Below are 110,829 nucleotides of genomic sequence, written 5' to 3' on the forward strand. Positions count from 1 at the left end.
TTCGGCACCTGCCGAATACCGGATGATGATGGGACTTGAGGAGGAGATCGAGGCACTCGAAACGGAGATTGCCGAGACTCCGTACAACAAGTCCACCGAAGCACATATCGGCCGTCTCAAGGCGAAACTCGCGGAGAAACGCGAGAAACTGGAGGCCCAGCAGGACTCTGGTAGTGGTGGCGGCGGGTACGGCGTCGAACAGTCCGGTGACGCCACCGTAGCCCTCGTGGGCTTTCCCAGTGTGGGGAAATCGACGCTGATCAACGCACTTACCAACGCCGACAGCGAGGTCGGCTCCTATGACTTTACGACCCTCGATGTCAACCCCGGCATGCTCGATTATCGGGGGGCGAACATCCAGTTGCTCGACGTTCCGGGCCTCATCGAGGGGGCGGCCGGTGGGCGGGGTGGCGGCCGGGAGGTGCTCTCGGTCATTCGAACGGCTGACTTGATCGTTTTTCTCCTCTCGGCCTTCGAGATCGAACAGTACGAACGGCTGGACGAGGAACTCTATCACAACGACATTCGCCTGGATACGGAACCCCCGTCGATCACCGTCCGAAAGAAAGGCAAGGACGGGATCGACGTCAACGCCTCTGCGGAACTCTCCCTCGATGAGGAGACGATCAAGGGCGTGCTCCGGGAACACGGCTTCGTCAACGCGATCATCACCATCCGCGGTGATCCGGACCTGGACGAACTCGTCGACGGGATCATGGACAACCGGGTGTATCTGCCCTCCCTGACCGTTGTGAACAAGGTCGACCTCATCGACCCGAGCTACGCCGACACCATGCGGGCGAACCTTCGTGATGTCGGGGTGGACCCGGACGAGGCCGTGTTTATCAGCGCCGAGAAGGAGAAAGGCCTCGATGCCCTGGTCGATCGGCTATGGGAGGAACTCAAACTCATTCGGGTCTACATGGACAAGCCGGGGCGAGGCGTGGATTACGAGGACCCGGTGATCCTTCGGGCCGGCGAGACGGTCGACGATCTACTCTCGAAACTCGGCGGTACCTTCGACGATCGCTTCCGGTTCGCTCGCGTAACGGGCCCGAGTGCGAAACACGACGAACAGCAGGTCGGTCGCGATCACACCCTCGCCGACGAGGACGTGTTGCGAATCGTCGCTAGTCGCTGATTATTCGAGTAACGCTTCGGGCGCGTCGCCGAACGCCGCCAGCGCGTCCACTTCGATGGGATGTAAGTCTCCAGGGATGAGCAGCATATGTGGTGGCGGACCGAACGTCATCTCCGAGAGCGCCCCCAGACGGTCCGCTTTGACTGTCGGCTCGGGACTCCCTGCACGGCCGATGACGACACCGAGCGGGTCCGCGCGCCAGTGGTCGGCCAGGAGTCCGGCGGCTGTCCCCCCGTCCATTAGCTCCTCGGATTCGGCCTTGATATCGAGATAGGCCAGCGTGTGTAGTCCTCGTTCTCGATTCGCCTCGATCGTGTCGATAACCGAGTCGGGGACGCCATCGGCTCCGTGGGCCCACGGGAAGGGGATCGTCGTCGACTTTCCGAACCGATAATTCTGAAGGCCGGTGAGCCCACTGGCCGCGGTCTGGGCAGTGGGGGCGTGGACGATTCGGGTCCCGATATCTCGCTCGTGGGCACGTAGTCGCAAGTCCACGTGAGTGGTCGAAACGGTTGGATCACCGGCGGTCAGGAAGACTGCGGGCCCCGTCTCGGCCGCTTCCAGGATCGGCTCCGGGTCCTGTTCGACCCCAGCCCGGTCCCGAACCTGGATCGTCACGTCGTGGTAGGCCTCCAGATCTTCGACCGTCGCCGCGACGAGTCGACTGGTGTAAAACTCGGCAAAGACGGCCTCGGCGTCTCGAATGGCGTCCCGTCCCTCGATGGTGACAGAGCGCTCGTCGTACAGCCCCAGGCCGACGAAAGTGAGCATGGCTACGCTGGGGGACCCAGGGCAGTAGGCGTTTCGACCCGCGGAAAACGCCACGTGTATGTCCGGCGGGCGTGGAGCGTGGCGTATGACCGTCCCCTGTGTCGCTGTCGAGCGTCAGGCTGGCGAGGCCACCCGACAGCGACTCGCCGAGGCTGGACTGCTCGCAACCGAGTGGGACATCGACGTCGACGGGGAGCAGGTCTACATCCCCGTCACCGATCCGACGGCGGTCCCGGGGGATCTGCACGTCGTCGATCACGACGCCCCCGAACGACAGACACAGCAAATGCCGGCGGACTTGTTGGGCTGGGAGCCCAGCTACGAACGACTAGGCGACCTGGCGATCATCGACGAGGACGACCCGGACCGAGCAGACGCGATCGCCGATGCCCTCTGGCAGTCGGACCTGCCGATCGATGGGGTGCTCAACCGGGCCTCGAAGGTCAAAGGCGAAACCCGGACCCGTGACTGGGATGTCCTCCGGGGTTCGAGCACACAGACGGTTCACCGCGAATACGGCGCCGAGTTCCTTTTGGACGTGGATTCGGTGTACTTCTCGCCCCGACTTGCGACGGAACGCCATCGGGTCGTCACGCAGGTCGAACCGGACGAACAGGCCTTCGACATGTTCGCCGGTGTCGGACCATTCGTGATTCCGATGGCCAAACGAGGGGCGACGGTAATCGGCACTGACGTCAACGAGGTCGCGATCGATTTCCTCCGCGAGAATGCCCGGCGGAACGGGGTCGAAGATCGGGTGACTGCTATCGCCGGAGACGTCCGGGACGTGGCCCCGGAGTACGAGAACTGGGCCGATCGCCTGGTCATGAACCTGCCCCACTCCGCAGACGAGTTTCTCGATACTGCCGTGTCACTCGCCGGCGAGCACGCCCGGCTTCACTATTATGACATCCAGCACGAGTCGGCCCCGTTCGAACCGGGCGAGGCGGCGATTCGAGACGCCGCCGAACCGGAGTACGAGGTCTCCGTTCGGACTCGCCACGAGGTTCGAACCTATGCTCCACACGAGGTGAACGTCGTCCTCGACGTTGACCTGGATCGAGTCGACTGAGCCCGCCGTCTGTCGAATCGATCGCAAGTCTTATTCATTCACTGCGAATACGGATGGTTACGCGCCGGTGTAGCTCAGACTGGTAGAGCGAATCCTTCGTAAGGATTAGGTCAAGGGTTCAAATCCCTTCACCGGCTTGTTTTCCGCTTCGAATCCGGGTTCTGCGGGCACACCACGTATATTCGAGGCACCCGTCTCGACAACGAATGAGAACCCAGCATTGCTTGGCGCCGACGGAAGGGAACGCTGTCGACGACGCAGTATCGATGTCTTTCCCAGTGGTGGGGCACCATGACTGAACCTCCCTCGAACACACGCCGGCGACTCCTCCAGACACTCGGTGCAGCGGGGCTTGGGGCACTCGCGGGTTGTGCGAGCCTCGATGGGCCATCCCAGGAGGGAGAGACGCCTTCAATCACCTCCAAAACGCCGCCTGCAGAGCCGGCAGATCACGAGGCCACCGTTCGTGCAGCGAGTGGAACGGTTCAGCCGGGTGGCGACCTCACCTCAGAAACCTGGGTCTACAACGACCAGTTTCCGGGCCCGGAACTCCGGGCGAAAGCGGGCGACGTGGTCGCTTTCGAATTGCAAAACGAACTACCAGCGGAGACGACGATCCACTGGCACGGCGTCCCCGTGGCCAACGAGATGGACGGCGTTCCACACGTCACACAACAGCCAGTTGCAGCGGGTGATTCGTTCACCTACAAATTCCGGGCGGAGCCACCAGGGACGTACTTCTATCATAGCCACGTCGGCCTCCAACTCGACCGGGGACTCTTCGGGCCACTCATCATCGAGGAGTCTGACCCGCACGTCGAATACGACCGGGAATACACGATCGTCCTCGATGACTACCTGACTCGCGAACCCCAACCGCTCTTCGGCGAAGACTCGTTTGGCTCCGGGGGGATGATGGGCACCCAACGACCACCCTATGCCGGGTTGCTGGTCAACGGGCGATCGGCCGCCGATCCAGCAGTATTCGACGTTCGCGAGGGAGAGCGTGTGCGCCTTCGCTTTATCAACGCGAGCAGCGCGACACTCTTTCAGGTGCAACTGGGAGGCCACCCGATGACGGTATCACATGCCGATGGACGGCCCGTCGACCCAGTCACCGTCGACGGCTTTCAATTCGGCTCCGGCGAGCGATACGACACGATCCTTGAAGCGACGAATCCGGGAACCTGGGAGATTCGTGCCACGCCCCTCAATGGATCCGAACCGCCGGCACGAGCAGCGATCACGTACGAGGGCGTCGAGCCGAGTTCGCCAGTTGGGCCGTCCCAAAGCAATAACCTGCTTTCCTACGGCGATCTCCGGGCCCGCTCGCCGCTTTCCGGGGTCAGTGGCAATCCGGATCGGACGTTCGACCTGTCGCTCTCGCCCGGCGGTCCATCCGGCCAGTGGTTGATCGACGGCCAGGCCTACCCGGAGGCGGATCCGCTTCAAATTCGGTCCGGCGAACACGTGCGGGTCCGGATGACCAATCAAAGCCCGGTCCCCCATCCGATGCATCTCCACGGGCACTTCTTCCAGGTGGGTGATGCAGTCAAAGACACCGTCGTCGTCCCCGGCCACATGGGCCAGGAGACATTCGACTTCGTGGCCGACAATCCTGGTGACTGGCTGTTCCACTGTCACAACCTCTATCACCTCGAAGCAGGAATGGCTCGGGTCATAGAATACGTCGATTAACGGGAGTCTAGACTGCTTTTGACCGTACCCAATCAGTTGGCCAACGGGTTTACCCCCTGTAGTCACCTGTGAATAGATATGGAACGACCCGACTGTGCCCAGGAGTTCGCGCCCCACACCGAGATCGTCTACGAACAGTTAGAAGAACAGCCCTTCATGACCCAAGACGAGCTTATCGAACGCACCCACCTGCCGTTTCTGGCTGTCAGAGACGCGACCGAGACGCTCAAGGAGTGTAACCTGATCGAGGAGATCATCTACTCACACGGGAAACTCCGCCTCTATCGACTGAAGTCCCCCGAAGAACGCGCACGCGAAGAGCGGCAGGCCTCGGTCGCCTGATAGCGAACAGAGATTGGGGCAGCGATTTCCTCGTTCGTTCTCCGTTTTTGTGTTATTGATTGTCACTCCTCCAGAGTCGACACGACGAATGGGACGGCTTCGGCCACGGCGTAAGCTGACACCGTCGCATACCTGAACTGGGCTTCGATCTCCTCGACGTCGTAATAGCCGTCATCCAGCCGCCGAACGCCAGATTCGTAGGCGCTCCGGGCAGGTCTCGCGACCGCGAAACGAAGCCGCGAATGGTCGTCCTCCAGCAGGGATTCGATAGCTGAAACCGCCCTCTCCGCGGCCGTTTTGACGGACGTCTCGGTCGAGGCGTCTGGTATCGCCCCATCACGAATTCCTTCGGCGACCGCCTCGTAGGCAGCGATTGCAGCCAGCGTCCGACCGGCCTGCAGAATGGCGGTCGCGGGTTGTCCGTTTACCCGTCGGTCGCGAATCGGGTCGTCCCCGTATCTGAGTTCCCGATCCGCGCTGTGTAGCAACTCGCGTTGAATTCCGGATAGTTCGATCCCTTCGAACTCGTCCATCGACGGGTTCTCGGGGAGGTCGACACGCTCGCTTTGGGTTCGACTCACTGAGATTTCGAGGTCCCTGAGGCTGCGAAGCAGCCGGTTCCACTGTGGCGAGGCGTTCGGTCGGGTTTCGAGGTACTGATTCCGGATTCCGCGGGCCGATTCGACCGTAGCGATGGCCGTTTCGACGGCTTCGAACGCGTTTCCGGCCTGTTCGACGTTCGACAGCGGTCGATCGGGATACGCCTCCTGTGGTTCGCTCTCGTGGCGGGCCTGTTCGAGTCGACGTTCGATCGGGGCGTAGACGAGCACCGCTTCGACGGGCGTGCTCGCCTCGTATTCGATCGCGGTAGAAACTGAGGACCACGCTTCGCGGCTCTCCCGGCGACGGCGCGAGACCGCCCCACCGTCGTCGTTGCCAGTGGCCGCCCGATAGGCACCGTACAGTTCGGCCGCACTGGTCCGAGTTCGTTGCCTGCTGTGAAGGGCTTGTAGTGGTGGGCCATCCGGTTCCGTCTCCAGCTGGGTGCGAACATGCTCCCTGTCTGTGATGATTTGCTGGGCGATGTGGCCGTTGGGGATCGATGGGTCGGTCGGAACCGATTCGACGAGCGCGTTCGCACGAGCTTGATGGGTCTCCTGCAATTCGGGCGCCAGGTCGAATGGAAGCACCGTCTGGGTCGGCAACGTGTCGGGCTCCCACCCCTGCAGATCCTCGGCCTCGATCCCGGAATCTGAATCATCGGACCCACCATCGAGAGATAGACACCCGGCGAGACCGGTCACCGCCCCCAGTCCCAGGCTGCCGAGGAACTGACGCCGACTTTTCATTCTGCATCACCCGATTGGACCGTCACCGTGCCGTCGAAGATGGTTGGGTCCGGTCGACCTCGACAACGGCTGCTCATCCCGCTCCCGTGTCCGGAAACCCCACGCCCATCGACCGGTAATCGAACCGCGAACCCGACCGTGTGAGTTCGCTCGCTCGAACAGGCGACGTCTGCAGATCGAGGGGTTCGACAGAAATCTAGGTGGGGGCCCCCATCATCGTCGACGGTCGCCTGCCGCAGGACGATCTTGTGACACTCCTCCACGCCGCTGGTCCACAGAAAGAGTGATTCACCCTCGAAGTTCGTCTCCTGGGCGTAATCTCGGAGCTGTGTTGCGGCCTCGTTCGTGGCGAAGTCGACGGCTTCGAGGTCCTCGGCCGTCGCGAGATAATCCGAGTAGTGACGGGCACGTTGCGGTCGAACCGTCGTCTCCTGTCGTTTTTCGGGCTCGACGATCGGTTCGCCACTACGCAGTCTGGCCGACTGGAACTCGAAGTCGACGGACTCCTCGGTTGGATCGGGTTCAGTTTCGACCTGCTGGGACCCCGTACAGCCAGCCAGCGCGACCAGACCGGTCGTCACCGCCGCGAGCGTTTCGCGGCGTGTGAAGGGATTCATTGGCACTGATTCAGACCGAATCGTCAATACGTCTTTGGACGATCAAAGCGGAATTTGACCGAGCGACGTCACTCGCTGTACAGGGCGTTGACTTCCTCGATACTGGGTTTGATTCGTGTGGCCTCGCCGGTCGCACGGTTCGCGCTTTCCGTGTCTTTCAGCCCGAAGCCAGTCGAGACGACGACAACTGTTTCGTCCGGTTCGATGGGTCCCTCCTCGATGGCAGTCCTGACCCCCGCCAGTGCAGTGCCGCCGGCTGGCTCGGTGTAGATCCCCTCGGTGCTCCCAAGGAGCACTTCGGCCTCGAGGATCTCCTCGTCGGAGACGCGGACGGCCGTGCCCTCACTCTCCCTGAGCGCACGAACGGCTTTCACCGTGTTTCGAGGGCGGCCCACGGCGATGCTGTCCGCGAGCGTCTCCGCGACTGGGTCGCCCTCGGGCAGGTCGTGAAACGCGTCGTGGATGGCAGGGGCGCCCGCAGCCTGCACGCCGAGCATCTTCGGCGTGTCCTCGACGTAACCCAGATCGGCGAACTCTTTGAGTCCCTTCCAGGCTCCGGCAATGGTACACCCATCGCCCATCGAGAACGCGACCCAGTCGGCCATCTCACCGCGAACATGGAGTTGTTCGGCCAGTTCGTGACCGACCGTGCGTTTGCCTTCGACCTGGAACGGATTGATGGCGGCGTTCCGGTTGTACCAGCCATAGGCCTCGGTGGCCGCGACGCTGAGATCGTAGGCCTCATCGTAGGAACCTTCGACTGCGAGTACGTCTGCCCCGTAGACGAGTGGCTGGGCGAGTTTGCCAGCCGGCGCGTCTTCGGGGACGAAGATCCGGGCGTCGAGGCCGGCTCTCGCGGCGTACCCCGCGAGCGACGCGGCGGCGTTCCCCGTCGAGGCGCAGGTGAGGACGTCTTGGTCGGCATGGGCGGCTTTGGTCACTGCCACGCTCGTCGCCCGATCCTTGAGACAACCCGTGGGATTTCGCCCATCGTCTTTGACTAGTGTCTCGACCCCGAGTTCGGCGCTCAGATTCGGTGCCTCGAAGAGGTCGGTGCCGCCCTCCCCGAGCGTGACAATCTCGGCGTCCTCATCGACCGGAAGAAAGGCCTCGTACTTCCACTGGCTCTCGATGTGGCCGTCGAGGTCGGCATCGAACCGCTCGTCGATCAGGTCATAGTCGTAAACGACGTCGAGGATCCCGGTGACTCCATCGTGGTTCGGACAGGTGTAAATCGGCGCGTCCGGGTCGTAGGTTTCCCCACAGACAGTACACTCCAGGGCCTCGACGTGGTCCATGGCCATAGGCTCAGTTCGAGTCGACTGACTTTGTTCTTGGCCTCGTCACTCGCAGCTGATGACCTTGATCGTGCGAGTTCGCGGGCCGTCACATTCTACCAGGAGGACGGACTGCCAGGTGCCCAGTTGCAACGTGCCATCTGCGACGGGAATCGTTTCGCTCGGGCCGACCAGCATGGCCCGGATGTGGCTATCGGCGTTATCATCGATTTGATCGTGCTCCCAGCCGCCGTCCGGGACGAGTGAATCGAGCGCGGATTCGAAGTCGTTCAGAAGCCGTTCCTCTCCTTCGTTGACCGTGATCCCGGTGGTCGTATGGTTGCTGAAGACGGTCACAGTCCCGGTCGCTCCATCCGGAACTGCCGCCTGAACCTGGTCGGTAACGTCTGTGACTTCGAGCCGGTTCGTCGTCTCCACAGTCAGGGATTGCGCACTCATGGCCACGAAAACGAGTCAGCGGACCAAAATTCCCGGTGCCGATCTGTCAGTTCCGGGACCGGCGTCCGGGAACCCACTCGCCGTCGAACTCCTCGTGGGTGAACGGCCGTGGGTTGTCGCCAGCGTAGGTCGCGACGAGTTGGCCGTCGCCTTCGAGGTAGTACTTCGTGGTCGTGAGCCCCTCCAGCCCCACGGGACCACGAGCGTGGATCTTGCCCGTGCTGATGCCGACCTCCGCACCGAGGCCGTAGCGGTAGCCATCCGCAAAGCGCGTCGAGGCGTTGTGGAAGACACTCGACGCGTCGATGGACTGCATGAATCTCGCCGCGCTGTCCGCGTTTTCGGTCACGATGGATTCGGTATGTTTCGAACCGTAGGTGTTGACGTGATCGATGGCCTCGGGGAGTTCCTCGACGACCTTCACCGAGATGATCAGGTCGCCGTATTCGGTCTCCCAATCCTTCGGGGTCGCGGCGTTCACGTCCACGATCTCGCGAGTTCGCTCGTCTCCCCGTACTTCCACGTCCGCGGACTCGTACTGCTCGACCATCTCGGGGAGGAACGATTCGGCGACCTGCTCGTGGACCAACAGCGTCTCGACGGCGTTACAGACGGCCGGATACTGGACCTTCGCGTCGAAGGCGATGTCGGTCGCCATCTCCAGGTCCGCCTCGTCGTCGACGTAGACGTGACAGATCCCCTCGGTGTGGCCGAGCACCGGGATCTTCGTGTTGTCCTGGATGTACTGGACGAACTCGGTGCTCCCCCGGGGCATCAGGAGGTCGATCTGTTCGTCCATCTCCAGGACGGCATCGACCTCGGCGTGGGCCTCGATGAGTTGGACCCAGCCATCCGCGATGTCCGCGGTGACCTCCTCGATGATGTCATAGAGGACCCGATTCGAGTGCAGTGCCTCGCTGCCGCCTTTCAGGATGACGGAGTTGCCGGATTTCAGACTGAGCGCGGCGATCTGCACCAGCGCGTCGGGTCGGGACTCGAAGACCGTCCCGAGGACGCCGATCGGGACCGCGACCTTGTAGAGTTCGAGGTCCTCGTCCAGTTCGCGTGCAGTCAGGGTCTTTCCAAGCGGATCCGTCTGGTCGGCGACGCTGCGTACCATCTCGGCGATGCTCTCCAGTTTGGTCGAATCGAGTTTCAGCCGATCGACGAGTGCCTGGCTGTACTCGCCGGCTTCGAGCATCGCCTCGGCCTCGGTGACGTCTTTCTCGTTCGCTTCGAGGATCTCGGACTCGCGTTCCAGAATGGCGTCGGCAATCGCCCGCAGGCCGTCGCTGCGCGTGTCGTTCGAGGTCTGTGCGAGTTCGAGCGCGGCACTTTCGGCCGCGGTGACCTTGGCTTCGGTGTCGTACTCACTCATCGGTTTTACCCACTGTTTCCGCGGTCTTGCCGTTTACGGGGAGGAACAGCGTCCCGACGGCCGCTCCGGTCGCGATCTTCTCCAAGACGTCCGGCTCCGTCGACTCGGCGATGATGGCCGGAATGCCGTGTTCGTTGGCCTCCCGGGCCCCCTGAACCTTCGTCCGGATGCCCCCGAACTCGGCGGTCGAACTGTGCTGGACGATCTGCTGGACCTCGGCGTAGTTTTCCCCGACGGCCTCTATCTTCTCGGCCTCCGGGTCCTCCTTTGGATTGCCCGTATACACGCCGCCGACGTCGGTGAGCGTGACCAGTAGATCCGCGTCGACCCCGACTGCCACCGAGGACGAAATCATGTCGTTGTCGCCGATCTTGATCTCCTCGATAGCGATGGCGTCGTTCTCGTTGATGATTGGGACGACACCCCACTCCAAAAGCGTCTCCAGGCTGTTCCGGAAGTTCGAGAATCGTTCCGTATCGACCAGGTCCTCCTGGGTCAGCAGGATCTGGGCGATCTTTTGATCGTAGCGCTCGAAGCTCTCGGTGTACCGGCGCATGAGGTGGCTCTGGCCCACGGTCGAGGCCGCCTGCATGTCCTCGACGGTTTCGGCCGGCTGATCGACCCGGCCCTTGCCGGCCCCGATTGCCCCCGACGAGACGAGCATGACCTCCTTGCCTCGCTCGCGAAGGTCCATGATGTCATCGACGAGTTTGTCGAGTTTTTCGTCGTCGAGATTCGACTCCTCGTCGGTCAGTGAGTTCGTCCCTGCTTTGACCACCACGCGGTCGGCCTCGGCAGCGAGCCGGCGGGTCTCCTCGATCAGTTCGGCGCTTGGTCGGTCAGTCATGTTGAAATTCCCTCGAAATCTCGATCGAACGGTCCTCGGCAGCCCTGACGGCGTCGCCGAGCACGGTGTCTACGTCGCTATCCCACAGCACTTCCATGCCCTCGATGGTCGTGCCACCCTCGGAGCTGACCGCGTCGATGAGCGACTCCAGAGTTTCCTCGGACTGGAGAACGGTTTCGGCTGCCCCTTTGAACGTCTGGGCTGCAAGCACCCGGGCGTCAGCTTCGTCGAGGCCGCTCTCGACCCCGGCTGCTGCGAGGGCCTTGATCAGATAGAAGACAAAGGCCGGGCCGCTCCCGTTGACGGCAGTGGCGATGTCCATCTGGGCCTCCGCTATCTCGACGAATTCACCGAGATCGGCGAGAAGCGCGGCCACGTCAGCAGTGGCTTCGGGTGTGACCGCACAGGCCATCGTCCCGGTTTCGGCGGCCAGGTTCGGCATCCCCCGGATGACCGTGGCCTGGGTCCGCGATTCGAGGAACTCGACTGGCACCGCGGCCGCGAAGGAGAGCAGGGTCTGATCGGAGGATAGCGGCAACTCGTCCAGCACAGCCCCGACCGTTCCCGGCTTGACGGCCAGCACCACGACGTCGGCCTCGGCAGCCGTCGCGAGGTCCGTGGTCGTCCGGTCGGCCGCCTCGCTCACGCCGGCGAGTGCGGCCTCGCTCACGTCACACGCTGTGATCTCGTGTGTCCCGGATCGTGCCAGCCCCCTGATCACGGCACTGCCGAGGTGCCCGCAACCGATTACACTTACATGGACCATTCTCTGTGTAGAGGTGTTGCCTGTGGTGAATATATGGACTTCGAACTCGACCTCGGTTAGCGCGTGTGCTCCGTCCAGGCCTGCTCGACCAGTTCGACCGGATGCGGCGGCTCGTCCCCGTCAGCAAGCGACTCGATCTGTGCGACACAGGAGGTCCCACTCGCCAGGACCTCGGTGTCGGTGACCTGCGGTTCCAGGTCCCCGCCAACGGCCATGCTCAGCTCGTAGAACTGGGATTTGTAGCCGAAGCTTCCGGCCATCCCACAGCACTCTACATCGGTCGTTCGAACGTCGTACCCGAGCGCTTCGAGGGCCTCGACAGTTGGTTCCTCGAACCCGGCCGTCCGCTGCTGACAGTTGCTGTGAAAGACGATTTCGCCACTTGCTCCGGATTCAATCTCGCTCTGGGACTTGAGCAGGGGCGTGACATACTCCAATATCCCGACCGTTCCGGCCTCGATCTTTGCGGCCGTCTCGGTCGGGAGGAGTTTCGAGTACTCGGAGCGAAACAGGGCCAGGTCACTCGGCTCGATCACGAGGACGGGCTCCTCCGCAGCGATGGACGAGTCGAGGGCCTCGGCGACCTCGTTTGCCTGCTCGGTCGCTGTTGAGATCATGCCCTGTGAGAGCGGGGCCCGGCCGGAGGGCAGTACCGGAGTCACCTCGACCGATAGATCGAGTTCCCGAAGGAGTCGAACCGCTGCCTTTCCCCGTTCCGGATACAGGTAGTTCGTGTAGAGGTCCACGAAGAGGTGGACCGTCGTGTCGGCCGAATCGGGGTTTTCCTGGTGGTCCGCCCACCAAGAAGCGAACGTCTCGGTCGCCAGGTGTGGCAGCGAGCGCCGACGATCGATTCCGACGGTCGATTCGAGGAGCCGATCCACGCCCGGTAGCGAGAGCGCCCAGTTCGAAACCGGAGCGAGGGAGGATCCCAGCCGCAGGACGGTATCGATGTTCCCGAAGAAGCGCTTCTGGCGGTCCAGGCCCGTGGCCTCCTGATCGGGTACGAGCGGATCGATCAGGTGATCGACTGCGTCCGGGGTTTTGCCATGATTTCGCCGTTCCCGGACCACCGTGTTGATCCACGGGATGTCGATTTTCACCGGACAGTTCGGCACACACCGCGAGCAGGACGTACAGAGGTCGTTGAACCCCGCCGTGGCGTCCGGGCCGTCGATCCCAGCCACCCAGCCCGTTCCGATCCCACCGGTGTAGGTGTCACCGCCGAAGGCGTGCCCCCCGACCTGCTGGAAGTTCGCACAGGAGTTCAGACACGCCCCACACCGGATACAGTAGAGCGTCTCCCGGAGGTGCGGGTCCTCGCGCATCGCCGTGCGCCCGTTATCGAGGAGTACGAGGTGGAACTCCCGGTCGTCGTCGCTCGCGTCGATCGGCTGGTCCGGACGGTCGAAATCCAGCGTCGGTGTCTTCACCGGCGGTGTCAAAAGCGAAACGTACTGGGCGATGTCCTGGCCGGTCGCGGAGCGCGCGATGAGTTCGAGGAACGGGTGTAATTCCTCGATCGAGGGAATGAGCTTCTCGATGCCGGCCACGGCGACGTGCGTGTCCGGAACGACGGCCGATTTGCGGGCGTTGCCCTCGTTCGTGACGAGGACGATCGAACCACTCTCGGCGAGCACGAAATTCGCGCCCGTGATGCCCAGATCCGCCTCCTTCATTCGTTCACCCAAATACTCCCGGGCGAACGCAGTCAGTTCGGCGGGGGTCTCCAGTGGGGAGTCCGGATCGAACTGTTCGTTGAAGAGCGTGGCAATCTCCTCGCGGGATTTGTGCAGCGACGGCCCGACGATGTGTGATGGGGACTCCTCGGCGAGCTGGATCACGAACTCCCCCAGGTCCGTCTCGAAGACGTCCGCACCCTCATCAGCGAGATGTTCCCGCAACCCGATCTCTTCGGTCGTCATCGATTTCGATTTGACTACCGTTTCCCCCGCCTGCTCGTCGAGCACGTCCTGAACGTAGCGGTTCGCTTCAGCCCCGTCTTTCGCGACGTGGACGTGCCCGCCGTTTGCCTCCACGTGCTCCGTCACCGTCTCGATCAGCGTCGGGAGATCCTCGATTGCCCGCTCCTTGATCTTTCGCGCTCGATCCCGGCTGGACTCGTAATCGTCAAACGCCGCGACGGACTCGTACCGATTCTCGTTGAGGTTTCGGACCTGTTCGTTGACGGCCGCCCCATCGGTGGTCATCACGTCCCTGATGCGAGCAGCCGTCTGTCGCCTCGATTCCTCCGTCATCGGTCTGCCACCACGATTACGTGGACCTCACTTGGCCCGTGGACACCCTGGACGTGTCCGCCCATGTCGGCGGTCGCACTCGGCCCAGTGGCGAAGACGCCACTCGACGGGCCTGCGGCCAACTCTTCGCCGAATCGATCGACGGCTGCGGCCAGCTCCGGACACACGTCACTCGCTGCCAGCACGGCAACGTGACGTTCGGGAAACAGACTCACCGGTTCGGCCCCGTCAGCACTGCCTTCGATGAATACAGTTCCGAGCGTTGCGATCCCGAAGGAAACGGGGGTTACGCCGGTTCGGGCGGCGTCGAGTTTCCGGGGCGTCAACGTGGTTTCCACGTCGGTCTCCGCGAGTGACACCCCGTCGATGGGGAGTGAGACGCCCACGGCCGGGTATTCGACAATCCCGTCGAGGGTCGAGTCGAAGCTCGCTGCTCGTGTCCTCGTGACCGCTAGGTCGTGATCTGCGGCGGCCGTCTCGAATTGCGTCGTCTCTGCGCCCGCGTCCATACTGGAAGCGAGACAGGGAGCCACGTAAGGGTTTGTGGCTGATCAGCGACGTCGATAACCGAGGAGGGCGGCACCGAGAAGCGCGATGCTCGCCGCGGCGAAACCAAATCCGGGGGTCTCAGTCGCCGACGAGTCGGCGGTTAGCTCGAGTTCGAAATCAGTTACGTCAGCCCCAGCGGCCCATTCGAGTGTCGTCCCGTCCTGGGCATCCGGCGTCGGCTGGGCCTCCTCGACGGTGTAGTCCGCCGGCACGTGCACGACAATCGGTCGGTCAGCGGAGAAGCCGCTGGCGAAGGGTTCGGTGAGGACCAGTCGATCCCCATCGACGAGCGCGAGTCCCTCGATGGTCGCCGAGAGACGGATGACACCGGTCTCACCGTCCTGGGTCGTCGCGAGGTCGATACTCGTCTCGGACACCGTCACGTCCCTGTCGACAGCGGTGCTGATCGATCCGGCCAGGGCCCCCATTCGGTCGGCGAATCGCGCTTCGACCGCTGCCCTGGTTGTCTCGTTCTGGCTAATAGATTCGAAGGCCTGCGTTTCCGCGTCGCTCGTGAGGTCTCGCGTGTGGACCAGGGTCAGGTCACCGGTGCCGTCGGCTTCGATGTCCACGACGACAGACGGCTCGGTGGGGGCTTCCTGGGCGGCGACCACGCTCGACCCGATTCCCAGGGAGAGCACGAGCGTTATCGCGAGGGTGATTGTTCCGACTCGGTGCGCGTTCGCCCAGCGTGAGTCCGTTGTCATGGGATATTAGCGGTCTGTGGTCGTACCGCCGGCGACGTCAGTTGGCGAAGTCGTTCGGTCGTCAGTCATGTTAGCTCCCATCATGGGTGTCGTTGTCGGTCCGTTCGGTCGGTTCATTCCGTCCCCGTGGGACGGACCGCCAGGCGCGTGCTGGGGTGGACCGTACGAGTGACCCATCGATGGCCCGGCAATCCGCTGGGCCATCGCAGCAACTTCTGGACCGGCCATCGATCTGGCATGCTCCTGCATCTGGGCGAGTGCCTGGACGTCGACGTCCTGTTGTTCGAGGACAGCAGCCGGGATATTCCGGGCCGTTCGCTCCGTGAGGTTCGCGTACTGCTCCAGGGTCCGGGTCTGGGCGACCAGCCCAGTCACTTCGCCCTGGTAGCGGGCAGTCGAGATGGAACCGTTCTGGTGGGCCCGCTCCATCTCCTGGAGTCGCTGTTCGAGATGCTGGGAGCGGTTTTCCAGCTCCCGCTGCTCTGTCGCGAGCATCCGGGCTCGCGTCTCATTTCCGTCACCGGCCGCTATCCGCAAGGCGAAGGCCCGTTGCTCGACTTCGCCTTGCAATTCAGCCTGTTGTGCACCGATCGAGCCCGAGAGGACTGCGCCCGGCGCGATTGGCTCCGCGGTCGTGGTCTGAACCTGGCCCGTATTCGCGTCTGGACTGGCCGATCCGGCCAGGGCCACCGCCGGCACGACGCCTGCGGCGACCACCGACAGGACGACAAGGATCGACAGTGCTCGTTTCATTACAGTCAGGTAGAGGCCACACAGGGCCATATACCCGCAGGACGCTCAACGCCGGTTTCGCTCTGTTAACCCGAATTCGAGTCCGTTTGTTCGTGCTTTCGATCGGGTTTGTGTTGGATTTCCTCCGCAAATGGGAGATTAGTTGGGGGAAAAACGGCTGCCGTCGCCCAATTGTGCGGGGCGTTATGTGTTGTCACGCACGGAGGGAAATCACAACCCTCTTTCCGTCCCCCACCATACGAGGTGATAGCGGGATGGGATAGCCTGGAGATTCCGCCGGCCTCATGAGCCGGAGAGCGGTGGTTCAAATCCACCTCCCGCTACTTCTTTCCGATTTCAGTCCCTTTGGATCAGAACTCTCGTTATTCCCAGAGTCGATACATGTCGTCCCGGACCGGCTCAGTGAAAACCCGTTCACCAAGCGTCAGCGTCGAGGGAGTCCCTTCGACGACAGAACCGATGTGAGCCGCCTCGATGCCCGCCTCTGTCAGGGCCCCGAGTGCATCGTCGAGTTCAGCAGCGGGGACAGTTGCGAGCAGCGCACCGGACCCGAAAATCCGGAACGGGTCGACGCCCATCGCGTCGGTCAGCACGGCCGTCGCTTCTCGGATCGGGACGGCGTCGGGATCGACCTCGATCGAGGCCTCGGAAGCACTCGCCATTTCGAGCAGCGCGTCGATAAGCCCACCCTCGGTCGGGTCATGCATACCGGTCGCAAAGGAACGTAATACGGCCGCGTCGTCGGTCACCCCGATGTCCTCGAAGAAACCCACTCCATCCGCTATGAGTGCCGGATCGACCCCTTTCTCACGAAGTTCCGACTCGAAATCCGAGGCGAGGATCGCCGTCCCTTCGATGGCGGCCCCTTGGGTCAAGATTAGTTCGTCGCCCGGACTCGCGCCGCCGGTCGGCACGTAGGGGTCGCCCATCCCCATGCAGGTCATCATGAGCAGCGGCCGATCGAGTTGCTGGTTGTACTCCGAGTGGCCACCCACGACGGCGACGCCGATAGATTCGGCCGCTTCGTCGATCTGGGTCGTGATACGTTCCAGCGTGGCAGCGTCGGCATCTGCGGGCAGAAAGACGACGTTGGTCATCCAGGTGGGATCCCCGCCAGAGGCGGCGACGTCGTTGCAGGCGACGTGGACACCCAGTGTCCCCACCCGATCGACGGCGAACCAGAGCGGGTCGGAGCTCACGACGAGCGTTCCCTCGGGCACGTCGATTGCGGCCGCGTCCTCTCCGTAGGCTGGCCCCTGGAGCACCGACTCTAAATCCGCGCCCTTCCGTTGAAACACGTGGGCCGCCAGGTCGTCTGGCGAAACCTTCCCAAGCATGGCCTATTCTCGAATGTGTGCGGCCTTGTACCTGCCGGGATCGGTCCGAAAGGTGATCAGTGCCGTGGGCGGTTTTCGGCGACGTCCCTCAGTTCGATCGGCGGCTCGAAAGCCCCATCTTCGGTTACCAGGTAATCGACCAGTTCCATCGGCGTCGCGTCGAAAGCCGGGTTGCGAACCGGGACGTCCGCAGGGGCGTTCTGCGAGCCGTAGATCTCTCGGAGTTCGACCGGGTCCCGCTCCTCGATCTTTACGCGGTCGGCGCTGGTGTTCGCGTCGACGGTCGAGGTGGGTGCCGCGACGATAAACGGCACGTCGTGACGGTCGGCAAGCACCGCCTGCTTGTAGGTCCCGACCTTGTTGTAAACCACGCCCTGGTCGCCGAACTGGTCGCCGCCGTCCAAAACCACCCGGTCAGCCCCGACCACGACCGCGTCGACCTCGCCCTCCTGCATGAGCAGGCCGCTCGCGTTGTCCGGGATCAGGGTGGTCGGCACGTCTCGCTCCATCAGTTCGACGGTGGAGATACGGGAGCCCTGGTTGAGCGGCCGGGTCTCGTTCACGACCACGTCGATTTCCTTCCCCGCCTCTCGGGCCGAGTAGACCACACCCAGGGCCGTCCCCCAGTCCACGGTGGCCAGTGCCCCCGCGTTACAGTGAGTCATCACGGTGTCCTGGTCTCCCAGCAGCTTCGCCCCCTCGTCGCCGATCTGTTTGTTCCGCTCCACGTCGCGGTCGGCCAGGTCCTCGGCCGCCGAAAGGGCCGTCTCCCGGACCTCCTCGACGGTCATCCCCAACTGGGCCTCGTCGAAGGCCTTCGAGACGCCCCGCTCCAGGTTCACCGCCGTCGGCCTGGCACTCGCGATCCGCTGAGCGTCGGCCTTGACCGCCGTGAGTAACGACTCGGCCTGTTTCAGTTGGTGCTGGCGGGTCGCCAGCGCGACGCCGTAGGCCCCCGCTGCTCCCAGGGCAGGGGCCCCCCGGACGCGTAGCATCTGGATGCTCTCGATGAGTTCGTCGACTGTCTCGGCCTGGTAGGTCGTGAACTCACCAGGAAGTTTGGTCTGATCGACCATCTCGATGCAGTTACAGTCCTCGTCCCAGGAGATCGTTCGCATGACTGCGGGTATGTCGTGGGCGCTCAAGAATGTGGTCAGTCGGCGTCGTCCCCTTCTGGTTGCCCGTAGCTGTCGAACTGCGCCATCGCGGCTTCGAACTGTGTCGGGGTCAGCTCGACCGGGTCCCCGACGGCCTTGGCCTGCAGGTACACCTGGGCCGTCGACTCCACCGCAACGGCTGTCTCGATGGCGTCCTGAACATCCTCGCCGCCCGCGACAAGCCCGTGATTCGCGAGGATACAGGCGGTCGTTCCCGCCGACTCCATCGTCGAGACCGCGGCCTCGGCCAGTTCGACTGTGCCGAAGGGTTCGTACGGGGCAACGGGAACAGGTCCACCCGCGGCCGCGACCATGTAGTGCACCGGCGGGAGTTCCTCACCGAGCACCGCAAGCGTGGTTGCCCAGGGAGAGTGGACGTGCGCGATGGCCCCGACGTCGAGCGAGCGGTAAATCCCGAGGTGCATCGGGGTCTCGCTGCTGGGGGCCAGATCGCCGGTGACGGGCTCACCGTCGAGTGAGAGGACTGGGACAGACCCCGGCTGGATCTCCTCGTAGGGGACGCCGGACGGCGTGATCGCCACCCGGTCGCCCGACCGAGCGCTTAGATTGCCCGTTCGTCCGGGTGTCATCGCCGCGATTTCGGGGACGCCCGTGGCGATGGCCGTCCGCAACTCGCTGGCCGTCGCTTCGTCACTGGTCGAATCGGTCATACTGGACCTCCGGCACCCGGCACTTTGAACCTATCAGGTCTCGACGTCTATCGGCCAGCCGCACTCACATTGGCCATCCAGGTCGGCGACGATGGTGGAATCAAACCCCGCCCGGCGGATCCAGGTTCGGCCACAGTCCGGACAGACAGTCGAGTTGAACCGCTGATTCCGGACGTTGCCGACGTAGACGAACTCCAGCCCGGACTCGACGGCGATCTCGTGGGCCTGCTCCAGGCGCTCGATCGGCGTGGGCGGGCGGTCTTGCATCTCGAAGTCGGGGTGAAACCGGGAGAAGTGGACGGGAATCGACGAATCGATACCCGCGACCCACTCGGCGAATTCCCGGATCTCCTCGGGGTCGTCGTTCAGGCCCGGAATGACGAGATAGGTGACCTCGGTGTGAATGCCCTGCTCGTGAACCCGTTCGACCGAATCCAGCGTGGGCTGGAGTCGGCTGCCCATGTACTCCAGGTGTGGGCCCTCGCGGAATCCTTTGACGTCGATGTTGATCGCGTCGAGGTACGGCCCCACTTCAGCGAGAAACTCCTCGGTGAAATAGCCGTTCGAGACCATCACGGTGTACAACCCTGCCTCGGTGGCCGCTTTGGCGCCGTCACGGACGTACTCGGCGTAGATCGTGGGTTCGTTGTACGTCCAGGCGATGCCGGCCGCCCCCTGTTCGAGCGCGCTCTCGACTGCCGCTTCGGGGCTCACCGCTCGAAGTTCGATGGTCTCCGGGTCCGCAAAGGCCAGATGATGGTTCTGACAGAACGCACAACGGAAGTTACACGCCGCGCCGCCGAAACTCAACACGTCGGTCCCGGGATGAAAGTGATAGAGCGGTTTCTTCTCGATGGGGTCGAGCGTTCCGGGTGGGCCGGGAGTGGGGTCGTACACCAGCCCGTAGGTGAGCAGTCTGAGTTCCCCATCGACGTTCTCTCGAACTCGACACACGCCACGCTGGCCAGGAGAAAGGACACATCGATGGGCACAGGCAGTGCACTCGACAGTATCGCCCTCACGATCGCGGGCGAGCGTCGCTTTCACCCCAGTAAGCTCTCGGTCGGTACTGGATTCTGGGGTCGCCATACAGAGCCTATGCACCGACTCCCAATGACCGTTCTGGGTGGTCAGGGGCGATCCCGGTCGAGTTCTCGCCCCGCTCTGGGATGAGCCAGATCGAACTCGCTGCGGAACACCGTCAGGGCGTTCTCGATCGCCCCGGCCGCGGAGAGGTACCGGACCCCGACGACGGATTTGAGCGCTCTGGCTGCCGGACCGGTCACCACCGTCGGCCCGAGCTGTGCGACGGCCGTGTCACCAACCGTCACGATGCGGCTCTCGCCCGTCTTGCGGTAACGGTGATAGGCCGGCCGAAACCCGGTCTGGTCGTCGGCCTGGACCCGGAGAATCGCGTTGTCGGCCGCCACCGTCGCCATTCCGACTGCTGCCTGCGCAGTCGGTTCCACGAGAGAGCCATCCTCGTCGACTGCCTGCACCGCGTCACCTGCGCCGAACGTTCGATCACCCAGCCTGAGATCGGCCCGCACCCGTGGTCGATCCCCGTCGAAGAGTGCCTGGCCCTGGATGCCGCCCGTCCAGACAAAGAGGTCTGCGGGAATGTCGAGTGTGTCGGCCAGGCCGACGACCGACTCGTCCGCGCCCGAGACGGTAGTCTCGGTCCGGATCTCGACGTTCCGCTCGGTGAGCGCCTGCCGAATCGCCTCCTGGAAACGGCCCGAGGAGCCAGGAACGATTTCGGAAGCCTGCTCGACGAGGATGATCGAAATGTCGGTCGCGTCCGCGTCGTTGCGCACGGCCGCGAGTTCGCCGGCGACCTGAACGCCGGCCAACCCGGCCCCAGCGACGACAATCGTGCCCGCTTCAGCTTCGAGAAGGTCGGCCATCGAATCGGCGATGTGTGTGGCATCCGCCGGCGTCGCGATCGGGACGCTGTGTTCCTCGACGCCGTCCAGTCCGTAGTAATTCGGCCGTGAACCGAGCGCAACGATTCCCGCGTCGTAGGACATCTGCTCCCCGTCCTCGAAGGTGACAGCGCCCGCGTCGGAATCGATCGACGCGATGGTTCGCTGGTCGAACTGGGCCCGTTTCAGGATGTCCGCGAAGGGAATTTGGAGTTCTGCCGCGAACTCGGGCCGTCTGATCACCCGATGCAACTCGTGTTTGATGAGATGGGTCGGCCGCTGATCCACGAGCACGATCTCGGCCGATTCCGGGAGGCGGCGTTCGAGCCGCGTCACTGCGACGATGCCCGCGTACCCGCCGCCGAACACGACGACTCGCATACCTCCATATCTACGCCCTGGACGGTAAGTGATGGGGTACTGGAAAACCGCTCAGAACAGGGCTTCGGTCTCCGGGAGCACAGTCGCTGGCCCGCCGGCCTCCCAGACACGGGTCTCGACGCCCAGATCGGCGATGGCCGCCTCGACTTGGGCGACGTGTTCGGCCCGGGTGTTCACGTAGACGGTCGCGCCGGTATCAGTGGAGAAGTAGACCGGCACGCCCTCGTCTCGCAGTCCCCGGACTGTCTCGAAGATCTCCAGCGTCTCGGGTTGCCAGTAAATCCAGGCCTCCGGGCCGGTCATCGTCGTCGCGGCCAGGCTCAGGGTGTCCCGCTCGGTCACCTCGAAGGCCGTCTCGAAGTCGCCCTCGCGAAGCGCCTGCCGCATCGCCGCGAGCTGATCGTGGACGTGGGCCAGCCGCGATTGCCAGAGGTGGCTCTGGGTCGCCTCTTCGTGGGCCCAGCCGGTCTCCTTGTAGGCCGGGACGATCCCGACGACGATCCGCAGATCGTCTTCGAGTGACGACTCGATCCGGGAGGAGCGACAGTCCTCGTCGGTCGTTCCCGCTCGCAGGTCCGAAAAGCCGCCAGTGACCGAACGGGCCGCCGAGGCCGAGCCCCGACGGGCAATCGTCGAGATCTCCGGGCGTGTGAGATCGAGCCCGGCAGCTTCGACCGCGGCCATCGCGGCGGCCGCAAACCCGGAGGAAGAAGAGCCCAACCCGACGTTCGTGGGCATGGAGTTCTCGCTCACCAGTTTCACAGGAACCTCGACGGCCGGATCATCAGCGATGGCTCGGACGCGATCCAGCACTCGTTGTACCCGTGCAGCGGCCTCGCCCGTGAGTTCCTCGCCATCGACGACGTACGTAGACTCGTCCAGCTCCGGGTCGAACTCCACCGTCGTGATGGTCTCCGCGGGCGCGGTCGCCACGCTGATGCTGTCGTGATACGGGTAGCGCAACTCGGCGTCACGCAACCCGTGATACTTGACCAGCCCCTGGATAGGGTGGGCCCTGGCGGTCGCTTTCATGGTGTGGAAGGGGACCGGCCACCGGATAAACACAACGCATCCCTGCACCCCTGCTTCAAGCGAAACCCGACCTGTCAGGCTGGATCCCAGGGCTCGTACCGGTCGTGTTCGACGTCGAAGCGATCGAGAATGGTGCCCACGGTCCGGTCGATCACGTCCTGGATGTTTTGTGGGTCGTAGTAAAAGCCGAGCACTGGCGGCACGACGGCCACGCCGCGCTTACGGAGCGCGAGCAGGTTCTCCAGGTGGGCCTCATTGAGTGGTGATTCCCGCGGCACCACCACGAGTGTTCGATCCTCCTTGAGGGTCACGTCGGCGGCGCGAACGAGCAGATTCTCGGCGTAGCCGTTCGCGATGGCCGCGACCGACTTCATCGAGGCGGGGACCACGACCATGCCCGCCGTGGGGACCGATCCCGACGCGATCGGAGCGCTCAGATCCTCGCCATCGTGGACTGTTGCCATCGATTCGAGGGTCGCCATCGTCTCTGCTCGGGAATCCGTCTCGTGGTCCATCACGGCCCTGGCACCCTCGGTGACCACGACGTGCACCGAGAAGTGCTCGGCGAGCGCTTCGACGGTTTCGACCCCGAGTCGCGTTCCCGAGGCCCCGGAGAGCCCGACGACCACCGTTTCGCGTTCAGTCATCGGCGAGCAACGTGACCGTCCCCTCGGTCGCGTCGACACGAACCCGGTCGCCGTCCTCGAACCGCTCCACGGCGTCCTCGATTCCGTCCACACAGGGAACCTCACCGAGGATGGCCCCGGTCGCCACGATAGTCTCGGTCTCGTGGTTGATGATCGCAGCGGGACCGGTCCCCTCCTGGGCCAACCCGTAGATGACATACGAACCGACTGTCGATCCCTTCCCCTTGGGGAAGACAAGGACCTTGCCCGCGATCGTCTCACCGGTGAGGTGATGGTCGGCCTCGATGAACTCGCCCGTGTCGGTGTCGACTGCACCGTAGAAACTGATGGGCTCGGGGGAGACCAGCACCTCGCCCTCCGCGACGCCCTCGGCGATCGTCCGCCCCTCGACTGTCTCGCTCATTCGATCGCCTCCTCGAGCAGGGAGAGTTTGTCGTCGAAGTGCACGTCCTGTTCACCGAATCCCGGGAGGTAGGCCGCCGCCTTCGCGGAGTCGGTGGCCGTGGATTCATAGCCCATCTCCTCGATCGGGGCGACGACGTTACAGGTGTCGCTGAGGACCATCCCGCCGGCGTCTTCGATCGTCTCCGTGTAGCCCATCCGGTCGGCCTGGGACTTGACTGCGCCGCTGGCACAGACCCAGAGATCCCGATCGAGTGACTCCCCGTCCAGCCGATCGGCCACCTGCCCGATCTCGTCGACTGAAGCGTGTGGACAGCCAAAGACGATGAGGTCGGTGTCCCCCGTCGAGTTGAGTTCGCCGTACTCGGCGTCGAGTTCCGTCGAGCCGAACTGCAGGGTTTCGAGGTCCGTCGGTGGCTCCTCGTCGGTGGTGACCCCGCCGACGAAGTGCATCGCCACCGCTCCGGTTGCGGCCATCGCCGCGCCGAGGGCCTTCAGTTCGTCCGTTGTCGCCCCATCCACGCCGGCGAAGTAGGGACGGCCGTCCTCCACGATCCGGCCCGCCCAGGAGCCAAGCGCGGCGAAATCCGCCTGATTCTGCAGTTCGACGTCGACGTCGATCCGATGGGTTGGGACACGGTTTTCCGCGAGGTGCAACCCGTACTTCGGGGTGCGACCCGTGATCGCCGCCGCGAGTGCGGAGGGACCGCCCTCGCGGTTGGTGCGTGCGCCAACCACGCTGTTCGCAAAGGAGACCGCCGAGGACTCCGCCCAGGCGATGTGTTCGTTCGGCCCGGGAAGGTTCCCCGCGAGGTACGGGGTACAGGTAAAGGAGACGGTCACACCCATCTCACGAAGTGCGCCCACGATTCGGCGCTGCTGCTTTGCGAACTCCGGGTCGACACCCATCTCCTCCCAGCGGTCGATGTCCATCCCCGCCGGGTTGGCGAACGTCTGGACCTCCACTTCCGCACCCTCCGCGGCGAACCCTTCGAGGAACTCAACCCCGGGGTCGCCGATCGACTTGTAGGAGATGCCCGAGGCCTGGGCGGAGCCGATCTCGACGAACTCCTCGGCGCCGTAGATGTCTCCGAGGCGCACGAGCAGCTCCATCGACTTTCGGACGGCCGGATTGTCTGATTCGAGCAGTGCCTGTTCGTCGGTGGTGAGATCGATTGGCATCGTTACTGGTACTCCGCGAGTGAGATCTCCGTCGCGCCCGGAACCGTCGCTTCGGTGAATTCGGCACGATCACGATTCGAGGGGACGGTCGCGTCCACGAGCCACTTGGTGAGGGTCCCCGTCTCGAAGTCCTGGGACGGATCGAGTGAGGAGCCCTTCGCATTCTCGACGGTTTCGATGTCCTGATCGGCCTGGACCCGCGTTGCCACGGCCCACTCGACCGCATCGGGGTCGGCCGGGTCGATGTCCTCGTCGACCACGACCACCCGTTTCATCGAGGGATGGGCAGCGAGTGCGGCGAGTCCGGCGTTTTTCGCATCGCCCTCGGTGCGCTTCTCGATCGAGACGACCCCGTGAAGCCAGGAACACCCACCGGGAGTCAGTACGACCTCCTGCACGGTGGGGACGGTGTTCTCCACGATTCGCTTGATCCGCGGCTCCTGGGGGAGCCCCATGAGGTGGGCGTGTTCTCGCTTCCCCGGCACGACGACCCGAATCATCGGATCCGGGCGCAGGTAGAGGTCCCGAACCTCGACGACCGGCTGTTGACGGACCGTATCCCAGGTGCGCGAGAGGTCCACGAAGGGGCCCTCCGCACGAGTCTCGTCGTGAATCGTCGCCGTCATCACCAGTTCGGCCTCGGCGGGCACCGTCAGTCCGTCGAGTTCCGTGACGGCCAGGTCGCCGTCGAGCAGGGCGTTGGCGACTTCGAGTTCGTCCATCTCGGGGCTGCCCGAGGTCGCCGCAGCCAGTTCCACGGCCGGATGGACCCCGACGACGATGGCCACGTCGAGTGGCCCCTCGCTTCGAGATCGGATGTCATGGAGGTGGCGCTCGACGAGGCGCATGACGAACTCGTTTTCCCCGTCGTACATCAACCGGTGGAAGGAGAGGTTCTGCACCCCGGTATCGGGGTCCTTCGCGATCACGATTCCCGAGGCGATATACTGGCGTTCGTGTTCGTCGTAGTAGGTGGGAATCGGGACGTGGTCATCGAGGGTCGGCGAGGTCGCGACGTGTTCGAAAGCCGCTGCCGTCGTTCCAGCCAGCGGTTCCGGGTCAGTCGTCGCCCTGGTCATCGCGTCGACGATCTCGCCCCGGTCCACATCGAGTGCCCCGGCAATTCGCTCGCGGGAGGAGACGACGTTGGTCACCGCCGAGAGGTCCGGATACCCCGCGACCGACTCGAAGACGAGTGGCTGTGACTCGTCCTGTACTGAGAGTGCCGCGAGTTCGAATCTGGGATCGACCGGTTCGGTGAGTTCCGTGACCGGCGACCCCGAAAGCACGCTTCGCAGTCCCATAGCGGCCCTTACCCGGCCCGCGCACTAAGTACTCGCGATCCACGGCCCGTGTCGAATCGCTCAAGGCGACCCACGAGAAGTTCGCCTATGGGCATCCCGCGGGACTCTCGAAGCGAACAGGCAACTGTCGTCATCGATCGACTGCGCGAGGCCTACCCGGAGGCGACGATCTCGCTCGACTTCGAGAACCGCCTCGAACTACTGATCGCGGTCGTGCTCTCGGCCCAGTGTCCGGACGAACGGGTCAACGAGGTCACCGAGACGCTGTTCGAGCAGTACCGAACGCCCGCAGACTACGCCGCAGCCGATCCGGCGGACATCGCCGAGATCATCGGTTCGTGTACCTACCCGAACAACAAGGCCGAGTATCTCGTTGGCATCGGCGAGCAACTACTCGCGGAACACGACGGTGCGGTGCCGGACTCGATGGACGAACTGACCGATCTGCCTGGCGTCGGGCGAAAGACCGCAAACGTGGTGTTACAACACGGCCACGACACCGTCGCGGGGATCGTGGTCGATACCCACGTACAGCGTCTCTCGCGCCGGCTGGGACTCACGGACGAAGAGCGGCCGGAGAAGATCGAAGCCGACCTGCAGGAGATCCTGCCCGAGGAAGACTGGAAGCTGTTCACTCACTGGTTGATCGCCCACGGCCGGGCCGTCTGCACGGCTCGCTCACCCGATTGTGAGACCTGTGTCCTCGAAGACATCTGTCCTTCTTCCCGATTGGAATAGCTGCCGCACCCCGCAGCCTTTTGCCCGTCGGGGGCTACTCCCCGTTGATGGCCAGGGGGCGGTATCAGTGCGAGTGACGATCGTCGGGCCGGAGAAATGCATACCGACAGGACTCGAATCGGCAAGTGAAGCCGATGTCGACCACGTCGAGCGGGTTTCCACAGCAGATCCACCGGAGAGCGATTTCCTCGTCACAGTCGGCGAGTCGGCCCTGCTCTCGGCCGTGACGGCGGCGGTCCAGGTGCCAATCGTGCCAGTCGCCGTCGATGCCGGGGTGCCGACCGTTCCCCTGTCCGACCTGGCGGCAGCCATTTCGGCCCTGGTGGCTGGCGAGTCGACCATCGAGACCGTTCCGACGATAGTGGTGTCACTGGGCGAGAACACGTATCGCGCCCTGATGGACGTGATGGCCGTGACCGCCGAGCCGGCCCGGATCTCGGAGTTTCGGACCCGAAAAGTCGAGACTGATGTCGTGGTCGATCAGGTCCGAGCCGATGGAATCGTGGCCGCAGCGGCGGCCGGAACTCCCGGCTATGGAACGGCCGCGGGCGGCCCGATTCTCGATCCGGAACTCGATGGCCTGGCAGTCGTCCCAGTCGGTCCCTTCCGGACCGAGCGCCCCCAATGGGTGTTGGCCCCGCCGATCGAGTTCGAGGTCGTCCGCGAGTCGGTTCCGGTCTCGCTGGTCGTCGACGACGATCCGGTCGAGCGCGTGCCGGCCGGTGAGCCGGTGAGACTCGACTGGGGCGAGCCGATCGAGATCGCCGTCCTCGAAGCGACGATCCCGCCGCTCGCGAACGACCCGGAGAACTAGATCTCGTCTTCTTCGCGCAACGCGTCCATGATGTCATCGACCAGTGATTCGACGTCCTCGTAGGGGAAGTTGGCGTGGGAGCCGAGTTTGGACGCCAACTCCATCACGGAGAAACTCACGCCGCCGGCCTCGAATTTCGTCCGGGGACCCTTCGGGAGGGCCGGCACGAGGTCCATCTGTCCGGTGACGGGGTACTCCGCGTCCTCGAAGGCCGTTATGAACTCCTCGCGGAGTTCGGCTTCGGTACTCATGGTCGTGAGTTTATGGGCGGCCAAAAAAGGGTTGTGCATCGCCGGGTGACTGGAACTCAAGTTTTTTAGTCACACCCGGTCACTCCCGACACATGCGGGACGCGTTGACCGAATGGCGGGAGCCGATCGATCGGGAGATCGAAGAGCTCCTGCCACGGACGATCACCGAGGAGACGTTGGCCGACCTGTTCGGGCCACCGCGATACGAATACGACACCGAGGCGATCGCGCAGGCCCTCTTCGAACCAGTCTGGGATCTGCTCGATCGGGGTGGCAAGCGCTGGCGGCCCGTCCTCTTTCTCGAACTCGTGGACGCACTCGGCGAGGATCCCGAGCAGTACCTCCCCTACGCCACGATCCCCGAAATCCTCCACACCGGGACGATCATCGTCGACGACGTGGAGGACGATGCAACGTTGCGCCGGGGCGAGGAGGCGATTCACCTCCGCTATGGAACCGACATCGCGTTGAACGCCGGGAACGCGCTGTACTTCGTGCCCCTGAAGGTAATCTCGGCGAATCCCGGTGACCTCGATCCGTCCCAGCAACTCGGGATCTACGAGATGTTGACTTTCGAACTGAATCGGACCCATCTGGGCCAGGGCACGGACATCGTCTGGCACAACGAGAGTGAGATCGACATCACCGAGGCACAATACCTGGAGATGAGCGCCTGCAAGACCGGTTGCCTGGGGCGGATTGCGGGTCGGCTGGCCGCACTCGTGACGGACAGTCCCGATGCCGTCGAGGACGCCTTCGCCGCCTACGCCGAGTCCCTCTCGATTGCCTTCCAGATCGGCGACGACGTACTCGACGTGAAACACTCACTCGATCAGGCCGGGGAGTTCGGCAAGGCTTTCGGAAACGACATCCGCGAGGGCAAACGCACCCTGCTCGTGATTCACGCGCTCAAAAAAGCCGACCCGGCCGACCGGGACCGCCTGGAGTCGATTCTCACGGCCGATGAGGTCACCGACGAGGAGATCGAATTCGTGCTCTCGATCCTCCAGGAGACCGACAGCGTGGCGTTCGCCCTGGAGACCGCACAGCGACTCGCGGCCGACGCACGCTCACAGCTAGCCGAAGTGGATATCGATCCCGACGTGCAGGCCGAACTGGAAGAGTTCACCCGCTACGTGATCGAACGCGATCGCTGAATCCTACTCGACCTTGTCCCGCGTCGGTCGACCGTCCACTTCCGCCACGATCCGATCCAGCACTCGTTTCGCTTCCGACTCGATCAGCGCCGTGGCTCGATCTCGAACCCAGTCCAGAGAGACGCCAAACGGCAACGAGACGGCATCCGACCCGAGCGAGTCCGGATCGTAGGCGACCTGGAAGTGGAGCTGTGACCCGTCGGAGCGCTCTTCGACGACCCAGCGACCGTCCGCCTCGAGATCCTGCGTGATCGTCCAGTCGATCGTGTGTGGTGGCTCACACGCGGTCACCCGGGCCTGGGTCTCGTAGGCGAGTTTCCACCAGCCGAACTGAAACGCGTACTCGGTCACCTGCGTTTCCGCGGTCGCCGAAACCGACTGCAGGTACTTCGAATAGCGTGGGTAGGCCTGGAAGTCCCGGACGGTGTCGAACACCACCTCCGGGGGCTGGTTCAGTTCCCGAGAGACGGCGATCTCGTTCACGATCGATCGTAGTCGGGCCCGGCAGAAGAGCGTGCCGCCCACATCGCCCAGGTTTATCCCCGTCCCCATCGAATCGCAGACGATGCTCGACGGGACGAACGTGGCACTGGGAGTGACCGGAAGTGTCGCCGCCGTGACGGTCGTCGAACTGGCCCACGAACTCCGACGTCGCGGGGCGACGGTCCGGGCGCTCATGACCGAATCTGCCCAGGGAATCGTCCACCCCGATGCGGTCACCTACGCAACTGACGAACCGGTCGTGACGGACCTGACAGGGGCCGTCGAGCACGTCGAACTCTGTGGGAAAGACGGCTGGGCGGACGTCTGCCTGGTGGCCCCCGCGACGGCCAACACGATCGGCAAGATCGCGAGTGGCATCGACGACACCCCCGTGACGACCGGGGTCACCACCGCTCTCGGGGCGGGAATTCCGGTCGTGCTCGCACCCGCGATGCACGAGGGGATGTTCGATCACCCAGGTGTAAAGCGCAACATCGAGACGATCGCGGAGTGGGGCGTCTCGGTCGTTCCACCACGAATCGAGGAGGGCAAGGCCAAGATCGCGACGGCGGATACGATCGCGCTCGAAACGGCTCGGGCAGCGGCTGATTCGCCGCTCGCCGGCTCACACGTGGTGGTCACGAGCGGGGCCACCGCGGAGCCGATCGATCCGGTCCGGGTCCTCACGAATCGCGCAAGCGGTCGAACCGGCCGGGCGGTCGCCCGTGCCATCTACGTGCGGGGCGGATCGGTCACGCTCGTGCACAACGGGGGTTCAGTCCCATATGCCGAGGTACAGTCCGTCGAGACGGCCGCCGAGATGACCGAGGCGGCCCTGGAAGCCGCCAAGGGCGCAGACGCCTTCGTCTCCGCGGCCGCGATCTCGGACTACACCGTCGAACCCGCCGCCGAGAAACTTTCCTCCGGCGAGTCGCGAACGCTCAAACTGGAGCCAACACCGAAACTGGTAGACTCCGTCCGGGAGGCCCAACCAGGCCTCCCCATCGTCGGCTTCAAAGTCGAAAGCGACCGGGACACACTGCTCGACGGGGCCCACGAACTCCTCGATCGGGTGGGAATGGCCTTCGTCGTCGCGAATCGCGCCGACGCGATGGGCGGGCCGGAGACCGCAGTCGAATTCGTCTTCGAGGAGCGAACGGAGCAATTCGAGGGGTCCAAAGCGGCTCTCGGTGAGCGAGTGGTCAGCGAACTGGCGACGGTCCTACAGTAGGAGTCCGAGCAGCACGCCGCTTAGTACCACGACCATCAGCGCGATACTCGCGGCGATCGTCGCCCGCAGGCTCCCGGGTCGGAACTCACGCTCCACGCTGGTCGCCCTGACACGCACCCAGTTGAGCACCGGATACGGATAGGAGAGCCGTCGGGCGATGGCATAGGAGCCACCAGCAACCACGCGATCCACGGCCGCGTACAGTTCGGTGAGCCCCCTGACCAGCGCCCTGGTCCCGTAGAACATGACGGGGTTGATGATCGCATCCACGTCCGGCACGTGGGCGATCCTGGACAGCGGCTTTTTGACGACTGCGAAGCCGAGAAGCCCCAGTGCCGCCAGAATCAGCCCTTCGAGAATATGACTCGGCGCGAAGGTGTGGGCGTGTGCGGTACTCCCGGGCAGCACTGCAAAGAGGGTCTGGGGGAAGAGCCCGAACAGCACCAGCAACACGGAGACACCGAGCATGGCGACCCGCTGGCCCCAGTTCGACCAGTCGACGTCCCACTCCCGGTCCAGATCCCGGAAGAAGGCATAGTACCCGAACTTGATGAACGACATGAACGTGCCCACGCCGGCCGCCATAAGCAGGTAGTAGATCGCCGTGAGGTGTTCCTCGTGGGCCGCGACGGTGAGCAGGCCCTTGCTCACGAAGCCGTTGAATCCGGGGAACCCGGAAATCGAGAGGGCAGCGATCGTGAACGCGAGTGCCGTAAACGGCAGGTGCTTGGCAAGCCCGCCCAGATCGTCAAGGCGCTCGGTGCCGGTCCGGGCGATGACCACACCCGCAGTCATGAAGAGCAACGCCTTGTAGAGGATGTGGTTGAACACGTGGGCGAAGGCGCCGGCCGTCGCCATCGCCGTCCCGATCCCGACGCCGGCGACCATGTATCCCACCTGGGACTGGATGTGATAGGCGAGGAGGCGTCGCATGTCGTGCTGGAACAGCGCGTAGATGACACCGATCATCGCCATCGCCGCGCCCATGTACGCGATCGCGATGTGGCCGTCCGGGAAGGCCCGGGCCAGGCCGTACACACCGGTCTTGGTCGTGTAGACCGAGAGGAAGACACTGGCGGCGATCTGCGGCCGCGGATAGGTGTCCGGCAGCCAGGCGTGGAGCCCGACGAACCCGACGTTGACGCCGATCCCGACCGCGGCGAGCGCCGTCGGAATGCCGGCCACGAGCCCCGAACTCGCACTGAAGAGGAACGAGTCGACGGCGGTGTAGTGGCAGACGACTGCCGCCATGAGGAGACTCCCGCCGAGCCCGTGATAGAACGCATAGCGGTAGCCGGCTCTGATGGCCTCTCCGCCGTAATCCCAGACGAGCAACGTGCTGGTGACGGCCATGAGCTCCCAGAAGAACACCATCGTGAGCCAGTCGCCGGCGAAGACGGCCCCCAGGCTGGTGCCGACATACCCCAATGCGAAGGCCGTCTGCCGGTTCGACGCCTCCGAGGAGTACGAGTAGAGGACTGCAGCGGCCGCGATGAGCCCGAAGATGATCCCCATGAGCCGGGAGAGCGTATCGACCTGGAGCAACACCGCATCGAAGCCCAGGAACCGAATCGGGAGATGAACCCCGGCGGGAGCGAGATACGCCCAGATAGAGGCCCCGCCAGTAGCGAGCACGCCCAGGGCATGTCCCAGGCGTCGCGGCAGGAAGGGGAGGGCGATGGCGACGGCCAGGACCACGAAGGCCGGTGGCACACTCGTCATCGGATCCATCAGAAGGCCACCCCCGTTGCGTTCTCGACGATCTGCTGGATCAACTGCAGGAAGATCGCCCCTTCGGGATCGATCCCGAGGACGACCGCCCCGGTTGCAGCCACGAGAATCGGTCCGATCATGAACCACGTACTCTCGGCACCAAGTGACCGGCGTTCCCAGCCACCTGCTGGCGGGCCGCCGTGGTGGGCGTGGTCCTCGTGGTCGTCGGCTGGCGCTTCGTGGGACTCAGTGCGTGTGTGATCGCTCGGGTTTCGGTCCACAGCCAGCCCTTCTGCCTGACCTCCGTCGGCACGAGCCCGTTTGCCACCAAACGGTCCCTCGATCACCGGTTTCGAGTCGGCGTCCGCCGGCGTCTGGAAGAACGCCTGGTAGACGATCGGCCAGAAGTACCCGATATTGAGCAGCCCCGAGAGCAGGAGCACGAGCACGAACACCGTCTGGCCGGCGTCGAGACTCCCGATAAGTAGATACCACTTGCTCACGAACCCGGCCACGAGCGGGAGCCCGGCCATCCCGACACTCGCCACGGCGAAGGCGATCATCGCCAGTGGCATCCGGCGACCGATCCCGGCCATGTCGCTGATGTCGTCGGTATGTGTTTCGACGTGGATCGCCCCGGCCACGAAGAACAGGGTGAGTTTCATGAACGCGTGAGCGGGGATGTGGAGCAGGCCACCGACCAGTGCCGCCGGCGAGAGCAGGCCTAGCCCCAGCACGATGTAGGACAGCTGACTGATCGTCGAGTAGGCCAGCCGACGCTTGAGGTTGTCCTGGCGCAAGGCGATCACGCTCGCGGCGACGATGGTGAAGCCGGCGACGGCCGCAAGTGGCAGGCCCAGTCCGAGTTCGGCCATCGGGTCCGGGCCAAACACGTCAAGGACGACCCGCGCGATGGCGAACACCCCGCTCTTGACGACTGCCACGGCGTGGAGGAGCCCCGAGACTGGAGTCGGCGCGACCATCGCATCGGGGAGCCAGGAGTGGATCGGCATGAGCGCGGCCTTCACGCCGAAGCCGACCACCAACAGCGCAAACGCGACCCGCCCGACGAGCGGGTCGGCGGTCGCCAGCCCGGTGATTCCACCGGGTGTGAAGGTCACGGTGCCTGTTGCGACGTAGATGAGCGCCGTCCCGGCGAGGGCCGCGACCCCGCCACCGAAGGTGTAAGCCAGGTACTTACGACCGGCCGTCCGGGCTTCCTGAGTCTCGTCGTGGGCGACGAGGGGGTACGTCGCAACCGTGAGCAGTTCGTAGAACACGTAGAGAACGATCAGGTTGGCCGCAAAGGCCACGCCGACCGCCGACGCGATGCTGCCCGCGAAGGCGGCGAAGTATCGGGTCTGGGAGTGTTCGTCCAGGCCGCGCATGTACCCGATGCTGTAGAAACTGGTGACCAGCCAGAGGAAACTCGCGATGAGCCCGAAGACCATCCCCAGCGGATCGGCCTGCAGGACCAGCGAGATGCCAGGAACGAACGCGCCGAGGTCAGTCGTAGGGACGACACCCTGGAGGACTGCGGGTACCATGCTCGCAACCGTCCCGAGTGTGGCGAGGGCGGTCGCGATGGTCGCTGTTTCGCGAACGTTCGGTCGCGAGCCAGTCGCCACGATGGCGAACAGGCCCGCAAACGGGATCAGGACTGCCAGAAGCGGCAGCAACGAGGATTCAGTTGTCATGTAAAGTACACCTCCATCACCGGCTGGAAGACATCAATGAGCTCGGACGCCCAGAAACCGAGCCCGATCGCAGCGAGCGCAGCGAGGACGACGATCGCTCGCAGCAGGATCGAGACGTCCTCGGGGTGTCCTCCGTCAGCTTTGACCGACTGATCGCTGTTCGCAACCGATTCGGTGAAGTAGAGTCGTTCGAGCAGGCGTCCGAAGTACCCCAGCGTGAGCAGGGCACTCGTGACGACGATCACGGCGACGACCCACTCTCCGGCCTCGACCGCACCCATGATGATGTTCCACTTGCCCGGGAACCCGATCGCCGGGGGAACCCCGACCATCGAGAAGGCGAGGATTGCGAAAGCGGCACTCGTGACCGGGTAACGAGTCCCCAATCCTGAGAGATCCCGAACAGTCCGAACGCCTGCACCGATGGCGAACACGCCGACCGCGAGGAAGAGGCCAGCCTTCATGACACCGTGGCCGACGAGGTGGATCAGGCCGCCAGCGAGGGCCGTCTCGTTGCCGATGCTGACCCCGAGGACGACCAGGCCGAAGTGCGAGACCGACGAGTACGCGAGCATGCGTTTGAGGTCCCTCTGAACGACCGCGAGCACGGCCCCGACGATCACACTGATGCCAGCCGCGGCCAGCAAGGTGTCCCGGGCGATGGGCACCGCAGCCAGGAAGTCCACGGTGAAGACGCCATAGACGATCCGGAACAGTGCGTAGGCCGCCGCCGTGGAGACGAGTGCCGCGATGTACGCACTGATCGTGTGCGGGGATTCGGCGTACGCATCCGGCTGCCAGGTGTGAAGCGGGAACAGCGCCACCTTGACACCCAGCCCCACCACGATGAGCCCGAAGGCCGCGAGGATCAACGGCGAGGTGTAGCCGACATCGGCAATGGAACTCGCAAGATCGGCCATGTTGAGCGTGCCGGTCGCCACGAGCAGGTACCCGACCCCAAGGAGATAGAACGAGGCCCCGATCGTCCCGACGATCAGGTACTTGAGACTCGCGTACGCGGCAGCGGGCGAACTGTCACTCGCGACCAGCGCGTAGGTCGCCAGCCCCGTGATCTCAAGGAAGACATAGAGGTTGAACACGTCACCCGTGGCGACGAGCCCGGAGAGTCCGGCCGTGAGGAAGGCCAGTTCGCCGTAGAACGAATCGCCCTGCGGACCGGACCTGAAGGAGTAAAGCACCACGGCCAGCGTAACCGAGGCGATCAGGACCAGCAGTGGTGCGGAGACGCCATCCCCGATCAGCTCGATCCCGAACGGCGGCGCGTACCCCGCGACCTCGTAGGAGAATGCCCCTGCTGTGAGCACCTCTTCGAGGACAACCACGGAGAGGGCGACCTGCAGGACCGCCATCGCGAGGGCGATGTACTGCCCACTTCCCCGGATGAACAGCCCGATTCCGAGGGGCAAGAGCGCAGCCACGATCGGTGCGACCACCAGGAGGACCAGCGCGTCAGTCATCGGCTTGCACCTCCCGGATCACCTGTTCGTTCAGCGATCCATAGCCCTCGTAGATCCTGACCACCAGGGCAAGTCCCACCGCTGTGAGGCTCACCCCGACCACGATAGCCGTCAGGATCAACACGTGCGGGAGCGGACTGACGTAGGGGCCCGGCCCGTGCGTGCCGATAGCCGGCACGCCGTCCATGACGAAGGCGCTGCTGATGAAAAACAGGAAGATGCCGACCTGGAAGACGTTCAGGGCGACGATCTTCTTCACCAGGTTCGGGCTGGCGACGACCCCATACAGTCCAACCGCGAGGATCAACATTGCCGCTACATACGTGTAATGCGAGGAGAGGAGTTCGATCACGCGTTCTCACCTCCGTTCTCTTCGAAGTCGTGGCCGGCCGCGAGACTCATGAAGAGCGAGAGGATGACGCCGAAGACGATCGCGCCGATCCCCAACTCGACGAGTTCGATGCCGTACTTCGTGCCGTGATGGAACGCATACGCCTCGTATTCCAGGAACCGGTACCCCAGTGCCATCGGGACCAACCCGATCAGCACGAAGGTTGCGCCGCCGGTCGCGATCAGGATTCTGGCGGGCCGGTCCGTGATCCAGTCACGGGTCGGCTCGATGCCGTAGGCGAAGGCGACGAGGATCAGACTCGCTGCGAGGATCACACCGCCCTGGAACCCGCCACCGGCCGATTCCGCGCCGTGAAGCATCACGAAGAGCCCGTACGTAAAGGCGAAGGGGCTGATGATGCGCACGGTCGTCATGATGATCGTACTCTCGACGTAGGTCGGGATTCGTTCACTCATACGTACACCTCCCGGCGGAGAACGAGCAGCACCGCCATCCCCGCCGCGATGACGACGACGGCCTCACCTAGCGTATCGAATCCACGGTAGGCCGCCAGGACCGCAGTCACGACGTTCTCGACGCCAGTTTCGGGTGTCGCCATCTCCAGGTAGTACTGGGTCACGTCACCGGCGACGACCGCGGAGTCGGGGGCCCCGACTCGCGGGATCGAGGGTATCGTCAGGGAGAGTGTGCCCAGAAACGCCAGCGCCAACGCGGCCGGACCCCACCGGATCCGCTCGAAGACCCGCTCGCCGGCGGGCCGGACCGTCTTTACGATCGTCACCAGGAACAACACCGTGGTCGCCCCGGCTCCGACCGCGGCCTCGGTCAATGCCACGTCCGGGGCCCGGAGTAACACGTAGACCACCGCAGCCCCGAAGCTGAAGCCCGCGAGCGCGATTATCGCGCTGAGCACGTCCCGCAGCGTCACCGAGATGACCGCCGAGATCACCACGAAGCCAAGCAGCGCGAGAAAGAGCGAGAACTCCATCAGTCCTCACCCTCCGTCCACGGTTCGATCTCCTGGTCGTAGGCGGCTCTGGTGATCGCGTGTGCGGCAGTTGGGTTCGTAATGAACATGAACAGTAGCAGGAAGACGGTCTTGACTGTCGCCACGTCCGCCCCGAAGACGAGTGCCACGCCGGCAAGCGAGAGGACCGTCCCGAGCGTGTCACTCTTCGAGGTCGCGTGGGCCCGCGCGTAGAGGTCCGGCAACCGGATAATGCCGACCACGGCGACGAAGGAGAAGAACACCCCCGCCGCGACGAGCAGCACGATCAGATACTCCAGCGGCGTCATAGCACACCACCCCGCTCGACGATGAACTTGGAGATCGCGACGCTCGCGAGGAAGTTTAGCAGCGCGTAGACGATCGCGATGTCGAGGAACGCGGGCCGATCGAGGGCCGCCGCGAGCAAGGCCAGAACGACGACCGTGCTCGTACCGACCCCGTTGATCGCGATGACGCGGTCTTCCATCGTCGGCCCGCGGGCCACACGGTAGAGCAGTGCCACCGCGAACAGCACGATCGCCACGGCGGCCCCGAGCAGCGCGGTATCAAGCGTCAGACCCATCATTTGCGCTCACCCGCCGTTAGCAACTTCCCACCGTCAGCCCGGGGCGACTGATCGGGCTCCTCCTCGAAGTTGGGCGTGAATGTCTCGATGGCGCCCCGTGAGACCGGCGATTTCAGCTCCCGACCGCTGGGCCCCCAGAAGACGTATCGGACCGCCCGTTCCAGGTCGCCCGACGCGAGGCCGTCCCGGGCAGACTGGTTCAACGAGTGGACGAAGAGACTGTCGTGGCGCACGTCCACCGTGAGCGTCCCCGGCGTGAGCGTGATGCTGTTCGCCAGCGTCGTGACTGACATGTCGTCCCAGACTGCGGCTTCGAAGCGTTGCATGCCCGGATCGATGGGCAGTCGGGGGTGCAAAATGATGTACGCGACCGTCAGATTCGCCTTGAAGATCTCCCAGAGCAGGTAGGGCACGTAGGTCGCCATCCGTCCGAGCCGGGCGAGAAGGGTCGTGATTGACTGCCGGCCGGTGACCGCAATACTCCCGAAGACCGCGGCGACCAGCCCGGCAGCCAGGGCGCCCGTCAGGAGGTTGAATTGGCTCAGGGAGCCGGCAATCAAGAGATAGAACCCGTAGGCAGATCCGAAGACGATCCCCGTCTTCGAGAGTGTCGCACGGCTCGGGAGTGGAGTCCGCTGGGCCGGGCGGGTTACCGGCGCTTCTTCGACAGTGAGCACATCGCCCGACAGCGCCGTCTTGAGCGGCGCGAGCATCGGTGCGCCACCGGTTGGCACGTACTCGGGATCCAGGATGACCCGATCAAGGTCGTTTTCCGCGGCGTAGTGCTGAAGGACGGTGGCGTAATCGTCGGGGGAGAACAGGTATCGATCAGCCCCGACGGTATCAGTGACGACCTCGACGGTTCCGTCCACGTCTTCGAGGTCTTCCCGAGCCCAGACTGCGACGCGTTCGAGCAGTTCCTGGGCGTCCTCTGGGACGGCCTGGGTCCCTTCGACCGGCCGCCACCGAATCGGGTAGACGAAGTGAATTGTCCCTGCCTGGCCGGGCCCCCCAGCAAGGCCCTCACGAACGGCATGAGCGACGGTGTTTCGCAACGTGCTGGAGTCCCCGATCGGAACGAGAATACGGGTACTCGACTCAGCCATATGTCACCCCCATACCACTTGACGGGCGGCATCTCAATCGTCGGAGCATCGTACTATGCTCCCCTTGCGAATGGGGAACAAAACCATTTCCGCTCTTCGCCCGACAGGCGAAATCCGATCATAGACGCATGTTGAGGGTCCAAACGAACCGTTTTCCCTTGCAAAACACAACTCCGAATGGGTCTTTGGAGTATTGAAATACAGTTTCACTGCTGGTCGGGTGTTGGCACACCGTTCGGGGGAACCCGAACCGCCACATTTTATTCCCGACCGTGGATACGGGCGACATGGATCAACTCGAACGGTCGCTTCTCGAGGCCCCGATCATCCAGAAGGGCGATTACCAGTACTTCGTCCACCCGATCAGCGACGGCGTGCCGATGCTGAAGCCCCAGTTATTGCGTGAGATCGTCATCAAGATCATCCGCAAGGCCGAACTCGAGGATGTCGACAAGATCGTCACCCCGGCCGCGATGGGGATCCACATCTCGACGGCCGTCTCGCTCATGACGGACATTCCACTCGTGGTCATCCGCAAGCGCCAGTACGGCCTGGAGGGCGAGGTCGCACTCACTCAGGAGACCGGCTACTCCGAGGAGGAGATGTACATCAACGACGTTTCCGAGGGCGACCGCGTGCTGGTCCTCGACGACGTGCTCTCGACCGGTGGCACGCTCCGGGCGATCATCGAGGCACTGGAGTACATCGGCGCCGATGTGGTCGACACCGTGGCCGTGATCAAGAAGGCCGGCCCCACTGAGCTGGACGAGACCGGTCACGACGTGAAGACCTTGATCACCGTGGAGGTCGAGGACGGCGAAGTCGTCATCGTCGAAGACTAATCACCGGTGAACCCGCCAGGTGATCAGGCTCTCGGCCACGTAGTTGATCGTCATACCCACGCCGATACCGATCACGTTCGCGAGAGTGGGCCAGACGTCCGCGCCGGAAACCCGGAGCGTGATCTCGGTCCAGGCAGTCAGCACGTACAGTGTCGTGAAGGCCACGGCCAGGCCGCCGAGCCGAACCGTGTGTGACTTGAGATAGCGACGCCCCGTCGAGCGGATCCCACGTTCTCCTTCGCCGGCGAAGGTAACTCGATCGTTGAGCAGAAACATGAGTGAAATCGACGCTTCGGCCCCGACAGCTTTCGCTCCGAGCGGTGGGACCGTCGCCAGGCCGGTGAGCAGAAAGACGATGACCGTCTCCAGGCCCGCGCCGGCCAGCCCGACCGAGACGAACTGCCCGATTCTGGCCCCCGAGGCGAGTGCTCGCGTTCTGGCCTGAACCGCCTCGACGAACTCATCGATCCCGGTCATCTAACTCGATTGATCAATGGAGCGGGCTCGGTTCGACCACTTTCGTCCGGTTCTGTCCCCGCACCCAGGCGTCGGGCCCGACGTCTGGTCACCACGAGCGCCCGGAGAAGTTCCGGCACTGCATCGGTCGTCGTCACCGTGGAGTCCGGATGATCGATCCAGGTCACAGGGACTTCCCTGATCGTGTACCCCAATGTATCTGCCACCGCCAGGACCTCGATGTCCCAGGCGAACCCCGGCTGGTAGAGATGCGGGCGGATCGCCTGCCAGGTCTCTCGGGTCATCGCCTTCGCTCCACACTGATAATCCCGGAGGGACACGTCGAGCAGGCGACGAGCCAGCCAGGCAAAGACATCCCCGAGGTGCTGGCGAAACACGGTCTGGTGGGACTGGACGTCGGCGTCCGGATGTCGTCGGGACCCGGCAGCCAGGTCGACCTCCCCCACACGCACCTGGTCGATAACGTTCCGAACAGACTCGGCAGGGGTGCTCCCGTCGGCGTCCGCGAAGGCCAACACGTCGGTGTCCAGTGCCTCGAACCCGTCGGTGAGGGCCTGTCCCTTCCCTCGTCGACTTTCGACGACGTTGACCGTCGCCCCCGTCTCTCTGAGTGCCTCGACCGTTCGTTCCTCCGGCTGGTCCAGTTCCACGCGCAGGTCCGCCGGGTCGATCTCCGCCTGGAGCGCCCCGAGATACGCCACGAGCACGGAGCGGTCCGGCCGATAGGCTGGGACCACGACGCCGACGGACCGACTCATTTCTCGGATGTCTCCCACCCAGCGAGTAAAAGGGTTCGATACCCGTCGCCGAGCCGGTGTGGTCCACAAGGTGTATAGGGGAATCCAGTGGAATCTTCCGCTGTGGAACTGGGCATCGTCCTCACGTGGCTGGTCCTCTACCTGGGACTGGGAGTCCTGGCGCTCCCGCTCGCGAGTCTGCTCTTCGAGGACTTTCCGGACCGTGGTGCGGGCCTCGCGATCCCGGTCGCCTTCGCGGTAATCGCCTTCAGCGCCTACTGGCTCGGCCAGGTCCGGTTTGGCCTCGTAACGGCTCTTTTCGCCGTGCTTGCCCTCCTGATCGGTTCGGTTTTGGCGCTTCGAAGCGGCGTCTCGATCGACCGGTCGCGGTTTCGTGATGCCGCGATCGTCTTCACACTCGCCTATCTCCTCCTGATCCTCATCCGGTTGTACCGACCGGGGGCCGTCCCCGGCGGTGGTGAGAAGTTCCTGGATTTCGGCCTGCTCGCGTCCTTGCTCCGAGCGACGGCCCTGCCGCCACAGGACATGTGGTTCGCGGGCGAGTCGGTTCAGTACTACTACGGTGGGCACATGCTCGCCGCGGTGTTCGCGCTGCTGACCGATACCGCCCCACGATTCGCGTACAACACGGCACTCGCGGGCTACTACGCGGCCTACGTCACCGCCGCGTGGGGCCTCGCCGGTGCGATCACGGCCCACCGGGGAGGGTCATATCGACTCGGTGGAGGTATCGCCGCGTTCCTGGTGGGCCTCGCGAGCAACTTCTCGACACCGATCCGGTTTCTCGGCTGGGTGCTTCCCGAACCGCTGGGTCGCCGGGTCGTCGAGGGCGTGGGGCTCGAATTCGCGGGCCTCGCACGGGGCCCCTTCGAGTTCAACTACTGGCTCGCCAGCCGGGTGATCGACGCGGGCCGCGAACCGGGCGAGTGGGAACTCATCACCGAGTTCCCGTTTTTCGCGTTCCTGAACGGGGACCTCCACGGCCATATGATGAGTCCGGTGTTTCTACTGTTGGGTGCGGGTCTGGCGGCCGCCTACTGGATGCGACCGGCTGCAGACCGCCGTGGACGACTCGGTCGGCTCCTCCTCGGGGCCCCTGTCGGTGGGCTCCTGGTGCTTACGAACACGTGGAGTGCCCCGGCAGTTTTCGGGGTGGCGTGGCTGACCGTGCTCTTCGCCCCTGCGGCTCCCTGGACGCTCCTTCCCGACAGTTTGGCCGATCGAATTGCGGCCTGGACGAATACCAGCCGACTGCGAACCGAATCCACACGACTCGGCCTCGCGCTGGGCATCGCCTCGCTCTTGGCCGTGGGTGGCGCACTCACCGTGCTCCCGTTCCTGACCGGGGCCGCATCGGGCCGATCCGTCGGACTGCTCCCGACTCCGCGAAGCGACCTGGGCGGGTTATTGACCGTGTATGGGGTCTTTCTCGCCGTCACGGCCAGTTATCTGGCCAGTCGAGTTCGCCGGCGGATCTGGGTGGTCACCTTCCTCACAGCTCTCGTTCTCCTGCTCGTGAGCACGCTCGTTCGAGCGACCGCCGTGGCCCTCTTCGGACCGCTTCTCCTGGGCGGCTGGTATCTGCTCCGGACGCGGGAGAACGTAGGGTTCGAGACCGTCCTCGCCGTTGGCGCGCTCGGCCTGGTGCTCCTCGTGGAGTTCGTCTACGTAATCGAGCAGGCCGGGCCCGGGAGAATGAACACCGTCTTCAAGATCGCAGCGCAGGTGTGGGCACTGTGGTCGGTCGCAGCCGGGGTGATGTTGGCTCGACTCGTCGGCCCTGCTGGGCCACTCGCGGGGATCAGGGAGACGGTTCGGCGGGTACGTCATCGATTTCGATCGTGGCTGGCTCGCGGTGAGCAAGTCGCGAATCGGAAGGCGGCCAACCCCGGGGGCAGCGAAGGCCGACACAGACTGGCGAGCATCGGCCTCGTCGCGGTACTCGTCGCGCTCTCGATCTACCCCGCCTTCGGGCTGGCATGGGCGGTCGGCGGTGGGGCGGATGATCCCACCCTCGACGCCCACGCGTACATCGAAGCCGAGCATCCGGAGGAAGCCGCGGCAATCCACTGGCTCCGCGACCAGCCTGGGCAGCCGACGATGGTCTCCGCGCCCGGGACCGAGATCTACCGATGGGTGAACGCTCCATCGAGCATGACCGGCATCCCGACGGTCGCCGGCTGGTCACACGAGGTCGGCTATCGTGGCGAGGAGCCGTACTGGGATCGGGTTCGGGACGTGAAGATCATCTACGAGACGAGCGAATCAGAGTCGAGAGCGGCGTTGCTCGGGCTGTACGACGTGACCTACATCTATGTCGGCCCGACCGAACGGGCACGATTCGGGACAGTCGACTACGGGGAAGAACCAGGTATTAGCACGGCGTACACGGACCCGAACGTGACGATCTACCGGGTCGATCTCGACGCGATCAAACAGCCAGTTCACCAGCCCGCTTCTTGACCTCGACATCCTCGGCGTCGACGGCCTCCACGTCCAGGAAGTGCGGGATGAAGTTTCGCTTCTCGAAGTCCTCCTGCTCGGTTTCGTCACCGCCGATACACCACAGCTGGACGCGGTCCGGCCCGTGCCAGTCACCGTTCCGGGTGACCTGGAAGAGCGTGTACTCCTCGCCGTCGACCTCGACGATGCCGTCCTTGCGCACGCCCGGGTCGCCGTGGATGATGAGCCGCTTCATAGATCTGTCTTCGACGGACCGGGGAGTAAACGTTTCGAAGCCGCCCCGATTCGGACCGTGGAACCAAACGCATTTTAACTCCCCCTCACCAACCAGTCTTCAACAGAGTCGATCCTCCATGGAGATGCCACGTCGAATCAATACGTACTGTCCGCATTGTGATACACATACCGAACACGAGGTCGAGAAAGTCCGCCGCGGCCGGGAGACCGGCATGAAGTGGGCCGCCCGCCAGCAGAAACGCGGCAAGTCCACCATCGGGAACGCCGGCAAGTTCTCGAAGGTGCCGGGTGGAGACAAGCCCACCAAAAAGACCAATCTCAAGTACCGCTGCTCGGACTGCGGCAAGGCCCACCTCCGCAAGGGATGGCGCGCCGGCCGGCTGGAGCTCACGGAGTGATTTCGATGGCAGGAAGCTTCATCCGCGTGCAGTGTCCGGATTGTGAGAACGAACAGACCCTCTTCGAGAAGGCCGCCTCCGAGGTGACATGTGCGGTCTGTGGCACCACGCTTGCCTCCCCGACCGGCGGGAAGGCCGAGATCGAGGGCGAGGTGCTCGAAGTCGTCGAACAGCGATGAAATACGAGGGCTGGCCCGATCCCGGCGAACTGGTGGTCGGGAAGGTCGACGAGATCGAGGACTTCGGGGTCTTCGTCGACCTCGAGGAGTACGAGGGAAAGCGCGGGTTGGCCCACATCAGCGAGGTCGCCTCCGGCTGGATCAAGAACATTAGCGACCACGTCAAGGAGGGCCAGACAGTCGTCGCGAAGGTCCTGGACGTGGACACCTCCTCCCAGCAGATCGACCTCTCGATCAAGGACGTGAACGACCACCAGCGCTCCGAGACGATCCAGCGCTGGAAAAACGAGCAGAAGGCCGACAAGTGGCTGACCCTGGCCTTCGGCGAGGACATGGCGGACGACCGGTTCCGCGAGGTCGCCGACGAACTGCTCGACGAATTCGGGAGTCTCTATGACGGCTTCGAACAGGCGGCGATCCACGGGCAACCGGCCCTCGAAGACGTGGACCTGCCGGAATCGGATATCACTGCCATCGTCGAGACCGCTCGTGAGAACGTCTCGGTTCCCTACGTGACGGTAACCGGCTACGTGGACATCGCGTCCCCGAACCCGAGCGGCGTCGATGACGTGCAGGACGCGCTGAAGGCAGCCGAGGGTAACGGCGAGATCCCCGAGGAAGTCGATATGGAAGTGACCTACGTCGGCGCCCCGGAGTATCGGATTCGAATCCAGGCCCCGACCTACAAGACCGCAGAATCGGAACTTGAACGGGCCGCCGAGCGGGCGATCGCGACCATCGAGGACGCCGGCGGGAGCGGGGAGTTCCACCGCGAACGCCGCACCGACGACGAATAAGAGTCGTGAAATCCGACATCCGGATCTGTTCTGCGTGGGAGTCCGAACACGACCGTCCAGTGTACACGCTCGATTCGGCGTGTCCGATCTGTGGCGCCGAGACAGTCAACAGCGCTCCGGCCGGCTTCGATCCGGCTGATCCATACGGCGAGTACCGACGCGCTCTTAAGGAGCGTCGCCAAGGGTAGGACCATGGACGAGATCGAGGTCGAGTATTGCACCGAAGTCGACCTCGACGACCCGGTTTTCGTCGAGGGGCTGCCCGGTGTCGGTCACGTGGGCAAACTGGTCGCTGAACACCTAATCGAAGAAGCAGACAGTACGCTCGTAGCACGGGTGTACTCCGAACACTTCCCGCCACAGGTCGGCATCGACGAAGAGGGCGTGGCGAGTCTGGCCCACGCCGAGATATATGCCATCGAAACCGAGGGTCGGGACCTGGTCGTGCTCACCGGGGACCATCAGGCAGGGGACAGCATGGGCCACTATCACCTCGCCGATGCATTTCTCGACGAGGCCGAACGCCAGGGCGCTGACACCGTCTACGCCCTGGGCGGCGTTCCGACCGGCGAGTTGATCGAGGAGTACAGCGTGCTCGGTGCCGTCTCCGAGGAATCGCTTCGCGAGGAACTCGAAGCGGTCGGCGTGGAGTTCCGATCGGAGGAACCGACCGGCGGCATTGTCGGAACGAGCGGACTTCTCCTGGGGCTGGGTGGTCGTCGGGGGCTCGACGCTGCCTGCCTGATGGGCGAGACGAGTGGGTACCTGGTCGATCCGAAGAGCGCGCGGGCAGTCCTCGAAATTCTTCAGGATCGACTGGACTTCGAAGTTCCGTTCGAGGCACTCGACGACCGTGCTGAAGAGATGGAAGAGGTCATCAACCGCCTCCAGGACATGGAAGAGGCCCAGAGTCCCGGAAGCGGCGAGGACCTGCGGTACATCGGCTAAGTCACTCTTTGACCGTGTAGGAGGTTCCGGCCTCGCGAAGCGGATCCGTCACCCGCCCGACTTCGTCAGCCGTGGCAACGACAGTCACGTCCACGCCACGTTCGGCCGCCCGGGCCGCCACTTCGCCTACGGCAAACTGGACGTTCGGGGTAATACCCGCCTGTTCGAGAGCCACCGTCGCCTCGACGCCGGCCGCCAGAACGAGCGGACTCTCCGCACACGCCTCGGCCAGGGCGTCGAGGTTGACGTTCCGGCTGCCGCCAGCCCGAACGGGCGGAACCTGGTGGACGGCGACTTCGCCGGGCGTAAAGTCGATGACGCCCTCGAACCCGGAAACGCCGACTTCCATGCCCGCGGTAGCGTCGGTCGTCGCCGTCCCGGTCGCCGGACCGTCCGATCCCGGAATGGCATGGAGCATCCCGGTTCGCATTTCGAGAGTCACCGTCTCCCCGACCTCGATGTCCTCGACGGCCACGGCCGCGTCCTCCTGGACACCCCCGAGGACATCATCGGCGACGCGATCGGTGAACCGGCGGATGTCGTTCGTGTGACTCAAGAGCCAGTCCACACCTTCGTTTGTCACCTGATAGCGCGACCGACCGTCCTTGAGAACCAGGCCGTCCGCGACGAGTTCGCGAATGTACTCCGAGACCGCCTGACTGGTCACTCCGACCTCGTCAGCGATCTCGCCCTGACTCACGGCTGGCTGGCGATCGGCGATCTCCACGAGGATCCGAAATCGCGTCGCCTCGCGTTTGTCATCGAGGACCTCGACCATATCTGGCTCTCGGTTGGGGTAATCAAAACAGCACCGGTACCAGCACACCTTTTGCGGACGCCCCAAACGAGGTGATGTGGACCCGTTCCAGGATGTCACCACCGCAGATCGGGCGGTGTATCTCCCGTCCCAGGATACACTCGTCCTCGCTGACCTGCATCTGGGCCGTGTCCGGTCCTCGCGCGTCGAACTCCCGCTGGGCGAGCAGGCGGATCTCATGGATCGACTCGACGGCCTGCTCGAAACGTATCAGCCGTCGGACGTCGTCGTGGCTGGCGATCTGATTCACAACTTCGACACGCTCTCGATTTCGGTCCGGGACGCGGTGGACACACTCACGCGGACGGTCACAGCGACTGGCGCGACCCTTACCGTAACCGCTGGCAATCACGACGGATTGCTCGACCGCCTGGACTCGATCGACCCGGTTCCAGCCGTGCAACTCGGCGACACGGTCGTCCTCCACGGCCACGAACGACCGACGGTCGACGCCGACCGATACATCATCGGCCACGAACACCCGGCCATCCGGATCGAAGGGGTTCGACATCCGTGTACGCTTGCCTGTCCGGATCAAGTAGACGGGGCGGCGGTTCTGGTACTCCCCGCGTTCAGTCGTGTCGCCAGTGGAACGATCGTAAACGGACAGACGGCTGCAGATACCATGTCACCGCTGCTGACGGCACTCGATCGCTGCCGGCCGATAATTTCGACCGACGACGGGCCACTCGAATTTCCGTCGCTCGGCGAATTACGTTCCCACCTCTGACTACGAGGAGTCGAGGACGGCCGCGGCCGCGTGGCGACCGCTTCGTAACGCGCCGTTGATCGAGGAGTCTTCGGTGAAGTCTCCGGCCAGATAGACCGCGCCAGCCGGAGCGGTCACCGAGGGCAGGGTCTCGTGAATCCCGGGGGGCTGTCCGAACTGGGCGAAGGGCACCTGAACGGAATCGAGCAGTTCAAGCGCCTCGAAGGAGGCGGCGGGATACCAGGATTGGAGGGCCCGACGGGTGTCCTCGGCGAGGGTCTCGTGATCGACTTCCGGCTGCCCGGGCGTGCTCGCGCTCAGGAGAATTTCGTCGTCGGGCGCATACGACGGTGCGACCGCGGAGAGGTTCACTACCTGGTTGGGGGCGTCACCGTCGGCGTGAAGATGAATCCGGTCCTGCTCGCCAATCGGGTTCCCGGCCGGAAGTGAGAAGTACTGGGTGAGGACGCCACGGCCCTGGGTTGGAATCGCATCGATGCCGGTCAACGAGTGACTCGCTCGTGGCCCAGCAGCCACGACGGCGGTATCGGCCGTGATCGATTCCCCGTCGACTTCGAGCGTCACCGGCCCGGTGCCGTCGATTGTTTCGACCGGTGTGTTCGTCTCGATCACTGCACCGTGATCCCGGGCCCGCCGGGCTAGTTGCTCCGGAATCGCCTGCATGCCCGCGGCCGGGATCGCAGCGGCTCCCGTCGCGAGCATCTTGAACGTGAATTCGAAGACCCGCGCCGAGGTGGCTAGCGAACGGTCGAGCGTGATCCCCCCGTAGAACGGACGGGCAAACGAGTCGACGAACCGCTCTGAGAACCCGAGGCGATCCAACAGCGACTCGATCGATTCGTCCGTCCCGGCGTAGATGTCATCGCGAGAGCGCGCCGAAAGGGCCTGTCTGAGCCGCAGTATCCGGATCTTGTCTCCAATGGAAAGGTCAGTCGAGAGGGCGGTCTCCAGCCCACCCACGGGGTCTCGAAGCGGGTCGGCGACTACGCCGCGATGGTTCGTTCGACAGATGATCGCACCCGGCGGGAATCGTTTGAGATCTAACTCGTCGAAGTCAAGCGCCCGTCGGGCCTCCGGGTAGGCCGTAAAGAGCACCTGGAACCCCCGGTCGAGCGTGTAGCCGTCCCGTTCGTCGGTCCTGACGCGACCGCCGACAGTCGAATTCGCCTCGTAGACGGCGACATCCCGACCGGCTTCGGCGAGCAGCCGTGCGGTTTCGAGGCCGGCCAGCCCGGCCCCGACGACGGCAACCTGGTGGTCTGTCATGTTCGAATCCGGGAGCCGGCGGGGGAAAACAGTATGGGTACGACTAGCGGTCAGTCCCACGCCCGAGCCCAGGAATGTGGACCCGGCGCTCGACGAGCCCCATGACGTTCGAGGCCGAAATGATGATGGCCAGGTAAAACAGCGCCACGAGAGTGAAGATCGAGGTGTACGCGAAGTTGTCCGCGGCGATCTGCCGGCCCATCTCGAAGAGTTCGGGGACCGTGATGAACGCCGCCAGCGAGGAGTACTTGATCAGGTAGACCAGTTCGTTCGACCAGCCCGGGATCGCAAAGCGCAACGCCTGTGGGAGGACGACGTGGCGAATCGCCCCGAGTTTCGAAAACCCGATGGCCCGCCCTGCCTGGTACTGCCCCCGATCCACTGAAAGCAGCGCGGAGCGGATGTATTCGGCCTGGTAGGCGGCGCTGTTGATCGTGAAGCCGATAATCGCCACCCAGAAGGCCTGGGACGGCACGATACCGACCCCAACGAGGGGCAACTCGCGAATCCAGGAGGAGAGCTGAAGCCCGTAGTAGAGGACGAACAGCTGGGCCAGTAACGGCGTTCCCCTGATGAGTTCGGTGAACACGAGGGCGACCCAGGCTGTGCCCCGACCGTACACCCGCGCGACGCTTACCGGCACCGCGAGCAGAAATCCGAGCGTGATCGAGACGAGGGTGATGACCAGGGTCCCCCACGCTCCCGCGGCGAGTTCCGGCAAATACCGAACCGCGAAGGCGAGTGACTCGGAGATCGGCTCAACGAGTGCCGGATCGAGATACGGGGTACCGTCCGGCATGCCCATCCCTTCTGGCAGGAGGAAATCGTTGATCCAGCGGGAGAGCAACCACCCCCAGAACACGGCGTAGGGAATCAGGACAATGCCGCCCCTGATCGAGACGTCGATTCCCGGGGTTCGGAAGTCCTCCTGGGCACCCGACATATTAGAGTGATCCCGAGGACTCGGCCTCGGTAATCCGTTTGAGGAACTGGCCCGTCCGCGCTTCTTCGGGCGCGTCAAAGAGCTGTTCCGGCGGTCCCTGCTCGACGAGACTCCCATCCTCCAGGAACAGCATCTGTGTCGCCGCGGACCGGGCAAAACCCATCTCGTGGGTGACCACGAGCATCGTCATCCCCTCTTCGGCCAGGTCTCGCATCACCTCGACGACCTCGCCGGTGAGTTCCGGGTCCAGCGAACTCGTCGGTTCGTCGAAGAGCATCAGCTTGGGATCCATCGCCAGCGCGCGGGCGATCCCCACACGCTGTTGCTGGCCACCGGAGAGCTCCGCCGGGTAGGAGTCGGCCTGGTCGGCCAGCCCGACCTGTTCGAGTTCGGCCCGCGCCCTGGCTTCGGCGCTCGCTTCGTCCATTCCGGCGACCTTCTTCAGGCCCAGCGTGATGTTCTCGAGAGCCGTGAGGTGTGCAAAGAGGTTGATGTCCTGGAACACCATGCCGACCTCGCGACGCAACTGATCGACATCGTAGTCCGAGTCACTCGTTAGTTCGCCGTCGAGGTAGATGTCGCCGCCGTCAGGTTCGGTCAGGCGGTTAACACAGCGCAGCAGCGTCGACTTGCCGCTGCCACTGGGGCCGATCAAGACGAAGGCATCGCCCTCGTCCATCTCGAAGGAGATGTCGTGTAACACTTCCTCGTCGCCGTAGCTCTTCTGCAGGTTCTCGATCCGGAGGAGTGGCTCGCTCATCTGATATCACCGTCGGGGATCGCGAAGTAATTCTGTAGGGCATCCAGCGCCCGATTGGTGCTGAAAGTCAGGACGAAATAGATCGCACTCGCGAACAGGAACAGTTCCAGCACGGCGGTGGTCTGCTGGACGAAGAGATCGTGCGTTCGAGTTAGCAGTTCGGCCATCCCGATCGCATACGCCAGGGAGGTGTCCTTCAGGACGATCGTGAACTCGTTCTGAAACCCCGGCATGGAACGGCGAAGTGCCTGGGGAACGACGACGTGCCGGATGGCCTGGAACTGGTTCATTCCGATCGAGCGGGCGGCTTCCATCTGGCCCTCGTCGATCGAGGAGAGCGCCCCCCGAAAGATCTGGCTCTGGTAGGCCGCACTCCGGAGTCCCAGACCCAGTATTGCGGCTACGAAAGCACGCTGGATGGGAAAGACGAAAAAGGCGAAGATTAGGATCACCACGAGCGGCGTCCCCCGGAAGACGGTCCCGAACAGGTGGACCGGAGTCTGCAGGTACCGGTTGCCGTACACCTCGATGATCCCGAACGGGAACCCCGCGAGGAACCCCAGCAGGATGCTCGCGATGGTGAGTGCGATCGTGAGGAGGACGCCACCAGAGAGATACCCCCAGCTATCCAGGACGAAGGCCCAGTCGCCGGCTTGCAGGGCAGCGCTCGCAGGGGTGGCGATCATCGTCTCCTTACTTGAACCACTTGGCGACGAGGTCCTCGTAGGTGCCGTCCTCCTGGACCGTCGCCAGGCCGTCGTTCAGTGCGGTCTGAAGCTCGCTGTCGCCCTCGCGGACGCCGAATCCGTACTGTTCACCCGTCTCGTAGGTGAACGCCACGGATACGTCCCGTTCGGCGACGAAGGAATCGGCCACCGGCGTGTCGAGCACGACGGCGTCGATGTTCCCGTTGACCAGGTCCTCGACGGCAAAGACGTAGTTCCCGTAGCTGTTGTATTGATCCTCGGAGACGATCCCGTCCGGGATAAGCGTGTCCTGGACGACCGATTCACCAGTCGTCCCCTTCTGAGCGCCAAGCGTCTGGCCTTCGAGATCAGCCAGTTCAGTCGGCGAGAAGTCCGAATCGTTGGCCACCAGGATCGCCTGGTTGGCGTCGTAGTACGGGTCCGAGAAGTCGATGCTCTCGTCCCGCTCGTCGTTGATCGTCATCGCGGCGGCGATCACGTCGATCTTGTCGTTCTGCAGGGCCGGGGAGAGCGAGCCGAACTCGTACTCCTCCCAGCCGGCGAGTTCGTAGTCGGTCGCCTCGACGACCGCTTCGAGCAGGTCGATGTCGAAGCCGACCAGTTCCTCACCCTCCTTCTCCTCGAAGGGTGGAAAGCCGGGGGCCGTGCCCGCGACGATTTCCATCGATGCTGCCGTCGTCGTCCCCGATCCGTCCTCGCCGTTCCCCGAACATCCGGCCAGGCCCGTGAGTGTCAGAGTGCCAGCCACACCAGTGGCCTTGAGGAAATCACGCCGGTCGAACCGTGTTTGCTTCGTCATGCTACTTCTTCCGCGGCCGCCGGATAAAGGGAGTTGTGGTTTGAGTCCGGTAGACTGGCCGGGACCGCAGCATCCTTTTACAAGTAACCCGACCAAGAGCCATGGGACCGAACGGCGTGCCCGTAGCCGTGACAACCCGATCAGTCGGACCGGCCGCCGTGTGAGATGATATCATGAAAGACGTACTCGACATCGACGACCTCAGCGAAGCGGAGATCACCGCACTGTACGACCGCACCGACGAACTCAAAGCCGACCCCGACGCCTTCGGCGACGCCCTGCAAAACGAGAGCCTGGTGATGCTCTTCGCGAAACCCTCGACGCGAACCCGGATCTCCTTCGAGTCCGGCATGACCGAACTCGGGGGCCACGCGATTCACTTCGCCGAGGAATCCTCACAGATCTCGCGTGGCGAATCGCTTCTGGACACCGCGACAGTCCTCTCCCGCTACGCGGGCGGGATCATGGCCCGCCTCTTCGATCACGAGACCTTGCTGGAACTCGCCGACGGTGCCGACGTGCCAGTCATCAACGGGCTGACGGACAAACTCCACCCCTGCCAGGCACTCGCCGATGGGTACACACTCCGGGAGAAGGGGCTCCTGGATGGCCCGCTCGCGTACGTCGGCGACGGAAACAACGTCGCCCACTCGCTCATGCAACTCTGTGCGACCCTCGACATTCCCTGTCGGATCGCCACCCCGAACGGGTACGAACCCGACGAGGACATTCAAGAACGGGTCGCCGACGCCGACGTGCTGGTGACGAACGACCCCGTCGAGGCGGTCCAGGGGGCACGCGCGGTCTACACCGACGTGTTCGTGAGCATGGGCGAGGCGGATTCGAAACGGGCCGACTTCGAGGGCTTCCAGGTCACCGAGGAACTGATGGCCGAAACCGACGACGCCGCGTTCATGCACTGTCTCCCCGCCCATCGTGGCGAGGAGGTATCCGCCGCGGTGATGGACGGCCCGAATTCCATCGTCTACGACCAGGCCGAGAACCGCAAGCACGTCCAGAAGGCGATCCTGGAGACGGTCTACGAGTAACGATCACAGACCGAGCTCCGCGGCGTGGGATTCGACCATCGACCGTAACGTCGGCGTCCCACGCTCCTCGACGTCGTATCGGACGTTGACGATCGGTACGTCCACGTCCACGAGACGACCGAGATCGATCGGCGTTCCGGCCAGGATCAGATCACAGTCCACGTTCGCGATCGTCTGTTCTAGATCCGCGATCTGTTCCGGCGAGTAACCCATCGCGGGGAGTACAGGGCCCAGGTGATCGTAGCGTTCGAACACCCGTGCGATCGAGCCGACGGCCCCCGGACGCGGATCGACGATTTCGGCCGCGCCGAACTGCTCGGCGGCGATCAGTGCCGCGCCCGAGGCCGCGCCGCCATGGGTGACCGTCGGGCCGTCCTCGACAGCGAGAACTCGTTGACCCTCGATACGGGTCGGATCGGGAACCGTGACCACCGAGTCGGCGTGGATGATCTCGACGCCCGAGTTTCGGTCGACGGCGTTCTCGACCACCGTCCGAATATCGGCCGCTCGCGCGGAGTTCTCCTTGTTGATGAGCAGGTAATCGGCGATCCGGAGGTTCGTCTCGCCGGGGTGATACCGGATCTCGTGGCCGGGCCGAAGCGGGTCGGCGAGCACGACGTGGAGGTCCGGTTCGAAGAAGGGCAACTCGTTGTTGCCACCGTCCCAGACGATCACGTCGGCCTCGTCTTGAGCCTGGTCAAGCACAGCCTGGTAATCCACGCCCGCAAAGACCACATGGCCCGCGGCCAGGTGGTGTTCGTACTCCTCGCGCTCTTCGATGGTGACACCGGCGTCGTCGAGCTCCCCGAGTTCTTCGAAGCGAGAGACGGGCTCGAATTCGTCACCGTAGGGCATCGGCTCGCGGACGACTGCCACGTCTACGGATTCGCCCAGTATGGCTGCGAGCTTCCGGGCGACACTGGATTTCCCACAGCCGGTGCGAACCGCGTCGACGGCGACGACCGGCACTTCGGCCTGGAGCATCATCGACTGGCCGACAATGTGGAAATCAGCACCGGCCGCGAGCGCCCGCGAGGCCTGGTTCATGACGTGTTCGTGGGAGACATCTGAGTAGGAGAAAACCACCTCGTCTACGTTTCGAGATTCGATGACCGATTCAAGGTTGGCCTCGGGAACGATCGGAATTCCCTCGGGGTAGTTTTCCCCCGCAAGATGGGCGGGATACGCCCGCTCCGGGACGTCCGGGAGTTCGCCCACGTTCTGATTGGGGGCCCGGGTGAAGGCCACGACCTCCCGATCCGGGTCGTCCCGAAAGCAGACATTGAAGTCATGAAAGTCCCGGCCGGCCGCGCCCATGATGACCGTCCGTCGTGCCATGTCACCAATCAACGCAGGCCAGCACATTCAATTGCGGGGGCACCGCTTTTCGAACCGACGTTTCATACCGACCGCGGGCCCAGAGGGGGTATGAACACGTTCGGGACGGTGACGGGCTTTCACTGTCGCAACTGTGAAACCACGTTCGAGGCCGAACAAGTCGGAGGATACTGCCCGTCGTGTGGCGGCGCCCTCACGGCCACCTGGGACATCGACGAAACTGGGTTGGCGAGTGTAACCGCCGGCCGGAGCCCACAGACGATGTGGGCTTACGAGGGATTGCTCCCCTTCGAGAGCGATGCGGCTGTCACGATGGGCGAAGGTGGGACCCCTCTCGTGGATGCCCCGAAACTGGCGGATTCGGTCGGTGTGTCCCAACTGCTCGTCAAAGACGAGGGCCAGAACCCCACCGGCTCAGTTGTCGATCGCGGGCTGTCACTAGCGATGACCGCGGCGGCACGGACCGACGTGCGTGCCATTTCACTCGCCGCACCAGGTGCGGCCGGACAGTCGGCGGCGGCCTACGCCGCACGGGCCGACCTGGACGCGACCGTCTATCTGCCCTCGCGAGCGGCCTTCGAGCGGAAGGCAATGACGAACGTCCACGGCGCGGCGTTGACCGTCGTGCAGGGTCGACTTCAAGACACCGAGAACCGCCTTCGGAGTGACCGCAATGCGCTGGAGCTGGGGACGCCACTGGGCCCCTTCGAGGCGCCGTTTCGACACGTCGCCCATCGGACGATCGCGTTCGAACTCCTCGCGGAGATGGACCGAGTTCCTGACGCCGTCGTCGTCCCCGTGGGGACTGGAACGGTCCTCGTTGGGATCTACACCGGCCTCGTGACCTTGCGGGAGAACGGGCTGCTCGCCGAACTCCCCTCGCTCTATGCCGTCCAGCCGACTGGCTGTGCCCCGATCGTAGACGCCTGGGAGGGGGAGCGACCGATCGAACCTGTGACCGTCCCGGACACCGTCTGTGGCGAACTCGAAGTCCCGGAACCGACCGGAAGCGAGTGGGTACTCGACGCCCTCCACGCGAGCGGTGGTGGGGCCGTCGCCGTCCCCGACGAGGTGATTCTCGACGAGGGACTCACAATCGCGCGTGAATCCGGTCTCGAACTGGCACCCGAGTCAGCGGCCGGACTGGCTGGGCTCCGGGAACTCGTCTCGACTGGCGAGATCGGGGCCGAATCGACGGTCGTGGCGGTGGGGACCGGAACCGGAGGTGCGGACCTGCTTCGAAGCCGCCTCGAAGCACGCCCGCGGTGACGGTGCCCTTTTTTCGACGCCCCACATAGCCGGTGGCAAGATGTTGGTCGCGCTGCTCTCGATCGTCGCCGGTGCGCTCCTGGGACTCTCGCTTGCGGCCCCACCCGGTCCGATGAACGCGGTGATCGCCGAAGAGAGTGTCAACCGCGGCTGGCGAGCGGGTTTTGCCGCCGGTTTGGGCGCGATGACTGCCGACGCGCTCTTTTTCCTCCTGGCCGTCGCAGGGCTGGTCGCGTTTATTCAGAACGCACCGACCCTCAGAGGCGTGATGGTCGGTATTGGCGGCCTGTTGATGTTCTTTTTCGCTTACGGGGCTGTGAAGGGTGCTGGTGAGTTCAGTGGCAGCGACGGCGCTTCCCGGGCGGGATTCGGGAAGGCCTTCGCGCTTGCGGTGACCAATCCCTACCAGATCACGTGGTGGCTGACAGCGGGCGTCGGACTCCTCGATCCCGGCTCAGTCGAGGCGTTTGGCTACTCGTTTGCAGCCATGAACGGCGGCCTGACGATCACCGGGTTCTTCGCCGGGATCGTCCTCTGGATCACGGCCTTCCCGGCAGCGCTCAGGACCGCCGGTAACGCCGTCGATGCGCTTGGTCGGGTGGTCGCCTACGGGAGTGGCACGGTGCTCGTCTGGTTCGGCGTCGCCTTCCTCTGGGACGCCGGGAGCACGCTGGGCGTTATCTAAGTAGTTCCTCGTCGTCGACACTCATCTCCGAGACCTCGCCCTCGAGCCACTCGCGGAACCACGCGACGCGCTTGAGTCGCTGGTGAGCGATCGATTCGGCGGTGTCACTCTGGACCCGTTTCCGTGCGTCTTCGCCACGCCCCAAGACCCGCTGGACCATCTCGGCGGCGTCCATGTGGGTCCGGGCCTCATAGCCCATCCGGAGCAGCATGAGCGTGATCCCGTTTGCCCCGACCTTGTCGAGGAGGTCGGCCTCGATTAGACACTGGGCCTCCAGGGATACCTCGTCCAGGTCACCCTGGTGACTGTGGTTCTCGATCGCTCGACACACCTGGTCGATAAACGAGTCGGGGAACTGGGCGTGGCTCTGGAGGTACTCGCGAGCGACCCGGGCCCCGGCCTCCGCGTGGACGTCCTGGTCGGCCTCGAGTTTGGCGATGTCGTGGAACAGCGAGGCGACCTTCACGACGTCCACGTTTGCGCCCTCCTTTCTGGCGATCTCGGTCGCCAGGTCCACCACGTTCATGATGTGGTTGAACCGGTACTCGGCGGAGTGCCAGGGGTACCAGCGCATCCGGCCCCCGTCCCCCTCGTTCTCCACGCTTGCCTGCAGGTAGTCGTACACGAACTCGGCCATCGACTCGAAGGACTCGTCGGTGACCGGCGCGTTGGCTATCTCGACCCCCACGGTATCGCCCCCGTTCCCGTGAGTTGGTTGTCGTTTCTCATTGTTGAGTGAAAACACGCTGTTCGCGCTCTTAGGCCTTTTGCAGCCAGCCGGCACTATTCGGATAGCTATCTGGATAGCGCCGGGGCTACGAAAGAAGTGTTTCGAGGGCCACGTGGTCTGAGAAACCGCTCAACGAGCGGCTTCGGCTACAACCGCGTGAGGTTCTTCGCTCGCGGGCCCTTGTCTGCCTGTTCGATCTCGAATTCGACTTCCTGGCCCTCCTCCAGATCAGGCCCGCCGACGTCTTCCATGTGGAAGAAAACGTCCTCTTCGGACTCGTCGCTCTCGATGAAGCCGTATCCTTTCCGCTCGTTGAAGAATGCAACCGTACCGGATGCCATTGTACTCCACTTCCAACGAGAAGGCCCGGGTATATAATCCCACCGCTGTCTGCGCGAGGACACTAGCGATTCCGGGTCGATACCCACTTCAAACGCCCCTCAAAGCCCGATTCACCCGCTTCGCCGATTGCGATCCTGCAGCGCCTCCACCGCCTTCCCCGCGGTGGAATTGTCCTTCGTTTCTCGCCGCAATCCGGTACCCACGGCGGTTGCTGTGATCACAAGAATTAACTCTGTTGCCCAATGTTGTACAATAGCATGGAAGACGTTTTCGTCGCCCGACTCATGACCTCGGAGCTGATCACCGCGAACCCGGACACCTTCGTCGAGGACGCGGCCCAGACGCTCCTGGAAAACCACATCGGTTCGATCGTCGTCTCCTCCGAAGAAGGGGAGATCGAGGGTATCCTCACGAACACCGACTTCATTCGAATCGTCGCGGAAAGCAAACCGAAGGCAAAGACCACCGTCGAACGCTACATGTCCGACGCGGTCGTCACCATCGGCCCACAGGCCCACATTCAGGAGGCCGCGGACGTGATGATCGAGGAGAACATCTCACACCTGCCGGTCGTCGACGAGGACGACCTGGTGATCGGGATTATCACCAAGACCGACCTCACGGCCTACCTCTCGGCGGTCCAGGAGCCCACGCCCGCCTAACGGCTACGAACGCCCGGCTTTTGTCGCTATCAGTTCCCCTCGATCGCGTCGATCACCATCGCGGCCGCGATGACCGGCTCCCGTGGAACCTCACTTGCGTCCTCGATCTCGACGTCATAGCGGTCTTTGAGTCCAAGTTGGCCCTCGATGGTCCCGACGTGATTCCCTCTGGGATCCGAGATCTCGTAGGCATGGGGCACGAACCCGAATACCGAGTGGAGGTGTCTGAGAAACTCCACGGCCCTGTTCTGGGTCTCGATCACGGCGATGAGGGCTTCAGTTGTGGGATCACGAATCTTCCACTGGTCGCCCATCCAGGACCACTGGTTGTCGAGCACGACGACCCGTTCGCCGGTCTGAGAGTCGATCAGGGCGTACTCCCCCGCGACGTCGGCAATCGAGTCGGCTTTGACCTCGAAGACGTCGGTCCCGTCGCTGTCTTCGAAGGGGAATTGCTCCTTTAGCTTCAGGCGCTTCTGGGAGCCACGCAGCACGACGTCCCCCGTGCTATTCCGGGCCACGTACTTGTTCCGAACCAGCGCCTGTTCGATCTCGTACTGGTCATCATCGAGTTCGAGCCCGCGAATCTGGTGGGTTGCGGCCGACATACACCCGCCTGGTCCCGTCTTGGGACAAAAAGGTACGGCCAGTTACTGGGTGCCCGTCACGCTCTCGGCCTCGGGTTCCTGATAGTACATCTTCCAGCCAGTCACGCCCATGAAGAGGAGCACGAGCGGCGAGAGAATGCCAAAGAAGTAATAGGGCGCGTACTGGACGACCGGGACCCCCAGGGCAGAGGCCATATAGACACCGCCGGAACTCCAGGGGACAAACGCCGCCGTCGTCGTTCCCGACGCTTCCACGGCTCGAGAGAGGTTCCGACTCTCCAGTCCGTACTCGTCATAGAGGTTCCCGAGGGTCATCCCCGGGACGACGATCGCCATGTACTGTTCGGCCGCAAGCACGTTCATAGCGAAGGTACCGACGGCCGTCCCGGCCGTGAGACCAGCCACGCTCTCGACGGCCTGTCCGACGTTGTAGGCCACTGCGGCCAGAACCCCAGTCTCCTGCAGGATTCCACCCAACGAGAGGGCGGCGACAACGATTGTCACAACCCAGACCGAGCCGTCAAGCCCACCGCTCTGGAGGAGTTCGTTCGTGAGCTCCAGCCCCGTCTCCGGGGCCGTGCCGTACTGGACGGCCTCCCAGGCCGCGGCGAAGCCACGCCCCTGGAGTGTCACGCTTACGCCGACCCCGGCAAAGATCCCCGCGCCCAGCGAGGGCAACGCCGGGAAGCCATACAGCGCCAGCGCGAACGTGATCACGAGCGGCAGGAAGGCGATCGGCGAGATCACATAGGAACTCGCGATTGCCTGCTGAATATCCGAAACCCGGTCGACCGGGATCGCGCCGCTGGCGTTCAGGCCAAGTACGACGAACAGAACCAGGGAGATCGCGAAGGCGACCATCGTGCCCGGTCGCATCCCCCGGATGTGATCCATCAGGTCCGTGTTCGTAACCGCGGCGGCCAGGTTGGTCGTATCGGAGAGTGGGGAGTTCTTGTCTCCCGTGTAGGCACCGGAGAGCACCGCGCCGGCGGTCATCGGAGCCGGAATGCCCAGTCCCGATCCGATTCCAATCATCGCAACCCCGAGTGTCCCGGCTGTCGTCCAGGAGGACCCGATCGCGAAGGAAACCACGGCGGCCAACACGAGTGTAAAGGGCAGGAAGATCTTCGGCGAGAGGAATTCGAGCCCGTAGTACATGATGGCCGGTATCGTGCCGGCGTCGATCCACGAGGCGATGACCATGTAGATGACAAAGAGGATGAGCACCGCCTGCAGCCCCATCAAAATGCTCTCACCGACGCCACCGATGAGGTCATCCCAGGTGTATTTGAAGTAATAGCGGCCCATGAGCCCGGCCAGGACGATCCCCCAGAGCAGTGGGATCTGTGGGTCCAGTTCCAGGTAGATCATCCCCACAGCGAGGAACAGGATCATCCCCGCAACTGGAACGAGTGCCTCAGCGAACGACGGACGTTTTTCCGGCGGAATCTCGTCGAACGTCTTCGGGGTGAAATCAAGGACCATTGCCGTTGAACTAGCTTGGCGGACCCCGATAATTATGAATTTACATTCGCCGCCGAGCTGCGGCCGCCACTCATCGGGCGGAATTCGAATCCGATCGATCGTGAACGGCGACACTCCCGGTCAACTCACGGTGCGGATAGGGCATATCGATACCGGCCGCATCGAGTTGTGCCTTCGCTTGCTCGAAGTACTCCGACTGGATCGACACGATCTCTGCCCGTTCCGGATCCCCGATCCAGAAAAGCACCTTGAGCCCGATATCCGATTCGGCCAACTCCACGACGTGAATTGTTGGCGAGGGCCGATCCTCGATGCTCTCCTGGGCGAGAGCAACCTGCAGCAAAATGTCCCGGGCGGTCTGGATATCGGCGTCGTAGTCGATTCCGATCCGACAGGTAACTCGCCGTCGGTCCTTGTTTGCGGGGTTCCACACCTGATTGGTCGTTAACTGGGAGTTCGGAACCGTGATGAGTTCGTTGTCAAAGGTGTGCACGCGTGTCACTCGAAAGCCGATCGCCTCGATGACACCCTCCGTCTCGCCCCACCGGATCCAATCGCCGATCCGAAACTCCGGATCTAGCACCAGGATGACGCCACTGACGAAGTTCGAGAGGATCTCCCGGGAAGCGAACCCGACCGCGATCGTGCCACCGGCGGTGATCGCTGCCACGGTAGTCGGGGTCGTTGCGAGCCCGGAGAGTGGGAGCGCCAGGTAAAATCCCAGCAGCAGAAAGGCGGCCCCCGTCACTTTGTGGATGGTGTGTTTGAGCGTCTCGTCGGCCGTGACCGAGTCGAAGGCGTAATCGACTGTCGGGACGACAACGTACCGCCCGAAGAGATAGACGAGCCCGAAGACGACGATGACGACGGCTAACGACTCCAGGGCCAGAAGCAGCCGCCGTAGCAACGTCAGAAGGGTCGAAATGACTGCCATGGTTTCGAGTACCACGGGCTGACACCTTAATCTGCGGGTGCGAAAGAAGTACAGTGACTGGGTGAGTTGGCCGAACCGAACAGATGGTATTCGGCGAAGATGACACAGACAGACTGGCTCACGCGCTCGTCGAGGCGGAATTCGGCTTCGATGCCGTCGAACTGGGCTCGCTCCGAGCCGTTTGGGGGCCCGACAACACGTTTATCGAAGTCACCGACACCGAGTCGGGTGCGAAAACCAGGTATCTGGCGGACGATCTGGTCGTCGCGACCTCCGACCGCGAGGTTCGGAACGCCCGGGAGTCCGACCAGTAGTGGTTGGGCCCGTTACTGTCCCCAGGTCCATCGCGCGTCGAGATAGAAGCGATAGACCCCGCTGACGAGAATCGCGACGGCGTTCGCGAGGAGATACGGGATCGCAGCGAACTCGACCAGAACGAACAGCACGCCGAGTTGCAGTGGGATCGCCGAGCCCCGGACCAGGTTGGTCTTGACCAGCCCCGCATAATATTCGCGACGACCCGTGTTCTTCGCGGCCTCGAAGGTCCAGGCGTTGTTGAGAACGTACTGGAAGAGGATCGTAAACTCGATGGCGATAACGGCCCCGAGGAGGTAGTTCAGGCCGACAGCGTCCACGAGCAGCCAGAGCACGAGTAGCTGGATCCCGGCCGCGACGGTACCGACGATCACGAACCGCCGTAGCTGTTCAGCAACCGGACCGCTGTGTAACCCGCGGAGAAAGGACCTGAGCATCTACCGATAGCCGAGTGCCGTCAACCGCTGCTCCAGATCACCGTTTGCGGCCGGGTCGGGCTCGTCGTCTGCCGGCGAGTCCCCCAGTGCGTCCGCGTGAGCCGCCACGATACCAGCAAACCGATCCATCACGGCTACCCCCTCCTCGCCAGGATCCTCACTCAAATCCGTCTGCTGAGTTGGATCTGTCGGTCGATAATAAAGCTCGCGTCTGTCTTTTGGAACACACTCGATATACGTCCAGTCTCGGTCCCGGACGCTCACCCAGAGGTCGCCGTCCTCGAGCGAGCGCGGGATCGGCTGGCTGGTGACCGATTCGCCCCGAACCGTCACCGAGACCACGGGTTCGGGGTGATCCACGGTGCCCGTCTCCAGGCTCGGTACAAGGGAGCGACCCGACCAGTCCGCCGCCGGGTCGACGTCCAGAAGGTCTGTCACCGTCGGCGGAATCGCGTCGAGTCCCACGGCCGAGTCGACCCGCGAGGGCTGCCGGCCCGGCACGTCGACGATTAGCGGGACGTGGATCAGTTCGTCGTAGAGTTTCGGATAGTGGGCGAGGTGGCCGTGTTCCTGAAACTCCTCGCCGTGATCGCCGGCCAGGACCACTGCCGTCTCGCCGGCCTGACCGTTCGATTCGACGGCCTCGAGGAGCCGGCCGATGCTCGCATCGACCTGCCGAACGGCCGCCTGATAGAGCATCCGGAGCTCCTCCAGGGTCTTCGGCCCGACCTCCCATCCTAGCCCCGTTCGGGTGTGTGCGTGGAGCATTCGATGGGTTCCGATCCGGGAGCCGGAGACCTCCCGAATGTATCGCGGGGCCGGCACGTACGGCGTGTGGGTGTCCATGTAGTGGATCCAGACAAACGACGGTCCATCGTTCGATTCGATCTCCTCGACTGCCGCTTCTTCCACGTCGAACATGCGGGAGGCATCGAGAAACGGCCGGTCCTCGCTCTTGCCCCGGACCCAGGAGTGCAACCGGCGGATCGGGGCCGTCGCCAGTTGGACCCAGGCTTCGACCGTGGGGTGGGTCGCCAGATAGCGACTGTAGGCGTTCGAACCGACGCTCGCGACGAAGGACTCGAAACTGTCGAACCCCTCGTCGTACCCCCAGTGGTCGGTGAGAAACCCGTTGGCCGCGTTGAAACCCGCCGTCTCGATCCCAGCCTCGGAAAGGACACTCGCGAGCGGCGAGAGCCCCTCCACACCGATCCGTCCCGTCTCCCGAAAGACTGGCTGGGAGGCCATGATTCCGGGAAAGGAAAACGGCGTCCAGTTCCCGGTCGCGAAGGCCTGCTCGTAGACGGTACCACGTTCGGCGAGGTCGTCCATGACCGGGGTGTGCCGCGAGTCGTCGTACGGGCTGATGGCGTCCGCTCGCAGCGAGTCGACCGTGATGAGAAGCACATTCGAGGGTGAATCTGAGCTCATGAGTCGTGTGTTGGTTCCCGGCCGATGGGCCAGGCCGTCGCGATCGGGCGAGCGGTCACGTAGGTAGTGATAAAATCGGGACGATTGCACCTATACGTTCGGATTTCGATGAGCCGGCCGACAGGTTTGTTACGTGGAGGCTTAATGGACAACTGGCAGGGTCAAATTAGTCATCACGGGACTCGGCACTTCTGTCTAATCGGGCTCATTATCAACCGGACAGTTACCACCGAGAGGAGCATTATTGAGAGAAGGGACGTTCCAACATACGCCAGTGATACCGTATCGAAGATCATATTTATCAACTGATTGGTCCCAATAATCACGCCCAAAATACCGAACGCTGATAGTGCAACTTGTTTGCCGGCTTGATATTGCATATCGCGTCGGACTTTTATCACATCTCCAACACTAATATTCAATTTGTCTCGTTCTGTGCTCGGAATGCGTATTGAGAGGGATTGGTCCTCACCAAATGAATCTTCAGTCGACTCACTCGGTTCGAGTGCTCCATCTTCCTCCCACGCCGACTGACATCGTACATTTCGTCGTTTTAGATCATCCCCTCTCCAGGATAAGATCACACGATCGTTTTCTTCAATCCCGAGCCTTTTCATGCCATCTTCGTTTAGTCGGACCAGATTTCGGCCCTCATCTCGATCATACCCTGAGAGAACCCGGAAATAGGCATAACTGTAATCTACAAACCACCGGCCAATCCTATTATAGATTTTATGGGAAAAACCAGCAATCGGAGTTGTTTCAGTTGGAATGCGTAACCGAACACTATCGTTGTCCCCTTCGTCTTTGGATTTCACTTGAAGGAGTTTGCGAGCACTTCCATTCAGTCGAATAGTTCCCTCATTCCGGTTCTTGTGATAGTACGTCTCGACTGGTAACTGCAAACGCGCACCGTTTTCAGGATTGACGAGTTCGCATATATCCCCCTCTTCTAATTCTTTCATATTCTCCATATCGTTTGAAGATATGTACCCGGCGAGACCTTCCGTTGTTATATCACGACTTTCATTCTCCCAAGCCGAATCTCGGTGAACCCGGAGATTATCTATCGTATTCGTTTCAACTTCTTGGATTGTAACGGCCGGCTCGTCAGTATTCTCAACAGTAAGGCCAATTTCTTTTTGAAGTTTGGTTCGTATACAGGACCAATAGAGGCCATCTGTCGAAAACTCTTCAGCGTCATGTTCACTACTAAATGTAATTATTTGCGCTAGTGTACCCCCCGTTTCCGACCCCTGAGGAGTTACTTTGACATATTCATATTCGTTCGTATTATTAAATTTGGAAAGTACTGATTCCGGAACAATAACTGCATACCGAAATTTATCTCCCTTCTCAAAGCTGGAGTCTTTAAAATCAGAAATTGTCTTGCTTATAACCCTCGCACTGGCCAATCAGGATCACCCTTTAGCCGGTCATTTTCCTTGACGGTATTAAATTCTCTAGGGTCCTCTGAGTCATAGGCAGTTTCAAAGGTAGATTCACGGAAGTCATCATAGAACTGCTTGGCGAAGTCAGTATCATACATTTCGTCAACCATCTTTATTCCAGTGATTATTCTACTATGATATGTTTCGTTCCGTGTACGTTTAGTAGAAATTTTATCTATCTCATATGATTTTGAAAATAGTTGGATTCGGTCGACATCAGCCAGATCCACGTTTGGAACGTCGTCAACATAAAATTCCAATTTTGGGTCTCGAACATCAGCGAATTCGTAAACGGACTCTGTCTTTTTTACTTGGACTTCTTCTTCCTCGGACAAACCAAATATTAAAACTCCGTTTATCCAGTCGTTTGAGTCGTTCGTTCGAACAACCTCTAACATGGTTCCACCCCTGGGCGATTCAAGAGAGTAATAACGACGAAATCCCCAAATCTTCGCCGGAACATAGTATATTCTGTCTTTCCGATTTTGCCATTCTTTCAATGCATCTCCACTGATATTCCCATTCGTATTTCCCCGATACACGTCATCAATTGACGTGTCAAAGTCCTCAAACCGAGATACAAGACTTGTAGGGAGAATTAAACTGCCGTAGGCGAATAGTGGTGGCATGGATTAGTCAACCCCTCGAAACCCATGAGAACCCCCGGCAACGAGAGTTGTACTCCACATTTTAATTTGATTTCCTGAGACGCCTGTTGCCATAGTCCCGGGCGGATTCGAACCGCCGTCATGGGCTGTCTTCCCCCCGCGGAATTCCACGAGAGTCCAAAGGCCCATATGATTGGCCACTACACCACGGGACTGCAATCGGGTATTCGACTGAACCGAATAAAGATGTGACGGGTTCGGCTTACTCGGTCAGCCGCGCTGCGACGCCAGCCTCGAAGTCCTCGCGCAGCCCTTCGACGTCCATCTCCTCCAGGACCGGGACGAAAAAGCCCTCGACGAGCATGTTCCGAGCCCGTTGCTCGGGGACCCCACGGGAGGTCATGTAGAAGAGGTCTCGCTGGTCGACCTGTCCCACCGAGGCCGCGTGGGAGGCCTCGGTGTCGTGGTTGTTGATGATGAGCTTCGGCGAGGCGTCGGCCTCGCTGTCGTCGGAGAGCATCAGGGTGTTCTCGCGCTGGTAGGAACTCGTGTCCCAGGCCTCGCGACCGACATCCTGGGTGCCCTCGTAGACCGAACGAGCGCGATCGTCTACGACACCGCGAGTGACCAGGTCCGCCGTGGTGTGCTCACCACGATGCCAGACCCGCGAGTCGAGGTCGAAATGCTGCTCGTATCGGCCGAAGAAGGCACCGACGGTCTTGGTCTCCGAGCCGTCGCCTTCGAGTCGCGTGCCGACCTCGGACTTGCGGAGCCGGGAGCCCAGATTGCCTTCCAGCCAGTTCACCGCCGCGTAGGTGTCCGCGACGCCCTCCGATTTGGTGTACGCGTAGGTGTCGTCGTCGAACTGCTGCAGCGAACCGTAGTTCACCGTGGCGTTCTCGCCGGCCACGACCTCGACAGTCCCGCCGTAATACCGCGACGCGTCGATCGGATCGCCGGAGGAACGGCGGTCGACGACGGTCACGGAACTGTTCGCTTCGGCGACGACCAACGTGTACTCCAGGCGCGACCGGCCGTTCATCTCGGTCTCGATCTGGACCGTTCCGGCGTCGACGTCGGCCGGCACGTGGACGACGGTTCCACCGGAGCGGAGTGCCGTCGCCAGGGCCACCAGTCGGTTATCGAGCGGGTCGATGACCGTTCCGTAGTGCTCCTCGAGGAGTTCCGGGTCCTCCTGAAGCGTCTCGGCGATCGAACGCACGGCGACCTCATCCCCGCCTGCTCGACCCGTCTCCGCGGGCTGGGAGAGCGGGTCGACCAGCGACTCGAAGTCCAGGTCATCCAGGTTGGTCCACTTCCGACCCGGCGTCTGAATGACCGAGGGGTAATCCAGTTCCTCGATCGCTTCCAGCGCTTCAAGACGGGTTTCGAGGAGCCACTCCGGCTCCTGGAACTGTTCGGCGAGTGCGGTGACGGTTTCGCGATCGACCGCCTCGCGGAACTGGGCACTGCTCATCCCAGGCTCCCCTCCATTTCTAGCTCGATCAGTCGATTCAGTTCCACGGCGTATTCGAGCGGCAGTTCCTCGGTGATCGGCTCGATGAAGCCGGCGACGATCATCTGCTTTGCGTCGTCGTCATCGAGGCCGCGAGACTGCAGGTAGAAGACGTCCTCGTCGCCGATCTTGCCGACGGTCGCCTCGTGGGCCACGTCGACGGTGGACTCGTTGATCTCCATGTAGGGCATGGTGTCCGAGGTGGACTTGTTGTCGAACATCAACGCGTCACACTCGACGCTGGTCGAGGACTGGCTGGCCCCGTTGGCGATGTGGACGAGTCCACGGTAGTTCGTCCGCCCGCCGTCCTTGCTGATGGACTTGGACTCGATCGTGGACTTGGTCTTCGGTGCGTTGTGATAGACCTTCGCCCCGGTGTCGATGTCCTGGCCCTCACCGGCGAAGGCGATGGTGATGTGGTTGTCCGTCGCGCCCTCGCCCTTGAGGACCGAACAGGGGTAGAGCATGGTCGCTTTCGATCCCATGCTGCCCGAGACCCACTCCATCGTGGCGTTCGCGTCGACCAGGGCCCGCTTCGTGTTGAGGTTGAACGTGTTCTTCGACCAGTTCTGCACGGTCGAGTACTGGACGTGTGCGTCCTCGCGCACGAAGATCTCGACGGCCCCGGAGTGCAGGTTGTGCGTGGCATACTGGGGAGCCGAACAGCCCTCGATGTAGTGGACTTCCGAGCCGGGTTCGGCCACGATGAGCGTGTGCTCGAACTGACCCATCCCCTCGGAGTTCATCCGGAAATAGGCCTGAATCGGCATCTCGACGGAGACGTCCTCGGGAATGTAGACGAACGAGCCGCCGGACCAGACTGCCCCGTGAAGGGCCGCGAACTTGTTGTCGCTCGGGGGCACGGCCTTGGTCATGAAGTGCTCTTTGACGAGCTCGGGGTGCTCCTGGACCGCCCGGTCCATGTTCATGAAGACGACCCCTTTCTTCTCCCACTGTTCTTTCATGTTCTGGTAGACCACCTCGGACTCGTACTGGGCGCCAACGCCCGAGAGGGCCTCCTTCTCGGCCTCGGGGATCCCGAGTTTGTCGAAGGTGTCCCGGATCTCGTCGGGGAGATCCTCCCACGTCTCGGCCTCGCCGCGGGTCTCTACGTCCGGCCGGATGTAGGGGATGATCTTCTGGATGTCGAGTTCGGAGAGGTCGGGCTGGCCCGGCCAATCCGTCGGCATCGGCATGTTCTTGTAGTGCTCGAGGGCCTTCAGGCGACGCTCGAGCATCCACTCCGGTTCGTCCTTGTCCTCGGAGATGACCCGAACGGTCTCCTCGTTCAGGCCCATCTCGGACTCGAAGGCCGAGGACTGCTCCTTTTTGAACTCGAAGCGCTTCTCCGTGTCCGCGTCTTCGAGATCGGAATCTGAACTCATCTGGGAATCACCATTCAGGCCGCCTCGTAGACTTGGTCACGGACCCAGTCATAGCCCTCTGCCTCCAGGTCCTTTGCGAGGTCCGCATCGCCCTCCATCACGATTTCCCCGTCGAGCATGATGTGGACGCGGTCGGGTTCGACGTAATCCAGAATCCGCTGGTAGTGGGTGATCTGGAGCACGCCCGTGCCCTGTTCGTCACGGAGCGCGTTGATGCCATCCGAGACGTCCTGGAGACGGTCGATGTCCAGCCCGGAGTCGATCTCGTCCAGGACCGCCACGACCGGTTCGAGGATCGCCGCCTGGAGAACCTCGTTTTGCTTTTTCTCCCCGCCGGAGAAGCCGACGTTGAGATACCGTCGGGCGAAGGAGGCGTCCATGTCGAGCAGATCCATCTTCTCCTCCAGAAGGTCATGGAAGTCCGCGACGCTGACAGGCCCCTCGTCCTCGGGACCGTCTCGCGGGCTCGATTCGAACCCGTCCTCCTCGTCGGTTTCTTCCGCGCCGAAGAGCAGTTCCTCCCGCTCCTCGAGTTTCGCGTTGAGCGCGGTCCGGAGGAAGTTCGAGAGAGTGACGCCCTCGATCTCGACCGGGTACTGGAAGCCCAGGTAGATGCCCAATGCCGCCCTTTCGTGGGGTTCCAGATCGAGCAGGCTCCAGGTTCGCTTGTCCTCTGGAATCTCCACGTCATCGAAGTCATCGTCCTCGAGATGGAGCCGGATGTCACCTTCAGTTACCGTATACGCCGGGTGGCCGGCGATGACTTTCGCGGTCGTCGACTTCCCGCTCCCGTTCGGGCCCATGAGCGCGTGGATCTCGTTCGACGAGACCTCGAGATCGACGCCCGAGAGGATCTCTTCGTCCTCGTCTGTCACAGTTGCGTGAACGTTGTCGAGTTCGAGTGTCGCCATTGATTAGGTCATCCTAAACCAGGTCCGAGAAACGTTTAATGCTTGCGCATCCGGCGGCCAACCGGCGTTTCGCGCCGATCGAGCCCAACCCTCATGCCCCTCAAACCGGTAGGACGAGCCGATGAGCGAGTCAACTCACCTCGACGGACAAACGGCGATCATCACCGGTGCCAGTGCAGGTATCGGAGCCGAAAGCGCGACCCAGCTGGCCGCGGCCGGGGCCGACGTGGTCCTCGCTGCGAGACGCGAGGACCGCCTCGAAAAGGTTGCAGCCAACATTCGGTCGGACGGCGGGACCGCGATGGTCGCTCCGACGGACGTAACAGACGAGCAGGCAGTCGAGGCACTGGTCGAGACCACCATCGAGGAGTTCGGTAGCGTCGACATAGTGGTGAACAACGCGGGTGTAGGTCGTGGGGACAGCGTCGCCGAGATGGAGACAGAAGCCTATCGCCAGATGATGGACGTCAACGTCGATGGCGTCTTCTTCCTCACGCGAGCGGCCCTCCCACACCTCATCGAGAACGAGGGGAATCTCATCTATATCGGCAGTTTCGCCGGGCAGTTCCCACGACCGTCCAATCCCGTCTACGCCGCCACGAAGTGGTGGGTACGCGGGTTCGCGAAGAGTGTGATGGCCCAGGTGGGCGAGGAGGGCCTCGCCGTGTCGATCATCAACCCCTCCGAGGTCCGGACCGAATTCGGGAGCGAGGACGGGCAGTCATTCAAGGAGCGCTTCGAGCCGGGGTCGGTGAGCGAGCCCGTCGAGGTGGCCGAGGCCGTCTGCTACGCGGCGGGCCAGGACCATTCGACCGCCGCCGAGATCGACCTGTTCCGGCGGGACAAGTTCGCGGCCTTCGAGAAAAAGCACTAAGCTGGCAAACGTTTTTCCGACAGTTTGGCGACCGTTATCCCATGGACGCCGTCGCGATAGACCACGTCAACCTGCGAATTCCAGCCGCGGGGCGGGACCGCGCCGTCGAGTTCTACGGGGAGAAGCTAGGCTTCGAAATCGAACTCGAGGACGCCTTCGACGCGGGGGAGCGACCGTTTTTCGCGGTCCGATTGACTCCACAGTCAGTGCTTCACCTCTGGCCCGACCCCGAGTTCGAGCCACCGCAGAAACAGAACTTTGACCACGTGGCCATCCATCTCGACGCCTCGATCGAAGCGATCCGCAACGATCTGGATGCGGCCGCCGTCGAAGTCCTCGACGATCGGGAGGTATTCGGTGCCATGGGAACGGCCCGCTCGGTGTACGTTCAGGACCCGTTCGGCTATCTCGTGGAGCTCAAAGCCCGACATAGCTCCGTTTCGGATGGATAGGTGGGATGGGAACCCTTTTGCGTGGAAGGGATAGACACACCATCAATGACCACGGCCGAGCGCGATCCTGAATTCTTTCGGGATCTGTTAGATTCCGTGGTCCAGCTGTCGCCCGACCTCATCTACTTCAAAAACGCCGATCACGAACTCGTTTACGTCGGGCAGACCTACGCCGATCTCTTCGGAACGAGCCGGGAGGCGCTGGTGGGCAAGACCGCCCGAGACCTCTGGCCGGAAGCGGAAGCCGAGTCAGTGCTCGCTGACGAGCGGCGGGTCCTCGATGGCGATCCGGTAATCGATCGCGAGCGGCAGGTCACCCACCCCGACGGGACGGAACACTGGTACTCGATCCACAAGCTCCCGCGATACGACCAGGGACGTGTCGTCGGGTTCGTCGCTATCGACCGTGAGATCACGGCTCGCAAACGCCGCGAGCGGGAGTGGCGACGGATGAAACGGGCGGTCGACTCCTCCGGCCACGCGATCTACATCACCGATCCGGCGGCCACTATCGAGTACGTCAACCCGGCCTTCGAGCAGATCACCGGCTTCTCGGCCGAATTCGCGGTCGGTTCCACGCCCCGGATTCTGCGCTCCGGGGAAATGGAAACCGCCTACTACGAGCGGATGTGGGAGACGATCCTCGATGGCGAGGTCTGGGAAGAGACGGTGGTGAACAAACGCCAAAGCGGCGAGCAGTATCATGCCCACCAGACGATCGCGCCGATCAGCACTGACGGCGAGATCGAGGCGTTCGTCGCCATCCAGACGGACATCACGGATCGAGTAAAGCTCGAAGAGCGGCTCTCCGTGCTCAATCGAATTCTTCGTCACGATATCCGCTCCGCGGTGAGTGTCATTCGTGGGAACGCTGACCTGGCGATGGAAAGCACCCGGAAATCCGACACGGCCCTCGAGACGATCCGTTCGGAGGCCGAACGCCTCCACCGACTCGGGGAGAACGCTCGCTACGTCGAGCGGGTCCTCTCAGATAGGCACCGGCCGACCGAGACGGTCCATCTACAGGAACTCATTCCGGCCCGGGCAATGCGGTGTCGTGAGGAGTACCCCCACACTTCGATCTCCTATGACGTACCCGACACGGCTGTCGTCTCGGCCTCGAGTGACATTCGCGAGGCACTGAGCGAACTCTGCTCGAACGCCATCTTGCACTCCGATCGCGAGGAGCCAACAGTCGAGATAACCGTCGACGAAGGGGCGGACTGGGTCGCCATCCAGGTCGCCGACGACGGCCCCGGGATCCCCGCGGACGAAGTCGCACCGCTCGAACGGGGCGGCGAGTCGGCCCTCGAACATACGAGCGGACTCGGGCTCTGGGTCGTCTACTGGATCGTTCAGGAGTCCGGTGGCGATGTTCGTTTCGAAGGAAACGACCCGCGGGGCACGGTCGTCACGCTCAGGCTTCCGGCCGCAGATACCCGGGGCTGATCACATGTACTGCCCGAGGCCGGTCTGGGTCTGACCGTCTCGAACCTCCTCCCAGGAGATATCCAGTGCTTCGAGGACCCGCGCGATCGGTCCTTTCAGGGTCTTTTCGAGCATCTTGTCCCAGTCCACGCTGAACTCCTCGGGTAACTGATCGGCGTACTCATAGCAGATCACGTCCGGATCGCGCTTGAACTCGAGGTAGAGGTCCATCTCCGCGATTTCGGGCTCCTCGGCCTCGATTCGCTGCCAGAAGGCGGGGTGGACTTTCTTCAGATATACGCGCTTGGGTTTGCTCCCCCGTGTGAAGTTCGTTCCCAGCAGGAGGTTCGCGTACTTCGCCCCGCGAACGTGGGCCGTGTCAGTCTCGTAGTCGGTCAGGCGTTTGCCGATCCCGCCCGGGATCCCGACCTGGTCCAGATCGACCTGTCCATCCTGGAAGGACTCGATGACGTCGTGAACGTACTCCTTGGTGCCCTCGATATCCCCCTCCGTGACGATACGTTCGATCACGGTCTTCTGGACGTCCTTCGTGATCGGGGCGATGTCCGAGCGTTTGTACTCGAAGCCCGTGATGTCGATGTCATCGACTTCCTTGCCCTCCTTCCAGACGATGTGGCCGGCGTAGCGTTTCTTCTTGCCCGCCTGGAAGAAGCGACGATAGAGCTTCTCGAACTCGATCTGGAAGCGGTGTTCGTCGGCGTCGAGTTCCCGCTTTGCGAACTCGTCGTAGGATTGGTTGATGTAAGCCTCGAGTTCTTTGGACCGGTCGATGGCTTCCTCGACGGAGACGCCCTCCCCGAGTTCCAACATTACACTGTCCGTGTCGCCGTAGATGACCTCCAGGCCCTGCTCGTTGGCGGCCTGTTCGGTGAACTCGATGACCGACCGACCGGTGGCGGTTACGGCGGCCCCCATCTCCTTGTCGTACAGGCGGAACCGCTCCCAGCCGAGCACCCCGTACAGGGAGTTCATGATGACCTTCACCGCGGCCTGCTGCTGATCGTAGAGCCGGTAATTCTCGCTGTCCGGATCGTGCTCGTTCCGCCGGGCCTTCTTCTCCTCCCGCTCGCTGAGCAGTTCCGTCACCATCTCGCGGATGATCCCGTCCGGTTCGGTCCGAAAGTGCGTGCCGTTCGGGGCCCGGTAGGTCGAGCCCTCGTACTGGTCGGGATCGACTTTCGTCTCCGGCGACGCGTTGATGGTCACCATACACATCGGGTACAGACTCTTCAGGTCGAGGACCGTCACCATCTCCCGGACGCCCGTGATCGGATCGAAGACGGCCCCACCTTCGTAATCTTCGCTCTCCTGGGTCCCCTTCGAGGGCACCGCGAACTCCCCGAACACCTTGTGGAGCACGTACATGTCCACGGCGTCCCCCGGGGTCGTGGCGTCCTCCAGTTTGCACCCGACGAACTCCGCGACCTCCTCCCAGAAGTCGATGATGTTCTGTCGCCGGTCGATCTCGACACAGAGTTCGACGTCCCGGAGGTTGTACTCGAGCAAGCGCTCGGGGTCCTGTTCCCAGAGGTCCCCGATGTCCCCGGAGTATCGCTCTTTCCCGACACCGACTTCCTCGGCGGCCACCGCCTCCAGGCGGTAGGAGTCCAGTTCGGAAAACTGGGTGCGCTGATAGCCATACAGGAGGTCGAAGACGACCCGACCCTTGATGCTGGGCCCCTGCCAGTCGCTGCGCCAGACCTCGCCCACCCTGGAGAGACGGTCAGAGTCCAGACCCAACACGTCGAGTCGATCCAGGAGATAGGGGGCGTCGAAGTCCGCGAAGTTCCACCCGGTCAGTACGTCCGGGTCCGTCTCGTCGATATAGTCCAGAAACGCCGTGAGCATGGCCGCCTCGTCCTCGAAGGCCCGAACCTCGATCGAGGGGTCCTCCTGGAGCGGGTCGTGATTGGAAAGCGTGTCGGGGGTCTCGCCCGTTCCCTTAGGGGCCTCGTAGAGCCAGGCGATATACTCGTCGCGATACGAGTCGTGACTGGAGATGCTGATGATCGGTTCCTCCCCGTCCTCGGGGAATCCGGACCGGTCGTCGACCTCGATGTCGAACGTGTTCACCCGGAGGTCCGGACTCATGTCGATCGGGTCGACCTCGGTCGCGTGCGCGTAGATGGCCCCGTCCTCGCCCCGCCGCAGCGGAACCGTGATGCCACTCGTGATGTCCCGATCGACCAGGAAGCGATTCGGGAAGAGGATGTCCGCCTCGTAGTGGTCGAACTCGTCCCGGATGGTTCCCACATCCCGTGGAGTCTTCGCGTAGATCCGGGTCAGGTTCTCGCCACGGATGCTCTCGAAGCCTTCCTCGTGGCCGGTGATCACGTCCCTGGCGAGATCGCCATCCGCAAGTGTCGCCGTTGGGGCGTAGAAGTACGGGCGAAATCCGTGGACACGGACGTGTTCGAGATCGTTGTCCGCCGTTCGCCCGAAGACGTGAATGACCGGGCGCTCGTGCTCGCCCGACCCTTCGACGGTGTAATCGACCTGTGTGACCGCCAGGTCGATGGTCTCCTCGACGTCGGGGAGGGCATCCGCCTCCGCGGAGAGGATCTCGGAGACGACCGGGTCGGCGTCCCCGGCTACCGCCTCGGCCTCCGCGACTCGCGAGTCGACCGCGCCGCCGGGATCGCCGCCGAAATTCGAGAGGTCCGCGTTCTGCATTGCATGACCGTTGGTGGGGCCTACCTGAAAAGTCAACCGGGAAGCGGGGAAAGGCCTTTACTATGTGACCACATACCACATCACGAGGTGACTCCCGTGGACGACCACGCCAAGGGCGAAGATCGAGCGGCCGACGTCCCGCAATTACCGGACGGTGAGACGAGTGCGGAAACCATCGAATCCTACGAGACAGTCGACGGGATCGTATTCTACGACGGCGAAAATCCGCTGGCCTGGCTTCAGTCCACGGCCGTCGAATCGCTCGCGGAGAACCGCTGAGGACGAAACCCCTTTTTAGTCGAGGGCGCTCCTGCCGAACGTGACCGCGCCAGAGGTCGAACCGGACCCCGAGCAACTGGTCGAAGCCGACGTGCCGCCCAGGTTGCGGCGTGAGTTCCTCCTCCAGGCGGGTCTTCTGAACGTCGGCGTCCTGGCTGCAGGAGGTGGGATCGTCGCACTCGGGTTCACGCCCCGGCAACGACTCGGTATGGTGCTCCTCCTCGCTGGAACGCTCGCGATCGGACTTACCTGGTGGCGATACCGCCGCGAGATCACGGACTGACTCAATCGTCGGCTTCGGGGAGGACGAGTCCGTCAGTCTCGACTGTCGACCGGTTGGTCGTCGGATCTTTCTCGACCCGGACGAGCTCATCAGCGGCCCCGATGAGTTCCTCGTCGTGGCTGACGACGATGATCTGCTCGACGCCCAGCTCCCGCATCGACTCCACGAGTGCCACGAGCTGGGAGACGTGGCCGGAATCGAGAAACACCGTCGGTTCGTCCAGAATCAGCGGCGGCATCGGGGCGGCCCCGTCGATGCCCTCGACGAGCAGGCGGTAGATCGCCGCCCGGAGGCTGAGGTTGAAAAGCGCCCGCTCCCCACCGGAGAGCTGATCGGGCGAGAGCGGCGAACCGTCCTTCTGGTAGACCGTCAGCTCGTAGTCACCGTCCAGTTCGATCCGGGCATACGAGTCGTTGCGATAGACCAGATCGAAGCTCTCGTTCAACAGGGTTTCGAGCCGGGAGACGTTTCGCTGGCGGAGGTCGGTCCGGAGCCGCCCGTACATCGATTCCAGCTCGGACAGTTCCCCGTGCAGCGAGTCAAGGGATTCGACGGTCTCCGCGACGGCTGCCCGCTGCTCTTCGAGCCCCTGTAGCTCTTCCAGTTCGTTCTGGACCGCGCCGAGTTCACTCCGGCGCTCGTCCCGTTGCTCGCGTTTTTCGGCGAGTTCGCTCTCGACCTGTTCGAGGTACTCGGTGGCCTTTTTTTGGTCCTCCCTGGCCTGTTCGACTCGTTCGTCGTCGATCTGCTCGTCGAGGCTCCGTTTGCGCTCCCGTAGTTCTGAGAGGGTTTCCCGCCGCTCGTCGTTTCGGTCGTCGATCGACTCGCGGGTCTCCTGGGCCCGGTCAATCTCTTCCCGGAGCGACTCGACTGCTTCGACCGTCTCCAGCAGCGACTCCAGGGCTTCGATGCGATCCACGTACTCGCCCCGCTTCTGGTTGTGCTCGCCGATCTCCTCGCGAGTCTCCGCCGCCCGTTTCTGGGCCCTTTCGGCCGTCTTGTCTGCGTTTTCTGCCTCTTCTTCGAGCTCGGTGGCTTCCGACTGCAGTTCGTTCCGCCGAGTCCGGGTTTCGACGAGTGACTGTCGTTTCTCGGCGAGCCGCTCACCGTGGGATTCGACCGTCGAAATTAGCCCCTCGATTTCGCGTTCGTGCTCCCTGAGGGCTTCGGCCGCTTCCAGCTCACCTTCGAGTTCCGTGCGGCGTTCGCGCACCGATTCGAGGGCCGCTTCGAGCTGTTCCTGTTCCTCGCGGTCGGCCTCAAGGGACTCGACTTTGGGCGCCCCGTCGACGGGTTGCCCACATTCCGGGCACTTCCCCGCTTCGAGCAACGATTCGGCCTCCTCGATTCGAGACTGGACAGTCGCGAGTTCCTCGCGACGCTCCGTCTCCGTCTCCCGGGTCGTCTCCAGGGCCTTCCGACGGTCCTCGATAGCGCTTTCCCCCTCGCCGTACTCGATCGAAGCGTCAGCAAACGCCGAGAGATGGGATTCGATCTCCGCGGCGGCGTCCTTGATTGCCTCGCGCCCGGACTCGATCTCGGCTTCGAGCTGTGACTGCTTCGTTTCGAGCTCCGATGCGCGCTTCCGGTGATCGGTTGCCTGGGACTGGAGTGTTTCCGCCCGCTCGGTTGCAGTCTCGGCCTCGTGTTCGGCCCCCTGTACGGCCTCGCGGAGGTCCATGATCTCCTCGGTGAGCCCCTCCTTTTCCTCGCGAGCCGCCTCGATTGCCGCTTCGATCGCGTTCGGGTCGGTCGAGTCGAGATCTAGCTCCGCGGCCGTCGCCTCGATGGTGTCGGTGTGGCTCTCGATCTCCGCCCGTCGGTCCGATACTGTCTCAGCCAACTCCTGCCGTCGGCGCTCGGCCTCGGCGATCCGTTTCTGTAACGTTTCGATGCGCTCCGTGACGGTCGCAAGTTCCTCCCGGCGCTGTTCGTAGGTTTCGAGGGTCGATTCCGCTTCCGAGAGTGTCTCGCGGGCCGACTCCCGCCCCGATTCGAGTTGCTCGATCTCGGAGTCGAGGTCCCCGATCGCCGTCTCCAGTGTGTTGGCCCGCTCGTAGAGTGCCGACTCGTCTTTCTCCGCGATCTGTTCCTCGAGGGAGTCGAGTCGCCCCGAGCGGCGTTCTTTGAGATTTTCGACGCCCAGTCGAGCCTCGGCCGCACGCTCGCGATAGGTCTCCAGTCGGCCCAGCTGGAGGAGCCGGTCGATCATCCGTTTGCGATCGCCCGGACTGGCCTCGATGAGCTTGTTGATCTCGCCCTGTCTAACGAACGCGGAGTTCACGAACGCCGCGGCGTCCATTCGCAGCATCGATCGAACGCGATCCTCCACGTCGCCGACCCCGTCCAGCGTCGAATTTGGTCCCTCCAGCGTACAGTCTGCCGTCACGGCACGCTCGCCCGTGGCCCGGATTCGCCGGTGGAGGTGGTAGGACTCGCCCTCGTGGGAAAACCAGAGGTCGACTGCCGCCTCCTCCGCGCCGAGGGTCACGATTTCGTCGAGAGTCCGATCGATGGCGGTGGCACCGTAGAGTGCGAAGAAACACGCTTCCAGAAGCGAGGACTTCCCGCTCCCATTGACGCCGTGAACGACGGTCACGCCGGAACCGAGTTCGAAGTCGACGTCCGCAAAACACTTGAAATTCGTCAGAGAGAGTCGTTCGAATTTCACAGGAACTCCTCCATGGTGGCGTTTTTGGTGGCCTGTCTCGCCGCCGATTTCGAGTCGTCGCTATCGACCGCGGGGCTGCCATCACGGTCCGCCGAATCTGGCGACTCGGCCTCGGCCGGTTCGAACGCTCCAGGGTCGTCCAGTCGATCAGTGACGGTTTCGGAGACACGATCCCGGAGGTTGCTCTGTGCCAGGCTGTCATCGCGAACGAATCCCTCAATGGACCGGGCCACGTCGGAGAGCCCCATCTCACGCACTCGCTCTGTGACGGCCTCGTCGGGATCGGCGAAGGAGACAGCGGCTTCGGCCTCCGAGTCCAGTTCCCGACGGTCGTTCACGCGAGTGACGAGCGCCCCGGCTTCCTCGCCCACGGCCTCGATCTCGGCTGGCGGGATCGTCTCGCCCTCGCCTTCGATGGTAACGATGACCACGGCGTCTTCGACCTTTGCTTCTCGGATCCGCTCTTTTACGATCGCGGCACGCTCCGATGGCGCGAGTTCGACGTCGATGAAGACGAATTCCCGGGTGTCCAGGTCCCGCCGAGTGATCGAGACCCCGTCGTCGAACGTGACGATGTTGTACCCCCGGGGGTCACGTTCCGAGGCGCTGGCCCGTTCGGTCGAGCCACAGTAGGCCGCCCACGCCCCCGCGACGCGTTTCCGGTCCGGGACGTGATCGTCTCCCAGAAGCGCAGCGTCGAACTCCAGTGTCGCTTCGGTGAGGACCGTTTCGAGGTCCCAGTCACCGTGGGGAAACGGTTTGAACCGGCCGTGAGAGACAAGTGCGGCGTGTGGCACCGACCGGGGCTCGAACTCGTAATCGAGAGCGTCCCGTCTGGCCCGTGGAACGTAGTCAAGGCCGTAGAAGGCGGTGTCACCGATCACAGTCCCGTCGGCGTCGAGGTGGGTCGCAAGACCGAGTTGCTCGAAGAGGTCGATCCACTGGCCGTCCCGGGCGTCCTCGTGGTTACCGACGACGGCGAGAAACGGAATCTCCGCGGCTCGAAGGGTCTCCAGAACCGAGATCGTCTCCCGGAGGTCGATCAGGCCCGGCCGGCGGTCGTTGAAGAGGTCCCCTGCGTGGACGACGGCGTCGACCCCGGCATCGACCGCGTCCTCGATCACCTGCCGAAAGGCTGCGAGGAAGTCCGCCCGTCGTTCCGGGAGGTGGTACTGGCGGTATCCGAGGTGGGTGTCTCCCGTGTGTATGACCCGAGTCATCGAATTGGTGTCCCCTTGTGACCCATCACGTTTAGTTTCGATGGGCGCACCCGAACCCTGGCGCGAGCGGTGCAGACGGTGCCCTGACCCGAACCCTCTTATGAGGGAGTACCATATCGATCTGTAATGACTGAAACCGTGGACGACGTCGATCTCCCCTACGACGAGGAGGCCTCCCAGCAGGAGAAACTCGACGTTCTCCAGGAGCGACTCGAAGTCCTCGAAGCGCAGAACGAGGAGATGCGTGACAAACTCCTGGACGCGAACGCCGAGAACAACAAGTACCAGCAGAAACTCGAACGGCTCTCCCACGAGAACAAGAAGCTCAAGCAGTCGCCGCTTTTTGTCGCGACAGTTCAGGAACTGACAGATGACGGCGTCGTCATCAAGCAGCACGGCAACAACCAGGAAGCACTCACCGAGGTCACCGACGAGATGCGCTCCGAACTGGAGGCGGGCGCTCGGGTCGCGGTGAACAACTCCCTCTCGATCGTGAAGCGCCTGGACGACGAGGCCGACGTGCGGGCCAAGGTGATGCAGGTCGAGAAGAGCCCGGACGTGGGCTATGAAGACATCGGCGGCCTCACCGAGGAACTCAACGAGGTCCGAGAGACCGTCGAACTGCCGCTCAAGAACCCGGATCTGTTCGATACGGTCGGGATCGAGCCCCCGAGTGGCGTGTTGCTCCACGGCCCGCCCGGCACGGGGAAGACCCTGATGGCCAAGGCGGTGGCAAACCAGACCGACGCGACCTTCATCAAGATGGCCGGGTCGGAACTGGTCCACAAGTTCATCGGTGAAGGGGCGAAACTCGTCCGGGACCTCTTCCAGGTCGCCCGCGAGCACGAACCAGCCGTGGTCTTCATCGACGAGATCGACGCGATCGCCTCCAAGCGGACGGACTCGAAGACCTCCGGGGACGCCGAGGTCCAGCGGACGATGATGCAACTGCTCTCGGAGATGGACGGCTTCGAGGACCGCGGGGACGTCCGGATCATCGCCGCGACGAACCGCTTTGACATGCTCGACCGGGCCATCCTGCGCCCCGGCCGGTTCGACCGCCTGATCGAGGTGCCCCTGCCCGACGAGGAGGGCCGGGAGAAGATCTTCCGGATCCACACCCGGAACATGTCCGTCACCGATGACATCGACTTCGAGGCACTCGCCCGGGATACCGAGGGCATGTCCGGCGCTGACATCCGGGCGATCTGCACGGAGGCCGGGATGTTCGCGATCCGCGACGATCGGGAGACGATCACGCTCCGGGACTTCCAAGAAGCCCGGGAGAAGTTAGAGGCCGACAGCGAGGACGACGAGGTCTCGAAGACTTTCGCCTGATCGGACGGCGCGTTAGAGCAACACCATTACGGCGTACGGAATGAGGAAGAGGACGACGAGGATCAGTGCGAGTATCGCGACGTAGCCGGCACCCATCCCGATCATCGAAACCCACGACTCGTGTTTGAACTGGTCGACTGAGAGTTCCATACCGGCCGTTGTCAGCCCGCGGTCTTAATTTGTGCTGTTTTTCGCCTGGAGGATGTCACCGATTCGCCGCGGTTCACCAGTGAGATCCGGGTCCGGCTCCACGAGTTTGAGGACCTCGTGGTCGGTCACGTCCCTGAAGTCCGTCCCGGTCGCCTCCTCGATGAGGGCCCGCTCCATGCGGAACTCGGTGGCCTGATAGACGACGTCCACGCCGTCTTTGTCGAAGGATAAAACGGTCATGCCCCCGGCTTGGCCGGAGGTGGCCTTAAACAGTCCGGGTCGGGGTCCCTCGGGGCCTTTAAGCCCGTGGCAATCAACCGAACAGGTGTGTTCGCGACCGATCCGATCGACCGGCTCACGATTCCCGACGGCACCGAGGTGCAGGAACACGACCTGGTCACCGACGGGGACGTCCTCGTCGGCGGGGGCAGCACGGTCGAATTCGGGCTGCGCGGCCAGAGTCTGGTGGCCGGCGAGCGGGTCAGCTTCGACGGCGACATCGAGATGGAGGGGGACTGCCGGCTGGACATGTGGTGTGACGTGGACGGCAACGTGCTGGTCGGCGAGGACGCCTACCTGGGCGAACGGGTCTCGGTGACCGGCCGCCTCGTTGTCGGCGGGGACCTGGACATCGGCGACGACGTCGATATCGAGGAGGGCTTCGAGGCCAACGGCTGGATCGTGATCCGCAACCCCATGCCGACGGTCGTCTTCTTCATGGTCTATCTTACACACCTCCTCCGGATCGGCGACACCGAGGAGGCCCAGTCGCTCCTCGAAGAACTGAGTGCCGACCCCGAGGCCGATCCGGTGCGAATTCCCCACAACGCGACGGTGAGCGACGACGTCTGGCGCGTGTCGACCCCGGCGACGGTGGGCGATGACTGCCGAATTCACGGGAACATTCGCGCCGAGGACATCACGGTCGGAATGGACAACGATGTCTTCGGCAGTCTCCGGGCTCGTGGCGACATCGTCGTCGGGGAGGGAACCACCGTCCACGGGGATGTAACGACCCGAAACGGTGACATCACGATCGAGCCATCGGCCACAGTACTCGGCGACGTCTCGGGGACCGACGTGCACCTCCATCGGGAGGCTGACGTGGACGGCACCATCCGGGCCCGCGGGGCCATGCAACTGGACGGCAAGACCGAACGCGAGCCCGAATAACACCGACGGACCGAAAGGTAGTTTCTGCTGGTGACAGTAGGGCCCCTATGCTCTCGCTGGCCCTTGCCGGGAAGCCCAACGCCGGCAAGTCCACCTTCTACACGGCCGCCACCATGGCCGAGGTCGACGTGGCGAACTATCCCTTTACCACGATCGACGCGAATCGGGGGATCTCACACGTCCGGACCCGCTGTCCCTGTCTCGATCTGGACGACCGGTGTGACAACGACACCTGTCACGACGGCAAGCGCTACGTGCCGGTCGAACTGCTGGACGTGGCTGGGCTGGTCCCGGGTGCCCACGAGGGACGGGGGCTGGGCAATCAGTTCCTCGACGAATTGACCGACGCCGACGCCATTCTGAACGTCGTCGACGCCTCCGGGGGGACGAACGCGGAGGGTGAGCCGGTCGAAGTGGGAAGCCACGACCCGCTCGAAGACGTGGATTTCATCGAGCGCGAGATGGATCTCTGGCTGGCCTCGATCGTCGATCGAAACTGGGAGTCGATCCAGCGCCAATCGCGATCGCCGGGTTTTGACATCGACGAGGCGCTGACCGAGATGCTCACGGGCTTTGGTGCGACGACTGCCGACGTGGCTGCGAGCCTCCGCGAACTGGAGTACCCCGAGGACCCGGTCAAGTGGGAAGACGAACAGCGTGAAAATCTGGCCCGGGAGATCCGGGCCCGCACCAAGCCCATTGTCGTCGTCGCGAACAAGATCGACGTGGCCCCGACGGAGAACGTCGAGGCACTCCTGAACCTCGATCGACCCGTCGTTCCCGCGACAGCCGAGGGTGAGGTGGCCCTCCGTCGCGGCGTCGAACAGGGTGTCATCGACTACGACCCGGGCGACGAGGACTTCGAGGTCCAGTCCGAACTTCCCGAGGGAACCCAATCGACCCTGGATGCACTTACCGAGACGATGGCCGAATGGGACGGAACCGGGGTCCAGGCGGCCCTGAACACGGCCGTCTACGACTTGCTCGACCATCGGACCGTCTTTCCGGTCCAGGACCAGACCCACTGGACCGACGCCAAAGGGAACGTGCTGCCGGATGCCTTCCTCTTGCCCACGGGATCGACGCCGAAGGACCTCGCTTACGCGGTCCACTCGGACATCGGCGAGGGATATCTGCATGCCGTCGACGCGCGGTCGAATCGCGAAATCGGGGACGAGTACGTCCTCGAAGAGGGCGACGTAATCAAGATCGTCAGTACGGCGAACTGACGAGGACTCGACAGCTTGGCCCGGGTTTTATCGTACCGGGCCAAAAATCGCCAGCCAGAATGGGATCGTCCGGTGTCACCGTCCGTCACAATCTCCTCGGCCCGATCGGTCTGCTGGTTACCGGCTGGCTGCTCTGGCTGTTTATCGGCGCGTGGGCGATTACTCCCTCCAGCGTGCTGCCCCTGGTGATGGACGCGTTCGAAATCCAAGAGACAGCCGCGTCCTGGGTCATCACGGCCCCCCAGATCGCGGCACTTCTCGCCGGCCTCCCCGTCGGCATGCTCCTGGACCGGTTCGATCGGGGTCACAGTGTCCTCCTCTCGGTTGTCCTCTTGTTGGCCGTCGGACTGGTCAACACTGTACTTGCGGCCCGCGGCGAGTACCATGCACTGCTCGGAACTCGTGTGCTAGGTGGATTCGGCCTGGTCACGATCTGGATCGCCCAGACGGCGATGATCACCCAGGCTTTTCCCGCCCACCGGGAAGCGACGGCGGTCGGCCTGTTCGTCACGGGCTATCCAGCCGGCTACGCCTTCGGGCAGTTCACCGGACCGCTGATCGCCAGTGTACTCGACTGGACGGCCACGTTCGGTGTCTATGCCGTCGTTGGATTTCTCTTCGGACTCGCGTTCTGGTTGATCGACCGCGGGGTCGACACCACAGCCGCCGGAACCGATTCGCCGACGCGATCTGACCTCCGGCGAGCCGTCACGAACCGGGGCGTTTGGGGTGTCGGGCTCCTCTCGATGCTCTCCTACATGATCTATATGATCTTCAACAGCTGGATGCCGACCTACCTCGCGAGTAGTTTCGAGATCAGTCTGGCCCGGAGTGGGTTTTACACCGCCCTCTTTCCCGCGATCGGCATTCTGGCCAGACCGGGCGGTGGCTATCTCTCGGAACGGGTTTTCGGCGGTCGCTCCCGTCCAGTCATCGGAATTTCCCTGTTCGGGGCGGGTATCGTCGCCGCATTGATGGGCGTGAGTTCGACCCTCACGCTCATGGTCGCTGGCCTGGTCGTCGCCGGGTTCATCGTCCAACTCCAGTTCGGGCTGCTCTACACGCTGGTCCAGCGCTACGTGCCCCGAAAAGTCGGCGGAACGGCGGTCTCGGTGGTCAGTGCCGTCGGTTGGCTGGGAACGTTCGTCGGCCCGCCGATCGTCGGTGCCGTCATCGAAGGCACTGGAACCTACATCGCGGTGTTCGGGGCGGCCGTCGCGCTCTCCGTCGGTGGATTGCTCACGGTACTCGCCCTGAGCGAACCGGCAGTTCGCTGATCAGGCGACTGCGTCTGTTGCCGCCGCCATGATCTCCAGGGCCTCCTCGATCGTCTCCAGATCGGTCGCATAGGAGATCCGTGCATAGCCAGCTCCCTGTTCGCCGAAGGCCTCGCCGGGAACCACGACCACCCCGCGGTCGAGAACCTCGTCCACCCAGCCATCCGGTACCTTTGGCATGACGTAGAAGGCCCCACGCGGTTCGGGGACGGGGAGTCCCATCGATTCCAGCCCGTCGAGTAACACGTCTCTTCGCTCCCGGAACGCCGCGACCATCTCCTCGACTGGCTCCTGGGGCCCAGTGAGGGCGGCTTCGGCGGCGTACTGGGCCGGTGCGCTCGCACAGGCCTGAATGTACTGGTGGACCCGGAGCATGCGCTCGATCCGGCGCTCGCTCGCCACGACCCAGCCGAGTCGCCAGCCAGTCATGGAGTAGGTCTTCGAGGCGGCGTTGATCAGGATCACGTTGTCCGACTCGGCGAACTCCATCGGCGAGCGGTGTTCGCCCTCGAAGAGCACCTGTTCGTAGACCTCATCGGAGATGACCAGGACGTCGTGTTCGTCCGCGATGCGAGCGAACTCCCGCATGTCCTCGGGCGGACTCACGGCCCCGGTCGGATTGGCCGGGCTGTTGATTATCACGGCGGCGGTATCCGGGGTAATCCGCGCTTCGACGGCCGCCGGTGAGAGCGTGAGATCATCGCGCAGCGGCACTGGAACCGGGTTCCCGCCCGCGAGTTTCGTGAGAGCGGAGTAGGAGACAAATCCCGGGTCCGGATGGAGCACCGACTCGCCCGCGTCGACGTGGGCTTCGAGTGCCAGATGGAGCGCTTCGCTGCCCCCTGCAGTCGCGATGATCTGCTCGCGACCGAGTTCGAGGTCGTTGTCACGGGCGTGTTTCTCGCGGATCGCGTCCCGTAGCGACTCGGTTCCGTAGTTCGAGGTGTAGGCGTCGGCCGCCCCCGACTCGATCGCGGTCGTCGCAGCCTCGCGTGCGTGCTCGGGGGTTGGAAAGTCCGGCTGTCCGAGCCCAAGATTGATCGCGTCGCCACCCGCTGCCTCGAAGACTTCCCGGATGCCGCTGATCGACACCGACTCGACCCGGCCTGAGAACTCGACCATGTGTACTCCCGCGATCAGTCGCCTGTTAAGTGTACGGATCTCCGCTACTGGTACATCCGAAGCGGCTGCGCCTGGGTGCTCTCCTCCTCGCCGGCCTGTTGCATCCGTTTTGCCAGGGTCTCTTTCTGTTCCCGGATGTCTTCGGCCCGTTCGACGAGATCCTCGGTCGGGACTGACACGTCCGCGATCGGTTCGATCCCACGTGTGATGAGCGTCTGGGCAGCGGCCGGATCGGGGAACTGCGGGTCGCTCTCGACGATCAATCCACAGGCGTCCACGTCCGTGTGACTGGTTCGGTTCATCAGGGCCCCAGTCGGGCCACCGATGGCGCCCCGTTCGTCCGGCGGGTCGATGTCGTTGGCCGTGAGGTGGGTCTCGGCCTCGCCAGACGCCACGCCGAACAGGGACGGCTGGACCGTCGGATCGGTCTCCTCCTGGGGTAGTCCACTGAGAAAGAGCGGCAACGCGTCCACCTCGACCACCCAGTCGACGAGGATCTCGGCGAACCCGGGCGCGGCCTGCCGGGAGACCGGGATGTCACTCTGCAGCGCGAGGAGGTCACGTTTCTCGTCGGCGTAGAGCCGGACTGGCGAGGTCACCGCGTGTTTCCCGTCCCCGTATATGGCGATTTTCGGCAGGCCATCACAGTCGACATAGCCCACCTCGTCCATGTCCAGTTCCTCGATCAGGTGGTCGGTCGCGATCTTCCCAACCAGTCCCACCCCGGGGAGCCCCTCGATGAGCGTCGGCCGGTCGAGGTCCAACTCCTGGTCAAGTACAACAGTACCCATACCGATTGTTCGCTCGCCACGTGGATCAATCTTCGGCCGAGCCGAGGGGGTTCGAAACGTCTTAACCCGGCCATGCCGAAACCCGGTCGAATGGAACCCCTGCAGCGCTACGAGCCACTCATACCGGACTTCGACGCCTTTCTCGACGCCCTGCACGAGCCACTCCCGACGACGGTGCGGGTGAACACCATCAGGGCGACACCCGAACGGGTTATTAAAGCTCTGCAGGATGAGGGAATCGAGACGACACGGCGGGCCCACGACGAGACGCTCCTCGAGGTCGACACGGACAAACCCGGGAACACCTGGCCGTACGTCCACGGCTGGATTCACGGCCAGGAGGAGGTTTCGACGCTGCCGCCCCGTATTCTCGACCCCCAGCCGGGAGAGACTGTCTGGGCGGCGGCGGCCGCTCCCGGTGGGAAGGCCACCCAACTCGCGGCGCTGATGGACGATCGGGGACTCGTGATCGGAAACGACGACAACCTGGGCCGACTCTCGGCACTCAGGGCCAACGCCGACCGGTTGGGGGTCACGTCGATGGCCGTGACCAACCAGGACGCCCGGAACTACTCGTTCAAACCACTCGGCATCGAGTCGGTAGATCGGGCCCTGGTCGACGCCCCCTGTACCTGTGAGGGCACCGTCAGGAAGAACCCGGACGCGCTGGACGAGGCCGGTCCGGGAGCCAGTCGGGGGCTCGCGAACATCCAACGGGACATCCTCGAACGGGCTGTGCAGGCCACCAGGCCGGGCGGCACGGTCGTCTACTCGACCTGCACGTTCGCCCCCGAGGAGAACGAGGCGGTCGTGGATGCCGTTCTGGACTCGACCGACGCGACGGTCATCGATTTCGAGAGTCCACTACCGGCAGAACCCGGCGTGAGCGCCTGGGAGGGAACCGAGTACGACCCTGCCGTCACGAAGACAAAACGGTATTACCCCCACCAGACGGACACCGGCGGGTTCTACGTCGCCAAACTGGAGGTGAATGCATGAGCCGGGACAACCGGAGTGACACCTTCGAACGGTTGCCCGAAACGGACGACACGCGGGTCGTCGAGGGACGACCAACCCGTGAGGAAGTCTGTGACTACTGGACAGATCGGTTCGGCGTCCCCGAGTCGACCTTCGACGGGTACTCGTTCTGGGAGAAGGGGGCGGGCCGGATCTGGGTGCTCAACCACGAGCTCCAGGGCCCGGTTCAGATCGAGGCGCTGGGACTGCCGATCCTTCGGACACGCCAGGAGTTCTGGAAGCCGACCACGGACGCCACGCTCCGATTCGGCTCACACGCCACCAAGAACGTGCTCGAACTCGACCGCGACGCGGCAAAGCGGTTTCTCGCCGGCGAGGACCTGGAGCGTGAGTGGGACGGTGACTGGGGCTATCTGATCGTGACCCACCAGATCGCCGGCGAAAGCGAACCCATCGGCGTCGGCCGCTACACCTACGGCACGCTCCAGTCGATGATCCCGAAGGGACGACGACGCACGTTCTGACGTGAAGAAACCTATATCCGGGGCTCGCTCGAAGCGCCACCGATGGAGCGACGGACCTTCCTGCGAGGGATTGGGGTAGCCACACTGGGGGTAACAGCCGGCTGTCTCGGCGACGACGAATCAGATTTCATGCTTCGGGTCGTCGATCAAAAATTCGGTGCCGGCGAGGACGGCGCGCTGACGGTGTGGGTCACCGTCTCGAACCCCGGAAACGAGGCCCAGTTGGGAACAGTCTACATCCGTGGCGAACTGGAGGGAGATTCGTTCGTTCGGGTGCGTGAAGTCGAACTCGACGCCCACCAGACGATCAAGCTCACCATCGTCTTCGAGATTGCCTACGACGAGGTCGGCTCGTTCAACTTCGATTCGAGCGTGGAACCGCCGGAATCCCAGTAGCGACGTATCTACATATTTAAACGCTCCCAGCGGCTTCACTCTCCCATGAGCGAGACCGAGGAATCCCCGGAGGAGCCCACCGTCGAGGACGGGGAGAATTCGACCGAAACTGAATCTCTTGCGGGCGAGGATCTCGTCGCGGCAGTCGCCGCACACGACGAAAAGCTGGCCGAATCGGTCGGCGATCTGGTCGACCGGGTAGCGACGCTGGAAGACGAATTGGAAACAGTCGAGTCGGAACTCGAAACCGCCGAGGAACGACTCGAACACACCAGAGCGGATTTCAAGAACTACAAGGAGCGGGCCAAGCGTCGCCAGGAGGAGATCAAAGAGCGGGCGACCGAGGATCTGGTCGAACGGCTGCTAGAAGTTCGAGACAACCTCGGGCGCGCACTCGACGAGGAGTCCGGCGACACCGAGTCGCTCCGTGACGGGGTCGATCTGACCCGAAAGCAGTTCGATCGGGTACTGACCGAAGAGAACGTCGAACGCATCGAACCGGAGGTCGGCGCGGACGTCGACGCCCAGCGGCACGAGGTCATGATGCGAGTCGAGAGTGACGCGCCGACGGACACCGTGGCCTCGGTCTACCGACCCGGCTACGAGATGGCGGGGAAGATCCTCCGACCGGCCCAGATCACCGTTTCAGCGGGTAGCGAAGGGGACGCCGCCGAGGACGGGGAATCGTCGGAGTAGTTTCGGGGCCTGGTTTTGCAGTCAATTCGCGATGATCTCGCAGGGGTGTCGCTACAGTGGTGAGATTGCGGTCCGTTTATAACCTGTGACCGTGCCTCCCACCGGATCCCAAAAACCGCAAGAAGGCGTCGGGTCCCGTTTCCAGCCGGTCGAATCGCACTAGCAAGGCTTAAAGGTGAACGGAAGTATACACCCATCCAAGATGGCTAGTGAGAAGATTCTCGGTATCGACCTCGGGACCACGAACAGCGCGTTTGCAATCATGGAAGGTGGCGATCCGGAGATCATCGTCAACGGGGAGGGCGACCGGACGACCCCCTCGGTCGTCGCCTTCGACGACGGCGAGAAGATCGTCGGCAAGGCGGCCAAGAACCAGGCCGTCCAGAACCCGGAGAACACCGTTCAGTCGATCAAGCGCCACATGGGCGAGGACTACAGCGTGGAGCTGGAGGGCGAGGAGTACACGCCCGAGCAGGTCTCCGCGATGATCCTCCAGAAGATCAAACGCGACGCCGAAGAGTACCTCGACCAGGAAGTGAACAAGGCCGTCATCACTGTTCCGGCGTACTTCAACGACAAGCAGCGCCAGGCGACCAAGGACGCCGGCGAGATCGCCGGCCTCGAAGTCGAGCGGATCGTCAACGAGCCCACGGCTGCAAGTATGGCCTACGGCCTCGACGACGAGTCCGAGCAGACGGTCCTCGTCTTCGACCTCGGTGGTGGCACCTTCGACGTCTCGATTCTGGAACTCGGTGGCGGCATCTACGAGGTCGTCGCGACCAACGGGGACAACTCCCTCGGCGGGGACGACTGGGACGAGACGATCATCGACTGGCTCGCCAACGACTTCGAGAAGGAACACGGCATCGACCTGCGCGAGGACCGGCAGGCCCTCCAGCGGCTCAAAGACGCCGCCGAGGAGGCCAAGATCGAACTGACCTCCCGCAAGGAGACCACGATCAACCTGCCGTTCATCACGGCGACGGACGACGGCCCGGTTCACCTGGAGAAAGACCTCACGCGGGCGAAGTTCGAATCGCTCACCCAGGACCTCCTCGAGCGGACCGTCGACCCGACCGAACAGGCCCTCGAAGACGCAGGCCTCTCGAAGAACGACGTCGACGAGGTCATCCTCGTCGGCGGGTCCACCCGCATGCCCCAGGTCCAGGAGAAAGTCGAGGAACTGACCGGTAAGGAACCCAAGAAGAACGTCAATCCCGACGAGGCCGTCGCGCTGGGCGCGGCAATTCAGGGGGGCGTACTCGCCGGCGAAGTCGAGGATATCGTCCTGCTCGACGTGACCCCACTCTCGCTGGGCGTCGAGGTCAAGGGCGGGCTCTTCGAGCGACTCATCGAGAAGAACACGACGATCCCGACCGAGGAGTCCAAAATCTTCACGACTGCCGCCGCCAACCAGACTTCGGTCCAGATCCGGGTTTTCCAGGGCGAGCGTGAAATCGCCGAGGAGAACGAACTGCTCGGGGAGTTCATGCTCTCGGGCATCCCGCCCGCCCCCGCAGGCACCCCACAGATCGAGGTCACGTTCTCGATCGACTCTGACGGCATCGTCAACGTCTCCGCGGAGGACCAGGGCTCGGGCAGCAAAGAGGAGATCACCATCGAGGGCGGTGTCGGCCTCTCCGATGAGGAGATCGACGAGATGAAATCCGAGGCCGAGGCACACGCCGAGGAAGACCGCAAGCGCCGCGAGCGGATCGAAGCTCGCAACGAGGCCGAAGGGGCCGTCCAGCGGGCCGAAACCCTCCTCGAAGAGAACGAGGAGATGGTCGATGGGGACCTCGAAGAGGACATTCGCGTCGAGATCGAGACCGTCGAGGAGGTCCTCGAAGACGAGGACGCAACGACGGAGGAGCTCCAGGAGGCCACCGAGGCCCTGACCGAGGCCCTCCAGGAGATCGGCAAGCAGGCCTACCAGCAGCAACAGGCCGGCGCGGCCGGAGCCGGTCCCGGTGCAGGCGCAGCCGGTGCCGGACCCGGTGCAGCCGGAGCTGGCCCGGGTGCCGCGGGCGCTGCTGATGGCACCGACGAGGAGTACGTCGACGCCGACTTCGAGGACGTCGACGAGAGCGACGACGAGTAACCACCTGATCCACCGCTTCTAACTTAGTCGTGTCCCGATGCAACAAAACCAAGTACGTGACTCCGCTACCGACAGCGAGGAGATGAGTGAGGACTTCTACTCGTTGCTCGGGGTCTCCCGCGACGCGAGCGAGGACGAGATCAAACGCGCCTATCGGCAGAAGGCGGCGAAGAACCATCCCGACGTCAGCGACGACGAGAACGCCGAGGAGAAGTTCAAGAAGCTCCAGAAGGCAAAGGAGGTCCTCACCGACGAGGAGAAGCGTCGCATGTACGACCAGCTCGGCCACGACCAGTTCATGCAGGCCGACAAACAGGGCGCCACCGACAGCGGTGGCCGCGGCGGTCGCCAGCGAGCCGGCGGGGATCCGTTCGGCGGCATGGGCGGCATGGGTGACATCTTCGATCAGTTCTTCGGCGGTGGCCGTGGCCAGTCACGCCGAAACCGCCCATCCAAGGGGAAGGATCTCCGTACCTCGGTGACGATCAGCCTCGAAGAAGCCTACGAGGGCGTCACAAAGCAAGTGACTATCAACCGTCCGGAGACCTGTGAAGCCTGTGACGGTCGTGGGCATCCCCCCGACGCCGAACTGCGAACCTGTCCGGAGTGCAACGGGCGTGGGCAGGTCAGACAGGTACAGCAGACCGCGCTCGGCCGGGTCCAGCAGGCTCGCACGTGTCCGCGCTGTGACGGACAGGGCGAGATCCCGGAGGAGGTCTGTTCTGAATGTGGCGGGGACGGCACCGTCCGCAACCGCGCGTCGCTCTCGGTGGATGTCCCGGCCGGCATCAAGAGCGGCCAAACCCTTCGGATGAACGGCGAAGGCGCTCCCGGTGACCGAGGCGCGCCAAACGGTGATCTACTGATCGAGGTCGGCGTCGAGGACCACCCCGATTTCGAGCGGGACGGGGACGACCTCCACATGGAACAGCCGATCTCGTTCCCCCAGGCGGTCTTCGGCGATACCATCCAGATCGAAACCCTGGGTGGTCGCGTCGAGGTCGACGTGCCAAAGGGCACCCAGAGTGGCGAAACCCTGCGGCTCCGGGACGAGGGAATGCCACACCTCCGGGGCCGCGGTCACGGCGACCTGTACGTTCACCTCCAGGTCGTCACGCCCGAGGACCTGACCGAGGAGCAAAAAGCGGCGCTCAAGCAGTTCGCGGAGGCCGGCGGGGAGTCAGTCGAAGTCGGAGAGGGCTTTCTGGAGCGACTTCGCAACTCCCTGTGAGCGGCCCACAAACCATTTTGCCCGTGCAGGCCATGTGTAAACTATGCACATCCGGGACGCGAAAAACCACGAGGAGGTCTGGCTCCTCGATCAGCTTGCTGAGTTCGACTTCGAGGACCCGGCCTTTCGCTCCCGTGATTATGTCATCGCCATCGACGAACGAACTGGCGAAAAGACCGGATTCGGGCGGCTTCGCGTCCATCGAACCGAAGACGGGGAGACGTGTGAACTCACCTGCATCGGCGTCCGGCCCGACTGGCGGGGCCAGGGTATCGGTGCCCACATCGTCGAACGACTGATCGAGATGGCCCGAGATCAGGGCTTCGATTCGGTGTATGCACTCACCCCGGCCCCCGAGTACCTCTCCCAGTTCGGCTTCGAAGCAGTCGATCACCCGCTCCCATCGATACTCGAGGAACGGCTCGAATCAATGCGCACACGCCATCCAGACGCCGCAGCGACACACATCAACATCGACGAATTTTCGGTCCCCCGACGACTCAAACGCCGGTACGAAGACGGGGGCGAGGACGAAGCGGTCGAAGAGCAGCCCGAAGATTTCGGCGTCGACCCCGAAACGGCGACCTACAAGTACGACGTTGACCAGTAGATAGCGGTGACTGGTGCCGGTTTCACCCGGGTCGGTCCCGCGAGTTTTTTAGGAGGCGGCCGTGGATTGATAGACAACCATGCCCACTGAGTCCTTCGACGTTGTCGTCGTCGGTGGGGGAACGGCCGGTACCTTCGCCGCGGCGACGGTCGCGGATGCGGGCCTCGACGTCGTTCTCCTGGAGCGCAAGCCGGAGTCGGAAGCCGGACATATCGCTTGCGGTGACGCCATCAAGGGCAAATCTACTTTCCCTGATGTCATCGATCGAGACTATCTCAAGGAGGAGGCCTTCACGAACGAGAACATCCAGTATGCCCGGTTCGAGAACCCACAGACCGACGAAGTCCTGGAAATTCCATTCGACGAGCCCGGTGCGGTCGTCGACCGGCGACGCTATGGTGAGGTCCTCCTCGAGGAGGCCGACCGACTGGGCGTCGACATGCGGTATGACACTGTCGTCCAGGACGTGCGACAGGACGGCGATCAGGTCATCGGAGTCACGGCGACGAAAAACGGCACGACGACGGAGTACGACGCCAGCGTTGTTATCGACGCCGCAGGCGCGATGTCGATCCTTCAGGATCAGGCGGACTTTTCCGAGACGACCTTCGACACCAACGTTCACTACCGACAGTTCTGTTCGGCCTACCGGGAGATCATCGAGGTCGAGGAGCCGGTCGAGTACGAGGACTCGATCGTCTTCATGCCGACCGAGGAGCTTGGCTATCTCTGGTATTTCCCCCGGACGGAGACCACGATCAACGCCGGCCTGGGCTTCCAGATGAACAAGCCGCCGATGCAACTGGTCGACGTGCTCAAACAGGACCTTTCGAACCGCTCCGAGTTCGAGAACGCGGAAGTCATCGACAAGCTGGGGGCCGCCCTGCCCACCCGGCGCCCCTACGACTCCGCGGTCGCGCCGGGCTACGCGGCAGTCGGTGACGCTGCGGCCCACGTCAATCCTGCAACTGGTGGTGGCATTCCCGGTGCGGCCAAGGCCGGTCACTGGGCCGCCGAGGCAGCCATCGAGGCGATCGAAGACGGCGACGTGAGCGAATCGGCCCTCTGGGAGTACAACCAGCGAGTGATGACGGACTTCGGCAAGCGGTTTGCCGCGATCGACCTCTACAACATCTGGGCCGGGACGTACTCCGTCGAGGAACTGACAAGCATCGTTACGGCACTCCCCGGCCAGGCGCTCATCGACGCGCTGGGCACCGGCGCGGCCGGCATGTCTCTCGGACTCAAACTGGAAACGCTCGGTCGCACCTTCGGCCACTGGCGAACGCTCTACAGCCTCTATCAGGTGCATCAGCAGGCCAAATCCCTCAAAGCGGTCTACGAGGACTATCCCGATTCGCCCGCGGACTTCGATCGCTGGCAGTCTCGACGCGACGAGATCTACGATCGGGTCTATGACATAACGGGCGCTGATTCGAAGTACTGAGTTCGGTTCGCCGGCCACAATTTCTTTCCCCGTCGCCGCCGTTTTGGTTACCGATGACAGCACCAGCGACGGTGAACGGAATGCCCCAACTCGGCATCGGTACCTGGGAGAACACCGACCCTGAAGAGTGTACCAACGCCGTCAAGACGGCCCTGGAAATGGGCTATCGACACGTCGATACCGCCCAGATCTACGGAAACGAGGCGGAGGTCGGGCGCGGCATCGCAGCGGCCGAAGTCGATCGCGAGTCGATCTTCCTGGCGACGAAGGTCTGGATCGACAGCCTCGATCCCGAGGCCGTTCGCGCGACCACCAAGGAGAGTCTCGAAAAGCTCGGGGTCGATTACGTCGACCTGCTCTATGTCCACTGGCCGGCGGACACCTACGATCCGGACGAAACCCTCCCGGCATTCCAGGAGCTGGTCGAGGCCGGACTCACCGAACGCATTGGTGTGAGCAACTTCGAGCCCGAGCATCTGAAGACTGCGAGTTCGGTTCTGGGCGAGGATCCCTTCGCCAACCAGGTCGAGATGCACCCACTGCTCCCCCAGGTCGAACTCCGCGACGCCGTCGCGGAGATGGACACCGAGATCGTCGCCTACTCGCCGCTCGCCAGGGGACGGGTCTTCGACGTCCCGGAGATCACAGACGTGGCGGACAAACACGAGGTGAGCGAGGCCCAGGTCAGCCTGGCCTGGTTACGCGAGAAGGGCGTCACCGCAATTCCCAAGGCCACCTCGGAGGACCACATCGCTGACAACTGGGCGAGTCGCACACTCGAACTCGACGCGGCAGACATCGAGAAAATCGACGGGATCGACCGAACCGACCGCCAGGTCGATCCGGACTTCGCTCCCTGGTAAGTACTCTCGGTAAGTGTTTTTCGTCGACCGTTACATGTAGCCCAGATCGCGGAGGCGTTCCATGAGGTCCTCCTTGTCCTGGGCCCGTCCGGCACGCTCGGTTGTTCCTTCGAGGTCCTGAAGCCAGGCCGGTTCCTGATCGGACTTCTCGGTGCTCACCTGGCTACCGAGCGAGCGGAAGCCCTCGAAGTACTTCGGCGAGACGGGAATATCCTCCCGAGTCACCCCTTCGGGCAGGTCATCAAAGGCCTGGGGAACGTAGCCGTCCTCGGGGAAGGCGGAGACGGTCTCCGGGACGACGAAGTTCCAGAAGGCCTCCCAGACGTCAGCCTCGTCGAACTGCAGGATCGGTTGGATGCGATCGTGCGGCGGGTAGATGTCCGGATCGTGGCGCGGACTGAAGAAGGTCTCCTCGGCACGGGCCTCCTGCTCGTCCCAGCGAACGCCGGAAATAACACCGTCGATGTCGTGCGCTTCGAGCGCGTCGTTGAGCGCCACGGTCTTGAGAAGGTGGTTGCCGACGTACGTGTCGAGCAGGAACGGGAAGGTGTCGTCCTCGTACTCCAGGATCTCCCGGACGTGATGCTGATTGTGTTCGGAGAGTTCGGAAACGGAGATTTCGTCGCCCGGCTCCAGGTCACGCTCCGCGACAATGTCACCGATATTCTCGTTCCGGGCGTAGATGACGTCGAGATCCCAGACCGCCGCCCAGTGGTCCACGAAGTCGAGGAGGTCATCGAAGTGCTGGAAGTGGTCGATGAACACCGCCGGTGGCATGTCATACCCCAGCTCCCGGGCGACTTCCCGGACCAGATAGAGAGTCAGGGTGGAATCTTTCCCGCCGGTCCACATGACTGCCGGGTTCTCGTACTCAGAGAGGCCCTGTTTGACGACCTCGATCCCCTTCTGGATCTTCGCCTCGATATCGGGGTAGGTGGCCGGGCTCTCCCCCTCGCCGTCGGTGTAATCTACGTCGACGTAGTCGGGAAATCCGTCGCGCATCGGCGGCGATTTGGCGGCCTGCAGGGATAAAGGAACGGATTCACTACAGGTCGGGGGCCGGAGCGGCCTTCTGGAGGGCCGTCTCCGCGATATTCCCACCGTAGTCCGCGCTCCGGGACAGCGAGTCGACGATCAGCCCCAGATGGCGGGCACGTGCCGGATCGAGTTCCCGCAACTGATCGTCGATCCCGCGAGCCCGATCGTCGATCGCCTCGACCTTCGCGCGGGCCTCGTTTGCGAGTTCGGTTGCCGTAGCAGCATCATCTGCAAACAGCGCCTCGAAGGCCGTTTCGATGATGGTGGTCGCTTCCTCGCATAACTCGCCCAGTGAGTCGGTGACCTCGGCGGGCACGCTTCGATCGAGTTCGCGAGTGACCTGGCTAATCTTGGCAGCGTGGTCCGCAATCCGTTCGAGCTGGCGGGCACTGGAGTGGTAATCAAAGCAGTTCTCCCGTGAGAGGCCGATCTCCCGGGCCATCTCGGGGGATCGGAGGGTGCTCCGGAAGATTCGCGAGACGACATACCAGAGCCGGTCCACGTCGTCATCCCGGGAGACGACATCTGCGGCCAGATCCAGGTCGTGTTCCTGCAGCGCCGTCACCGCGTCTTCGAGCATCGATCGAGCGATGAGGTGCATCCGTCTGACGGCGCTGTGAACGGATAGTTCGGCCGAATCGAGGAGATCCTGGATCACGACCGTGTCTGCTGTCTCCTCGAGGACCTCCAGACCAACGAGTCGCTGGGTCGCTTCTCGAATGACTCGGCGCTGAGCCGGAGAGATCCGATCCGCGGTCAACTCGATCTCGTCGAAGCCGCTCACGTACATCGTCATGACCCCACGCATCAACGCGTCTCCCTCCCGATCCTTGATATCCAACACGCCCCGGGTCGGCTCGTCGGAGGAGACCGGTGTCATCAAAAGCGAGCCGTTGTCCGGATGGAAGGCCACTTCCTCGCCGGCCGTGATGTCGTGGTCCCGGGCCCAACCCTTTGGGATCGACACCGTGTATGTGGACCCACCCGTCAGCTGCACCTTGCGACGTTCCATACGAGAAGGTTCCTCCCAGCGACTATAAGTCACGTGTTTTCTATATAGATGGGGCCAAGACTGGCGGAAACCCGGCGTACAACCGCTATAACCGGCTACATTAGAAGTGCCAAATACTCACTCATGTGAATTGGACCGACCAGGTTTTCTGAAACTATATAATTTCGAACGTCCTGCCACTATTCCCGCAAAGCCCCCGGTGACGAGATCACCGATCCCTGTTCAGGAGCAGATTCGGGCCCCGGCAATGATATAGCAGTATGAGGTTTATTTCACGGTTCTCGATCACGCTGGTACCCGAAACCCAGCACCCAATCAGAAAGTAGCCACCGGAGAAGCCCGATTCGAACAGAACCGGCAGAATCGAGTTCAGCCGTTTCCGGCACTAGGTTTTCCAAATGCCCGGTCGGGCGACAGTTCAGCGAGGCAAATCCTACCGGATCGGGCAGGGATTCGAAGAAGTCCGTAACGATTCACAGGAGGACCACACCATACACATCCAACCTTGAAGTCTCAGGCATCAGACCTACCGAGAAACGGTCGAAAGGAGCCGCATGGACCCCGTCTACGGGTCATCTTGAACACGCGGATACGATGAGGTGAGAATTCGACCCTGGCCAACAAGCCAGTTCAGCGACGTCTGACCAACTGTGAACTCAGTCTTCAAACCCAGTTTCGTTTGCGGACCCAAATTTACCTGCCGAGGAGCCCGAGTCGGACACAGTAACGAAAGCCCAAATTAGATAGTTTCCTGGACAAGATCAGCTCGACTCCACAGACATGGACCGACAAGAAACGAGATGCAACTCGTTAACAATCTCTTTTGATGCAACCTCGAGTTCGATTCCATCTACATTTATATTTAGAAACTTAGAGTGCAACCGGCAAATAGACTTTAGTAATACAAATATACCATAACAACAGGCCCCATTTCTAATGCCCCCGCTCCAAATAAGATACTTTATTTTGATATCTGCAAACTATAAGGGGTTGGTAGGCAAATGTCCGACCATGTCCGACTCCGAGCAAGGCACCGACCGATCGGCCGTCACCACCTACGTTCCGACCTACCAAAAATCAGAGTGGGCCGACCACGCCGAGGAGCTAGGGATGACTCAATCCGAATTCGTCCGAACCATGGTTCAGGCGGGCCGTCGCGGGTTCGGCGATACCGAGCCCGATTCGACCCAATCTTCGGACGCTAACCCCAGGGGTAACGTCCGGGAAACGGTCCTCCAAGCCCTCGGCTCGAACGGCCAACTCTCATGGGAGCAACTTCTCGAAACAGTCACCGACGATCTAGAGTCTCAGCTCGAAACAGCCCTCATCGAGCTCCAGGAGGACGGACAGATCGGCCATCGGCCACGGGACGGAACCTACACCCTTCAGGACGAACCATGAGCACTGTCGAGGATCCAATCGCGTACTTCCTCGAGGATATGGCGTACCACGGCCGCTCACAACGGACGCGTGACGCCTATGAGCGGGTGTTACGACGGTTCGAGGCCAGTCTCGATGATGGGTCCGACCTCGGCTCTATCTCCCACAGAGACTGCCTCGCCTGGCTCAGCGAGCTTCGTGGGGGCACAGCCGAGAGTACCGTCGCGAGCTACGCTTCGTATCTCCACCGATTTTATGCCTACATGAACGAGGTCGGGGTCTTCGACGAGAACCCGATGACGCTTGTGATGGAGGAACTCGACGAGCAGATCACCACCGATCCGAATCGTCGAGACATCTCTATCCCGGAGATGGAAACGTTCGTCCAGTCGGTCAAACATCCACTCGATCGAGCCCTCATCGTGTTACTCCTCAAATCCGGTATTCGGGCCGGAGAAGCCTGTAACCTCGACCTCAGGGATATCCACATCTCCGATGCCCCAGTTCCAACAGGTCCGGTTCGTCCACAGTTAGACGGCCGCCCGGATTCGCTTTTCGTCTCCCAGAACCCCCAGCGGGGAAACGAGACGAACGGCGAGCAACGAGGATCATCAAACAAGCGAAAACGGGACACCGTCATCCCAATTGACGGCGAGCTTCGCCAGGTACTGATCGATTGGCTGGCCATCCGTCCAGATCCCCGGTCAACTGCTGAACCGCTCTTCGTGAGCACTGCGCGAAATTGGGGTCAGCGGCTCACCGGAAGCGACGTGCATCACCTCGTTACCAGCCACACCAGGGAGCAAGGCTGGTACAAATCGGGAGCAGGCGCGGGGGAAAACGTCACCCCCCACTACTTCCGACACTTCTTCACGACACACCTCAGGGACCGCACTGGTGATCGTGGAATCGTCAAATATCTCCGCGGAGACGTCGCGACGGACGTGATCGACACGTATACGCACAACTGGGGCGACCGCGTCCGAGAGGTCTACGAGCGAAATATCTACTCGTTGGTCGACGAATCGTGAACAAATAAACTGTATTTCGCTATATCGAATGGGGGAATGGGGAAAACACTCAGCTCCGAGTTACAGAGTGAGAAGACCACCGCGTCCCACCAGGATAACAAACAGTGGTGTCCAGGCAGCGAGAATCAATTGATACAAATAACCACATTCGAAACGAGCGGGTAACATGGAAGAGGGGTTGGGATTGATCGACTGGCTCGGCCTGGTCGTCCCGTTTGTCCTGTACTTCATCATGCTCTGGGTGTGGTACGTCTGGGAGGGCAAACGCGAGAAACGACTACGTAAGGAATTCGAGGAGGCACAGAATGGCTGACCCGATCGCCACCGGGGCGAGTAACTACGTCCTGGTAACCTTCGCCGCGTATCTCCTCGTACTCGTCGGGATCGGGCTGTTCTCGGCGCGGTTCATGGACACGGTCGGGGATTACGTCATCGGTGGGCGCCGTGTGGGCCCAGTAGTCACCGGATTCTCGGAACGGGCCTCGGAAATGAGCGGGTGGCTGACACTGGGAGTCCCAGCCGACGCCTACAGTAGCGGGATCATCGCCTTCCTGAACGGTCTCGGGATGATTCCCAGCGACCTGTTCGCCTGGGCGGGGATCGCAAAGCGACTTCGAAAGTACACCGAGGTCGTCGAGGCAGTGACCCTCCCAACCTTCTTCGCCACACGACTAGGCGACGAGTCGGGTGTGGTCAAGGCCGTCTCGGCGCTGGTGCTCATCATCTTCGAAGGTGGCTACGTCGGGGCCCAGATCGTCGCCGCAGGAACGTTGCTCCAGGTCCTGACGGGAATGGAGATGTGGCTGGGGGTCGTCATCGGCGGCATCATCGTCGTCGGCTACACCTTCCTCGGTGGCTACTTCGCCGTCGCCTGGTCGGATTACTTCCAGGGCGCGATCATCTTGATCGCGTTCATCGTGCTTCCAATCCTGGCATTCGCTACCTACGGCCCGCCATTTGCAGCACTGGCAGAACTCGACGGTGGGGCTTCGCTGACGAGCATCACCGGCGGTGCCAGCGGGTGGGCCGCCCTCTTTGGAATTATCTCTTATGCTGCGATCGGCCTGGGTGTTCCGGGGAACCCCCACATTATGGTACGGTTCATGGGCATCGACCGCATCGAAAACGTCCGGAAAGCCGCCCTGGTCGCCCAGTTGTTCATGTTCGTCGCGTATATCGGCGCGGCCCTGGTCGGGATCTACGCGCTGATACAGATCGGGGCCGGACTCGATAACCTCGACAACGCGATGCCGATGTTGACCCTGGAGCTGCTGCCCGGGGTCATGGCCGGGATCGTACTCGCGGCCGCTCTCGCAGCCATGATGTCGAGTGGCGACTCTCAACTCCTGGTCGCCACGAGCGCCGTCGTCGAGGACGTCTACCACGGCTTTATCAATCCGGAGGCGAGCCAGGAGCAGTTAGTCCGGTACTCCCGAATCGTGACCCTCGCCATTGGAGCCCTCTCGATCGTGTTCGCGTTCGTCGCCCGAGACACCCCAATCTACACGCTCGTGTTGGATTACGCCTGGGGTGGCCTGGGTGCGTCGCTTGGCCCTCTCCTAATCGCGACCCTCTGGTGGAAACGGCTCACCAAATGGGGCGCCGTCGCGAGTATGATTACGGGGACGACGACCATGATCCTCTGGACGCAGTGGACGAGTATCCTCGGCGAAGAGACCATCGCCGGGTTCTCGCCCTTCCTCGAGGGGCTGCTCACGGTCTACGGCCTGGCCCCGGCCTTTGTCCTGTCTGCACTCGTGTTGGTCGTCGTTTCACTCCTGACGACACCGCCAGCACAGGAGAACGTGAGCCGACACTTCGCGGCCATGCGACAGCCCCTCGAAGCCTTCGTCACCGAGAACACGGACGACAATGACGGGGCCACGGCGCTCCGTCCCGACGGTGGAGCCCCTGACCCGAAAGCCATCACTGAAATGGACAACGTCCGCGGGCACGTCAAAGCCAGCGAGTACTGGTCCGACCGATGACTCGGGCTTCCATGAGCGGCGTTCCCGAAGAACCGATCGAACTCGAAATCGTTGAACCGAGTATCGACCGGGAAGCGGTTCAGTCAACCGGGAGCGTCGGCACCGTCGCATATCCGTACCGATTCTACCAAGGAACAGCGACCATTTCGCGGCCGCTCCTGGATGATCGCACGGAGAAGTACGTTGTCGCAGTCGACCGATCCCGACGGCTAACGCTCCGTGCCGACACCGTCCCTGACAATATCGATCGCCGGTTCGAGGACGTACTCGTCTTGCCGAGCGAAGTAACTGAGGACCACTGTCGAGACATGGCCGAGGAGGCCGTTTTCGAGTGGGCAATGCGGTCGTCGATGCTCCACGGCAGCCCGGAAATCAGCCTCGAGGGCCCCCGAGACGTCTACAAACTATTCTGGCTGGCCGAACGCGAGGACGGAGACGTTTTAATCGACAGTGTCGAAGGCACGGAGCGCCCGTTCGAAGACTGAAAACCGAAGTGCGGGCCGACAACCCACCCGCAACGGCTCAGAGTCCCCAGAAGAGCAAAATTCCGAGCGTCGTGACGACTGCCAGAATCGCCTGCAAGGGTGCACCGACCCGGAAGAAGTCCGAAAACTCGTACCCACCCGGGCCAAACACCATGAGATTGGTCTGGTAGCCAAGCGGCGTCAAAAACGACGTACTCGCCGCGAACGTGACCGCGAGAACGAAGGAGAAGGCATTCACGCCGATAGCCAGCGCGACGTCGATCGCAATGGGTATGAGAAGCACGACCGTCGCGTTCGGGAGAATGACGTTCGTGAGCAGGGCTGCCAGCACATAGAAGAGAAGTAACACGGCGACCGGCGGCATCATGCCTGCCATCTCCGCGACGAGTTGTGCGATCCAGGCAGCACCACCCGAGTTTTCCAGCGCCATTCCAAGCGGAATCATCCCGGCCAGCAGGAAGATGACGTTCCAGGAGATGGCCTCGTAGGCTTCGTCCGGTTCGAGAACACCGGTAACGATCATCGCCACGACACCACCAAGAGCAGCGATTGCAATAGAGAGTAACCCGAGAGCGGCCACGAGAACCACACCAACGATGATGGCCACGGCGACTGGCGCCCGGTTGGCCCGAACCTTGCCGGCAGCCGTTCCCTCGAATTTTCCCGATCCGGCAACGGCCGTCAGGGTCAGATTAGTCGTGTCCCGCAGCACATCCACGTTCCCGCTCGCCGTCCGGAAAACGAGCGTGTCCCCGCGTTCGAGAACCAGATCGTCGAACTGCTCGTGGAAGATCTCACCGCCCCGCTGCACTGCAAGGATCGTCGCCTTGTAGCGCTCCCGGGGCCCGATCGCACCCACGGCCTGGCCCACGAGATCCGACCCAGTGGGCACGCTGACCTCGACGAGCGTCCCAATTCCGGCCGGCACGGTTCTGTCTCGGTCCGCTACGGACATCCAGGGGAGTTGCCATAGATCGAGGGCCGGTGCTGCCGCCCGGAGAGCTTCTTGGTCGGCCCGGACGATCATCACGTCACGAGCTTCCAGGACGAAATCCGGGCCTGGTGCTGCGTGGCGATCCCCGTCCCGAACCACCTCCAGAATCTGGTGATCAGAGTTTACCGGCAGGGATTCTGCGGCTTTCACAATCGTCTGTCCGACGATCGGGGATCGCTCGCGGACATAGAGCCGCGAGACGTACCGCCGAAGGTCGAAAAGGTCGATCAGATCGATCGAGGGGGCCACTCGGGCCGGAAGCAGTCGCTGCCCAATCGTCGAAAGGTAGACGATTCCGACACCCAGACCGAGCAATCCCAGGTGGGTGAACTCGAACATGGAGAACGGATGATCGATGAGGCGTGCGGAGATAGTACTCGCAAGCAGGATCGTCGAGGACCCGATCAGCGTGAGCGTTCCACCTAACATCGCCGCATAGGAGAGGGGCAACAGCAGTTTCGACGGCGAGATTCGATACGTGTCGGCGAGGTCGGTGACCATCGGGATGAGCACGGCCACTACTGGCGTATTGTTGACCACCCCCGCCAGCCCACCAGCGAGCAGAAGAGTCGTCTGGGTCATTCGGGACGGACTATCCTGGGCCATTCGGGAGATGAGGGCCCCAAGCCGACGGACAACCCCCGTCCGGTGGACCCCCTCACTGAGCATGTACATCGCCGCGACCGTCACCGTCGCCGTGTTGGCAAAGCCCATGAAAGCCTGCTCCGCCCCGACCCCAGTCCACGGTTCGAGAACGACCAGGGCGACGATGACCGAGAGCGCAGTCACGTCGGGTCGCATGAAATCAGTAACGAAAAACAGGATGGCGACACCCACAAGACCGAAAACGACGAGTACGTCCGTCGTGAGTGCCGGCAATGCCATGGGGTGATTTCTCAGGGATGGAGGATCACGTTTTCGGCCGTTCGATGGCGGTTGGGTTTATGCCACTGCCCGGCCTACCTGGACGTGGATGCCAGACGCCAACGGGTTGTTCGACCCGGACCGGGTCGCCGTGGTCGGCGCGACCGACCGCGAGGGCTCGATCGGCCGTGCGATCATGGAGAACCTCGAGGAGTTCACGGGAACTGTCGTCCCGGTCAACCCCTCGCGGGAGTCCGTCCTCGGGTACCCCGTCGCCCAGGAGATCGCCGACATAACGGAACCGATCGACCTCGCAGTGGTCGTCGTCCCGCCAGACATCGCCGTCGAGGCGACGCGGGAACTCGGCGAGCACGGGGTCAAAAACGTCGTCGTGATCACGGCCGGGTTCGGTGAAGCGGGCAGCGAAGGTGCAACGCGGGAACAGGAACTCAAATCGATCGCGGCGACCTACGACATGAACCTCGTGGGGCCGAACAGCCTCGGGGTGATGAGCACGCCGAGTCGAATGAACGCCACGTTCGGCCCATCGAACGCGCGCCCGGGAAAACTCTCCTTTATGAGCCAGTCGGGGGCGTTCATCACTGCCGTCGTCGACTGGGCAAATGACCAGGGAATCGGGTTCAAGGATGTCGTCTCGCTTGGCAACAAAGCCGTCCTCGACGAGTCCGATTTCGTCGACATCTGGGACGACGATCCCAAGACCGAGGTCATCCTCGGCTATCTGGAAGGGATCGGCGACGGCCGGGGTTTCATCGACGTGGCCCGCGAGGTGACCAAAGAGACCCCGATCGTACTGGTGAAGTCCGGTCGCACGGAAGCCGGCGCGCAGGCAGCGTCCTCACACACGGGGACAATCGCCGGTAGTGAACGGGCCTACGAAGCAGGTCTCGATCAGGCCGGGGTCCTCCGCGCGGAAAACGTTCAGGAACTCTTCGATTACGCCCAGATCCTGGCCGGCCAACCGGTTCCCGAGGGGAACGGTGTCGCCGTGATTTCCAATGCTGGTGGGCCCGGGGTCATGACGACCGACGCCATCGGCGATTCGAACCTCGAGATGGCAAGTTTCGACCAGGAAACCCTGGAAGGGCTTCGCGAGGCCCTCCCGGAGGGGGCGAACATCTACAACCCGGTCGACGTGATCGGCGATGCGGACAACGACCGATTCGAGGCCGCCATCGACCTGGTGCTCGCCGATCGGAACGTCGATGCGGCGATCGTCGTCGCTACCCCGATCGCGGTACTGGATTACGGCCAACTCGCGACGGATATCGGTGCCCTACAGGAAAAACACGAAATTCCGGTCGCAACCGCGCTCATGGGCGGGGAACGGATCGACGCCCCCGCTCGAACGCTCCGGGAGTCCGGGATTCCAAACTACTTCGATCCCGCCCGGGCGGTCACCAGCCTCGACGCCTTGCTGACCTACCGTGACATCACCCGGATCGAATACGAACAGCCCCAGACCTTCGACGTGGACCGGGAACGAGTCCAGGAGATCCTCGAGACCGCCGCCCAGCGCTCGAACCGACTCGGCGTCGAAGCGATGGGGATCCTGGATGCCTACGGAATTCCCACCCCCGAGGGGAAGATCGTCGAGACACCCGAGGCCGCCCAGGAAGCCGCCGAATCGATTGCCGGAGACGTCGTCATGAAGATCGTCAGCCCGGACATTTTACACAAGTCCGACATCGGGGGTGTGAAAGTCGGCGTCAGCGAGGATGGGGTGCGCGACGCCTTCGAGGACCTGATCACGCGCGCGAAGAACTACCAGCCCGACGCGCAGATCCTGGGGGTTCAGGTCCAGGAGATGGTCGACCTGGAGACCGGAACCGAGACGATTCTCGGCATGAACCGGGACCCGCAGTTCGGCCCCCTCCTCCTCTTCGGTCTCGGCGGGATCTTCGTCGAGGTGCTGGAGGACACGACCGTGCGGGTCGCGCCAGTGAGCGAGCGGGAGGCCACCGCGATGCTCGGCGAGATCGATTCAGCGCCCCTCCTCCGCGGGGCGCGAGGTCGCGAGCCGGTGGACGAGCCCGCACTCATCGAGAGTATCCAGCGACTCTCCCAGCTCGTGACCGACTTCCCGGCGATCCTGGAACTGGACATCAACCCGCTCGTCGCCAGCCCCGAGGGCGTACAGGCCGTGGACAGCCGACTCACCGTGGATCCTGACAAACTATGAAAACGCTACTGCTCGCATCGACCGAGGACAGCACCGGAAAGACCGCCGTCGCCCTGGCCCTGGGCCAACTGGCCCAGGCCGAGGACCGCTCGGTCGGCTACATGAAGCCGAAAGGGACCCGCCTCCAGTCGAACGTCGGGAAGACTCTCGATACGGACCCGATGCTCGCCCGCGAGGTGCTCGGGATCGACGCCGAGATGCACGAGATGGAGCCGATCGTCTACTCCACGACGTTCATCGAGGGGGCCATCCGCGGCCAGGAGAACCTGGCGGACTTACACGAACGGATCGATTCGGCCTTCGAAACCCTGGCGGCGGAGAAAGATCTCATGGTGATCGAGGGCGCGGACGTGTACACCACCGGCGGCATCGTCGACCTCGCGGACGACGACGTCGCTGCACGGCTCGACGCGGACGTGCTCCTGCTCGAACGCTTCGAGTCAGCAGGAGACATCGACCACCTCCTCGCGGCGGCCGACCGGATGGGCGACCGGGTCGCCGGCGTGGTCTTCAACGCCGTGCCCGACTCCATGTACGACCTCGTCGAGTCCGACGTGGTCCCGTTCCTGGAAGGACGGGACATTCCCGTCCTCGGCGTCATCCCCCAGAACCGGGAACTGGCCGGGGTCACACTCACCGACCTCACCGACGAACTCGGTGGGTCGGTGCTGACCGGGGCAGAAGAGGACGTGTTCATCGAGCGGGTCCTGGTCGGGGCGATGGGCGGGGAGGCCGCACTCTCACACTTCCGGCGCACGAAGGACGCGGCGGTCGTCACAGGAGGCGACCGCGCGGACATCCAGCGGGCGGCCCTGGAGGCCCCCGGTGTCAATGCCTTGATCCTGACTGGCGGATTCGAGCCACCGGGAGCAGTCCTCGGGACCGCGAGCGAGCGCAACGTCCCGGTTCTCTCCGTCCAGTCCGACACGCTCGCGACGGTCGAGCGCGCCGAGCGCCTGATCCGTGGCGGCCGGGTCCGAGACGCCCGAACCGTGGAGGCGATGGCCCAGTTGCTTCACGACCACGTCGATGTCACGACGCTGCTCGACTGACATCTGTCGGTCAAACAGTTAAGGGGGTCCGGTTTCTCCGTTGGCACATGGACGCAGAACCGCAGGAAATTACGAACCTCGTCGGCAGAGAGGTATACTCGAAAAACGGCGTGTTCGTGGGCGAAGTAGAAGATCTCAGACTCGATCTGGACGCTGAAGTGGTCAACGGGCTCGCGGTCTCGGCGCTGAACCCAACCCTGTTCGAGAGCGAGGAGACCGGTTCCAAGGGCGTCATCGTTCCCTACCGCTGGGTCCGGTCAGTCGGCGACATCGTGCTGATCAGCGACGTGATCGAACGGCTCAAAAACGACGAGGACGAGGAGAACCTGCTCGCCTGATCAGCTTCCGTTCCCGTTGTTCTCCTGTTCGACCCCCATCGCGTCGAACAGCGTTCGAGTGACGGCTTCTCCCGTCAGCGTGAGCAGCGTCTCGCGGTTTTGCTCGGTGGTCTCCAGGCCGTTGAAAATGCCCAGGGGCACTTCGGCACTCGCCTGCGTAGAGTGGCCGGCTGCTTCCCCGATGTCTGCAAAGGCGTCCTGGAGCACGGAACCGATGTTGAGGCGGATGTCCTTGGATCGCGCGGAGAGGTAGATCGTGTCGTCGATGATTCCGAAGACGGCCGTCGTGGTGACTCCTTCGAGGTTGAGGAGTTGTTGGGCCGCTTGCGCGAGGGCGTCCCGTGAGTTGATGAACCCCGCGTTGGAAATCAGGTGGCTCCCCTGAACCTCCCGATTGGCGATCGCCTCGGCGAGAACATCCAGAGTCTCCGGGCTCATGTTCGGCGACTCGACCTGTTCGAGGGTGTCGTGGTTGGCGAAGGGGTAGAGGTAGGCTGCCGCGGTGAGGTCGGCGGGGGTCGTATCGCGACGGAAATCCAGTGTTTCGGAACGGATACCGTAGAGAAGTGCCGTCGCAACCGTCTCGCTGACGGTCATGTCGAACTCCTGGAGGTACTTCGTCAAGATCGTCGAGGTGGCGCTGACGTTCGGGCGGACGTCGGCGAACTCGGCATCGAGTTCGCCGGCGGCCTCGTAGTGGTCGATGTAAATGTCGACGGGTTCCTCGATCGAGACCGCCCCGGCTTTGGCCTGGTCGACCATCGCGAAGGTGTCGTAATCCTCGATGTCGACACTATCATGGTGGGTCAACTCGATGTCGAGCAGGTTGACGAAGGCCCGGTTCTCCTGGTGGCCGATGTCACCGAAGTAGAGGATGTCGGCCTCGACGCCCAGATGGGTCGCGATAGATTCGAGTGCCGCCGCGCTGGCGATCGAATCCGGATCGGGGTTGTCGTGGGTCAAAATTGCGACCTTCCGCTTTGCGCCGGTCAGTACGTCAGCGAGGTTCCGGGCCTTGAATTCGAGTTCGCCGGACTCCAGCGCGCGGAGCGCGGCGTCGGCGATGACTGTCGAGGGGTTGATGACCACGTCCGCCCCCAGTTCCGAGAGTTCGTCGCTGGTGACGGGATCACTCGCGCGGGCGACGATGAACTGATCCGCGTCGTCTTCGCGGATCAGCGAGACGGCTGACTTGTTCGCCTCGACGTCGGAGGCGAGGATCAATACGACATCAAAGCCAGCGACCTCGCTTTTGATCTCCGGGTCGCCGATATCGGCCTGCCGGGCCTGCAGGTCTTGGTCGCGGAGGGCCTCGACCCGGGATTGGTCCTTGTCGAGGATCAAGACCTCTTTGCCCCGCTCGACGAGTTCTTCGGCCACGGAGTGCCCGACACTCCCACAGCCCAGGATCGCATACGAAGACATCGAAGAGATCGTTCCACGTGTACTCATTGAGGCCTATTTCCCGGCCATCGGCCTTAATCCCCACGACCGGTTCATCGCGGTCGCGATCCAGAACGTATTTCAACGGGGCTCTCTCAAAATCAGGTGAGGGCCGGTAGCTCAGTCCGGCAGAGCGTCTGACTCTTAATCAGACGGTCGCGTGTTCAAATCGCGCCCGGCCCGCTCTACCCTTGTATTTTTCCGTGGTTTAGTGACAGTTATAGGGCCTGTAAGGCCGCTGTCAGCGATTTGAGGTGGTCGGCGTGAGCCGAACCGCTGGCGACACTGTTCTGATATGTCGCTACTGCGGTGAGGAGATCGAGGAGCCGAACCAGCAGTGCCCTGCCCTCGACGACGGGAGGTGTTCGCCGTGAGCCTTCGTCACTCGACCTACAACGGGCACAAGAAGGGGACCGTCCTCGAGGCCTGCCCCGCGTGCGGCTACGAGTTCGACGAGAACGAGGACCGCGATCACCACATCTCGACGCACGTCCCATCGGACTTCGGCCTAACCCCACTCGGAGAAACCGCCGAAGGGCAGCAGCCGCTTTTTGACCCCATCGAGGAGATTCCGGAGACGGAGGTGAGTAAGGCGTGAGTACGCCATCGTACTACAACGCCACTCGCCGGCCCCTGGAGACTGTGGAGGTCGGTTTCGACGACGTCGAGATTCACGACCAGGTGGTCGTCGAGTTCACTCAGGCGCGTCAAACGACTCCGAAAACCGCCCTAACCGGGCGTGTCGAAGAGCGCCACTGGGGACAGGATTACGAGGAGATCGTTCTCGAGGACCAGGCTGGCGAAAGGTACGCTGTCGAGGATCATGGCCTCATCTTTCGCGAGCCCGCCCACGTCTTAGTCGGCGAGTCGGCCTCGATCAAGGCTGTTCGCGAGGTGGCGCCGTGATCCGGAAGACCTTCTACTGTCCCGAGTGCGGGGAACGGACCCGGCACGTCCATCTCGGGAAGAACGACGTTCTCGCCGATCGCTACGAGTGCGAGGAGTGCGCAGATCGGCACACTGGCCCCACACTTCTGCGGAGTGACGTCGAGCAAGCTGTAGCGACCGACGGAGGTGAGCGGCAGTAATGGAGACAGTGCAGCCAGGTCCCCACGAATTTAGTGCGAACTTCCTTTACAACGAGCATGGTTTGCAGCCGTATTTTGCGGCTGACCATCTCGTTAAGGAAGGCGACGGGAGCCAGGCTGCACAGTTTACCCTAAACGGCGAGCAGTGGGTTGTTAAGCTGTATTACCAAGACTCGGGAATACTGCATCCCGATCGTCGAGCCCAAGCCGAGCCCAAAAACGTCGACTGGCGGATTGATGAGGTTCGGGAGTTTCGTCTTGCCGTTCGTCGACATCCCGACGAGGACGACGTTGGTGAGCAGAAGGCCAACTTTCACCTTGCTCCTCGCTGGCAGAGAATGAAAGCCGAGACCAAATCTGGCGACATCAAGGAGATCTCGGTTCCGCCTCAGTTTGGGATTGGAATTAACGTGGGAGTCAAAGGCTCGAACATCGATTTCCACCGCTACAAGGAGCTTTTACGAGTCGCCGCTGCGTCGGTCGGCTTCAACTCGTCGTATTTCGATGAGCCTCATCCGTATTCAAACACCCAGGACGCGGAGAAGTACCTCAGGGTCGCCGACGATCAGTCCGGCCCCATACACGCCCGTGATGGGCCAATTGCCCGGATGGGCCACCTACTGGAAAACGATCGCTCTGGCTACCGAAAGGTCGTTCAAAACGATCGATCGCAGCAGGGTAACAACGTCCCAGGGTACTATCACACTGTCACCCTCGGCCCCGAGCGCGTTCGCGAAGCGTTTCCTGACCACGAGTTGCCCGTCGAGGTCAAGCATTACTACACAAGAAACCCGGAGAGCTTTTCGGACTCTCACCCACTGAGTAACCCGAAGCTGGGCGCATCGTATCAGGTGAATCGGTGGGATGAAAAGATCGGTGTGACCGACGAGGAACTCACCCAGCTCGAGCGCGAACTCGATCGGATTGTGTTGTCAGTTGCTGCCGATGCCGGGCTCGACATCGCACCCCAAGAAGGAGACGGGCCTTTCGTCGAAGACGCCTACTGGGAGATCGAAACATCCGAGGCCGGTGCCAATCCGATCGATCTCGACCTTACCCGTATTCGCCAGGAAAGCGAGAGCGTCGTCGTGCGTCAGCTGGCTGATGGCTTGTCTCCGGTGCAGTGGGAGACTTTAGAGACAGCCGTTTCAGACGGTGGCGTTGTTTCCCCTGCAGACGTCGCCGAGGAACAC

117 protein-coding genes and 4 tRNA genes (1 of these 121 only partly in view) are annotated in these 110,829 nt (G+C 62.9%); 54 read left to right on the forward strand and 67 right to left on the reverse strand.

Features of this window, described 5'->3' with window-relative positions; genetic code table 11:
• The first annotated feature begins 28 nt into the window (after positions 1-28).
• Positions 29-1,141: a GTP-binding protein gene (locus tag RH831_RS08195; RefSeq protein WP_310553719.1), complete on the forward strand. Its 1,113-nt coding sequence runs from the start codon at positions 29-31 to the stop codon at positions 1,139-1,141.
• Here RH831_RS08195 and dph5 read toward each other — a convergent pair whose 3' ends face one another.
• Positions 1,142-1,912, reverse strand: coding sequence for a diphthine synthase (gene dph5 / locus RH831_RS08200; protein WP_310553720.1), 771 nt, complete (start codon positions 1,910-1,912; stop codon positions 1,142-1,144). It lies immediately after the preceding gene.
• Positions 1,913-1,997: 85 nt separating this feature from the next.
• Between dph5 and RH831_RS08205 the strand changes: the two genes are divergently transcribed.
• The 4 genes from RH831_RS08205 (at position 1,998) to RH831_RS08220 (ending at position 5,024) form a co-directional block, all read left to right on the forward strand.
• On the forward strand, positions 1,998-2,984 hold the full coding sequence (locus RH831_RS08205; RefSeq protein WP_310553721.1) for a class I SAM-dependent methyltransferase family protein: 987 nt from the start codon (positions 1,998-2,000) through the stop codon (positions 2,982-2,984).
• A gap of 63 nt (positions 2,985-3,047) precedes the next feature.
• Positions 3,048-3,121 (forward strand) — tRNA-Thr (locus tag RH831_RS08210).
• Between the two features lie 154 nt (positions 3,122-3,275).
• Complete coding sequence (locus tag RH831_RS08215) at positions 3,276-4,682, forward strand: multicopper oxidase family protein (RefSeq protein ID WP_310553722.1); 1,407 nt, start codon at positions 3,276-3,278, stop codon at positions 4,680-4,682.
• 78 nt (positions 4,683-4,760) lie between these two features.
• Positions 4,761-5,024 carry a hypothetical protein gene (locus tag RH831_RS08220; RefSeq protein WP_310553723.1) on the forward strand — a complete coding sequence of 88 codons (264 nt, stop codon included), beginning with the start codon at positions 4,761-4,763 and terminating at the stop codon, positions 5,022-5,024.
• Between the two features lie 62 nt (positions 5,025-5,086).
• Here RH831_RS08220 and RH831_RS08225 read toward each other — a convergent pair whose 3' ends face one another.
• The 11 genes from RH831_RS08225 to RH831_RS08275 all read right to left on the reverse strand — a co-directional run bounded on the left by RH831_RS08225 (position 5,087) and on the right by RH831_RS08275 (position 15,984).
• Positions 5,087-6,373 carry a hypothetical protein gene (locus RH831_RS08225; protein WP_310553724.1) on the reverse strand — a complete coding sequence of 429 codons (1,287 nt, stop codon included), beginning with the start codon at positions 6,371-6,373 and terminating at the stop codon, positions 5,087-5,089.
• Positions 6,370-6,990 (reverse strand): hypothetical protein, encoded by a 621-nt coding sequence (locus tag RH831_RS08230; RefSeq protein ID WP_310553725.1) that lies wholly within the window; start codon positions 6,988-6,990, stop codon positions 6,370-6,372. The genes RH831_RS08225 and RH831_RS08230 overlap by 4 nt, the downstream gene beginning before the upstream one ends.
• Before the next feature lie 68 nt (positions 6,991-7,058).
• The gene (thrC, locus tag RH831_RS08235) at positions 7,059-8,294 is read right to left on the reverse strand and encodes a threonine synthase (RefSeq protein WP_310553726.1); all 1,236 of its coding nucleotides are present in this window, start codon (positions 8,292-8,294) and stop codon (positions 7,059-7,061) included.
• Between the two features lie 39 nt (positions 8,295-8,333).
• On the reverse strand, positions 8,334-8,726 hold the full coding sequence (locus RH831_RS08240) for a secondary thiamine-phosphate synthase enzyme YjbQ (RefSeq protein ID WP_310553727.1): 393 nt from the start codon (positions 8,724-8,726) through the stop codon (positions 8,334-8,336).
• Between the two features lie 46 nt (positions 8,727-8,772).
• Positions 8,773-10,104, reverse strand: a complete 1,332-nt coding sequence (locus RH831_RS08245; RefSeq protein WP_310553728.1) for a glutamate-5-semialdehyde dehydrogenase — start codon at positions 10,102-10,104, stop codon at positions 8,773-8,775.
• A complete protein-coding gene (proB, locus tag RH831_RS08250; RefSeq protein ID WP_310553729.1) occupies positions 10,097-10,951 on the reverse strand; it encodes a glutamate 5-kinase in 855 nt (284 codons plus the stop codon). Before proB ends, RH831_RS08245 begins: the two co-directional genes overlap by 8 nt.
• Positions 10,944-11,717 (reverse strand): pyrroline-5-carboxylate reductase, encoded by a 774-nt coding sequence (gene proC, locus RH831_RS08255; RefSeq protein ID WP_310553730.1) that lies wholly within the window; start codon positions 11,715-11,717, stop codon positions 10,944-10,946. Before proC ends, proB begins: the two co-directional genes overlap by 8 nt.
• Positions 11,718-11,773: 56 nt before the next feature.
• A complete protein-coding gene (locus RH831_RS08260; protein ID WP_310553731.1) occupies positions 11,774-13,975 on the reverse strand; it encodes an LUD domain-containing protein in 2,202 nt (733 codons plus the stop codon).
• Positions 13,972-14,484: an LUD domain-containing protein gene (locus tag RH831_RS08265; protein WP_310553732.1), complete on the reverse strand. Its 513-nt coding sequence runs from the start codon at positions 14,482-14,484 to the stop codon at positions 13,972-13,974. The genes RH831_RS08260 and RH831_RS08265 overlap by 4 nt, the downstream gene beginning before the upstream one ends.
• A gap of 42 nt (positions 14,485-14,526) precedes the next feature.
• The gene (locus tag RH831_RS08270) at positions 14,527-15,231 is read right to left on the reverse strand and encodes a PGF-CTERM sorting domain-containing protein (RefSeq protein ID WP_310553733.1); all 705 of its coding nucleotides are present in this window, start codon (positions 15,229-15,231) and stop codon (positions 14,527-14,529) included.
• A 6-nt stretch (positions 15,232-15,237) separates the two neighbouring features.
• Positions 15,238-15,984, reverse strand: coding sequence for a hypothetical protein (locus RH831_RS08275; protein WP_310553734.1), 747 nt, complete (start codon positions 15,982-15,984; stop codon positions 15,238-15,240).
• Between the two features lie 248 nt (positions 15,985-16,232).
• Here RH831_RS08275 and RH831_RS08280 point away from each other — a divergent pair.
• Positions 16,233-16,307: transfer RNA gene (locus RH831_RS08280), tRNA-Met, on the forward strand.
• A 39-nt stretch (positions 16,308-16,346) separates the two neighbouring features.
• Here RH831_RS08280 and RH831_RS08285 read toward each other — a convergent pair.
• From RH831_RS08285 to RH831_RS08330, 10 genes are all read right to left on the reverse strand, one after another.
• Entirely contained in the window at positions 16,347-17,321 is a 975-nt protein-coding gene (locus tag RH831_RS08285) for an AIR synthase family protein (RefSeq protein WP_310553735.1), read from the reverse strand.
• A gap of 56 nt (positions 17,322-17,377) precedes the next feature.
• Positions 17,378-18,439, reverse strand: coding sequence for an S-methyl-5-thioribose-1-phosphate isomerase (gene mtnA, locus RH831_RS08290; RefSeq protein ID WP_310553736.1), 1,062 nt, complete (start codon positions 18,437-18,439; stop codon positions 17,378-17,380).
• Positions 18,440-18,474: 35 nt separating this feature from the next.
• Positions 18,475-19,149 (reverse strand): class II aldolase/adducin family protein, encoded by a 675-nt coding sequence (locus RH831_RS08295; RefSeq protein WP_310553737.1) that lies wholly within the window; start codon positions 19,147-19,149, stop codon positions 18,475-18,477.
• Positions 19,150-19,182: 33 nt separating this feature from the next.
• Positions 19,183-20,238: an AmmeMemoRadiSam system radical SAM enzyme gene (gene amrS / locus RH831_RS08300; RefSeq protein ID WP_310553738.1), complete on the reverse strand. Its 1,056-nt coding sequence runs from the start codon at positions 20,236-20,238 to the stop codon at positions 19,183-19,185.
• Between the two features lie 41 nt (positions 20,239-20,279).
• The gene (locus RH831_RS08305; protein WP_310553739.1) at positions 20,280-21,455 is read right to left on the reverse strand and encodes an FAD-dependent oxidoreductase; all 1,176 of its coding nucleotides are present in this window, start codon (positions 21,453-21,455) and stop codon (positions 20,280-20,282) included.
• A 51-nt stretch (positions 21,456-21,506) separates the two neighbouring features.
• Complete coding sequence (mvaD, locus tag RH831_RS08310; RefSeq protein ID WP_310553740.1) at positions 21,507-22,487, reverse strand: phosphomevalonate decarboxylase MvaD; 981 nt, start codon at positions 22,485-22,487, stop codon at positions 21,507-21,509.
• 74 nt (positions 22,488-22,561) lie between these two features.
• The gene (locus RH831_RS08315) at positions 22,562-23,134 is read right to left on the reverse strand and encodes a UbiX family flavin prenyltransferase (protein WP_310553741.1); all 573 of its coding nucleotides are present in this window, start codon (positions 23,132-23,134) and stop codon (positions 22,562-22,564) included.
• Complete coding sequence (locus RH831_RS08320; RefSeq protein WP_071933044.1) at positions 23,127-23,537, reverse strand: DUF126 domain-containing protein; 411 nt, start codon at positions 23,535-23,537, stop codon at positions 23,127-23,129. The genes RH831_RS08315 and RH831_RS08320 overlap by 8 nt, the downstream gene beginning before the upstream one ends.
• Positions 23,534-24,718 carry an aconitase X catalytic domain-containing protein gene (locus RH831_RS08325; protein WP_310553742.1) on the reverse strand — a complete coding sequence of 395 codons (1,185 nt, stop codon included), beginning with the start codon at positions 24,716-24,718 and terminating at the stop codon, positions 23,534-23,536. Before RH831_RS08325 ends, RH831_RS08320 begins: the two co-directional genes overlap by 4 nt.
• 2 nt (positions 24,719-24,720) lie before the next feature.
• A complete protein-coding gene (locus tag RH831_RS08330; protein WP_310553743.1) occupies positions 24,721-26,022 on the reverse strand; it encodes a UbiD family decarboxylase in 1,302 nt (433 codons plus the stop codon).
• 87 nt (positions 26,023-26,109) lie between these two features.
• On the opposite strand from RH831_RS08330, the gene nth reads away from it, so the two are divergent.
• Together nth and RH831_RS08340 are read left to right on the forward strand one after the other, a co-directional pair.
• Positions 26,110-26,760, forward strand: coding sequence for an endonuclease III (gene nth, locus RH831_RS08335; RefSeq protein ID WP_310553744.1), 651 nt, complete (start codon positions 26,110-26,112; stop codon positions 26,758-26,760).
• A 73-nt stretch (positions 26,761-26,833) separates the two neighbouring features.
• Entirely contained in the window at positions 26,834-27,574 is a 741-nt protein-coding gene (locus tag RH831_RS08340) for an ATP-NAD kinase (protein ID WP_310553745.1), read from the forward strand.
• On the opposite strand, the gene RH831_RS08345 is transcribed toward RH831_RS08340, so the two are convergent.
• Positions 27,571-27,825 (reverse strand): MTH865 family protein, encoded by a 255-nt coding sequence (locus tag RH831_RS08345; RefSeq protein WP_310553746.1) that lies wholly within the window; start codon positions 27,823-27,825, stop codon positions 27,571-27,573. The two genes, RH831_RS08340 and RH831_RS08345, sit on opposite strands and share 4 nt — an antisense overlap.
• Positions 27,826-27,917: 92 nt before the next feature.
• On the opposite strand from RH831_RS08345, the gene RH831_RS08350 reads away from it, so the two are divergent.
• Positions 27,918-28,982 (forward strand): polyprenyl synthetase family protein, encoded by a 1,065-nt coding sequence (locus RH831_RS08350; RefSeq protein WP_310553747.1) that lies wholly within the window; start codon positions 27,918-27,920, stop codon positions 28,980-28,982.
• 3 nt (positions 28,983-28,985) lie between these two features.
• Here RH831_RS08350 and RH831_RS08355 read toward each other — a convergent pair whose 3' ends face one another.
• Positions 28,986-29,534 (reverse strand): SRPBCC family protein, encoded by a 549-nt coding sequence (locus tag RH831_RS08355; RefSeq protein ID WP_310553748.1) that lies wholly within the window; start codon positions 29,532-29,534, stop codon positions 28,986-28,988.
• A gap of 13 nt (positions 29,535-29,547) precedes the next feature.
• Here RH831_RS08355 and coaBC point away from each other — a divergent pair, with 13 nt between their 5' ends.
• The gene (coaBC, locus tag RH831_RS08360; RefSeq protein WP_310553749.1) at positions 29,548-30,696 is read left to right on the forward strand and encodes a bifunctional phosphopantothenoylcysteine decarboxylase/phosphopantothenate--cysteine ligase CoaBC; all 1,149 of its coding nucleotides are present in this window, start codon (positions 29,548-29,550) and stop codon (positions 30,694-30,696) included.
• Here the strand turns inward: coaBC and RH831_RS08365 are convergent.
• Genes RH831_RS08365 through RH831_RS08405 form a run of 9 tightly spaced genes read right to left on the reverse strand, consistent with a single transcriptional unit; the run spans position 30,688 to position 38,616 of the window.
• A complete protein-coding gene (locus RH831_RS08365; RefSeq protein WP_310553750.1) occupies positions 30,688-32,427 on the reverse strand; it encodes a Na(+)/H(+) antiporter subunit D in 1,740 nt (579 codons plus the stop codon). The two genes, coaBC and RH831_RS08365, sit on opposite strands and share 9 nt — an antisense overlap.
• Positions 32,427-34,106, reverse strand: a complete 1,680-nt coding sequence (locus tag RH831_RS08370) for a cation:proton antiporter (protein ID WP_310553751.1) — start codon at positions 34,104-34,106, stop codon at positions 32,427-32,429. The genes RH831_RS08365 and RH831_RS08370 overlap by 1 nt, the downstream gene beginning before the upstream one ends.
• Positions 34,103-35,584, reverse strand: a complete 1,482-nt coding sequence (locus tag RH831_RS08375) for a monovalent cation/H+ antiporter subunit D family protein (RefSeq protein WP_310553752.1) — start codon at positions 35,582-35,584, stop codon at positions 34,103-34,105. The genes RH831_RS08370 and RH831_RS08375 overlap by 4 nt, the downstream gene beginning before the upstream one ends.
• Positions 35,577-35,936: a cation:proton antiporter subunit C gene (locus RH831_RS08380; RefSeq protein WP_310553753.1), complete on the reverse strand. Its 360-nt coding sequence runs from the start codon at positions 35,934-35,936 to the stop codon at positions 35,577-35,579. The genes RH831_RS08375 and RH831_RS08380 overlap by 8 nt, the downstream gene beginning before the upstream one ends.
• Positions 35,933-36,391 (reverse strand): MnhB domain-containing protein, encoded by a 459-nt coding sequence (locus RH831_RS08385; protein WP_310553754.1) that lies wholly within the window; start codon positions 36,389-36,391, stop codon positions 35,933-35,935. Before RH831_RS08385 ends, RH831_RS08380 begins: the two co-directional genes overlap by 4 nt.
• Positions 36,388-36,924 (reverse strand): DUF4040 domain-containing protein, encoded by a 537-nt coding sequence (locus RH831_RS08390; protein ID WP_310553755.1) that lies wholly within the window; start codon positions 36,922-36,924, stop codon positions 36,388-36,390. The genes RH831_RS08385 and RH831_RS08390 overlap by 4 nt, the downstream gene beginning before the upstream one ends.
• Positions 36,924-37,232 carry a monovalent cation/H(+) antiporter subunit G gene (mnhG, locus tag RH831_RS08395; protein ID WP_070364916.1) on the reverse strand — a complete coding sequence of 103 codons (309 nt, stop codon included), beginning with the start codon at positions 37,230-37,232 and terminating at the stop codon, positions 36,924-36,926. Before mnhG ends, RH831_RS08390 begins: the two co-directional genes overlap by 1 nt.
• The gene (locus RH831_RS08400; protein ID WP_198400441.1) at positions 37,229-37,507 is read right to left on the reverse strand and encodes a cation:proton antiporter; all 279 of its coding nucleotides are present in this window, start codon (positions 37,505-37,507) and stop codon (positions 37,229-37,231) included. The genes mnhG and RH831_RS08400 overlap by 4 nt, the downstream gene beginning before the upstream one ends.
• Positions 37,507-38,616: a monovalent cation/H+ antiporter subunit E gene (locus RH831_RS08405; protein ID WP_310553756.1), complete on the reverse strand. Its 1,110-nt coding sequence runs from the start codon at positions 38,614-38,616 to the stop codon at positions 37,507-37,509. Before RH831_RS08405 ends, RH831_RS08400 begins: the two co-directional genes overlap by 1 nt.
• A 287-nt stretch (positions 38,617-38,903) precedes the next feature.
• Between RH831_RS08405 and hpt the strand changes: the two genes are divergently transcribed.
• Entirely contained in the window at positions 38,904-39,458 is a 555-nt protein-coding gene (gene hpt / locus RH831_RS08410; RefSeq protein WP_310553757.1) for a hypoxanthine/guanine phosphoribosyltransferase, read from the forward strand.
• On the opposite strand, the gene RH831_RS08415 is transcribed toward hpt, so the two are convergent.
• Together RH831_RS08415 and RH831_RS08420 are read right to left on the reverse strand one after the other, a co-directional pair.
• A complete protein-coding gene (locus RH831_RS08415; protein ID WP_310553758.1) occupies positions 39,459-39,935 on the reverse strand; it encodes a GtrA family protein in 477 nt (158 codons plus the stop codon).
• Positions 39,932-40,693 carry a glycosyltransferase gene (locus tag RH831_RS08420; RefSeq protein ID WP_310553759.1) on the reverse strand — a complete coding sequence of 254 codons (762 nt, stop codon included), beginning with the start codon at positions 40,691-40,693 and terminating at the stop codon, positions 39,932-39,934. The genes RH831_RS08415 and RH831_RS08420 overlap by 4 nt, the downstream gene beginning before the upstream one ends.
• 102 nt (positions 40,694-40,795) lie before the next feature.
• Between RH831_RS08420 and RH831_RS08425 the strand changes: the two genes are divergently transcribed.
• A complete protein-coding gene (locus RH831_RS08425) occupies positions 40,796-43,156 on the forward strand; it encodes a DUF2298 domain-containing protein (RefSeq protein WP_310553760.1) in 2,361 nt (786 codons plus the stop codon).
• On the opposite strand, the gene RH831_RS08430 is transcribed toward RH831_RS08425, so the two are convergent.
• Positions 43,125-43,391, reverse strand: a complete 267-nt coding sequence (locus RH831_RS08430; RefSeq protein WP_310553761.1) for an HAH_0734 family protein — start codon at positions 43,389-43,391, stop codon at positions 43,125-43,127. The genes RH831_RS08425 and RH831_RS08430 overlap by 32 nt on opposite strands.
• Positions 43,392-43,509: 118 nt before the next feature.
• Between RH831_RS08430 and RH831_RS08435 the strand changes: the two genes are divergently transcribed.
• Genes RH831_RS08435 through RH831_RS08455 form a run of 5 tightly spaced genes read left to right on the forward strand, consistent with a single transcriptional unit; the run spans position 43,510 to position 45,715 of the window.
• A complete protein-coding gene (locus tag RH831_RS08435; RefSeq protein ID WP_070364908.1) occupies positions 43,510-43,791 on the forward strand; it encodes a 50S ribosomal protein L44e in 282 nt (93 codons plus the stop codon).
• A gap of 5 nt (positions 43,792-43,796) precedes the next feature.
• Complete coding sequence (locus tag RH831_RS08440; protein WP_070364907.1) at positions 43,797-43,970, forward strand: 30S ribosomal protein S27e; 174 nt, start codon at positions 43,797-43,799, stop codon at positions 43,968-43,970.
• On the forward strand, positions 43,967-44,767 hold the full coding sequence (locus RH831_RS08445; protein WP_310553762.1) for a translation initiation factor IF-2 subunit alpha: 801 nt from the start codon (positions 43,967-43,969) through the stop codon (positions 44,765-44,767). The genes RH831_RS08440 and RH831_RS08445 overlap by 4 nt, the downstream gene beginning before the upstream one ends.
• 5 nt (positions 44,768-44,772) lie before the next feature.
• Positions 44,773-44,955, forward strand: coding sequence for an RNA-protein complex protein Nop10 (locus RH831_RS08450; protein WP_310553763.1), 183 nt, complete (start codon positions 44,773-44,775; stop codon positions 44,953-44,955).
• Positions 44,956-44,959: 4 nt separating this feature from the next.
• Complete coding sequence (locus tag RH831_RS08455) at positions 44,960-45,715, forward strand: proteasome assembly chaperone family protein (protein ID WP_310553764.1); 756 nt, start codon at positions 44,960-44,962, stop codon at positions 45,713-45,715.
• A 1-nt stretch (position 45,716) separates the two neighbouring features.
• Here the strand turns inward: RH831_RS08455 and RH831_RS08460 are convergent, their stop codons facing one another.
• Complete coding sequence (locus RH831_RS08460) at positions 45,717-46,493, reverse strand: winged helix-turn-helix transcriptional regulator (protein WP_310553765.1); 777 nt, start codon at positions 46,491-46,493, stop codon at positions 45,717-45,719.
• A 76-nt stretch (positions 46,494-46,569) separates the two neighbouring features.
• On the opposite strand from RH831_RS08460, the gene RH831_RS08465 reads away from it, so the two are divergent.
• On the forward strand, positions 46,570-47,262 hold the full coding sequence (locus tag RH831_RS08465; RefSeq protein WP_310553766.1) for a metallophosphoesterase: 693 nt from the start codon (positions 46,570-46,572) through the stop codon (positions 47,260-47,262).
• Here the strand turns inward: RH831_RS08465 and RH831_RS08470 are convergent, their stop codons facing one another.
• Genes RH831_RS08470 through RH831_RS08490 form a run of 5 tightly spaced genes read right to left on the reverse strand, consistent with a single transcriptional unit; the run spans position 47,263 to position 51,737 of the window.
• Positions 47,263-48,528: an NAD(P)/FAD-dependent oxidoreductase gene (locus RH831_RS08470; protein WP_310553767.1), complete on the reverse strand. Its 1,266-nt coding sequence runs from the start codon at positions 48,526-48,528 to the stop codon at positions 47,263-47,265.
• Positions 48,529-48,571: 43 nt separating this feature from the next.
• On the reverse strand, positions 48,572-49,471 hold the full coding sequence (locus RH831_RS08475; RefSeq protein WP_310553768.1) for an amino acid ABC transporter permease: 900 nt from the start codon (positions 49,469-49,471) through the stop codon (positions 48,572-48,574).
• Position 49,472: 1 nt separating this feature from the next.
• On the reverse strand, positions 49,473-50,231 hold the full coding sequence (locus tag RH831_RS08480) for an amino acid ABC transporter ATP-binding protein (protein ID WP_070364901.1): 759 nt from the start codon (positions 50,229-50,231) through the stop codon (positions 49,473-49,475).
• Positions 50,228-50,917, reverse strand: coding sequence for an amino acid ABC transporter permease (locus tag RH831_RS08485; protein WP_070364900.1), 690 nt, complete (start codon positions 50,915-50,917; stop codon positions 50,228-50,230). The genes RH831_RS08480 and RH831_RS08485 overlap by 4 nt, the downstream gene beginning before the upstream one ends.
• 7 nt (positions 50,918-50,924) lie before the next feature.
• Positions 50,925-51,737 (reverse strand): transporter substrate-binding domain-containing protein, encoded by an 813-nt coding sequence (locus RH831_RS08490; protein WP_310553769.1) that lies wholly within the window; start codon positions 51,735-51,737, stop codon positions 50,925-50,927.
• Between the two features lie 173 nt (positions 51,738-51,910).
• Here RH831_RS08490 and argF point away from each other — a divergent pair, with 173 nt between their 5' ends.
• Positions 51,911-52,786 (forward strand): ornithine carbamoyltransferase, encoded by an 876-nt coding sequence (gene argF, locus RH831_RS08495; protein WP_310553770.1) that lies wholly within the window; start codon positions 51,911-51,913, stop codon positions 52,784-52,786.
• A 3-nt stretch (positions 52,787-52,789) separates the two neighbouring features.
• Here argF and RH831_RS08500 read toward each other — a convergent pair whose 3' ends face one another.
• The gene (locus RH831_RS08500; protein WP_310553771.1) at positions 52,790-54,124 is read right to left on the reverse strand and encodes a GTPase; all 1,335 of its coding nucleotides are present in this window, start codon (positions 54,122-54,124) and stop codon (positions 52,790-52,792) included.
• 90 nt (positions 54,125-54,214) lie between these two features.
• Here RH831_RS08500 and RH831_RS08505 point away from each other — a divergent pair, with 90 nt between their 5' ends.
• Positions 54,215-55,393: a pyridoxal-phosphate dependent enzyme gene (locus RH831_RS08505; RefSeq protein ID WP_310553772.1), complete on the forward strand. Its 1,179-nt coding sequence runs from the start codon at positions 54,215-54,217 to the stop codon at positions 55,391-55,393.
• A gap of 40 nt (positions 55,394-55,433) precedes the next feature.
• Positions 55,434-56,078, forward strand: a complete 645-nt coding sequence (locus tag RH831_RS08510) for a LysE family transporter (protein WP_310553773.1) — start codon at positions 55,434-55,436, stop codon at positions 56,076-56,078.
• On the opposite strand, the gene RH831_RS08515 is transcribed toward RH831_RS08510, so the two are convergent.
• Positions 56,071-56,766 carry an HD domain-containing protein gene (locus RH831_RS08515; RefSeq protein WP_310553774.1) on the reverse strand — a complete coding sequence of 232 codons (696 nt, stop codon included), beginning with the start codon at positions 56,764-56,766 and terminating at the stop codon, positions 56,071-56,073. The genes RH831_RS08510 and RH831_RS08515 overlap by 8 nt on opposite strands.
• Before the next feature lie 188 nt (positions 56,767-56,954).
• Positions 56,955-57,149, reverse strand: a complete 195-nt coding sequence (locus tag RH831_RS08520) for a cold-shock protein (RefSeq protein ID WP_070364894.1) — start codon at positions 57,147-57,149, stop codon at positions 56,955-56,957.
• Positions 57,150-57,407: 258 nt separating this feature from the next.
• Here RH831_RS08520 and RH831_RS08525 point away from each other — a divergent pair, with 258 nt between their 5' ends.
• The gene (locus RH831_RS08525; RefSeq protein ID WP_310553775.1) at positions 57,408-57,812 is read left to right on the forward strand and encodes a CBS domain-containing protein; all 405 of its coding nucleotides are present in this window, start codon (positions 57,408-57,410) and stop codon (positions 57,810-57,812) included.
• 29 nt (positions 57,813-57,841) lie between these two features.
• Here the strand turns inward: RH831_RS08525 and RH831_RS08530 are convergent, their stop codons facing one another.
• From RH831_RS08530 to RH831_RS08540, 3 genes are all read right to left on the reverse strand, one after another.
• Positions 57,842-58,420, reverse strand: a complete 579-nt coding sequence (locus RH831_RS08530) for a hypothetical protein (RefSeq protein WP_310553776.1) — start codon at positions 58,418-58,420, stop codon at positions 57,842-57,844.
• A 42-nt stretch (positions 58,421-58,462) separates the two neighbouring features.
• Positions 58,463-59,905 carry a Na+/H+ antiporter NhaC gene (gene nhaC / locus RH831_RS08535; RefSeq protein WP_310553777.1) on the reverse strand — a complete coding sequence of 481 codons (1,443 nt, stop codon included), beginning with the start codon at positions 59,903-59,905 and terminating at the stop codon, positions 58,463-58,465.
• Positions 59,906-59,975: 70 nt separating this feature from the next.
• Positions 59,976-60,839 (reverse strand): mechanosensitive ion channel family protein, encoded by an 864-nt coding sequence (locus RH831_RS08540; protein WP_310553778.1) that lies wholly within the window; start codon positions 60,837-60,839, stop codon positions 59,976-59,978.
• Positions 60,840-60,922: 83 nt separating this feature from the next.
• Between RH831_RS08540 and RH831_RS08545 the strand changes: the two genes are divergently transcribed.
• On the forward strand, positions 60,923-61,153 hold the full coding sequence (locus tag RH831_RS08545; RefSeq protein ID WP_310553779.1) for a hypothetical protein: 231 nt from the start codon (positions 60,923-60,925) through the stop codon (positions 61,151-61,153).
• Between the two features lie 12 nt (positions 61,154-61,165).
• Here the strand turns inward: RH831_RS08545 and RH831_RS08550 are convergent, their stop codons facing one another.
• The 8 genes from RH831_RS08550 to RH831_RS08585 all read right to left on the reverse strand — a co-directional run bounded on the left by RH831_RS08550 (position 61,166) and on the right by RH831_RS08585 (position 68,893).
• The gene (locus RH831_RS08550) at positions 61,166-61,591 is read right to left on the reverse strand and encodes a GtrA family protein (RefSeq protein ID WP_310553780.1); all 426 of its coding nucleotides are present in this window, start codon (positions 61,589-61,591) and stop codon (positions 61,166-61,168) included.
• Positions 61,592-63,022 (reverse strand): sulfatase, encoded by a 1,431-nt coding sequence (locus RH831_RS08555; RefSeq protein WP_310553781.1) that lies wholly within the window; start codon positions 63,020-63,022, stop codon positions 61,592-61,594. It lies immediately after the preceding gene.
• 173 nt (positions 63,023-63,195) lie between these two features.
• Positions 63,196-64,437, reverse strand: a complete 1,242-nt coding sequence (locus RH831_RS08560) for a hypothetical protein (RefSeq protein WP_310553782.1) — start codon at positions 64,435-64,437, stop codon at positions 63,196-63,198.
• On the reverse strand, positions 64,416-65,102 hold the full coding sequence (locus RH831_RS08565) for a hypothetical protein (RefSeq protein ID WP_310553783.1): 687 nt from the start codon (positions 65,100-65,102) through the stop codon (positions 64,416-64,418). Before RH831_RS08565 ends, RH831_RS08560 begins: the two co-directional genes overlap by 22 nt.
• 92 nt (positions 65,103-65,194) lie before the next feature.
• Positions 65,195-65,296 (reverse strand) — tRNA-Gln (locus tag RH831_RS08570).
• Positions 65,297-65,343: 47 nt separating this feature from the next.
• The gene (gene sufD, locus RH831_RS08575) at positions 65,344-66,558 is read right to left on the reverse strand and encodes a Fe-S cluster assembly protein SufD (RefSeq protein WP_310553784.1); all 1,215 of its coding nucleotides are present in this window, start codon (positions 66,556-66,558) and stop codon (positions 65,344-65,346) included.
• Positions 66,555-67,982, reverse strand: a complete 1,428-nt coding sequence (gene sufB, locus RH831_RS08580; RefSeq protein WP_071933026.1) for a Fe-S cluster assembly protein SufB — start codon at positions 67,980-67,982, stop codon at positions 66,555-66,557. The genes sufD and sufB overlap by 4 nt, the downstream gene beginning before the upstream one ends.
• 14 nt (positions 67,983-67,996) lie before the next feature.
• The gene (locus RH831_RS08585; protein ID WP_310553785.1) at positions 67,997-68,893 is read right to left on the reverse strand and encodes an ABC transporter ATP-binding protein; all 897 of its coding nucleotides are present in this window, start codon (positions 68,891-68,893) and stop codon (positions 67,997-67,999) included.
• Positions 68,894-69,014: 121 nt separating this feature from the next.
• On the opposite strand from RH831_RS08585, the gene RH831_RS08590 reads away from it, so the two are divergent.
• From RH831_RS08590 to RH831_RS08600, 3 genes are read left to right on the forward strand one after another with little or no spacing between them, the layout of a single operon-like run.
• Positions 69,015-69,767, forward strand: a complete 753-nt coding sequence (locus tag RH831_RS08590) for an SDR family oxidoreductase (RefSeq protein ID WP_310553786.1) — start codon at positions 69,015-69,017, stop codon at positions 69,765-69,767.
• Between the two features lie 41 nt (positions 69,768-69,808).
• Positions 69,809-70,219 (forward strand): VOC family protein, encoded by a 411-nt coding sequence (locus RH831_RS08595; protein WP_310553787.1) that lies wholly within the window; start codon positions 69,809-69,811, stop codon positions 70,217-70,219.
• Positions 70,220-70,264: 45 nt separating this feature from the next.
• Complete coding sequence (locus RH831_RS08600) at positions 70,265-71,668, forward strand: PAS domain S-box protein (protein WP_310553788.1); 1,404 nt, start codon at positions 70,265-70,267, stop codon at positions 71,666-71,668.
• Here RH831_RS08600 and RH831_RS08605 read toward each other — a convergent pair whose 3' ends face one another.
• On the reverse strand, positions 71,669-74,341 hold the full coding sequence (locus RH831_RS08605) for a DNA-directed DNA polymerase (RefSeq protein ID WP_310553789.1): 2,673 nt from the start codon (positions 74,339-74,341) through the stop codon (positions 71,669-71,671).
• 87 nt (positions 74,342-74,428) lie between these two features.
• Here RH831_RS08605 and RH831_RS08610 point away from each other — a divergent pair, with 87 nt between their 5' ends.
• Together RH831_RS08610 and RH831_RS08615 are read left to right on the forward strand one after the other, a co-directional pair.
• Entirely contained in the window at positions 74,429-74,620 is a 192-nt protein-coding gene (locus tag RH831_RS08610; protein WP_198400440.1) for a hypothetical protein, read from the forward strand.
• A gap of 40 nt (positions 74,621-74,660) precedes the next feature.
• Positions 74,661-74,903 carry a hypothetical protein gene (locus tag RH831_RS08615; RefSeq protein WP_310553790.1) on the forward strand — a complete coding sequence of 81 codons (243 nt, stop codon included), beginning with the start codon at positions 74,661-74,663 and terminating at the stop codon, positions 74,901-74,903.
• Between the two features lies 1 nt (position 74,904).
• Here the strand turns inward: RH831_RS08615 and rad50 are convergent, their stop codons facing one another.
• Both rad50 and mre11 read right to left on the reverse strand, forming a co-directional pair.
• The gene (gene rad50 / locus RH831_RS08620; protein WP_310553791.1) at positions 74,905-77,574 is read right to left on the reverse strand and encodes a DNA double-strand break repair ATPase Rad50; all 2,670 of its coding nucleotides are present in this window, start codon (positions 77,572-77,574) and stop codon (positions 74,905-74,907) included.
• Positions 77,571-78,794, reverse strand: a complete 1,224-nt coding sequence (gene mre11 / locus RH831_RS08625; RefSeq protein WP_310553792.1) for a DNA double-strand break repair protein Mre11 — start codon at positions 78,792-78,794, stop codon at positions 77,571-77,573. The genes rad50 and mre11 overlap by 4 nt, the downstream gene beginning before the upstream one ends.
• Positions 78,795-78,920: 126 nt before the next feature.
• Between mre11 and RH831_RS08630 the strand changes: the two genes are divergently transcribed.
• On the forward strand, positions 78,921-80,132 hold the full coding sequence (locus tag RH831_RS08630; RefSeq protein ID WP_070364878.1) for a proteasome-activating nucleotidase Pan1: 1,212 nt from the start codon (positions 78,921-78,923) through the stop codon (positions 80,130-80,132).
• 12 nt (positions 80,133-80,144) lie between these two features.
• Here RH831_RS08630 and RH831_RS08635 read toward each other — a convergent pair whose 3' ends face one another.
• Both RH831_RS08635 and RH831_RS08640 read right to left on the reverse strand, forming a co-directional pair.
• A complete protein-coding gene (locus RH831_RS08635; RefSeq protein WP_310553793.1) occupies positions 80,145-80,282 on the reverse strand; it encodes a hypothetical protein in 138 nt (45 codons plus the stop codon).
• A 24-nt stretch (positions 80,283-80,306) separates the two neighbouring features.
• The gene (locus RH831_RS08640) at positions 80,307-80,522 is read right to left on the reverse strand and encodes a DUF5800 family protein (RefSeq protein ID WP_310553794.1); all 216 of its coding nucleotides are present in this window, start codon (positions 80,520-80,522) and stop codon (positions 80,307-80,309) included.
• A gap of 87 nt (positions 80,523-80,609) precedes the next feature.
• Between RH831_RS08640 and RH831_RS08645 the strand changes: the two genes are divergently transcribed.
• The 3 genes from RH831_RS08645 to RH831_RS08655 are packed head-to-tail and all read left to right on the forward strand — an operon-like array spanning position 80,610 to position 83,961.
• Positions 80,610-81,455, forward strand: a complete 846-nt coding sequence (locus RH831_RS08645; RefSeq protein ID WP_310553795.1) for a polymer-forming cytoskeletal protein — start codon at positions 80,610-80,612, stop codon at positions 81,453-81,455.
• 47 nt (positions 81,456-81,502) lie between these two features.
• Positions 81,503-82,684, forward strand: coding sequence for a redox-regulated ATPase YchF (locus RH831_RS08650; RefSeq protein WP_310553796.1), 1,182 nt, complete (start codon positions 81,503-81,505; stop codon positions 82,682-82,684).
• 59 nt (positions 82,685-82,743) lie between these two features.
• Entirely contained in the window at positions 82,744-83,961 is a 1,218-nt protein-coding gene (locus RH831_RS08655; RefSeq protein WP_310553797.1) for an MFS transporter, read from the forward strand.
• Here RH831_RS08655 and RH831_RS08660 read toward each other — a convergent pair whose 3' ends face one another.
• Positions 83,962-85,083: an aminotransferase class I/II-fold pyridoxal phosphate-dependent enzyme gene (locus tag RH831_RS08660; protein ID WP_310553798.1), complete on the reverse strand. Its 1,122-nt coding sequence runs from the start codon at positions 85,081-85,083 to the stop codon at positions 83,962-83,964. It abuts the gene before it with no gap.
• Positions 85,084-85,127: 44 nt separating this feature from the next.
• A complete protein-coding gene (locus tag RH831_RS08665) occupies positions 85,128-85,874 on the reverse strand; it encodes a proteasome assembly chaperone family protein (protein WP_310553799.1) in 747 nt (248 codons plus the stop codon).
• A gap of 90 nt (positions 85,875-85,964) precedes the next feature.
• Between RH831_RS08665 and RH831_RS08670 the strand changes: the two genes are divergently transcribed.
• The 9 genes from RH831_RS08670 to RH831_RS08710 all read left to right on the forward strand — a co-directional run bounded on the left by RH831_RS08670 (position 85,965) and on the right by RH831_RS08710 (position 94,720).
• Complete coding sequence (locus RH831_RS08670) at positions 85,965-86,873, forward strand: RsmB/NOP family class I SAM-dependent RNA methyltransferase (protein WP_310553800.1); 909 nt, start codon at positions 85,965-85,967, stop codon at positions 86,871-86,873.
• Positions 86,870-87,376 carry a methyltransferase RsmF C-terminal domain-like protein gene (locus RH831_RS08675; RefSeq protein WP_310553801.1) on the forward strand — a complete coding sequence of 169 codons (507 nt, stop codon included), beginning with the start codon at positions 86,870-86,872 and terminating at the stop codon, positions 87,374-87,376. Before RH831_RS08670 ends, RH831_RS08675 begins: the two co-directional genes overlap by 4 nt.
• A gap of 42 nt (positions 87,377-87,418) precedes the next feature.
• The gene (locus tag RH831_RS08680) at positions 87,419-87,772 is read left to right on the forward strand and encodes a hypothetical protein (protein ID WP_310553802.1); all 354 of its coding nucleotides are present in this window, start codon (positions 87,419-87,421) and stop codon (positions 87,770-87,772) included.
• 45 nt (positions 87,773-87,817) lie between these two features.
• On the forward strand, positions 87,818-88,468 hold the full coding sequence (locus RH831_RS08685) for a nucleotide exchange factor GrpE (protein WP_310553803.1): 651 nt from the start codon (positions 87,818-87,820) through the stop codon (positions 88,466-88,468).
• A gap of 202 nt (positions 88,469-88,670) precedes the next feature.
• Positions 88,671-90,569 (forward strand): molecular chaperone DnaK, encoded by a 1,899-nt coding sequence (gene dnaK, locus RH831_RS08690; protein WP_310553804.1) that lies wholly within the window; start codon positions 88,671-88,673, stop codon positions 90,567-90,569.
• Between the two features lie 82 nt (positions 90,570-90,651).
• Positions 90,652-91,800, forward strand: a complete 1,149-nt coding sequence (gene dnaJ, locus RH831_RS08695; RefSeq protein ID WP_310553805.1) for a molecular chaperone DnaJ — start codon at positions 90,652-90,654, stop codon at positions 91,798-91,800.
• Between the two features lie 43 nt (positions 91,801-91,843).
• Entirely contained in the window at positions 91,844-92,410 is a 567-nt protein-coding gene (locus RH831_RS08700) for a GNAT family N-acetyltransferase (RefSeq protein ID WP_310553806.1), read from the forward strand.
• Between the two features lie 79 nt (positions 92,411-92,489).
• Entirely contained in the window at positions 92,490-93,857 is a 1,368-nt protein-coding gene (locus RH831_RS08705; protein WP_310553807.1) for a geranylgeranyl reductase family protein, read from the forward strand.
• An 80-nt stretch (positions 93,858-93,937) separates the two neighbouring features.
• Positions 93,938-94,720: an aldo/keto reductase gene (locus RH831_RS08710; RefSeq protein ID WP_396275462.1), complete on the forward strand. Its 783-nt coding sequence runs from the start codon at positions 93,938-93,940 to the stop codon at positions 94,718-94,720.
• A gap of 30 nt (positions 94,721-94,750) precedes the next feature.
• Here the strand turns inward: RH831_RS08710 and RH831_RS08715 are convergent, their stop codons facing one another.
• On the reverse strand, positions 94,751-95,722 hold the full coding sequence (locus tag RH831_RS08715) for a phosphoadenosine phosphosulfate reductase family protein (RefSeq protein WP_310553809.1): 972 nt from the start codon (positions 95,720-95,722) through the stop codon (positions 94,751-94,753).
• Between the two features lie 43 nt (positions 95,723-95,765).
• Positions 95,766-96,770 carry a PhoU domain-containing protein gene (locus tag RH831_RS08720; RefSeq protein WP_310553810.1) on the reverse strand — a complete coding sequence of 335 codons (1,005 nt, stop codon included), beginning with the start codon at positions 96,768-96,770 and terminating at the stop codon, positions 95,766-95,768.
• 1,011 nt (positions 96,771-97,781) lie between these two features.
• Between RH831_RS08720 and RH831_RS08725 the strand changes: the two genes are divergently transcribed.
• The 5 genes from RH831_RS08725 (at position 97,782) to RH831_RS08745 (ending at position 101,654) form a co-directional block, all read left to right on the forward strand.
• Positions 97,782-98,171, forward strand: coding sequence for a DUF5805 domain-containing protein (locus tag RH831_RS08725; protein WP_310553811.1), 390 nt, complete (start codon positions 97,782-97,784; stop codon positions 98,169-98,171).
• Complete coding sequence (locus tag RH831_RS08730) at positions 98,168-99,181, forward strand: tyrosine-type recombinase/integrase (protein WP_310553812.1); 1,014 nt, start codon at positions 98,168-98,170, stop codon at positions 99,179-99,181. The genes RH831_RS08725 and RH831_RS08730 overlap by 4 nt, the downstream gene beginning before the upstream one ends.
• A gap of 166 nt (positions 99,182-99,347) precedes the next feature.
• Positions 99,348-99,494: a hypothetical protein gene (locus tag RH831_RS08735; protein WP_310553813.1), complete on the forward strand. Its 147-nt coding sequence runs from the start codon at positions 99,348-99,350 to the stop codon at positions 99,492-99,494.
• Entirely contained in the window at positions 99,487-101,169 is a 1,683-nt protein-coding gene (locus tag RH831_RS08740) for a sodium/proline symporter (protein ID WP_310553814.1), read from the forward strand. Before RH831_RS08735 ends, RH831_RS08740 begins: the two co-directional genes overlap by 8 nt.
• Positions 101,166-101,654 carry a hypothetical protein gene (locus RH831_RS08745; protein WP_310553815.1) on the forward strand — a complete coding sequence of 163 codons (489 nt, stop codon included), beginning with the start codon at positions 101,166-101,168 and terminating at the stop codon, positions 101,652-101,654. Before RH831_RS08740 ends, RH831_RS08745 begins: the two co-directional genes overlap by 4 nt.
• A gap of 37 nt (positions 101,655-101,691) precedes the next feature.
• On the opposite strand, the gene RH831_RS08750 is transcribed toward RH831_RS08745, so the two are convergent.
• Positions 101,692-103,533 (reverse strand): SLC13 family permease, encoded by a 1,842-nt coding sequence (locus RH831_RS08750; RefSeq protein ID WP_310553816.1) that lies wholly within the window; start codon positions 103,531-103,533, stop codon positions 101,692-101,694.
• Between the two features lie 88 nt (positions 103,534-103,621).
• Between RH831_RS08750 and RH831_RS08755 the strand changes: the two genes are divergently transcribed.
• Genes RH831_RS08755 through RH831_RS08765 form a run of 3 tightly spaced genes read left to right on the forward strand, consistent with a single transcriptional unit; the run spans position 103,622 to position 107,105 of the window.
• On the forward strand, positions 103,622-105,715 hold the full coding sequence (locus RH831_RS08755; protein WP_310553817.1) for an acetate--CoA ligase family protein: 2,094 nt from the start codon (positions 103,622-103,624) through the stop codon (positions 105,713-105,715).
• Positions 105,712-106,767 (forward strand): phosphotransacetylase family protein, encoded by a 1,056-nt coding sequence (locus RH831_RS08760; protein WP_310553818.1) that lies wholly within the window; start codon positions 105,712-105,714, stop codon positions 106,765-106,767. Before RH831_RS08755 ends, RH831_RS08760 begins: the two co-directional genes overlap by 4 nt.
• Positions 106,768-106,814: 47 nt before the next feature.
• Positions 106,815-107,105 (forward strand): PRC-barrel domain-containing protein, encoded by a 291-nt coding sequence (locus RH831_RS08765; RefSeq protein ID WP_070364855.1) that lies wholly within the window; start codon positions 106,815-106,817, stop codon positions 107,103-107,105.
• Here RH831_RS08765 and RH831_RS08770 read toward each other — a convergent pair whose 3' ends face one another.
• On the reverse strand, positions 107,106-108,557 hold the full coding sequence (locus RH831_RS08770) for a DHH family phosphoesterase (protein WP_310553819.1): 1,452 nt from the start codon (positions 108,555-108,557) through the stop codon (positions 107,106-107,108).
• A 100-nt stretch (positions 108,558-108,657) separates the two neighbouring features.
• Between RH831_RS08770 and RH831_RS08775 the strand changes: the two genes are divergently transcribed.
• From RH831_RS08775 to RH831_RS08795, 5 genes are all read left to right on the forward strand, one after another.
• Positions 108,658-108,731: transfer RNA gene (locus RH831_RS08775), tRNA-Lys, on the forward strand.
• A 187-nt stretch (positions 108,732-108,918) separates the two neighbouring features.
• Positions 108,919-109,146, forward strand: a complete 228-nt coding sequence (locus RH831_RS08780; protein WP_310553820.1) for a hypothetical protein — start codon at positions 108,919-108,921, stop codon at positions 109,144-109,146.
• A complete protein-coding gene (locus RH831_RS08785; RefSeq protein ID WP_310553821.1) occupies positions 109,143-109,454 on the forward strand; it encodes a hypothetical protein in 312 nt (103 codons plus the stop codon). The genes RH831_RS08780 and RH831_RS08785 overlap by 4 nt, the downstream gene beginning before the upstream one ends.
• Positions 109,451-109,636: a hypothetical protein gene (locus RH831_RS08790; RefSeq protein ID WP_310553822.1), complete on the forward strand. Its 186-nt coding sequence runs from the start codon at positions 109,451-109,453 to the stop codon at positions 109,634-109,636. The genes RH831_RS08785 and RH831_RS08790 overlap by 4 nt, the downstream gene beginning before the upstream one ends.
• Positions 109,636-110,829: the 5' portion of a MarR family transcriptional regulator gene (locus tag RH831_RS08795; protein ID WP_310553823.1), read on the forward strand. Its footprint extends 438 nt past the window's final position; the window shows 1,194 of its 1,632 coding nt (coding positions 1-1,194); it begins with the start codon at positions 109,636-109,638; its stop codon lies beyond the right edge, outside the window. The genes RH831_RS08790 and RH831_RS08795 overlap by 1 nt, the downstream gene beginning before the upstream one ends.

This window comes from Halodesulfurarchaeum sp. HSR-GB, assembly GCF_031432215.1.
Taxonomy (GTDB): Archaea; Halobacteriota; Halobacteria; order Halobacteriales; family Halobacteriaceae; genus Halodesulfurarchaeum.

Bases quoted from the DNA above. Each gene is read 5' to 3' on its own strand.
- RH831_RS08195 (WP_310553719.1), top strand. From the start codon at position 29: ATGGGACTTGAGGAGGAGATCGAGGCACTCGAAACGGAGATTGCCGAG.
- dph5 (WP_310553720.1), bottom strand. From the start codon at position 1,912: ATGCTCACTTTCGTCGGCCTGGGGCTGTACGACGAGCGCTCTGTCACC.
- RH831_RS08205 (WP_310553721.1), top strand. From the start codon at position 1,998: ATGACCGTCCCCTGTGTCGCTGTCGAGCGTCAGGCTGGCGAGGCCACC.
- RH831_RS08215 (WP_310553722.1), top strand. From the start codon at position 3,276: ATGACTGAACCTCCCTCGAACACACGCCGGCGACTCCTCCAGACACTC.
- RH831_RS08220 (WP_310553723.1), top strand. From the start codon at position 4,761: ATGGAACGACCCGACTGTGCCCAGGAGTTCGCGCCCCACACCGAGATC.
- RH831_RS08225 (WP_310553724.1), bottom strand. From the start codon at position 6,373: ATGAAAAGTCGGCGTCAGTTCCTCGGCAGCCTGGGACTGGGGGCGGTG.
- RH831_RS08230 (WP_310553725.1), bottom strand. From the start codon at position 6,990: ATGAATCCCTTCACACGCCGCGAAACGCTCGCGGCGGTGACGACCGGT.
- thrC (WP_310553726.1), bottom strand. From the start codon at position 8,294: ATGGCCATGGACCACGTCGAGGCCCTGGAGTGTACTGTCTGTGGGGAA.
- RH831_RS08240 (WP_310553727.1), bottom strand. From the start codon at position 8,726: ATGAGTGCGCAATCCCTGACTGTGGAGACGACGAACCGGCTCGAAGTC.
- RH831_RS08245 (WP_310553728.1), bottom strand. From the start codon at position 10,104: ATGAGTGAGTACGACACCGAAGCCAAGGTCACCGCGGCCGAAAGTGCC.
- proB (WP_310553729.1), bottom strand. From the start codon at position 10,951: ATGACTGACCGACCAAGCGCCGAACTGATCGAGGAGACCCGCCGGCTC.
- proC (WP_310553730.1), bottom strand. From the start codon at position 11,717: ATGGTCCATGTAAGTGTAATCGGTTGCGGGCACCTCGGCAGTGCCGTG.
- RH831_RS08260 (WP_310553731.1), bottom strand. From the start codon at position 13,975: ATGACGGAGGAATCGAGGCGACAGACGGCTGCTCGCATCAGGGACGTG.
- RH831_RS08265 (WP_310553732.1), bottom strand. From the start codon at position 14,484: ATGGACGCGGGCGCAGAGACGACGCAATTCGAGACGGCCGCCGCAGAT.
- RH831_RS08270 (WP_310553733.1), bottom strand. From the start codon at position 15,231: ATGACAACGGACTCACGCTGGGCGAACGCGCACCGAGTCGGAACAATC.
- RH831_RS08275 (WP_310553734.1), bottom strand. From the start codon at position 15,984: ATGAAACGAGCACTGTCGATCCTTGTCGTCCTGTCGGTGGTCGCCGCA.
- RH831_RS08285 (WP_310553735.1), bottom strand. From the start codon at position 17,321: ATGCTTGGGAAGGTTTCGCCAGACGACCTGGCGGCCCACGTGTTTCAA.
- mtnA (WP_310553736.1), bottom strand. From the start codon at position 18,439: ATGCGAACGATCTCCTGGGACGAGGACTGTAACTGCATCGAGATGGTC.
- RH831_RS08295 (WP_310553737.1), bottom strand. From the start codon at position 19,149: ATGACCGATTCGACCAGTGACGAAGCGACGGCCAGCGAGTTGCGGACG.
- amrS (WP_310553738.1), bottom strand. From the start codon at position 20,238: ATGGCGACCCCAGAATCCAGTACCGACCGAGAGCTTACTGGGGTGAAA.
- RH831_RS08305 (WP_310553739.1), bottom strand. From the start codon at position 21,455: ATGCGAGTCGTCGTGTTCGGCGGCGGGTACGCGGGCATCGTCGCAGTG.
- mvaD (WP_310553740.1), bottom strand. From the start codon at position 22,487: ATGAAAGCGACCGCCAGGGCCCACCCTATCCAGGGGCTGGTCAAGTAT.
- RH831_RS08315 (WP_310553741.1), bottom strand. From the start codon at position 23,134: ATGACTGAACGCGAAACGGTGGTCGTCGGGCTCTCCGGGGCCTCGGGA.
- RH831_RS08320 (WP_071933044.1), bottom strand. From the start codon at position 23,537: ATGAGCGAGACAGTCGAGGGGCGGACGATCGCCGAGGGCGTCGCGGAG.
- RH831_RS08325 (WP_310553742.1), bottom strand. From the start codon at position 24,718: ATGCCAATCGATCTCACCACCGACGAACAGGCACTGCTCGAATCAGAC.
- RH831_RS08330 (WP_310553743.1), bottom strand. From the start codon at position 26,022: ATGGGACTGCGAAGCGTGCTTTCGGGGTCGCCGGTCACGGAACTCACC.
- nth (WP_310553744.1), top strand. From the start codon at position 26,110: ATGGGCATCCCGCGGGACTCTCGAAGCGAACAGGCAACTGTCGTCATC.
- RH831_RS08345 (WP_310553746.1), bottom strand. From the start codon at position 27,825: ATGAGTACCGAAGCCGAACTCCGCGAGGAGTTCATAACGGCCTTCGAG.
- RH831_RS08350 (WP_310553747.1), top strand. From the start codon at position 27,918: ATGCGGGACGCGTTGACCGAATGGCGGGAGCCGATCGATCGGGAGATC.
- RH831_RS08355 (WP_310553748.1), bottom strand. From the start codon at position 29,534: ATGGGGACGGGGATAAACCTGGGCGATGTGGGCGGCACGCTCTTCTGC.
- coaBC (WP_310553749.1), top strand. From the start codon at position 29,548: ATGCTCGACGGGACGAACGTGGCACTGGGAGTGACCGGAAGTGTCGCC.
- RH831_RS08365 (WP_310553750.1), bottom strand. From the start codon at position 32,427: ATGGATCCGATGACGAGTGTGCCACCGGCCTTCGTGGTCCTGGCCGTC.
- RH831_RS08370 (WP_310553751.1), bottom strand. From the start codon at position 34,106: ATGACAACTGAATCCTCGTTGCTGCCGCTTCTGGCAGTCCTGATCCCG.
- RH831_RS08375 (WP_310553752.1), bottom strand. From the start codon at position 35,584: ATGACTGACGCGCTGGTCCTCCTGGTGGTCGCACCGATCGTGGCTGCG.
- RH831_RS08385 (WP_310553754.1), bottom strand. From the start codon at position 36,391: ATGAGTGAACGAATCCCGACCTACGTCGAGAGTACGATCATCATGACG.
- RH831_RS08390 (WP_310553755.1), bottom strand. From the start codon at position 36,924: ATGGAGTTCTCGCTCTTTCTCGCGCTGCTTGGCTTCGTGGTGATCTCG.
- mnhG (WP_070364916.1), bottom strand. From the start codon at position 37,232: ATGACGCCGCTGGAGTATCTGATCGTGCTGCTCGTCGCGGCGGGGGTG.
- RH831_RS08400 (WP_198400441.1), bottom strand. From the start codon at position 37,507: ATGGGTCTGACGCTTGATACCGCGCTGCTCGGGGCCGCCGTGGCGATC.
- RH831_RS08405 (WP_310553756.1), bottom strand. From the start codon at position 38,616: ATGGCTGAGTCGAGTACCCGTATTCTCGTTCCGATCGGGGACTCCAGC.
- hpt (WP_310553757.1), top strand. From the start codon at position 38,904: ATGGATCAACTCGAACGGTCGCTTCTCGAGGCCCCGATCATCCAGAAG.
- RH831_RS08415 (WP_310553758.1), bottom strand. From the start codon at position 39,935: ATGACCGGGATCGATGAGTTCGTCGAGGCGGTTCAGGCCAGAACGCGA.
- RH831_RS08420 (WP_310553759.1), bottom strand. From the start codon at position 40,693: ATGAGTCGGTCCGTCGGCGTCGTGGTCCCAGCCTATCGGCCGGACCGC.
- RH831_RS08430 (WP_310553761.1), bottom strand. From the start codon at position 43,391: ATGAAGCGGCTCATCATCCACGGCGACCCGGGCGTGCGCAAGGACGGC.
- RH831_RS08435 (WP_070364908.1), top strand. From the start codon at position 43,510: ATGGAGATGCCACGTCGAATCAATACGTACTGTCCGCATTGTGATACA.
- RH831_RS08440 (WP_070364907.1), top strand. From the start codon at position 43,797: ATGGCAGGAAGCTTCATCCGCGTGCAGTGTCCGGATTGTGAGAACGAA.
- RH831_RS08445 (WP_310553762.1), top strand. From the start codon at position 43,967: ATGAAATACGAGGGCTGGCCCGATCCCGGCGAACTGGTGGTCGGGAAG.
- RH831_RS08455 (WP_310553764.1), top strand. From the start codon at position 44,960: ATGGACGAGATCGAGGTCGAGTATTGCACCGAAGTCGACCTCGACGAC.
- RH831_RS08460 (WP_310553765.1), bottom strand. From the start codon at position 46,493: ATGGTCGAGGTCCTCGATGACAAACGCGAGGCGACGCGATTTCGGATC.
- RH831_RS08470 (WP_310553767.1), bottom strand. From the start codon at position 48,528: ATGACAGACCACCAGGTTGCCGTCGTCGGGGCCGGGCTGGCCGGCCTC.
- RH831_RS08475 (WP_310553768.1), bottom strand. From the start codon at position 49,471: ATGTCGGGTGCCCAGGAGGACTTCCGAACCCCGGGAATCGACGTCTCG.
- RH831_RS08480 (WP_070364901.1), bottom strand. From the start codon at position 50,231: ATGAGCGAGCCACTCCTCCGGATCGAGAACCTGCAGAAGAGCTACGGC.
- RH831_RS08485 (WP_070364900.1), bottom strand. From the start codon at position 50,917: ATGATCGCCACCCCTGCGAGCGCTGCCCTGCAAGCCGGCGACTGGGCC.
- RH831_RS08490 (WP_310553769.1), bottom strand. From the start codon at position 51,737: ATGACGAAGCAAACACGGTTCGACCGGCGTGATTTCCTCAAGGCCACT.
- argF (WP_310553770.1), top strand. From the start codon at position 51,911: ATGAAAGACGTACTCGACATCGACGACCTCAGCGAAGCGGAGATCACC.
- RH831_RS08500 (WP_310553771.1), bottom strand. From the start codon at position 54,124: ATGGCACGACGGACGGTCATCATGGGCGCGGCCGGCCGGGACTTTCAT.
- RH831_RS08505 (WP_310553772.1), top strand. From the start codon at position 54,215: ATGAACACGTTCGGGACGGTGACGGGCTTTCACTGTCGCAACTGTGAA.
- RH831_RS08510 (WP_310553773.1), top strand. From the start codon at position 55,434: ATGTTGGTCGCGCTGCTCTCGATCGTCGCCGGTGCGCTCCTGGGACTC.
- RH831_RS08520 (WP_070364894.1), bottom strand. From the start codon at position 57,149: ATGGCATCCGGTACGGTTGCATTCTTCAACGAGCGGAAAGGATACGGC.
- RH831_RS08525 (WP_310553775.1), top strand. From the start codon at position 57,408: ATGGAAGACGTTTTCGTCGCCCGACTCATGACCTCGGAGCTGATCACC.
- RH831_RS08530 (WP_310553776.1), bottom strand. From the start codon at position 58,420: ATGTCGGCCGCAACCCACCAGATTCGCGGGCTCGAACTCGATGATGAC.
- nhaC (WP_310553777.1), bottom strand. From the start codon at position 59,905: ATGGTCCTTGATTTCACCCCGAAGACGTTCGACGAGATTCCGCCGGAA.
- RH831_RS08540 (WP_310553778.1), bottom strand. From the start codon at position 60,839: ATGGCAGTCATTTCGACCCTTCTGACGTTGCTACGGCGGCTGCTTCTG.
- RH831_RS08545 (WP_310553779.1), top strand. From the start codon at position 60,923: ATGGTATTCGGCGAAGATGACACAGACAGACTGGCTCACGCGCTCGTC.
- RH831_RS08550 (WP_310553780.1), bottom strand. From the start codon at position 61,591: ATGCTCAGGTCCTTTCTCCGCGGGTTACACAGCGGTCCGGTTGCTGAA.
- RH831_RS08555 (WP_310553781.1), bottom strand. From the start codon at position 63,022: ATGAGCTCAGATTCACCCTCGAATGTGCTTCTCATCACGGTCGACTCG.
- RH831_RS08565 (WP_310553783.1), bottom strand. From the start codon at position 65,102: ATGCCACCACTATTCGCCTACGGCAGTTTAATTCTCCCTACAAGTCTT.
- sufD (WP_310553784.1), bottom strand. From the start codon at position 66,558: ATGAGCAGTGCCCAGTTCCGCGAGGCGGTCGATCGCGAAACCGTCACC.
- sufB (WP_071933026.1), bottom strand. From the start codon at position 67,982: ATGAGTTCAGATTCCGATCTCGAAGACGCGGACACGGAGAAGCGCTTC.
- RH831_RS08585 (WP_310553785.1), bottom strand. From the start codon at position 68,893: ATGGCGACACTCGAACTCGACAACGTTCACGCAACTGTGACAGACGAG.
- RH831_RS08590 (WP_310553786.1), top strand. From the start codon at position 69,015: ATGAGCGAGTCAACTCACCTCGACGGACAAACGGCGATCATCACCGGT.
- RH831_RS08595 (WP_310553787.1), top strand. From the start codon at position 69,809: ATGGACGCCGTCGCGATAGACCACGTCAACCTGCGAATTCCAGCCGCG.
- RH831_RS08600 (WP_310553788.1), top strand. From the start codon at position 70,265: ATGACCACGGCCGAGCGCGATCCTGAATTCTTTCGGGATCTGTTAGAT.
- RH831_RS08605 (WP_310553789.1), bottom strand. From the start codon at position 74,341: ATGCAGAACGCGGACCTCTCGAATTTCGGCGGCGATCCCGGCGGCGCG.
- mre11 (WP_310553792.1), bottom strand. From the start codon at position 78,794: ATGACTCGGGTCATACACACGGGAGACACCCACCTCGGATACCGCCAG.
- RH831_RS08630 (WP_070364878.1), top strand. From the start codon at position 78,921: ATGACTGAAACCGTGGACGACGTCGATCTCCCCTACGACGAGGAGGCC.
- RH831_RS08635 (WP_310553793.1), bottom strand. From the start codon at position 80,282: ATGGAACTCTCAGTCGACCAGTTCAAACACGAGTCGTGGGTTTCGATG.
- RH831_RS08640 (WP_310553794.1), bottom strand. From the start codon at position 80,522: ATGACCGTTTTATCCTTCGACAAAGACGGCGTGGACGTCGTCTATCAG.
- RH831_RS08650 (WP_310553796.1), top strand. From the start codon at position 81,503: ATGCTCTCGCTGGCCCTTGCCGGGAAGCCCAACGCCGGCAAGTCCACC.
- RH831_RS08655 (WP_310553797.1), top strand. From the start codon at position 82,744: ATGGGATCGTCCGGTGTCACCGTCCGTCACAATCTCCTCGGCCCGATC.
- RH831_RS08660 (WP_310553798.1), bottom strand. From the start codon at position 85,083: ATGGTCGAGTTCTCAGGCCGGGTCGAGTCGGTGTCGATCAGCGGCATC.
- RH831_RS08665 (WP_310553799.1), bottom strand. From the start codon at position 85,874: ATGGGTACTGTTGTACTTGACCAGGAGTTGGACCTCGACCGGCCGACG.
- RH831_RS08670 (WP_310553800.1), top strand. From the start codon at position 85,965: ATGGAACCCCTGCAGCGCTACGAGCCACTCATACCGGACTTCGACGCC.
- RH831_RS08675 (WP_310553801.1), top strand. From the start codon at position 86,870: ATGAGCCGGGACAACCGGAGTGACACCTTCGAACGGTTGCCCGAAACG.
- RH831_RS08680 (WP_310553802.1), top strand. From the start codon at position 87,419: ATGGAGCGACGGACCTTCCTGCGAGGGATTGGGGTAGCCACACTGGGG.
- RH831_RS08685 (WP_310553803.1), top strand. From the start codon at position 87,818: ATGAGCGAGACCGAGGAATCCCCGGAGGAGCCCACCGTCGAGGACGGG.
- dnaK (WP_310553804.1), top strand. From the start codon at position 88,671: ATGGCTAGTGAGAAGATTCTCGGTATCGACCTCGGGACCACGAACAGC.
- dnaJ (WP_310553805.1), top strand. From the start codon at position 90,652: ATGAGTGAGGACTTCTACTCGTTGCTCGGGGTCTCCCGCGACGCGAGC.
- RH831_RS08700 (WP_310553806.1), top strand. From the start codon at position 91,844: ATGCACATCCGGGACGCGAAAAACCACGAGGAGGTCTGGCTCCTCGAT.
- RH831_RS08705 (WP_310553807.1), top strand. From the start codon at position 92,490: ATGCCCACTGAGTCCTTCGACGTTGTCGTCGTCGGTGGGGGAACGGCC.
- RH831_RS08710 (WP_396275462.1), top strand. From the start codon at position 93,938: ATGCCCCAACTCGGCATCGGTACCTGGGAGAACACCGACCCTGAAGAG.
- RH831_RS08715 (WP_310553809.1), bottom strand. From the start codon at position 95,722: ATGCGCGACGGATTTCCCGACTACGTCGACGTAGATTACACCGACGGC.
- RH831_RS08720 (WP_310553810.1), bottom strand. From the start codon at position 96,770: ATGGAACGTCGCAAGGTGCAGCTGACGGGTGGGTCCACATACACGGTG.
- RH831_RS08725 (WP_310553811.1), top strand. From the start codon at position 97,782: ATGTCCGACTCCGAGCAAGGCACCGACCGATCGGCCGTCACCACCTAC.
- RH831_RS08730 (WP_310553812.1), top strand. From the start codon at position 98,168: ATGAGCACTGTCGAGGATCCAATCGCGTACTTCCTCGAGGATATGGCG.
- RH831_RS08735 (WP_310553813.1), top strand. From the start codon at position 99,348: ATGGAAGAGGGGTTGGGATTGATCGACTGGCTCGGCCTGGTCGTCCCG.
- RH831_RS08740 (WP_310553814.1), top strand. From the start codon at position 99,487: ATGGCTGACCCGATCGCCACCGGGGCGAGTAACTACGTCCTGGTAACC.
- RH831_RS08745 (WP_310553815.1), top strand. From the start codon at position 101,166: ATGACTCGGGCTTCCATGAGCGGCGTTCCCGAAGAACCGATCGAACTC.
- RH831_RS08750 (WP_310553816.1), bottom strand. From the start codon at position 103,533: ATGGCATTGCCGGCACTCACGACGGACGTACTCGTCGTTTTCGGTCTT.
- RH831_RS08755 (WP_310553817.1), top strand. From the start codon at position 103,622: ATGCCAGACGCCAACGGGTTGTTCGACCCGGACCGGGTCGCCGTGGTC.
- RH831_RS08760 (WP_310553818.1), top strand. From the start codon at position 105,712: ATGAAAACGCTACTGCTCGCATCGACCGAGGACAGCACCGGAAAGACC.
- RH831_RS08765 (WP_070364855.1), top strand. From the start codon at position 106,815: ATGGACGCAGAACCGCAGGAAATTACGAACCTCGTCGGCAGAGAGGTA.
- RH831_RS08770 (WP_310553819.1), bottom strand. From the start codon at position 108,557: ATGAGTACACGTGGAACGATCTCTTCGATGTCTTCGTATGCGATCCTG.